The organism is Pseudarthrobacter sp. NPDC058119 (genome assembly GCF_042884655.1).
Taxonomy (GTDB): domain Bacteria; phylum Actinomycetota; class Actinomycetes; order Actinomycetales; family Micrococcaceae; genus Arthrobacter.
This window is the reverse complement of the sequence record NZ_JBHVTN010000001.1, coordinates 262,703-378,045: the sequence shown is the minus strand read 5'-3', so window position 1 is coordinate 378,045 and position 115,343 is coordinate 262,703. Positions and strand designations below refer to the sequence as shown.

The following is a 115,343-nucleotide window of genomic DNA, read 5'->3' as shown; positions in this document are numbered from 1 at the left end:
CTGTTATCAGCCAATGCGGCCACCGAGCTTTCTTATCGGGGCTTCGCCATCATGGGCGCGCCAGTCGTCCGGCAACAAGTGATCCAATACGTCATCAACAGTCACCGCCCCCACAAGCCGGCCGGCGTCATTGACCACCGGGAGGGAGTTCAGGTTATAGGTAGCCAGGGTCCGTGCCACTTCGCTGATGTGGGCTTGGTCGGACAGTGGCTCAAGGTTTTTGTCCACCAGGTTTCCCAGTGCCTCGAACGGCGGGAAGCGCAGCAGCTGCTGGATGTGGACCACGCCCAGGAAGCGGCCCGTGGGCGTTTCCAGCGGCGGCCGGGCGATGAAGATCGACGACGCCAGTGCGGGGGAGAGTTCTTCCCGCCGGACGTGGGCCAGGGCTTCGGCCACCGTTGCCTCCGGTGGAAGGATCACCGGCACGGGGGTCATCAGGCCGCCGGCGGTGTCCTCGTCGTATTCCAGCAGGCGGCGCACGTCCTCGGCCCCTTCGGGCTCCATGAGCTGGAGGAGTTCTTCCGCCTGGGCTGACGGGAGTTCACCCAGGAGGTCGGCGGCGTCGTCAGGGTCCATCTCCTCCAGGACATCGGCGGCGCGCTGGAGGTCCAGTGCGGAAAGGATCTCCACCTGGTCGTCCTCGGGCAGCTCCTGGAGGACGTCGGCGAGCCGTTCGTCCTGCAGTTCGCTGGCCACTTCGAAGCGGCGCTTGTCGCTCATCTCCTGCAGTGCTTCGGCGAAGTCGGCCGGTTTGAGGTCCTCGTGGTTGGCAACGAACTGCGTGGCCGCCTGCGGTTCGGTGCGCGGGCCCTGCTGGGCGTCCGCCCAGTCGATGATCAGGGTCTCGTTGCGGCGCAACCGGCTCAAGGGGGAGAGGGAGTGCCCGCGGCGGACGAAGAGCTTGCTGACGAACCAGTCGCGGGACCTGTGCTGGTCCATGGCGATGTCCTCGATGGTGGCGTCGCCGCTGCCGTCACGGAGGGTGACGCGGCGGTCGAACATCTCGGCCACCACCAGCGTTTCCGCCCCGCGCTGTTCAAACCGGCGCAGGTTGACCAGGCCGGTGCAGATGACCTGCGTCTGGTCGATCGAGGTGATGCGGGTCATGGGTACGAACACGCGCTTCTTGCCGGGAACTTCGACGACGATGCCCACCACGTGCGGGGCTCCCTGGGTTCCCCGGGACAGCACAACAACATCGCGCAACCGGCCCAGCCGGTCGCCCAGCGGGTCGAAGACGTCGAGGCCCAGGAGGCGTGCCACGAAGACGCGGGTAGGTGTTGTGCTCACCACTACAGGCTACCGAGTCTGCTCTCTTTTAGCTGAATTTACAGGCGGCACCCACCTTCATGGGCAAGAATGGGTTTATGTCGAACATTTTTGGTGGTCCCAAGCCCGGCGCCGCGAACGGACCGGATGATGCCCGGGCTGTTCCCACCGGCGACACCGTTGGCTCCTACACTTCCTACCTCGACGCCCAGAAAGCGGTCGACTACCTTGCGGACCAGCAGTTCCCGGTCCAGATGGTGTCCATCGTGGGCAACGAGCTGAAGATGGTGGAGCGCGTCACGGGGCGCCTGAGCTACCCGCGCGTGGCGCTCTCCGGTGCCCTGAGCGGCATGTGGTTCGGCCTGTTCGTGGGCGTCATGCTCTCCTTCTTCGCCCCGTCGCCCGGATACTTCTCCATCATGACCTCGGTGCTGATGGGTGCGGCGTTCTTCATGCTCTTCGGCATCGTCACCTACGCCATGCAGCGCGGCAAGCGGGACTTCACGTCCACCAGCCAGGTGGTGGCCACCAACTATGACGTGATCGTGGCCCCCGAGGCAGCCCACGAGGCCCGCCGCCTCCTGCAGCAGCTGCCCATGTCCCGTTCGGATGCGGCGTCGGGCCACGGACCGTACACCCAGCACGACTACTACAACCAGCAGCAGCACCAGCAGCCCGGGCAGCAGCAGGGACAGGGCCCGGCCCGCCCCGCCGGCTGGAACGATCCCTACGGCCAGAGGTCGGCCGGCCAGGGTGGACCAACGCAGGGAGGCCACGGGTACCCGGAGGACGGCAGCCAGCAGCACAGCGGCCAGCAGCCGGCGCAGCACTACGACGGCGGCCAGCAGCACGCCGACCAGCAGCCGGTCCGGTCCGCAATTCGCTACCCGGACCTGCCCGACGGCCGCCCGCAGTATGGCGTCCGCGTACCGCAGGGTCCGGCCGCGGGACAACCGGGGATGGGCGACACTGCGGGAGGCCCTGCTGAACACCGGGCAGGCGACCACGCGCAGGACGGCACCGACCATCCGGCTGATACCGCTTATGGTGCGGAGGGCGGGCAGCACCGGGGCGAGCACCGCCAGTAACCGCACCGGTGCTTCCGGGACCACGGGTCCAGGCGCATCACGGGGAACTGGTACCGACACAACAGAGCGGGGCCGCTGGAATGCATCCGGCGGTCCCGCTCTTTGTTGCCTGGGCGCTTCCTAGGCCTCTTCGGTACGGTAGATCCCGGCCATCCAGTCCTCCACGTCCTCCGCATTGCGCGGCAGGGCGGCACTGAGGTTGACGGGGCCGTCGGCGGTCATGAGGATGTCGTCCTCGATCCTGACGCCGATGCCCCGGTATTCCGCGGGGATGGCGAGGTCTTCCTTCTTGAAGTACAGGCCGGGTTCGATGGTGAACACCATGCCCTCGGTCAGGACGCCGTCGAGGTAGAGTTCCCGCTTGGCCTGGGCACAGTCATGGACATCCAGGCCCAGGTGGTGGCTGGTGCCGTGCGGCATCCAGCGGCGGTGCTGCTGGCCTTCCGGGCTGATGGCTTCCTCCACGCTGACGGGCAGGATTCCCCAGTCGGCCAGGCGCTCGGCCAGGACCGTGGTGGCTGCGGTATGGATGTCGCGGAACTTCGTCCCGGGCTGCGCGGCGGCGAATCCGGCATCGGCGGCGTCGAGTACCGCCTGGTAGACCTTGCGCTGGATGTCGCTGAAGGTGCCGCTGGCGGGAAGGGTCCGGGTGATGTCCGCCGTGTAGAGCGAGTCGGCCTCGACGCCGGCGTCCAGGAGCAGGAGTTCGCCGGCGTGGATCCGGCCCGTGTTGCGGGTCCAGTGCAGCACGGTGGCGTTGTTGCCGGACGCTGCGATCGTGTCATAGCCCAGTTCGTTGCCCACTTCGCGGGCGCGGGCGAAGAAGGCACCCTCCACCACGCGTTCGCCGCGGGCATGCGTGAGGGCCCGGGGCAGGGCCTTGACCACCTCTTCGAATCCTTCGACCGTGGCGGACACCGCAATCTTCATCTGCTCGATTTCCCATTCATCCTTGAGCAGGCGCAATTCGGACAGGGCTTCGCTGAGCTTCTCGTCCAGGGCGTCGAGCACTTCAAGGTCCAGGTTCTCGGGGTCCTTGGCCGTGTTGTACCGGGCCGTGTCCACCAGTGCGTCGATGTTCTCGTCAACCTTGCGGACAAGGCGGATGGAGATCCCGCCGATCTCCGGGGCGCCCACATCCTTCGTGATGGCCGTTTCCAGCTGGTCGATGTGCGCGGTGGCCAGTCGCAGCCGGGCCTCGAACTCTTCGAGGGTGGGGCGGGCCCCAATCCAGAACTCGCCGGAGCGGGAGTCCGCATAGAACTGTTCCGTATCCCGGCCGGCCAGCGGCCGGAAGTAGAGGGTGGCAGTGTGGTTCGCGCCGTCGTCGCCCCTTCCCTCTTCCACCGGTTCCAGGATCAGGACCGCGTCCGGCTCGTGGTCCAGGCCGAGGCCTGCCAGGTGCGCGAAGCCCGAGTGCGGGCGGAAGCGGTAGTCGCAGTCGTTGGAACGGACCTTGAGCGGCCCCGCGGGGATGACCAGGCGTTCGCCCTTGAACTGGGCCGAGATGGCCTTGCGCCGGGTTGCGGCGTAAGCGGCGACGGCGTCGCGCTGGGGAAGCTCCTGGGTGGAGGGCGCCCAGTTGCTGGCCATGAAGGCCTTGAAGGCGTTGGAACTGGGCCGCTGGGAGCGGTTGTTGACGCGGTCCTCCAGCGGCTGGGAAGCAGAGTTTTGGGTGTTTTCGGCATCGTTCACGGCACCATCGTCTCACCAGCGTCCCGGCTAAGCGAACAGGCCTCCCCGGTCTCCCGCCGCCGGTCCACTACGCTGGATAAGTGAGGATTGACCTGCATGCCCACTCCAACGTCTCCGACGGCACCGAGACCCCGGCCGATGTCATGGCCTCGGCTGTCCGCGCGGGACTGGACGTGGTGGCGCTGACGGACCATGATTCAACGGCAGGCTGGGCGGAAGCCACCGCGGCCGCAGCCACGTACGGGGTGGCCCTGGTACCGGGCATGGAAGTCTCCTGCCGGACGGAGGAAGGCATCAGCGTCCACCTCCTGAGCTACCTGCACGACCCCACCCATCCCGGGCTCCTCGAGGAGATCACCAAGGCGAAGGACTCGCGCCTGACGCGCGCCGAACGCATGGTCACCATCCTCGCCGAGGACTACCCGCTCACCTGGGACGACGTCATCCACCATGTCGCGCCGGGAGCCACCCTCGGCCGGCCGCACATCGCCGACGCCCTCGTCGCCGCGGGGGTAGTTGAGGACCGTTCCGAGGCGTTCGCGTCCATTCTCACCTCCCGGTCCCGCTACTTCATCCCGCACTACGCCCCGGACCCGGCCACCGCCGTCGAGCTTGTCCGTGCCGCCGGCGGCGTGCCGGTGTTTGCCCACCCCGTAGCCTCCGCCCGGGGACGGATCGTGGGGGAGCGGACCTACCGGGAAATGATCGACGCCGGCCTGGCCGGCCTGGAGATCGACCACCGGGACAATCCGGAAGAGGGACGGGACTTCCTGCGCAGGCTCGCTGCCCGGCATGGCCTGCTGATCACGGGATCCTCCGACTACCACGGCACCGGTAAGCCCAACCTGCTAGGCGAAAATCTCACGGCACCGGACATGCTGGCGCGGATCGAGGAACAGGGCACGGGAGCAGCCGTCGTCCGGCCCTAGGCTGCAGGAGGGCTAACCGGCCGGCAGGAATGAGGTCAGCGTGGCATGCGCACCCAGCCGCTTGGCCATGATGTCGATGGCCGGCTGGTTCTGGTCCACGCACACGAACTTCCGGCCGAGCTTGGCGGCAACTGCCCCCAAGGTGCCCGAGCCGGCGAAAAAGTCCAGGCACCAGTCACCGGGACGCGACGAAGCTGCGACGACGCGGCGGACCAGGCCCTCCGGTTTCTGGGTGGGGTAGCCGGTCTTTTCCTTGCCGGTGGGCGAGACGATGGTGTGCCACCAGACGTCCGTGGGCAGCTTGCCCAGTTCCCGCTTGGCAGGGGTCACCAGGCCCGGCGCCATGTACGGTTCACGGTCCACCTCGGCGTTGTCGAAGTGGTACTTCGCCGGGTTCTTCACGTAGACCAGGATGTTGTCGTGCTTGGTGGGCCACCGGTTCTTCGCCCGGGCACCGTAGTCATATGCCCAGATGATCTCGTTCAGGAAGCATTCCCGGCCGAAGATGGCATCCAGCATGACCTTGGCATAGTGCACCTCGCGGTAGTCCAGATGCAGGTACAGGCTGCCGTCATCGGCCAGCAGGCGCCACGCTTCCACCAGCCGGGGCTCCAGGAAGGACCAGTAATCGCTGAACGCATCATCGTAGCGGTGCAGGGCGCCCTTGATGGTGTCGTAGGAGCGGCCCTTGAACCCCACCCGGTCCCCGCTGCCTTCGGCGTTGACCACCATTTTGGTTTCCCGGCGCGTCTGTGGCCGGCCCGTGTTGAAGGGCGGGTCCACGTAAATCAGTGTGAAGGCGCCGTCCGGCAGCGTGGGGAGGTACGCCGCGTTGTCCGCGTGCACCACCAGGCTGCCGCCGTCCGGCGCCCAAACAGTGTCAGTCATCGGGGCAGTTAGCCCTCGGAGTTGCCAGGCTGCGTGCCCTTGTCGGCACCGGCCACCACTTCGCCGTTCCGGCGGCGGGTGCGGGTGCGGGTGCGGCGGGCGCGGTTCGGTTTTTCGCCGTCGGTTGCGGCGGCCTCGCCGGCGGGCGCGGTCTCCGGGGTCGATGTACGACGACGGCGCTCGCCCTGGCGGCCGGCCGAGTCGCTGCTGCGGCCACCTTCGCGGCTGCCGCCCTTGCCGGCGTCGGCCTTTCCGCGGCCGCGTCCGTCCCGGTCGCGGGTCCGGCCCGCGTCACGGCCGCCGCGGCTGTTCTTCTTCCCGGTCTCGCCGAGGTCCTCGAGGACTTCGGCGTCGACGCCGGCCAGGGTCCGCTTGTCCCGGGGAAGGCGGCCCTTGGTGCCTTCGGGAATGTCAAGATCGGTGAACAGGTGCGGCGAGGACGAGTAGGTTTCCACGGGCTCGGGCACATTCAGGCCAAGGGCCTTGTTGATCAGGGCCCAGCGGGGAACATCGTCCCAGTCGACGAACGTGACGGCCGTGCCCTTGTTGCCGGCGCGGCCGGTGCGGCCCACCCGGTGCAGGTAGATCTTCTCGTCCTCCACGCACTGGTAGTTGATGACGTGGGTGACGTCCTCGACGTCGATGCCACGGGCGGCGACGTCGGTGGCCACCAGGACATCGACCTTGTTGTTCCGGAAGGCGCGCAGCGCCTGCTCGCGGGCTCCCTGGCCCAGGTCGCCGTGGATGGCGGCGGCGGCGAACCCGCGGTCCACCAGTTCCTCGGCCACCTTGGCGGCGGTGCGCTTGGTCTTGGTGAAGATGATGGTCCGCCCGCGGCCTCGGGCCTGCAGGATGCGCGCCACCACTTCGGTCTTGTCCATGCTGTGGGCACGGTAGATCAGCTGGCGGATGTCGCGTTTGGTCAGGCCCTCGTCCTCCGGATCCGCGGCGCGGATGTGCGTGGGCTGGGTCATGTACCGGCGCGCCATGGCGATGACGGGGCCGGGCATCGTGGCGGAGAAAAGGAGGGTCTGGCGGACGGCGGGCGTGGCCGCGATCAGCGTCTCCACATCCGGCAGGAAGCCCAGGTCCAGCATTTCATCGGCTTCGTCCAGCACCACGATCTTGACGTTCTTGAGGCTCAGGTGCTTCTGCTTGTAGAGGTCGATCAACCGGCCGGGGGTACCAACCACCACCTCGACGCCCTGCTTCAATGCCTCCACCTGGGGCTCGTAGGCGCGGCCGCCGTAGATGGTGGTGATCCTGGCGTTCCGCTTCCGCGCAGCCGTCTGGAGATCGTTCGCAACCTGGACGGCCAGCTCACGGGTGGGCACAATGACCAATGCCTGCGGCGCCCCCGGAACGGCCAGCTTGGCGTAGCCGGGGTCGTCCTGGCCGATCACGCGCTGCAGCGCCGGAATGCCGAAGCCCAGGGTCTTGCCGGTGCCGGTTTTGGCCTGGCCGATGATGTCGTGGCCGCCCAGGGCCACCGGCAGGGTCATCGCCTGGATGGGGAAGGGGTGGGTGATGCCGGCGTCGGCCAGGGATTCGACGATGTCCGGGCGGACGTTGTAGTCGGCGAAGGACTTCTCCGCGATTTCGTGCGGCTTTTCGTCCGAGATGATGGTTTCTTCCGGCTCGATGGTTTCCGTGCCGGACACATCGCTCAGGAGCTGGTGGGTATGCAATTCACTCACAGGGGAGTTTCCTTATTCATTTGGGCAATGGCGCTGCCTGCTCAACGGGCCGGCCAAAGCTGGCCGCTCCGGAGCACGCTCAGGCGCGCAAGCGATTCCAGTGGAAGCCGATCGCGGGCTATCTAATGCTGGCACTGGTGACCAACGGGTACTTCTCAAGATCGCGTAGGGGCGGGCTTGTTGGTTTCAAATCAAGGAAATCAACGACCGGGCATCCAGTTCTACCCTCCCAGTCTAGCCGTAAGGGCACAAAAACACGGTTTCGGCCCTCCCTGGGAGCCGCCTGCCGCTCAGGAAACGAGCTCGAAGTGGATCTGCCGGGTGGTGATATCGGAGGAAACGAGCCGCACCCGGACCTTGGTGCCGGACTCCAGTTCGCCGGCGCACCGTGCGGTCACCGCCGGTTCGGCAATCTGGATAATCCCGGAACTGCCGCCATTGCCGTTCTTTCCATTCCCGTTGCCGTTCTGCGGCTTGGATCCGGAAATGACGATCGCATCGAACTCCTGCCCGATGTGGTTGAGCAGCAGCGCCGCCTCCACGGTATCCAGGGCCAGGCGCTCCATTCGTGACGCCAGCTGGTCCGAGCCGGCCATGATGCCCGGAAGCAGGGGCAGGGCTTCGCGCGCCCAGCCGGGAACTTCGCCGCCGTTGCTCAGGGCCTCGCAGATGACCAGCACGAACCGGTCCACCAGGCGGCGCAGCGGCGCCGTGGTGTGGGCGTAGGCGGCGCCGATGGCGGACTGGATGCCGTCTTCGGGGACGGTTCCGTCGAAGGCGGTGTAGGAGGCGCCGCGGAACAGCATGCCGGCCGAATGCATGATGGCCAGCTGGCGGGGGTCTGTGGGATCGAGCGACCGCAGGTATTCGCCGTAGCTGACGTGCCCGTCCCAGGGCTTGCCCAGCACCTCGGTCTGCAGCCGGAAGTGCCGCAGCGACCGCTCGTCAGGGGCAGGCATGGTCCGCAGGATGCCCACTTTGCCCTCCAGCATGAGCTGCGCGGCGGCCATTCCGGTCATCAACGAGATCTGCGCGTTCCAGTCCTCGACGGGAAGCTGCGGAACGGCGTCAATCCGGTAGCCGCCGTCCGGCAGCTGGACGATTTCCTGCTCGGGCATGTTCAGGCTGGCGCCCTCGCGCGCCCGTTCCAGTGCTACCCGCTTCAGGCCCACCTCGCGGAGCAGCCGCAGGACGGGAGGCGCGGTCCCGGCGTCGAGGTCTGCCTGGGCGCCCTTGTAGCTGAGCTTGTCGCGGCTGCGGACCCGTGCCCGCCGGACGCCCACGGTCAGTACCGACGCGTCGCCGTCGAGCGTGAAGTCCCAGACGAAAGCCGAACACTCCTGGCCGGGCAGCAGGCTGCCGGCCCCCTCGCTGATCACCTCCGGATGCAGCGGGATCCGACCGTCCGGAGCGTAGAACGTCTGCCCGCGGCGCCGGGTTTCGGCATCCAGCGGACCGCCAGGCGCAACGAAGGCGGGGACGTCGGCGATGGCGTACATGACCCGGTAGCCGTCCCCGTCCAGTTCGATAAACACGGCCTGGTCCAGGTCGGTGGAGGACGCCGGATCGATGGTGACGAATTCGACGGTGGTCAGGTCGTAGGACGGCAGCGTCAACGCCGCGACGGCGGCCCGGGCGTCTTCCACGGCGTCGGCCGGGTACGGGCCCGGCAGCTCAAGTTCGGTCCGCAGCAGGCCCAACGCCTCTTCCAAGGCGTTCCTGTGGTCATGGACGTTGGGGGCCAACCGATGATGTGACACAAAATTCAGCCTAGCCCCAAGTTCCGGGATTAAGCAGGCTCAGCCGTCCAGCGCGCCAAGGAGCGAGGCAGCAGCCGCCGCGGGGTCGGGGGCCTCGGTGATGGCGCGCACCACGACGATCCGGCGTGCACTGGCCTCCACCACCTCGCGGACGTTTCCGAGGTCGATGCCGCCGATGGCGAACCACGGCACGGGATCCCCGGCCTGCGCCGAGGCGCCGGCGGCGTACTTGACCAATTCGGGCCCGACGGCGGCCCTGCCGGGTTTGGTGGGGGTGGCCCACACGGGCCCCACGCAGAAGTAGTCCAGCCCGGACGGGCCGCCGGTTGCCTCGAGGGCCGCGTCGACCTGGCCGGTGGTGTGGCTGGAGAGGCCGATGGCGGCGTTGCCGTTGACCAGGGTCCGCGCCGCGGCCAGCGGAAGGTCCTTTTGGCCGATGTGGAACACCGGTGCCCCGGACAGGACGGCGATGTCGGCGCGGTCATTGACGGCCCAGAGTTTCCCGTGCCGCACCGCGGTCTCCTTCAATGCCGCCAGAAGGTCCAGTTCCTCGGCGGCCTCGATGGTCTTGTCGCGCAGCTGGATGATGTCCACGCCGCCGGCAAACGCGGCGTCCACGAACTCCGCGAAGTCGCCCCGGGCGGTCCGTGCATCGGTGCACAGGTACAGGCGGGCCGCCTTGAGGGCGTCGTTGTGGCCGGCGTTGGCGACTTCGGCATGGGGCACGTCAGCAGCCGGGGCGTGGGAACCTGCCGGGAAGGAGGGGGTGGTCGCATTCATGCCTGCAAGCCTAGTTCCTCTAAACTGGGCACGTACTGCGGGAGCCCGCGGCAGCTGTCACAAAGCGCCGGGCTGAGAGGGCGTCAGAGCCGACCGCTTGACCTGATCCGGTTAATGCCGGCGTAGGGAAGGAACCACATGAGCACTCCTGTTGACCATCGTGCCGGGCCGTCCGGCGCCCCCGGTTCCATGGTCCGCGCGGACGTCGCCGTCATCGGCGGCGGAGTGGTGGGCCATGGCATCGCCTGGGAGGCGCAGCGCTCCGGCCGTTCCGTTGCCCTGATCGATGACGCGCCCGGAAGCGGTGCCAGCTGGGCCGCCGCAGGAATGCTGGCCCCCGTCAGCGAACTGCACTACCAGGAGGAGGACCTCCTGGAACTGATGCTTGACGCTTCCTCCCGCTGGCCCGGTTTCGCCGCAGGCATCGCCGAAGCCACCGGTGCGGATTCCGGATACCTCACGACGTCGACACTCGCCGTGGGTGCCGACGCCGCGGACCGCCGCGCACTGATGGACCTCCGCGGGGTACAGCAGGCCAACGGACTGTCCGTGGAACCCCTGACCGTACGGGAAGCCCGCAAACGCGAGCCGCTCCTCAGCCCCGCGATAGCCTGCGCCCTGGACACGCCCGCTGACCACCAGGTTGATCCCCGCCGCCTGGTGGCTGCCCTGCGGCAGGCCCTCGCCGGCGCCGTCCGCGGGATGCCCGGCCTGGCGGCGGCAGGGGCGGGGGACGGGTATGCCGTGCCGGACCGGGCAGCCGGCCTGCTCTGGGAGGGTGGAACCGTCGTCGGCGCCAGCCTCGCCGGCGGCGGCACCGTCCTGGCAACGGAAACTATCGTGGCCAACGGGCTGCAGGCAGGGGACCTTGGCGGCCTGCCCGACGGGCTGGAGTTGCCCCTGCGCCCTGTGCACGGCGACATCCTGCGGCTCGCCGTTCCCCGCCACCTCCAGCCCCTGGTGACGTCCACCGTGCGCGGGCTGGTTCACGGCGTCCCCGTCTACATCGTTCCCCGGCAGGACGGGACCGTGGTCATCGGCGCCACCCAGCGCGAGGACGCCCTGTCCGATGCCGTCAGCGCCGGAGGCGTCTACCAGCTGTTGCGCGATGCCCAGGCGCTGGTGCCCGCCGTTGCCGAACTGGAGCTGCTGGAGTGCACCGCCAGGGCCCGGCCCGGAACCCCCGACAACGCGCCGCTGCTGGGCCGTGTGCCTGCGCCCCCCGGATCCGCGGGAACCAAGGCCGGTGACGTCCCGGGACTCATCATCGCCACCGGGTTCTTCCGGCACGGGGTGCTGCTCACCCCCGCGGCCGCAGCCATCTGCGCCGGCTTGCTGGACGGGCGTGCCGATCCGCGCTGGGCGCCTTTCAGCCCGGAGCGGTTCTCGCGTCCGGCCGCTGCCCGCACAAACCACCACACCAAGGAGACAGCGTGAACATCACCCTGAACGGAAACACCCACACGGTGGCGGACGGCGCCTCCATCACCACCCTCGTCAGCCAGGTCACCGGACGCCCGCTGGCGCCTAACGGCCAGGCGACGGACGGCGGGAAGCTGGGGGTCGCCGTCGCCCATAATGCGCAGGTGGTGCCGCGCAGCCAATGGTTCGCCACGGCGCTCGCCGAGGGCGACGACATCGAACTTGTCACGGCAGTACAGGGAGGCTGACACCATGACCGAAACCAGCACCATCAACCCGGCCGGGAATCCCGGCGCCGCTGACGCCCTGGTGATTGACGGCGTCGCCCTTGGATCCCGCCTGATCATGGGTACCGGCGGGGCACCGAGCCTGGACGGACTGGGCGCTGCGCTCCTGGCCTCCGGCACCGCCTTGACCACCGTGGCCATGCGCCGCTACTCGACGGCGGAAACCGGCTCGCTGTTCCAGCTGCTGGTGGACCACGGGATCCGCGTGCTGCCCAACACCGCAGGCTGCTTCACGGCCAGGGACGCCGTCCTCACGGCGGAGCTTGCCCGGGAGGCATTGGAGACCGACTGGGTGAAGCTGGAAGTCATTGCCGACGAGCAGACACTGCTGCCCGATGCCGTGGAATTGGTGGAGGCCACGGAACAGCTGGTCAACCGGGGGTTCAAGGTCTTCGCCTACACCAACGACGACCCCGTGCTGGCGCTGCGGCTGGAGAACCTTGGCGCCACCGCGGTCATGCCGCTCGGCGCCCCGATCGGGACGGGCCTGGGAATCCTGAACCCGCACAACATCGAGCTCATCGTGTCCCGCGCCTCGGTGCCGGTGGTGCTGGACGCCGGCATTGGCACGGCCTCGGACGCGGCGCTGGCCATGGAGCTGGGCTGCGACGCCGTCCTGCTGGCCACGGCCGTGACGCGGGCGCAGAACCCCGCACTCATGGGCGAGGCGTTCAAGCACGCAGTTCTCGCCGGCAGGATGGCCCGGGCAGCCGGGCGCATCCCGCGCCGGGAACACGCCCTCGCCTCGTCCGCGATGGAGGGCCGGGCGGAGTTCCTCTGACACCGTACATACGCGTGTGGCCACCACCCGGCAGGGTGGTGGCCACACGCGTATGTACTAACCTGCAGGCGGTCAGCGCCGCAGGATGGCGGTCAGGCGTTCCGTATCGCGGCGGGCACGGGAGCGGCCCAGGAAAACGACGACGGCGATCGCCGCGGCGACGCCCAGGACCATCGGCAGGACCCAGGGAAGCCAGGTGGTTCCCGGCAGGTAGCCCAAGCCTGCGGTCATCAGGATGATCCACGCCAATGCCGCAACACCCGCGGCCACACCGGCCGGCAAGGCCGCGCCGTACTTGGAGTGCCGCTTGTCATTGGCCCAGACAACGAAGCCTGCAGCGACGGTTGCCAGCACCACGATGGTCAGCGAAAGCATGGATCTCCTTGAAAAACGGCGGGCCTGCAGCAGGCCAGGACTAGAACTGGCCGAAACCTACGCGCCGGACCTCTTCGGCCCCGATTTCCACGTAGGCAAGCGCGTTGCCCGGAACAATGATCAGGCGTCCCTTGTCATCCTTCAGGCGCAGTTCGCTGCCCTCGTTAATGGCTTCGCCAACAACCTTGGCCACGGTCTCCGCATCCTGGGTCGATTCCAGCACGATTTCGCGGCCAACGTTCTGAACGCCGATCTTAATCTCCAAGGGGGCCTCCCAGCCTGTGAAAGTACTCGTGTTTCTCTACGAGGTGTTGTCTTATTTGTAGTCTAGGACTCTTTGGGGAAGCGAGAGATTCCGCGCCAAGCTAAACGGTAGATGAGGTCACTGGCCACATCGAGGTCCAGGTTCCCATCCGTTTCCAGCCAGTACCGGGCGCTGACCTGCGCCATCCCGGCCAGCCCGCGGCCCAGCAGTTCGGCTTCCAGGTGGGGGAGCTTGGTGTCCTCGGCAATCACCCGGGCGATGGCGTCGGCGAAGGTCCGGTTAAAGGTTTCCAGCCTCGAGCTGACGTCGGGATCGTTGATCAGGTCGGATTCGAACACCAGGCGGTGGGCCTGGTCGTCATTGGCGATGAAATGGAAGTAGGCGCGCATGACGGCCTGGACGCGTTCATCGTTGTCCGTGGTGGAGTTCAGGGCGCCCAGCATTAATTCAGTGAGCGACGCCAGGTGGCTTTCCAGCAGCGCGAGGTAGAGGTCGCGCTTGGACGGGAAGTGCTGGTACAGCACCGGTTTGCTCACGTGCGCGGTCTCTGCGATCTCGTCCATCGCAGCGCCGTGGTAGCCGTTGGCTACGAACACCTCCTGGGCCGCGGCAAGGAGTTGTGCGCGGCGCTCATCCCGGGGCAGCCGGGCGGACCGCTGGCCTGCGGGGCGGGAGGGAGCTTGCGGTTCGGCGGCGGTCGGGCGGTCGGCCCGTGCTTCAGGGACCACAGTTGTCCTTCTTTCCATTGCAGTTACCCTTCACTTTACTGCGGGGTAATATGACCCGGCGGTATCCCGGGGCATACATTGAAGTATGGCTTCGTCTTTCACCGCAAATGTTGCGTCACCCTCCCTGGATCCGCTGGTGGAACCGGCCGCCGACCTTACTGCCGCCGAGGTCGAAAGATACTCCCGGCACCTGATCATTCCCGAGATCGGCGCCCTCGGGCAGCGGCGGCTCAAGAACGCCAGGGTGCTGGTAATCGGCGCCGGCGGACTGGGAGCACCCGCGCTGCTCTACCTCGCCGCGGCCGGGGTGGGAACCATCGGCATCATCGACGACGACGTCGTGGACCTGAGCAACCTGCAGCGCCAGGTGATCCACGGTGTCAGCGATGTGGGCCGGCCCAAGATCGAATCGGCGCGCGACGCGATCGCCGAACTGAACCCGCTGGTGGACGTCCGGCTGCACAACGTGCGCCTGGACGCATCCAACGCCCTGGATCTGTTCAGCGGCTATGACCTCATCCTCGACGGTGCCGACAACTTCGCCACCCGCTATCTGGTCAACGACGCCGCCGCCATCCTCGGCAAACCGTACGTGTGGGGCTCCATCTTCCGCTTTGACGGCCAGGTCAGCGTCTTCTGGGAGAGGCATGGACCCACCTACCGGGACCTGTACCCCGAGGCCCCGCCCGCCGGTTCCGTTCCGTCCTGTGGCGAGGGCGGGGTCTTTGGCATGTTGTGCGCCGCCGTGGGATCGCTCATGGTGACCGAAGCGGTGAAGCTGATCACCGGCGTCGGGCGCTCTTTGCTGGGCCGCGTGGCCCTCTTCGACGCGCTGGGCGGCAGTTGGCGCGAGATCCGGGTAGCGAAGGATCCGGCTGCCGAACCCATCACCGAACTCACCGACTATGAGGCGTTCTGCGGCATCGCCCCGGCGGCCGCGTCGGACGCCGGGCACACGGTCACCGCCACCCAGCTCGCCACCATGCTGGCCTCGCGCGAAGCCGGGCTGAAGGACTTTGAACTGGTGGACGTCAGGGAATCGGGGGAGTACGACATCGTCCGGATCGACGGGGCAAAACTGATCCCGCAGGGACGGATCCTGGCCGGCGAGGCCTGGGACGAACTTCCGCAGGACCGGGACATCGTGTTCCACTGCAAGGCCGGTACGCGGTCCGCGAATGTGCTGGCGGCCGCCCGGGAAGCCGGCTACCAGCGGGTCAGCCACCTCGACGGCGGGATCCTGGCCTGGGTGCGCGACGTGGAACCCCAGAAGCCGGTCTACTGACCGGGATGCCCCATCACCTTTAGCGGTTTTTTGAGAAACGCCGCATCACTTCCCTGAAGAAAGTGATGGGGCGTTTCCGATTTAGGGGCAAATGGTGATGGGGCGTCGGGGAAAGGACTCAGGCGGTTTCGCGGCCTTTGTGGTCCACCGGGCATTCGGCCTCGGTCACGGCGGGGGAGTTGGTTGCCGCCGCGGGCTGCTCGACGGTGATGCCGTACAGGGCCTCCAGCGCCGCCACGTAGTCGTCCTGTTGGCCGTTGGCCGCGAGTTCGCGGGCGCGGACCGTGGGGACGTGCAGCAACTGCTTGACCATGCGGCGCAGCGCGAACTCGACTTCTTCAGCGGCAGCGGTGCAACCGTGGCGGGCGCGCACCTTTTCCATCTCCGCGTCCAGCACGCTCATGGTGTGGCGCCGCAGGGCAACGATGGCGGAGTCCACGGAGCGGGCTTCGCGCTCCTGCTCGAAGGCCTTCGCGGCACCCTTGACGATGCCGCTGGCCTGGGTGAGGGATTCCGCCTGCTCCTGCGGGGCGGCCAGGCGCACCGATTCCAGGGTCAGCAGTTCAACGCCGTCCAGTTCGCCGACGGCGGGATCGAAATCGTGGGTGAGGGCCAGGTCGATGGCGATCAGGGGCTGCGGCGACTCCGCGCGGACCTGGGCCAGTTCATCGGCCTCGACCCGGGTGTCCGAGCCGCTGCAGCCGATCATGACGTCGGCAGCAGCCACCGCCGGGCGCAGGGACTCCGCGTCCAGGGCAGCGCCGCCGCGGGACGCCACGAACCCTTCGGCCCGGCCGGAAGAGGAGAAAACGGAGATGTCGGTGCAGCCGCGCTCACGCAGCAGGGCCATGGTGGCGCCGGCGTAGGCGCCGGTGCCGAACAGGACAACCTTCTTCGTTGACCAGTCCGGGTTCTCGGAAAGATCAGTGGCGAGGTCCAGCGCCACCGAAACGATGGACAGGCCCCGTGAACCGAGGGCAGTCTGTGCGCCCACGTCCTTGGCGGTTTTGGATGCCGCCTGGAAGAGCCGGACCAGTCCGGCGCTGGCAGTGCCGTCGTGCTGTGCGGTGATGAGGGCGCGGCGCACCTGACCGGCGATCTCGCGCTCACCGACGACGGCGGAGTCCAGCCCCGCGCTGACGGCAAACAAGTGCTGGGTCACCTCGGGCCCGGTGCGGGTGCTGAAGGAGCGGGACACGAGGGGTTCTGCCAGGCCGCTGGCCTCGCTGATCCGCGAGACGAGGGCCGCCCGGGCCGCTTCGACGTCGTTCGGATTCGCGGCCTCGCCGTAAATCTCGTAACGGTTGCAGGTGGCCAGGACCACTGCGCCGGCGACGGCTGGTGATTCGGTGAGCGCGGAAGCGGCAATCCCGGAGGAACCGTTGCTCAACTGAGCAACGGTTTCAAGATCGATGTCGGCGTGTGTAGCCACCAATGAAAAAAGAACCACAGCAGACCAATCATAGCTTTTTCGTCGCCCGGTAGAACAACCGCCGGAAAGGATAGTCGCCACAGTGGGGCGTGATCCCTGCCACCTCCGGGATTCACGGGGCTCCAGCGACAGGCTGCCGTTATCTTTTGCGGTTCTTTTTGGGCACAATCAAAGGCATGACTCCTAGCCCTGCCGTCTCCGCTGCCGGCGCCCTCGCCGCAGACCATCCACTGATGGACGGCCGCACAGCAGACTCCCCGCTGATCACGGCCTACCGCGGCGGCAAGCCATCCCGCCGTCCCGTCTGGTTCATGCGGCAGGCCGGCCGCTCGCTGCCGGAGTACCTGAAGGTACGCGAGGGAATTGCCATGCTGGACTCCTGCCTTCGGCCGGAACTGGCCTCCGAGATCACGCTCCAGCCCGTCCGCCGGCATGACGTGGACGCCGGGATCTTCTTTTCGGACATTGTCATCCCCTTGAAGCTTGCCGGCGTGGGCGTGGACATTGTGCCCGGGGTGGGGCCGGTCCTCGATAAGCCCGTGCGCACCGCCGCCGACGTCGCGGCCCTCCCGCAGCTGACGTGGGAGGCCCTGGAACCCATCAGGGAAGCCGTACGCCTCACGGTGGCCGAACTGGGCAGGACGCCTCTGATCGGTTTCGCCGGGGCACCGTTCACCCTGGCCGCCTACATGGTGGAAGGGAAGCCGTCCCGCGACCACCTGGGCCCGCGGACCATGATGCACGCCGACCCGGAGACGTGGAGCGCGCTGGCCAACTGGGCCGCCGACGCCTCAGGCATGTTCCTCCAGGCGCAGCTGGAGGCGGGCGCCTCCGCCGCCCAGCTCTTCGACTCCTGGGCGGGCTCGCTGGGGCTGGCCGATTACACCAAATACGTTGCCCCGGCGTCGGCCCGTGCCCTGGACCATGTCCGCCACCTTGGGGCACCGCTGATCCATTTCGGCACCGGCACCTCCGAACTCCTCGTTGCAATGCGGGACGTGGGGGTGGACGTAGTGGGCGTCGACTACCGGCTGCCGCTGGATGAAGCAAACCGCCGCCTCGGCGGGACGGTGCCGCTGCAGGGAAACATCGACCCCGCGTTGCTGTCAGCACCCTGGAACATCCTGGAAGCGCACGTCCGCGAGGTCATCGCTGCAGGCTCCGACGCACCCGGCCACGTCCTGAACCTGGGGCACGGCGTACCGCCCGAGACGGACCCCGACGTCCTCACCCGGGTTGTGGAGCTCATCCACTCCATCTCGCCGGCTTAACCCGTGGGCAGCTCCCCGGCAACACCCGGCAAGGCGCTGGTGGTGGGCGGCGGGATCTCCGGGCTGCTCTCCGCCCGGGAACTCGCAGCGGCCGGCCATGAGGTGACCGTCCTGGAGGCCGGGACGGCGTGGGGCGGCTGCGTGGGCAGCCACGTGGTGGCCGGCCTCACCCTGGACAGCGGTGCCGAGTCCTTCGCCACCAGGTCCGACGCCGTCGCCCGGCTCTGCACGGAACTGGGCCTTGGCGGGAAGATCGTTCCCCCGCGCCCCGGTGGCGCATGGGTACAGCTTCCGGACGGGCCACGCGAGCTGCCACGGACCGGCGTCCTGGGCATTCCCGCCAATCCCTGGGACCCTGAGGTCCGGCGCACCCTGGGCATCCTCGGCTCGCTGCGCGCCTCCGTGGACCGCCTCCTGCCCGCCTCCGTCGGTGCCGGGGCGGGCGTCACCAGCGTCGCCGCGCTGGTCCGGGCCAGGATGGGGCCGCGGGTACTGGAACGGCTGGTTTCCCCGGTGGTGGGCGGCGTCCACTCCGCCGATCCCGGACTGCTCGACGTCGACATGGTGGCTCCGGGCCTCCGTGCCGGACTGCGCCAGCACGGTTCCCTCGCTGCCGCGGTCTCGGCGCAGCGGCGCCGTGCGGGGGGCCCCGGGCAGCCGCAGCAGCCTGGCCAGCCTGCTAAAGCCGGATCCGCCGTCGCCGGACTCGAAGGCGGCATGCACATCCTGGTGGATGCCTTGGTGGCGGATCTCCAACGCCGGGGTGTGGTCCTTGTGCCGGGCACTGCCGCGACGGCGGTCTCCCGCACCCCTGGCGGCTGGCGCGTCGACGCCGGCGGGGCGTCCTTCAGCGCCGCACTCCTGGTCATGGCCGTGGAGGGACCGGCCGCCGTCGAACTCCTGGAACATGCCGTCCCTGCAATCTCCGGCAGGAAGCCCGCGTCCGGGCCGGACGTCAAGCTGGTCACACTGGTCCTGGACAAACCGGACCTGGACGGGCGGCCGCGTGGAACCGGGATCCTGGTGGCCCCGCAAACGCCAGGGATCGAAGCGAAGGCGCTCACGCACGCCACGGGAAAATGGGATTGGCTGGCTGCTGCCGCCGGGCCGGGACGCCACGTGGTGCGCCTTTCCTACGGCCGTGTCGATGGAGCCTCGGCGCAGCCCTCCGGACCGCAAACGGATGATGAGCTGTTCGCCGCGGCCCTGCGCGACGCCTCCGCCCTGTTGAACGTCCCCCTCACGGAGGAGGACGTCCGGGGCTGGGACGTCGTGCGGTGGCGCGGAGCGCTGCCCTTTGCCGCCGTGGGACACCGTGCCCGGGCCGCCGGGATCCGGGACGCCTGCAGCGCTGCCGGCGGGCTGGCCGTCGTGGGCGGATGGGTGGCCGGGAACGGCCTGGCAGCTGTGGTGGCCGACACACGGGCGCAAATCGCCCAACTCACCGCCGCCTGAGCATTCCTGCTGGTCAGGGCGCCGAACCCGGGCCTGCTGCACCCGCGCAGCGCCCGGGACGGCGTCCTGTCCAGTTTCCAATCGGCCAAGCCTTCTGGTTAGGGTCGATGACTATGGTTCAACACAGGTCCGAGCTTTCAATGTCCCGGACCGGTATCCATGGGGGAATCCGGCGCGGCACCGCAGCAGCGGCCGTCGGAGCGGTACTGGTTCTTTCCACCGGCGTCCAGGCGTCCTTGGCTGACGACGCGGTCCCGCCTCCGCAGGACCCGGCAGCACAAGCCCCCGCCTGGCATGGAGGCCAGGCCACCGGCGAATCGACGGCCACGGCCACCCCGGCACCCCGGACATCTTCGACGCTGCTCCCGTTGCCCGGCTCGCTGCTTCCCACGATTTCCGCTTCCCTGTCCGCTGGCTCGACCTCCACTCCGTCGCCGGCTCCTACCACCTCCGGGACGCCCCTGGCGCCCGGACCACAAACCTCAGCCGCAGCCACGCCGACGGCGTCCGCGGCTCCTCGCGGGTCCGGGTCCGCCACGGCTGCCGCCCCTGGAACCGGTACTTCGACAGCGGCGGGCGGCCCTGCTCCGGCGGCCGCTGCCCCGTCCGCTGGAACCGCGCCGGAAGCAGCCGGGGGAGGTCCCGCCCCGCTGTCCGGGACGCAGGCCACCATGCCGGGGTTCGGTGAAGCATCAGCAGGCGCTGCCGCGGCCTCCGACGCCACCGGGACCGGCGGGACTGCCGCGGGGGACAACGCACCGGCTGCGGGCCCGGTGTCCACGCCGGCCTCCGCCCTGCCAACGTCGTTGTCCATCAACGCGCGCCAGTCGCAGCCCACCCGCGCGCCGCAAGCCGCCGCCGCACCGGAAGGGCCGGGGCAGGCAGTTTCCTCCACCGGCCCACTGCCCGGCGTACCCGATGCCATGGTGTGGCTGGGCGCCGGACTGGTGGGCGTAGGTGCCGCTGCCGGGCTGGTATTCCTGCGCATGCGCCGCCCCTGAGGGCGCCATGCCGGGCGGCCTGCTGCACTCGGGAAGGTGACTTTGGTCACTTCTACGAGCTGTAGAACTCTTCGGTTTCGTCTTGGGGGCAGGGAAGGGGCAAACTTGTAACCATGAGCCACACTTCTGCCGAATCTGTCACTAAAACCGAAGAATCAGCCGAGCAGTTCTTTACCCTCTGGACGGTATTCAAGCGGTCGGAGTCAGTGGTCCGCAGCGCGGATGCCGCCGCCGACTTCGAAGCGCTGCTCGAGCGTCTCGCCGCCGCCGGTGTCACGCACCGGGGCAGCTACGACGTCTCGGCCATGCGCGCCGACGCCGACGTCATGGTGTGGCTCCACGGACCCAAGCCGGAGGCGCTGCAGCAGGCCATCCGCGACATCCGCCGCAGCACCCTCTTTGCCGGCACTGAGATCGTCTGGTCCGCCATGGGCGTCCACCGCGAAGCGGAGTTCGCCAAGAACCACACGCCCGCCTACTCCCGCGGCGTCGCGCCGGCCGAGTGGCTCTGCGTCTACCCGTTCGTCCGCTCCTACGAGTGGTACATCCTCCCTGAGGCCGAACGCGGCAAGATGCTCCGCGACCACGGCCTGCTGGGACGCGACTTCCCGCAGGTCATCTCCAACACCGTTTCCTCCTTCGCCCTGGGCGACTGGGAGTGGATCCTGGGCCTGGAAGCGCCGGAGCTCGTGGACCTGGTGGACCTGATGCGCCACCTGCGGGCCACGGAGGCGCGCAACCACGTGCGCGAGGAGATTCCCTTCTACACGGGACGCCGTATCTCTGCCGACGAGGTTGCCGAGGTGCTGGCATGAGCCCCGAACAGCAGGTAACCGCCGCCGTCAACCCGGTCACCGAAGCAGGACGCATGGCGCCCAAGAATTACGACGCCGTCCTGCTCGCCTCCTTCGGCGGCCCGGAAGGCCAGGAGGACGTCATTCCGTTCCTCCGCAACGTCACCCGGGGCCGCGGCATCCCCGATGAGCGGCTTGAGGAAGTCTCCCACCACTACCGCGCCAACGGCGGCGTCAGCCCCATCAACCAGCAGAACCGCGAGCTGAAGGCCGCCCTGGAGGCCGAACTGGCTGCCCGCGGCATCGAGTTGCCTGTGCTGTGGGGCAACCGCAACTGGGCCCCCTACATCCCGGAGACGCTGCAGGAAGCGTACGACGCCGGCCACCGCCGGGTGCTGATGCTCACCACCAGTGCCTACTCCTGCTACTCCAGCTGCCGCCAGTACCGCGAAGACATCGGCATGGCCCTGACGGAGACCGGCCTGGACGGCAAGCTCGAGGTGGACAAGGTCCGCCAGTACTTCGACCACCCCGGGTTCGTGGAGCCCTTTGTGGAAGGCACCGCTGCAGGCCTTGCGGAGGTCCGCGCCACGCTGGCCGAAGCCGGAACGCCCGACGCCCCCGTGCACATCCTGTTCGCCACCCACTCCATCCCCACCCGCGACGCCGAAGCGGCGGGCCGGTCCGAGGGTGAGCCGCGGGAGTTCGAGGAAGGGTCCGCCTATGTGGCCCAGCACCTCGCCAATGCCGCTGCCGTCATGGAGCGCGTCCAGGGCGAATCCGGGCTGACCGCACCCTGGTCCCTGGTGTACCAGTCCCGTTCGGGCGCCCCGCACGTGCCGTGGCTCGAACCGGACATCAATGACGCCATCGAGGAACTGGCCGGTCAGGGCGCCAAGGGCATCGTGATCGTTCCCCTCGGCTTCGTCAGTGACCACATGGAAGTTGTCTGGGACCTGGACACCGAGGCAATGGAAACCTGCGCCAACCTGGGCCTGGCCGCTACCCGTGTCCCCACCCCCGGGACACACCGGAAGTTCGTCGACGGCCTGGTGGACCTCATCTGCGAACGGACGGTGGCCAACAACATCAGCGATCGCCCGGCCCTGACGGATCTTGGTCCCTGGTACGACGTCTGCCGTCCCGGATGCTGCGCAAACTTCCGCGGCGAAAAGCCCACCATCGCAGGGGCTGACACCACCGTGGGTACGGGCCATGACCCGTACCCGTCCGGCGCCGCCGGGGAAACGGCCCAGCCGTGACGGTCCGGATTGGAACACGCGCCAGCAAGCTGGCGCTGACCCAGACCCAGCAGACCGCCGACCAGCTGTCCGCCGTCGGAGGTTTTCCGGTGGAACTGGTGCACGTGCGCACCGACGGCGACGTCCTGACGGGGTCGCTGTCCCAAATGGGCGGCACAGGCGTCTTTGTCGCCGCCCTGCGCGACGCCCTGCTGCGCGATGAGTGCGATGTTGCCGTGCACTCGCTCAAGGACCTGCCGACCGGCGCCGCAGTGGGGCTCAGCCTTGCCGCCACCCCGCGCCGCGTGGACGTCCGCGACGTCCTGTGCGCCCGCGACGGCCTCAAGCTGGCAGACCTTCCGGCAGGGGCCCGCGTCGGCACCGGGTCGCCCCGGCGCGCAGCCCAGTTGCGGGCCGCCCGCGCCGACCTGGACATTGTGGACATCCGCGGCAACGTGGACACCCGCCTGGGCCGAGTTCCCGGATTGCCCGGCAATTCCACGGACCAGGTAGTGCCCGGCAAGTCCTGCGACCTGGATGCTGTGGTCCTCGCCGCGGCAGGCCTGGAGCGGATCGGCCGGCTGGACGTGGTTTCGGAGTACCTCGAAACCGATGTCATGCTGCCCGCGGCCGGCCAGGGCTCCCTGGCCATTGAGTGCCGCACGGCCGATGCTCCGCCGAAGCCGGGATCACGCGAAGGCTCCCAGGCGGTCCTGGCCCAGGCCCTTGCCGCGCTCGATGATCCCGACACCCGCCTGGCGGTCACCGCCGAACGTGCCCTGCTGGCCCGGCTCGAGGCGGGCTGCGCAGCGCCCGTTGGGGCCTATGCCTACCGCAAGGGCAGCATGCTGCACCTTGAAGCCGTGGTGTGCGCCGTGGACGGCACCGCCACCGTGCGGGACAAGCGGGCCACCGACGGGCTGACGGAAGTGGGAGCAACCCTGCTGGGCATCGAACTCGCTGAGCTGCTCCTTGCCGCGGGCGCCGCCGACATCGCCGACCTGCAGGCGTCCTGACCTCCCAATGACGCAGCCTTCCAGCGGCACCGCGCCCCGGACTCCGCTTGGCGGCGTCCGGGTGCTGGTGACGCGCAGCCCCGAACGTTCAGCTACCCTGGTGGTGGCGCTGGCAGGAGCCGGCGCGGAACCTGTGCTGCTGCCGCTCATCGACTTCGAACGGGCGCCTGACCAGCACGCGCTGGACGTCGCCTGTGACGCCCTCGCAGCTGCCGCCTTTGACTGGCTGGTGGTCAGCAGCGCCACCACCGTCCACGTCCTGATGGAAAAAGCGGCTGAACGTGGCCTGCCCCTGGACCGGCTGGTTCCGCCAGGGACGCAGATCGCTGCCGTCGGTCCAGCAACGCGGCGGCTCCTCGAAGCCGGCGGCCTCACAGTGGCCCTGACCCCGCCCGGGGAACAGTCGGCCGCCGGGCTGCTCGCCGTCTGGCCGGGAGGGGGCAGGATCCTGCTGCCCCAGGCGGACATCGCCGCCGGCACCCTGTCGGAGGGCCTGGCAGCGGCAGGCAGCACTGTTACCGCCGTGACTGCCTACCGCACCGTCGACTATCCGGCGGTAGCGGAACGGCGCCTTGCCATGCATGCGGAGGACGCCGACGCCGGCCCCCAGCCGTCGTCGTACTCCCTCCTGACGCCGGAAACCGCCGCGGCTGACATCGCCGGCGGACGGATCGCCGCCGTGATTGCAGCTTCCCCAAGCGCCGTCCGCCGGATCGCCGCGCTGGGTCCGCTGGGCGGCTGCCGCCTCGTGGCCATAGGACGTTCGACGGCGGACCGGGCCTCCGCCCTGGGCCTGGACGTTGCGGCGGTGGCGGCTGAGCCGACGCCGGACGGCCTGGTCGCAGCCGTGGCGCAGGCACTCAGTCCGCCCTGACGATGACAGGCGCGCTTCCCCCCCCAGCTTCACAACCAATGCGAAGGACAGGACCCATGACTTTCCCCACCCAACGCCCCCGCCGCCTGCGCACCACCCCCGCCATGCGCCGGATGACCGCCGAAACACGCCTTTCACCGGCCGAACTCATCCTTCCGGCCTTCATCAGGGAAGGACTCACCGAGCCCAACCCCATCACGTCCATGCCGGGGGTAGTCCAGCACACCACCGACACGCTGAAGCGGGCCGCCGCCGAGGCCGTTGACCTTGGACTGGGCGGAATCATGCTCTTCGGCATCCCCGAAACACGCGATCCCGAAGGCTCGGCCGGGCTTGACCCGGACGGCGTGCTGAACAAGGCCATCCGCGACGTGCGCGCGGAAGTCGGCGACGACCTGGTGATCATGAGCGATGTCTGCCTGGACGAATTCACCGATCACGGCCACTGCGGGGTGCTCGACGCCGACGGGTACGTGGACAACGACCGCACCGTGGAGATCTACGCCAGGATGGCCGTGGCGCAGGCAGAAGCCGGCGCCCACATGCTGGGCCCCTCCGGGATGATGGACGGCCAGATCGCCGCCATCCGCGCAGCACTGGACGAGGCCGGCCACGTCAACACCTCCGTCATCGCCTACGCCGCGAAGTACGCCTCCGCGTTCTACGGCCCGTTCCGCGAAGCGGTGGACTCCCAGCTCAAGGGCGACCGGCGCACCTACCAGATGGACGCCGGGAACCGCACCGAAGCGCTGCGCGAGGTGGAACTGGACCTTGACGAAGGTGCCGACATCATCATGGTCAAGCCGGCCATGAGCTACCTCGACATCGTGGCCGACGTTGCCGCCATGAGCCCGGTGCCCGTGTCCGCTTACCAGATCTCCGGCGAATACGCCATGATCGAAGCCGCCGCAGCCAACGGCTGGATCGACCGCCGTGCCGCCATCACCGAATCCGTGTTGGGCATCCGGCGTGCGGGTGCCCACACGGTGCTCACCTACTGGGCCACCGAACTGGCCGGCTGGCTGAAGGAAACCCGGTGACCGACCCGTCCGCCTCTCCCACCGCACCCGTGGGGGAGGACCGCATCCTCCTCGGCCTGAACACCTTCGGCGACGTTGGTGCAGACCCGGCCGGCAACCCGCAGCCGCATGCCCAGGTCCTGCGCCAGTTGCTGGAGCAGGCCGAACTGGCAGACGCCGTCGGACTCCATGCCTTCGGCGTGGGGGAGCACCACCGCAAGGACTACGCCGTATCCGCACCGGAGGTCTTCCTGGCCGCCGCCGCGGCCCGCACGTCCCGCATCCGCCTGGGCTCCGCGGTGACGGTCCTCAGCTCGGACGATCCCATCAGGGTGTTCCAGCGCTTTGCCACGGTGGACGCAATCTCCAACGGCCGGGCCGAAGTAATGCTGGGCCGTGGATCATTCATCGAGTCCTTCCCGCTGTTCGGGCTGGACCTGGCGGACTACGAAGTCCTGTTCGAGGAGAAACTCGAGCTGTTCGACAAGGTCCGGGCACAAAAGCCCGTGCACTGGGAGGGCCGCACGCGTCCCGCCCTGCATGGACTGAGCGCCTACCCGCCCCTGGAGCACCACCTGCTGCCCACCTGGATCGGCGTGGGCGGCACCCCCGAATCCGTCCTCCGGTGTGCCCAATACGGGTATCCGATCATCTTTGCGATCATCGGCGGCCAGCCCCGGGGCTTCCGGCCCCTGGCCGACCTCTACCGGGAAGCGATGGGCAAGTACGGTCATCCCATGCAGCAGATTGCCACCCACTCGCCCGGCCATGTTGCCGACACGGACGAACAGGCCCGGGAAGAGCTCTACCCCCACTGGCTGGCACTGCGGAACAGGCTCGGAGCCGAGCGTGGCTGGGGTCCGGCCGGCCGGGGCGAGTTCGATGCGCTCTGTTCCACAGAAGGCGCCCTCTACGTCGGATCACCGGAAACGGTGGCCCAAAAAATTGTCCGGCTGAAGCGGAACCTGGGGGTTGACCGCTTCGACCTCAAATACAGCAACGGCCCGCTGCCGCACGCAGCCATGATGCGTTCGATCGAACTGATGGGCACGGCGGTGGCGCCCCGGGTGGCAGAGCTGCTCGCCGGCTGACCCCGCCAACAGGGCCCCCGCGGCCAACTTGAGCTTTCCGGCTTACTGAGAGAATAGGAACCATGACTTCCAGCAATCCTCGCAACGAGGCACTCTTCGACCGCGCCCGCCAGCTGATGCCGGGCGGCGTCAACTCGCCGGTGCGTGCTTTTGGCTCCGTGGGCGGGACCCCCCGCTTCATGGTCTCCGCCAAGGGACCGTACCTGACGGATGCCGACGGCAAGGAATACGTGGACCTGGTCTGCTCCTGGGGGCCCGCCCTGCTCGGACACGCCCACCCGGCCGTCCTGGACGCCGTGCATGCGGCCGTGGACAGGGGACTCTCCTTTGGCGCGTCCACCCCGGACGAGGCAAACCTCGCGGAGATCGTGAAGGAGCGCGTCCCCGCCGTCGAACGCCTCCGCATGGTGTCCACCGGCACCGAAGCCACCATGACCGCTGTCCGGCTGGCCCGCGGGTTCACCGGCCGCAACCTCATCATCAAGTTCGCCGGCTGCTACCACGGCCACCTCGATGGACTCCTGGCCGCCGCGGGTTCCGGTCTGGCAACCCTCGCCCTGCCCGGCTCCGCAGGCGTCACGGAAGCAACCGCGGCGGAGACGCTGGTGCTGCCCTACAACGACCTCGCCGCCGTCAAGGAAGCCTTTGCCGTCCACGGTCCCAACATTGCCGCCGTCATTACTGAGGCGGCGCCGGCGAACATGGGCGTCGTCACCCCCGGCGAGGGATTCAACCAAGGGCTTTCGCAGATCACGCGCGAGCACGGCGCGCTCCTCATCGTCGATGAGGTCCTGACCGGGTTCCGCACCGGATACTCCGGCTACTGGGGCCTTACCGGCGGTGCACCGGATGCCGAGGAACCATGGACCCCTGACCTGCTCACCTTTGGCAAGGTCATTGGCGGCGGAATGCCGACGGCGGCCCTCGGCGGACGTGCCGACGTCATGGACTACCTCGCGCCCACCGGCCCCGTGTACCAGGCCGGTACGCTGTCCGGGAACCCGGTGGCCATGGCTGCGGGCGTGGCAACCCTGACGCACGCGACCCGCGACGTCTACTCCTTCATTGACGTCCGCTCCCTGGAACTGTCCTCTGCCCTCTCCAACGCGCTGGACGCCGCCGGGGTGGACCACTCCATCCAGTTTGCCGGGAACCTCTTCTCGGTGGCTTTCGGAACCTCGGCCAACGGCGTCCACAACTACGCGGACGCACAGGCGCAGGAAGCCTTCCGTTATGCGCCGTTCTTCCACTCGATGCTGGAGTCCGGTGTGTACCTGCCGCCGTCGGTCTTCGAGGCGTGGTTCCTGTCGGCCGCGCACGACGACGCCGCCATGAACCGGATCTACGACGCCCTGCCTGCCGCGGCCCAGGCGGCCGCAGCCGCCCATGGCTAGCGCCGTCGTCGTCCCTTAACAAAGAAATCCCCGGCTGCAGGCTGCAGCCGGGGATTTCTTTATGCCGTAGGCGTTACAGGACGTCCGAGAGGAAACCCTTGAGCCGGTCGGTCTTTGGTTCCGAGAAGAGCTGCTCGGGTGGCCCTGACTCCACCACCACGCCGCCGTCCATGAAGGTTACGGCGTCGGAGACATTGCGGGAGAAACCCATTTCGTGGGTGACCACCACCATGGTCATGCCGCCCTTGGCGAGGTCCGTCATCAAGGCCAGGACACCCTTAACCAGCTCGGGGTCGAGGGCAGAGGTAGCCTCGTCGAAGAACATCACCTCGGGCTTCATGGCCAGCGCACGGGCGATTGCCACGCGCTGCTGCTGGCCGCCGGAGAGGTTGGCCGGGCGGGACTCCGCCTTGTGCTTCAGGCCCACCAGGTCCAGCTGTTCCAGCGCCTCGCTGCGCGCCTCCTCCTTCGAAAGCTTGCGCAGTTTCCGCAGGGCGAGCGAGACATTGTCCACCACCGTTTTGTGGGGGAACAGGTTGAACTGCTGGAACACCATGCCGATCCTGCGGCGGAGCTCGTCGGGATTGTCCTTCAGCACCGAACGGCCGTCCAGCAGGATGTCCCCCTGGTCAGGTTCGATCAGCCGGTTCATGACCCGCAGCAGGGTGGACTTGCCCGACCCTGACGGGCCAATGACTGACGCAGTGGTGCCCTGCGGAACGTGCAGGTCGATGCCCCGCAGGACGTGGTTGCTGCCGAAGGAAAGGTGGATGTTCCTGGCGCTCAGTGTTCCTGATGCGAACTCGCTCATGCCTGGGCTCCCTTTCCAACGACGGCTGCGGCCTCGTCCGGTTCTTTCTTTTCGGGCTGGCCGGTGCGGAGCCGACGGTCGATCCAGTTCACGAAGTGCGTCAGCGGAACGGTCAAGGCCAGGTAGAACACCGCTGCGGCGACGTAGGGCGACAAGTTGCCGCTGGTGGACGCCGCATCCTTGCCGATCTGGAAGATCTCGCGTTCACTGGCCAGCAGCCCGAGCATGAAGACCAGGGAGGATTCCTTGATCAGGGCGATGAACTGGTTGACCAGGGCCGGAAGTACCCGCCGGACACCCTGGGGCACCACGACCAGGCGCATGGCCGGGCCGTAGCCGAACCCCAGGGCACGGGTGGCCTCCAACTGGCCCTTGTCCACGCTCTGGATGCCGGAGCGGAAGATCTCGCCGATGTAAGCGGCAGACATCAGGGACAGCGCGGCAATCGCCATCGGGTAGGGGCTGGTGGATCCGGTCCACTGCCGGACGATCGGGCCAAACCCGAGGCCAATCACCAGGATGGTAAGGATGGGCGGCAGCCCGCGGAGCACGTCGGTGTAAATGCGAGCGACCCAGCGGGCCCCGGCGTTCCGGGAAATCCCCATCAGGGCAAGCAGCATGCCAAGTACTGTTCCGATGACGCCGGACGAAACAGCCAAAACGAGCGTATTCGGAAGCCCGACGGCGAACATTTTGGGCAGGACGGCGCCGATGGCCTTCCAATCAAGGAAGGTGTCGGAGAGCAGTTTGAGGATATCCATGGAACGTCCGGGTTACTTCGCGGGAACCTGGACGGCTTTGCTGCCCGGCTTCCAGCCCTGCGGGGTCTGCTCCTTGGCGGTGGGCCGGTCGGTGTACCACTGGGCGGTGAGCTTGGTCCAGGTACCGTCAGCAATAACGGCATCCAGGCCGGCGTTCAGCGCATCAATCAGTGGCTTGTTGTCCTTGTTTACTGCGTAGGCGGTGAAGTTCTGGGTGTTCACGACCTTTTCGGCGATCTTGGTGTTGTCGCCGTCCTTGACCTGGCCGGTGGCCTGCTGGGACGGGGCCACCCAGGCGTCGACCTGGCCGGACTTCACGTTGGCGTAGACAGTGTTGTAGTCCGGGAAGCGGACCGGCTCGAGGCCGAGGGTGTTGGTGACGTAGTCGTCCTGCACGGTGCCCTGGACCACGCCGATACGGACCCCGTCCTTGAGGTCGGCGAAGCCGGTGACCTTGGAATCAGTCTTGGTGACGACGGCCATGTAGCCGAAGTCGTAGCCGTTCGTGAAGCCCACCGTCTCACGGCGCTTGTCCGTGGTGGAGATAGAGGAGGATCCGACGTCGAACTGCTTGTTGGCCACCTGGGAGAGCAGGGCGGAGAAGTCGGTGGAGGCGAACTCAACCTTGAGGCCCAGCTTGTCGCCGATGGCGCGCAGCAGTTCGTTGTCGTAGCCGGTGAACTTGCCGGAGGGGTCGATGAAGATGTTGGGCGGTGCATCCGAAAGGGTGCCGACGCGCAGGGTGCCCTCGGTGATGAGGCCGAGCTTGGTCTTGTCGATCTTGTCGATCGGCGTCACGTCAGCCGTGGTGTACTTGTCCAGCGTCTGCTGGTCGCTGCCCTTCAGGGCGTCGGTGGGGGTGCCGCTGGGCTGGGAAGATCCGCCACCGCAGGCTGCGAGGGAAACCGCGAGGGCCAGTGCAACGGGAGCGGTAGTGAGCCACTTCATCGCTTTGATTTTCATCAGGTTGTCACTTTCATATGAGGCATACGTCGACCGGGCCGCAAGGCAGCGCTGTGGCGCCTGGCACCTGCCCGGTGCTGGTCCAACAGTCCGGGGCAGGGGGGACCGCAAAACTTTATTGTCTCACCTGGGTGTAGACCGGAAGTTGGATGAAGAATTGCGAGATCATGCACGGTTTCACCGTGGATAATTCTGCTTCAGGGCTTCAGTGGCAGGCAGCTGGAGGGTAGTTCGGTCCCACGGGCGAAGGATGCCCGCTGCAACGACCCGACGTTTGTTAACCGCGGTGACTGTGACTTGCCTCCCAAAAGGAATGCCAGTTGGCAGCCTAGAAGCCACCCGTGGTGGCGTCCTGCGGAGGCAGTACAGGCCAGTCTCCCTCAATGACGGCGGCCGGTTTGGTCTTGCGGAGGTACTCCTGGAAGTCGGATGCCTGGCTCACCGCCCAGTCCACCTGCAGCTGGTGCAGCTGGCTGGCGGGCATCATCAGCTTGGGGAACTTGCCCGCCATCGCGTCCAGCACCCTGAGGGTAGCCAGGGCATCGGCCGCGGAGGTGTGTGCATTGTCCAGGACCACACCGTACTCCTCGCACAATGCAGTCAGTGTCCGCTTGCCTTTCCGGTAGCGGTCAACCTGCTTGTTCATGATGTACGGATCCAGGACCGGGAAGCGGGACAGCTGCGGAATCCCGTACCGTGCGGATTCGGCAGCAAGGACCGTGAAGTCGTAGCTGGCGTTGAAAGCGATGACCGGAGTCCCGGAATCGAACAGGTCCTGCAGCACTGCAGCCACCTCCCGGGTGACCTCGTGGGCGGGGCGCCCATCACGCCGGGCCTGTTCGGTGGTGATCCCGTGGACATCACTTGCCTCTGCCGGAATTTCCACGCCCGGATCAGCCAGCCACTCATGCTCCTTGATGACCTCGCCCTGGTGGTCCACCACGGTGATTGATGCCGTAACGATTCTCGCTGCGCGGGAATTACGGCCCGTGGTTTCAAGATCGAAGGCAGCGCGGGGGAGGTTGTTCCAGGAACTCATGCTTCAACGCTAAGGGGACCCACCGACAATTCCGTGGAGCGCCACTGCGGCTAGATTGGATCAATGCGGAATGAGTACGTCCAAGCTGTCCTGGCCGTCGTGGGGCTGGTGCCGGCAGGGACGGCCGTGTCCTACGGTGACGTGGCAGAGCTCCTGGGCTCGGGCGGCCCGCGCCAGGTCGGGTCCGTGATGAGCCACCACGGCGGCGGGGCCCCGTGGTGGCGGGTGCTGAAGGCCAGCGGCCATGCGCCCCCGGGGCACGAGGCCGAGGCCTTGGTCCTCTACCTCGAGGAAGGCACTCCACTGGTGGGCGATTACGATTCGTTCCTCCGTACCGGCGAGGGCCGGTGGCGGGTGGACCTGGCCGCCGCCCGCTGGGCACCGACCGACAGTGATTTTGACAATATCGATGCAGTTGCGGAGGACCTGGAGCGTCGGCTCCACAGGTTGTCGGTACCTGATGATGGAATGGTTTTGTGACCGTAACAATCCCTTTGACCGGACCCTGGGACCCGCACCGGCAGGAGCCGGAGGCAGGCCGGGAACCTGGGTTCGCCTCTCCTGGAAGCACTGACGGCGGCGCCCTGCCGGCTCCTCCCGCGCTTCGGCTCCTGCCGCCACGGCGGATGCACGCGGGGTCTGTTCGGCTTACACCGGACCAGCAGGCCGCGGTCGACGTTACCCAAGGGTCCGGGCCGGTCCTGGTCCCGGGTGCGCCGGGCACGGGAAAGACCACTGTGCTCGTTGAAGCCGCTGTCCAGCGGGTCTTCCGCGACGGCGTCGACCCTGAACGCATGCTGATCCTTGCGCCCACCCGCCTTGCTGCCGATTTCCTGCGGGACCGTTTCACTGCCCGGCTGGACCGGAGCCTGAGCACCACACCGGCCAGGACCTGGGCTTCCTACGCCTTCGACCTGATCCGCCGTGCCAAGGCTGAAGGCGTCATCCCCCTGTCCAGGCCGCCCCGCTTGCTGTCAGGTCCGGAGCAGGACCTCATCATCAAGGAACTCCTCGAGGGCCACAGGCTGCCGGGCCTGGAGCTGCCGTGGCCCAGCGATCTTGACGGCGCCCTCGAAACCCGGGGCTTCCGCCAGGAGGTGCGGCAACTCTTTGACCGCATTATCGAGTCGGGCCGTACGGCCGAAGACCTCGCCCAGTTGGCGGATGCCTGCGGCCGGCCGGACTGGAAAGCCGCGGCAGCGCTCTACGCCGAATACCGGGACGTTCTTGACCTGCGGATGCCGGAGGCCTTCGACCCCGCCGGAATCATTACAGCGGCCCGGCAGATCTTCCAGGACGCGCCGGAATTCCTCGCTGCCGAACGTGCCAGGCTGCAGGTGGTCCTGGTGGACGATATCCAGGAAGCAAACCCCGCCATCTTCGAGCTGCTCGCCGATATCACGGCAGGCAAGGACTGCTACGTGACGGCTTCGCCGGACACGGTGGTCCAGGGATTCAGGGGAGCGCGGCCCGATCTTGTCGCTGAACTGCCGCGGCTGCTGGCCACGCAGGACACCATCCTTGAGCGTCCGCTGTGGCATGCCCACGGCCTGGCGCCTGCAGTGGCAGAGGCCTGGCGCAGCGTCGCTGGCCGCATCTCCCAGCGGGCCGGGGGCCAGCTGGCGCGCCGGCTCATCCAGCCCGCGCCGGCCGGGCACACCGGCGGCGTGGAGGCCCACCTGGTTCCTACACCGGTGCACGAGCTGCGGTATGTTGCCCAGCGGATCCTGGACCAGCACATAAACCACAACCGTGACCTGGCAGACATGGCTGTCATCGTCCGCAATGGCGGCCAGGTCAGCGAACTGCAGCGCTACCTGTCCGGGCAGGGCATACCCGTCCGGGTGCCCGTGGCGGAATCTGCGGTCCGCGACGAAGTAGCCGTTCGCCCGCTCCTGGACGCCTTCGCAATAGCCCTGGACCCGGAGCTCCTAACGCCCGAAACGGCAGTATCCCTTCTTACCTCACGGATCGGAGGCGCAACCTCCATTGAACTGCGCAGGCTCCGGCAATCACTGCGGCGCGAGGAACTGCTGGGCGGCGGGGGCCGCGCCAGTGATGCGCTGCTGGTCCAGGCCCTGCTGGAGCCGGGCGCGCTGGGCGCGTTGGGGATCGAAGGGCGCGCCGCACGGCGCACTGCGCGGATGATCCACGCAGGGCGGCGGGCGGCCGGGCTGCCGGGTGCCAACGCCGAATCGGTACTGTGGGCGCTCTGGGACTCGACGGGGCTTTCGGCGGCCTGGACACAGACAGCGTTGTCGGGCGGCCCGCACGGGGCACGGGCTGACCGCGACCTTGACGCCATGATGGCGCTGTTCCATACGGCCGAACGCTACGTGGACCAGATGCCCGGCGCCGGCCCCGAACAGTTCCTTGAGTACCTCCTGAACCAGGAGCTTCCCATGGATACCCTCGCCGCCCGGGCCCAACTTGAGGACGCTGTCGAGCTGATGACGCCGGCCAGTGCGGCGGGCCGGGAATGGCCCGTGGTGATCATTGCGGGCCTGCAGGAAGGGGTGTGGCCCAACACGAGGCTCCGTGGTGAGCTGCTCGGCAGCACCCTGTATGCGGACGCTGTGGAGCACGGCCCGGAGTATGCCCTCCAGCGCGACCCCCTCAGCCGGTTGCGGGATATCCGCTATGACGAGCTGCGCAGTTTTTCCACGGCCGTGTCCAAGGCACGCGAACTGCTGGTCTGCTCCGCGGTTTCGTCGGAGGACCACCAGCCGTCGTCATTCCTGGATTTTGTTGCACCGCTGGGACCGGACGAAAGCGGCCGGGCTTTCACCCACGTGGAGCGGCCCATGACGCTGCGGGCCCTGGTTGCCGAGCTCCGCCAGCATGCCCAGCTCGACGGCGGGACGCCGCAGTCCGCGGAAGCAGCCAGGGTCCTGGCCCACCTCGCCGCGGCTGAACCAGCCGTGGCCGGAGCGCACCCCGACAGCTGGTGGGGGCTGGCCCCGCTGACCTCCGCCGACCCGGTGGTCCCGCCCGGGGGAACGATTTCCGTTTCCCCGTCAAAGGTCGAGACCGTGCAGAAGTCGCCGCTGGACTGGTTCGTCCAGGCAGCCGGAGGGGAGCCTGCCACCGACTTCGCCCGGAGCCTGGGGACCCTGGTGCACGGAATCGCCCAGGACATGCCGGACGCGACCGGATCGGAATACGTCGCGGAACTGGTGCGGCGCTGGCCGGCACTCGGCATGAAGGACAACTGGGAGGGGCGCCTGGACTTCCAGCGCGCCGAAGCCATGGTGCGGAAATTGGCGCAGTATGTGCTTTCCATGAGGGGCGAGGGCCGCAGCCTGCTGGGCGTCGAACAGGACTTTGAAGTGGCCCTGGGCGCCGTGGCGGTGGACGACGCCGCTCCGCGGGAGGCGGTACTCCGCGGCCAGGTGGACCGGTTGGAAATCGATGGCGAAGGCCGGCTGGTGGTGGTTGACCTCAAAACCGGAAAAAGGCAGCCCGGCAAGGACGAACTGTCCCGCCACCCGCAGCTGGGCGCCTACCAGGCAGCGGTCCTCGCCGGCGGGTTCGAGGCCGCCTCCGCGGGCGGGCAGGGACCGCCCGGCGGCGCCGTGCTGGCGCAGCTTGGGACCGGGGCGAAGAGCCCCGCCATCCAGCAGCAGGAACCACTTGACCCTGAGGAGAACTGGGCAATGGACATGGTCAAGGAGGCCGCGGCCGTCATGGGCGGCAGCGAATTCATCGCGCGCCACGACCCCGCCAAAGGTAGTCACGGCGGCCACGGCTGCCGGCTACCCGAGGTGTGCCCGCTGTGCGTGCGGGGACGGCAGGTGACCGAATGAGCGGGGGCCCGGCTGCCCCGGCCGCCGCTCCGGCCGTGCGCTTCAGCCCCGGGGAACTCTCCACGCTGCTTGGCGAGAAGAACACCCCCACGCCTGAGCAATCCGCCATTATTTCGTCCCCCCTGGCGCCGCGCCTGGTCATTGCGGGCGCCGGCTCGGGAAAGACCGCCACCATGGCGGACCGGGTGGTATGGCTCGTGGCCAACGGCTGGGTTACCCCCGAGGAAGTCCTGGGCGTGACTTTTACGCGCAAGGCGGCCGGCGAACTCGCCAGCCGGATCCGGTCGAAGCTTCTTGCGCTGCAACGGATTGCTGCCAGGGACACAGCGCATGAGGTCTTTCCGGAAGGCCTGCTCGGCAGCGAAGCCCTGGAGCCCAAGGTGTCCACCTACCACTCCTTTGCCAGTGGCATCGTGTCCGACTACGGGCTGCGGCTTGGCGTGGAGCGGGACGTTGTTCTGCTCGGCGGTGCGCAGGCCTGGCAGCTGGCCAGCGAAGTGGTTGAAGCGTACGACGGCGAATACCAGCACTTCCGGGCCGCCAAATCCACCTTGGTGAAGGCGGTGATCCAGCTGGCCGGGGAATGCGCGGAGCACCTGCAGGAACCCGAAGACGTGGAGGCGTGGCTGATGGCACGCCTCTCCGAGTTCGAATCCCTGCCCTACCTGGCCGACAAGAAGAAGAACACCCCCAAGGCAGCACTGGACCTTGGCGGAATGCTGCGGACCAGGGCAAGCGTCGCCGACATGGTGGGCCGCTACGCCGCGGCCAAACGGGCCCGCGGGGCACTCGATTTCGGCGACCTGGTGGCCCTTGCCGCCAAGGTGGCGCAGGACGTTCCGCTGGCGGCCCAGATGGAGCGGCAACGGTACAAGGTGGTTCTCCTCGACGAGTTCCAGGACACCTCGTATGCCCAGCTGGTGCTCTTTTCCCGGTTGTTCGGCGGCGGCCACGCGGTGACAGCTGTCGGGGACCCCAATCAGTCCATTTACGGGTTTCGTGGTGCTTCGGCAGGGCAGTTGTTCCACTTCGTCCGTGAGTTCCCGGTGCGCACCGCGGCCGCCGGGGAAGAAGGCGGCTGGGCGCCCGCCCCAACCTCCTACCTGACCACGGCCTGGCGCAATGGCCGGTCAATCCTTGCAGCAGCAAACGTCATGTCGCAGTCCCTGGGCCGGGCGGCGGCCGCCAACGGACCAGCCGGGGGCCGGACTCCCGCTGCCGACGTGCCTCCCCTGCGGCCCAGTCCCCATGCAGTGGACGGAACAGTGGTGCTGGGGCGTTTCGCCAGCGATGTTGAGGAAGCTGCCGCGCTGGCTGACGACGTCCTGAGGTACCGGCTGACTGACTTCGAGCTGAATCCCGATGGCACAACCGAACCCCCGGCGATTGCCGTGCTGTGCCGCAGGCGCGCCCAGATGGAGCCGGTCCGGCGGCAGTTCGAAGCCCGGGGAATTCCCTACGAAATCGTGGGCCTCGGGGGTCTCCTGGACACCCCGGAGATCGTGGACCTGGTAGCCACCCTCCGCGTCCTTGCCGATCCCGGCCGCTCCGATGCCCTTATGCGGCTGATCGCAGGTGCCCGTTGGCGCATCGGCCCCGCCGACCTCATGGCCCTGCGCGACTGGTCGAGCCAGCTCGCACGGAGCAGGGGAAGGGGCCCGCAGGGGGTCGAGGCCGATGCCCCGGACGCCGGCGCCGAGGACGCAGATGCCCCTGTGCTCGAAGGGGACCTGACCGATGCCGCCAGCCTGGTGGAGGCACTTGATTTCCTGCCACGGGAAGGGTGGACTTCATCGAATGGCCGCTCCCTCAGCACGGGGGCGCGCAGCAGGCTGTCGAAATTGTCGCTCGAGTTGAGGCAGCTGCGCGGCTACCTTGGGGACGACCTCACAACGCTTCTGGGGGAGGTGGAACGGGCCATGCTGCTGGATATCGAAGTGGCGGCCCGGCCTGGCATCAGCATCCATCAGGCGCGCCGCAACCTCGATGCTTTCCAGGATGCGGCGGTCGGGTTCCTCCGCACCTCCCAGCGGGTGGACATCCTTGCCTTCCTGTCCTGGCTCGAGGCGGCGTCGGCGGAAGAAAATGGGTTGGAGGCACCCGCCAGCGACGTAAACCGCGAGGCCGTCCAGTTGCTGACGGTGCACGCTTCCAAAGGCCTCGAGTGGGACGTTGTGTTTGTCCCGGGCATGAATGCGGGGGCGTTTCCCAGCGACCGGGACTCGCGCTGGAGCAGCGGCTCTGCGGCGCTGCCGTGGCCCCTCCGCGGCGACCGGGCAGACCTGCCGCAGTGGGACCTCGACCAGCCGGACCAGAAGGGCTGGCTGGATGCCGAGAAGGAGTACAAGTCCGGTGTCCAGGCGCACGGGGAATCGGAGGAACGCCGGCTGGCCTACGTTGCCTACACCCGGGCCAAGCATGTCCTGTGGGTGTCCAGCGCCGCGTGGGTGGGGTCGCGGGCCGGACGCGCGGACATGTCTCCGTTCCTCGCGGAGCTGGAAGCCCTGGTGCAACCGGCTGAGGGCAGCCCAGCCGGCGCGGTGGTCCACAAGCTGTCGCTCGACGAGGCCGCCTTGCCGCTCCAGAGCCCGCTGACGCTGGAAACGGAAGAAGCCCGCTGGCCCTACGATCCCCTGGAAGGACCAATGGACCCACGGACCGGTGAGCGCCTGCGGTTGGCCGGCGGGCGCCGGACAGCCATGGAGGCGGCGGCCCAGCGGGTGCTCGGAATACTGGGCACCGGTGATGCCACGGCGGTTCGGAGCGTGGCCGCAACGGAGGGAAACAGTCCAGCGACGATTAGCAGTTCACTGCCTGGACTGACGGGGGCAGCGGCTGGCTGGGCCCGTGAAGCTGCGCTGCTGCTGGAGCGCAGGGCAAGGAGGTCAAGTGGCCAGGACGTGCACCTGCCCACCCACATTTCAGCTTCCACACTGGTTGACCTCGGAGACGACCCCCAGGCGGTCCTGGGCAGGCTGCGCCGTCCCGTACCGCGTGAACCCGGCATGTCGGCCCGGAAGGGGACGGCCTTCCACGCCTGGGTAGAGGAATATTTCGGCCGCGCCGGGATGCTGGACCTCGGCGAAGCGCCTGGCTCGGACGACCACATCGACGCCGCCTACGACCTCGACCAGATGGTGGCGACCTTCAAGGCTTCCCCCTGGGCTGACCGGTCACCGGCCTTCGTGGAGGTCCCCGTGGAAACCCGGGTGGGGGAAGTGGTGGTGCGCGGCCGAGTGGACGCTGTGTTCCAGGACGCCGACGGGTGCTGGGACCTGGTGGACTGGAAGACCGGACGGCGGCCGTCCGCCGCACAGCTGAAGGTCCGGTCGGTGCAGTTGGCGGTTTACCGGCTTGCGTGGGCACGCCTCAAGGATGTCCCGCTGGAAGAAGTGCGGGCCGCATTCTTCTACGTTGCCGACAACGCCGTGGTGCGGCCGCACGACCTTGGGACGGCAGCCGAGCTCGAAGGAATCGTCGCCGCGGCGCTTGCCAAGCCATGAGGCCGGCCCTGCGTGAGGGCACCACTGATGGTGCCCCGCTGGGCAGGGCGGTCAGCCCCGGTTCGCGTTGATGACCGAGATGGCGGCGGTGGAAGTGTCGTCCGGCCCCTTGGCTTCCTCTGGCCGGAATTGCCCGCCGGCAACCGCCGCCGGGGCCGGATCCACAGGGATGGGGGTCACGTGCACGGCAGGCTGTGCCGCCAAGGCAGGCGGCGTCTGTGAACCGGGCTTGTCCTCTGCTGCAGGTTTGGCGGGTACCGGGATGACGGTCACCGCGGGGCCGGCAGCAGAACTGCCGCCGGAGGATGCGGTGGCGGTTGCCCCGGCGCCGGGCTGCACCGGTGCGGGCACCGCGGTCCCGGCGGGGGTGTCCTTGGCCGGGAGCGGTTCGACGCTGATCGGCTGGCCCCCGAATTCAGCGATGTCGCCGGCAAGGCTCTCCAGCATGTCTTCGGCCTCGCGGGCCATGTCCTGGTCCCCGGCCGCCAGGCCCTTGACCAGGTACTGTGCCAAGGCAAACTCGGCAGACAGTGCCGCCCGGCGCAGCAAGTGCTGGTCCGGGACGTCGCGGCGGCTGGACGTGTAGGACTTCAGGACAGCGTCAATGAAGTCCTGTTCGTTGGAGGCCACCAGCCAGGCGAAGTCGTCTGCCGGGTCGCCGATGCGAAGGTCGGTCCAGCCGGTAACTGCGGTCACCCGTCCCGATTCGACCAGCAGGTTGTCTTCGTGCAGGTCGCCGTGGACCACGCACGGGTTGAACCGCCACAGGGAAACGTCCTCCATGGCATGTTCCCAGCGCCGCAGCAGTGCGGCTGGAATCTTGCCGGTGGTTGCGGCCTGGTCCAGTTCGTTCAGCCTCCGTTGGCGGAACTCGTTGGGGGTGTAGCTGGGCAAATCGGCATTGCTGACCAAGGACCGTGGGAGGTCGTGGACCGCGGCCAGTGCGGAACCGATCTCGCGGGCGAGGCCGGCCGGTCCGGACGTCAGCTCCTCGACGCTGCGAGTGCTTCCGGAAAGGTGTGAGTACACGAAGGTGGTAAGGCTGCCAAGCCGGACGCTGCCGGCGACTGTGGGCATCAGGAAGGGCAGTTCCGCCCGGACGGCCGGGGCGAAGGCGCGGAGCACCAGGAACTCCGTTTCCAGCCGCGCGCTGGCCTCGGCATGCCGCGGTGACCGGACCCGCCAGCGCTTGCCTTCTGAATCAAGGAGCAGGGCCGACTCGAAGTCCGCGGGGTCATCCGGCGCGGAGCTAACAGCTGTCGGGGTCAGTCCGGGGACTGCCGCGGTTGCAATAGCCGCCAGTTCAATCGGTTTTCTTCTCACCGTTCCACGGTAGATTGCGCGCCGTCCCAGACGGCGGTCCGGCCGCGGCGAGTCTCCAGATAGCTGGAATTAGGGGGTACCCGCAGAGCGAAGGTGCCCGGCCCTGAATGTGAAATGTCGGGGGCAGTCAGTACGGTGGAAGCATGAGCCACACGGAGTCCGCCCTACCCGTCCACCAGGCTGTGCCGGCACCGCTGCCGGCGAACCACCTCGTGGACACCCTGCTCCCGGTGAGGCCGGCACTGGTGGACCGCGGGTCTGCCGCGCGCATCAGGCCCGGGATGATCGATGACCTGCTGGCCGGGACGGACGCGGTGGCAGCAGTACTTTCAGGCCGGCAGGGCCTGGTGCGTGGCAGCAACCTGGTCCTGGTCGGGGCCGGGGAACTCCTTGCCCGGCTGCGGGAGGCAGGTACAGCGCCGGAACTGGTGGTGTACCTGGGATCCGCCCTGCCTGCCGCGGACATCCCGGCCGGGACCGAACTGCTGCTGTTCGTCCTGCCCGCACCTCCGGAGCCCGGCACCGCCGGCATTCCCGCGGACGCTTCCTGGGCAGGTTTCAGGGAAGTCGCGGGGGGCCTGACCCCCACCTCCACAGCCTTGTTCGTCGAGGCCAGCGCCATTGCCAACTGGCACGCAGCGCACACGCATTGTCCCCGCTGCGGCACGCCCACCGACGTTGAAGCCGGCGGCTGGGTGCGCCGGTGCCCGGCGGACAATTCTGAACACTATCCCCGGACTGATCCCGCCATCATTGTCACGGTTGTCGGCCCCGACGGCCGGCTGCTCCTTGGCGGCGGCGGGCCCGTGGATGCCCGGAACTACTCCACGCTGGCCGGGTTCGTGGAGCCGGGGGAATCCCTGGAGGAAGCCGTGGTCCGTGAGATCCAGGAAGAGGTTGGCGTCCGGGTCACGGGCTGCCAGTATCTTGGCTCCCAGTCGTGGCCGTTCCCGGCCTCCCTTATGCTTGGATTTACCGCCGTCACCGAGGACACCCAGGCAACGCCTGATGGCGTGGAGGTCACCAGGGCCCGCTGGTTCAGCCGCGAGGAGCTCCAGGAAGCGGTGCTCAGTGGCGAGATCACGATTTCCAGCAGGCTCTCCATTGCCCGCTCCCTCATTGAGCACTGGTACGGCGGCCGGATCCAGGACCTGGCCGGCGCCTAAGTTATTCCATCCACCAGACTCCAGCACGCGGTAGTCGAGAAATAAAGCAGCAGAAGTGACTACAGAACATTTTGACGGGGCAGCTTCCCTTGAGGACCGGATCCTTGGCGGGCTTGATGCGGAACAGCGTGAGGTGGCCAGTACGCTGAGCGGCCCGTTGTGCGTGCTTGCCGGTGCGGGGACCGGCAAGACCCGTGCAATCACCCACCGCATTGCCTATGGCGTGCACTCCGGGGTGTACAGCCCGCAGCGCCTGCTCGCGGTGACGTTCACCGCCCGGGCGGCGGCGGAGATGCGCAGCCGCCTGCGCGACCTCGGTGCAGGAAACGTGCAGGCCCGCACTTTCCACGCCGCGGCCCTGCGGCAGCTGCAGTTCTTCTGGCCCCAGGCAGTCGGCGGTACCCTGCCGAATTTGCTGGATCACAAAGCCCAGCTGCTTGCCGAGGCAGCCCGCCGCCTGCGGCTCACCACGGACCGGGCGTCAATCCGGGACCTTGCCTCCGAGATTGAATGGGCCAAAGTCTCCATGTTGACCCCGGCCAATTACCTCGAGAATGCCCAGGGGAGGGGCGCGCCCGGCGGGTTCGACCTTACTGCGGTGGCCCGCGTTTTCCAGTCGTATGAGGACGTCAAGACGGACCGCAACGTGATCGACTTCGAGGACGTCCTGCTAATCACGGTAGGGATCCTGCAGGAGGACGAGAAGGTCGCTGCCACGGTCCGGGAACAGTACCGCCACTTCGTGGTGGACGAGTACCAGGACGTTTCCCCGCTCCAGCAGCGGCTCCTCGAGCTCTGGCTGGGCGGGCGTGACGAATTGTGCGTGGTGGGTGATGCCAGCCAGACCATCTACTCCTTCACCGGCGCCTCGCCCAGGCACCTGTTGGACTTCAAGGCCCGTTATCCGCAGGCCAACGTGGTCAAGCTCGTCCGGGACTACCGTTCCACCCCGCAAGTGGTGAGACTGGCCAATGACCTGCTGGCGGGACGGCGCAGTGGCGGGCCCGCCGCCGACGCCGCCTGGGCCGCTCCGCTTCAACTTGTTGCCCAGCGCCCGGCAGGCCCGGTGCCCCAGTTCACCGAATGCACGGACGACGAGGCAGAGGCCGCCACGGTGGCCCAGAAGATCAAGGCATTGCTCGACGCCGGGACCCCGGCGAGCGAGGTAGCGGTCCTTTTCCGCACGAACGGCCAGTCCGAAGCCTACGAACAGGCGCTGGCGGCGGCAGGAATCGGCTACCAGCTCCGGGGCGGCGAACGCTTTTTCGCCCGCAAGGAGGTCCGGGACGCCATCCTCCAGCTCCGCGCAGCCACCCGGGCTGTTTCTGAAACCGACGCGCCGGAACCCCTGGGCCAGCTGGTCCGGGACATCGTCTCCTCCCTGGGGTACACGGATTCCGCTCCGCACAGCGGCGGGGCCCTGCGCGAGCGGTGGGAATCCCTCGCAGCGTTGGTGGCGCTCGCCGACGAACTCGTCCAAAACCGCGGGCTCCAGTTCGGCTTGGCGGATTTCGTCAATGAACTCCAGGAACGCTCCCTGGCCCAGCACGCGCCGACAGTCCAGGGCGTTACCCTGGCTTCCCTCCACGCAGCCAAGGGCCTGGAATGGGACGCGGTCTTCCTGGTGGGGCTCAGCGAAGGCCTGATGCCCATCTCCTTTGCGGATTCACCCGAATCCGTGGATGAGGAACGGCGGCTGCTGTATGTCGGCATCACCCGCGCCCGGGAACACCTCTACCTCTCCTGGAGCACGGCACGGACTCCCGGCGGCCGCGCCAACCGGAAGCCCTCCCGGTTCCTCGACGGACTGCGGCCTGACTCGGTGGCAGGTTCAAGTGTCCGCGGGAAAGGCGTCCCGCCCCGCCGGAAGGCTGCCGCGCCCGCTGTGTGCCGGGTATGCGGCACCATGCTCGCCACGGGAGCCGAGCGCAAGGTGGGCCGCTGCAACGCGTGTCCGCCCAGCTACGAGGAACAGACCTTCGACGCCCTGCGGAACTGGCGTCGCGACGTCGCCCAGTCCGCAGACGTCCCCGCGTTCGTCGTGTTCACCGACGCCACCCTCACGGCGATTGCCGAGGCCCGGCCGGCATCGCTGGAGGAACTGGCCGGCCTCGCCGGCGTCGGCCCCTCCAAACTGGAAAAGTACGGCGAGGACGTCCTGCGGGTCCTGGCCGAAAGCTCCGTCCTGTGAGGCGGGGTACCCCGGCCGGCAACAGCACGCAGCAACCAGCACCACAGGTCACACCCGACGGCGCCCCCGTGGAGGTGCGGCGTTCTGCCCGGCGGACGCGGACGGTGGCCGCATTCTGGGAGGACGGAACGGCTGTGGTCGCCATTCCGGCCCGTTTCACTGCTGCACAGGAACGGGAGTGGGTGCAGCGCATGCTGGCGAAGCTGCACAAGCAGGGGGAGCAGCGGGCTGCAGCCGGCCGGCGCCGCCCCGCCACTGATGATGCCCTTGCCGCCCACGCCGCACGGCTGTCGACACAGTATCTCGGCGGCCGGCCGGTTCCCACATCCGTGCGCTGGGTCAGTAACCAGAACTCCCGGTGGGGCTCCGCCACGCCGGCTGACGGAACAATCCGGCTCTCGGACAAACTGCGGCCCATGCCGCAGTGGGTCATCGACTACGTGCTGCTGCACGAACTGGCCCACCTCCTGGTGGCCTCCCACAATGCCGCATTCTGGCAGCTGCTGGACGCTTACCCGGAGACCCAGCGGGCCAAAGCCTTCCTTGAGGGTATTTCATTCGCCACCGCCCGGGGCCTGGGCAAGGACGGCACGGCAGGGAGCGGCGACGCAGACTAGCGCTGCCCGGACCGATGACCGGACTTAAACGACCCGGCGGGCCAGGAAGTCCTGGCCCGCCGGGGCGTTCATGGGCTGTTAAGTATCAGCTTTTGGGGTGGCCGGTGTCGCCGTCGTCGTCCTTCCCGCCGGCACCGCCAGTGTCCGGGGCGCCGCCCTCTTCTGATGAGGTGTCGTCAAACCCGCCGCTGAGCAGTTTCTGCAGTGCGTCGTCGACTTCGCTGTCGCTGGCCTCGGCGAGCTTGCGGCGTGAGCTGAAGCCCTTGGGATCATCCAGGTCCTCGGCGGTGGGCAGCAGGTCGGGGTGGTGCCAAATGGCGTCCCGGCCCTCGATGCCGCGTTCGTCCTTCAGCGTGGCCCAGAGGGTTGCGGCATCGCGAAGCCTGCGCGGGCGCAGCTCCAGCCCCACCAGGGAGGCGAAGGCGTGCTCCGCGGGGCCACCGGTTGCCCGGCGGCGCCGAACGGTTTCGCGCAGCGCCCCGGCCGAGGGCAGAACCTTCTCGGTGGCCGCCGCGGTCAGTTCGTCCACCCAGCCCTCCACCAGGGCCAGTGCCGTCTCGAGCTTCTCCAGGGCCTGTTCTTGGGCGGGGGTCCGCTGCGGCATGAAGACACCTTGGGACAGGGCTTCCTGGATGCCCTCGGGGTTGCTTGGATCAAGGTCGCGGGCCAGTTCCTCGATGCGTGAGGTGTCGATGTGGATGCCGCGGGCGTAGGCCTCAATGGCGCCCAGGAGGTGTCCGCGCAGCCAGGGAACCTGCACGAAGAGCCGGGCGTGCGCTGCTTCCCGGACAGCCAGGAAGAGGCGGATGTCGTTCTCCGGCAGGGACAGGCCCTCGCCGAAGGCCGCAACGTTTGCAGGCAGCAGCGCCATTTCCAGGTCGGCCAGCGGGACACCAATATCGGTGGAGCTGACCACGTCCTTGGACAGGGCGCCGATGGCCTGGCCCAGCTGCATGCCGAAGATCGCGCCGCCCATGTTCTGCAGCATGGAGGAGGCGCCGCCCATCATGGACTTCATCTCCTCCGGCATCTGCTCCGTCATGGCGGAGGAGAGGGCGTTGGCGATGCTGTTGGCCACCGGTTCGGTCAGCCGCTTCCAGGTGCCCAGGGTGGCCTCCACCCATTCGGCCCGTGACCAGGCTTTGCCGATCAGGCCGGTGGCGGGCAGGTCGGTGACCGGGTCCAGCCACAGTTCCGCAAGGCGGAGGGCCTCGTCCACATCCCGGGACTGCTGCGCCGAGACCGACGGGTCGGAGCTTCCGGCAGCCACGCGCCGGGCGTTGTCGTGGGCCAGCGTCCAGTTCACGGGGCCCTCCGACGGGGCGCTCATCATGGCCTGCACCTGGGAGAACATCTGGGCCAGCAGGTTGGGGTCGTCCGGCAGGCCGGCAGCCTTGGCCAGCTCGGACGGGTCGAAGTTTTCCATCCCCTTGCCGCCCATCAGGTTCTGCAGCATTTCGGTCAACGGATCCTTGGGGGTGTCGTCGCCGTTGGACGGATTGAGTGGGTTGGAGGTCATGGTCCCGCCGATCGATGGTGTGACTGTTGATCAACCTTCACGGTACCCCGGTGGGGGTCGGCTGTCTGCCGCCCGCCGCCGTCGTTCGCTCTAGGCAAAGCACCCCGGTGCGCCTTCACCGCGTACTGTTGGTGCGTGACTACAACCCGTGGCGGCCACCCCTCCGAGGACCACGTTCCAGGCCTTTCCCCGTTCTCCAGCGCCGGCACAGCAGGTGCAGGCAGCAGCCCCGGGGAGGACGACGGCGGGCGCCCCCGCAGGCGGCTGTCCACCATGATGGTTGCCGGGCTGGCGGCGTTGGGGCTGGGAATAGCGGTGGGCACGCTTCCGGTGCCGTACGTCATCGAATCGCCCGGGCCCACCTACAACACGCTGGGGCAAAGCCAGGGGCATCCCGTGATCAACGTCAGCGGCCATGAAACGTATCCCGCTGCCGGGAACCTGGACCTGACAACGGTGTATGTCGATGGTGGCCCCACTGGATCCGTCAGCATCCTCAACGCCTTCTCCGCATGGCTGGACAGCTCAAAGGCCGTCTACCCCGTGGAACTGATCTATCCCACGGGAACCACCAAGGAGGAGGCCCAGGAGCAGAGCGCCGTGGCCATGGCCACGTCCCAGGAAAACGCCGTGGCCTCCGCCCTGAACGAACTCAAGATTCCGTTTGGCCAGCAGTTGCAGGCCGCGGGGCTGTCCAAGGACTCCGCATCAGCGGGAAAGATCCAGCAGGGGGACATCCTCAAGTCCATCAACGGCAAGGACATCACCTCGCTCGCGGTCATCCAGGATGAACTGGCTGCGGGCAAGGGGGCTCCGGCGACTGTGACGGTCGAACGCGCCGGCCAGCCTGTCGCCCTCGAGGTGACGCCCAAGGACAACGGCCAGGGCCGCTTTATTCTCGGGGTCATGCTGAAGTACTTGTTCAGCTTCCCGTTCCAGGTTCAGATCTCCCTGGACAAGGTGGGTGGCCCCAGCGCCGGCCTGATGTTTTCACTGGGGATCATCGACACGGTGACGCCGGGCGACCTCACCGGCGGCAAGCACATTGCCGGCACCGGCACCATTTCGCCGGACGGGACGGTGGGCCCCATTGGCGGCATCGGGCAGAAGATGCGGGGTGCGCGGTCCTCCGGCGCCACCCTCTTCCTTGCGCCGGCCGGCAACTGCGACGAGGTGGCCGGCCACGTCCCGGCCGGCCTCCAGGTGGTGCGCGTGGAGAACCTCGCGGAGGCCCGGCACGCCGTGGAACTGGCCGGGAGCGGGCAGGACACATCCGCCCTCCCGGCGTGCACGGGCAAATAGGCCGCCTGGGCCATGCATAGACTGGGCCCAACAGTTTCGACAGGAACTAAGCTTTACCGCCACTCGTGGCACTGATGACGGACGACACCAGCCGTTTGACCGGTACCGTACGTCGCTCGCACGCTTCGAATGTCTCGACGACCAGCTATGAGGTACCCAGTTTGTCCCGTCCCGCCAGCACCACGTCCACAGGAAGGCCCCCATCGCGACGGGGAGCCCTGACGCCCACCCTCATCGTCGTTGCCCTGGTGGTAGTGGGCTTCATTTTCTTCGCCAACGTCTGGACCGACGTCCTCTGGTACCGGCAACTGGGCTTCATCCAGGTTTTCATCACCGAAAACCTCGCCAAGATCGCCACCTTCGTGGCCGGCTTCGCCATCATGTTCGCGGCGGTGTTCTTTTCCATCCGCATCGCCTACAACGCCCGGCCCGTCTACGCTCCGGATTCTGAGGTCCGGGACAACCTGAACCGGTACCAGGCCCAGCTGGAGCCGGTCCGCAGGATCGTGATGGTGGGCCTGCCGGTCCTCTTCGGACTCTTTGCGGGCAGCGCCGCAGCCAGCCAGTGGCAAAAAGTCCTGCTCTTCTTCAACCAGGTCGGCTTCGGCCAGGCGGATCCGCAGTTCAATATGGACATCAGCTTCTACCTGATGACCCTGCCCTTCCTCGGGTTCGTCACCGGGTTCCTGATCAGCGTGGTGGTGATCGCAGGCATCGCCGGCATCCTCACCCACTACCTCTACGGCAGCATCCGGCTGATGGAGCGCGGCGTGTTCACCAGCCGCGCGGCCCAGATCCACATCGCTGTTACCGGTGCCGCGTTCCTGGTGCTCCTCGGTGTCAACTTCTGGCTGGACCGTTATTCTTCCGTGCAGAGCAACGGCGGACGCTGGGCCGGCGCCCTCTACACTGACGTCAACGCCGTCATTCCCACCAAGGCCATCCTCGCCGTCGCGGCCGCCCTGGTGGCCATCCTCTTCATCGTTGCCGCCGTTATCGGCCGCTGGCGCCTGCCGGTGATCGGTACCGCGATGCTGATCATCACCTCCATCCTGGCCGGCGGTGTCTACCCGTGGGTGATCCAGCAGTTCCAGGTCCGGCCTTCGGAGCAGACGCTGGAAAGCCAGTACATCCAGCGCAACATCGACAACACCCGCAAGGCCTACGGCCTGGACAGCATCCAGGAAACCCGGTACGACGCCACTAATACCGCCAACACCGGGGCCCTCGCGCCTGACGCGCAGACCACGGCCAACATCCGGCTCCTGGACCCGAACCTGATTTCCGACGCGTTCGCGCAGCTGGAACAGTACCGCCCGTACTACCAGTTCCCCAAGGCCCTGAACGTGGACCGCTACGAAGTGGACGGCAAGATCCAGGACACCGTGATCGCGGTGCGCGAACTCAACCCCACGAACGTGGCCACCAACCAGCAGGGCTGGCTGAACCAGCACGTGGTTTACACCCACGGGTACGGGGTGGTGGCGGCCAAGGGCAACAAGTTCACCGTTGACGGCAAGCCGGAATTCCTCCAGTCCGGCATTCCCTCCACCGGGGTGCTGGGCAACGACACCACCTATGAGCCGCGGATCTACTTCGGTGAGTCGTCTCCCGAGTATTCGATCGTGGGCGCGCCGGACGGTGCCACGCCGCGCGAGCAGGACCGCCCGTCCGGCAAGGAAGGGGAGGGCGAAACCCAGTACACGTTCAAGGGCAACGGCGGCCCGAACGTTGGTTCCTTCTTCAACAAGATCCTCTACGCCATCAAGTTCCAGTCTTCGGACCTGCTGCTCTCCGATGGCGTGAACGCAGAGTCGCAGATCCTCTACGACCGCAACCCGCGGGAGCGGGTCCAGAAGGTGGCCCCGTACCTGACGGTTGACGGCGGCGCCTACCCGGCGCTGGTGGACGGCCGCGTGAAGTGGATCGTGGATGGCTACACCACCAGCCAGTACTTCCCCTACTCGCAGCAGAAGCAGTTGTCGGATGCCACGGCCGATTCGCAGACCAGCTCCGGCCGCGCCGTGGCCCTGCCCAACAGCACGGTCAACTACATCCGCAACTCGGTCAAGGCCACCGTGGACGCCTACGACGGCTCAGTCACCCTTTACGCCTGGGATGACACGGACCCGGTCCTCAAGGCGTGGCAGAAGGTGTTCCCCTCATCGCTGAAGCCGTACTCGGAGATGTCCGGCGCACTGATGAGCCACGTCCGGTACCCGGAGGACCTGTTCAAGGTCCAGCGGGAGCTGCTGGGGCAGTACCACGTCACGGATCCCACCAGCTTCTACAAGAACAACGACGTCTGGAGCACGCCGGCCGATCCGACCGTGTCGACGGACGTCAAGCAGCCGCCGTTCTACATGTCGCTGCAGATGCCGGACCAGCAAAAGCCGGCGTTCCAGCTGACGTCGTCCTTCATCCCGCAGATCGTGAACGGTAACGCCCGCAACGTCCTGTACGGGTTCCTGGCCGCGGATTCGGATGCCGGCAACCAGGCCGGCGTGAAGGCTGACGGCTATGGCAAGCTGCGGCTGCTCCAGATCCCGCCGGAAACCCAGGTGCCCGGTCCGGGACAGGCGCAAAACAAGTTCAACTCGGACCCCACCGTTTCCCAGGCCCTCAACCTGCTGCGGCAGGGTGCCTCCGACGTGCTGAACGGCAACCTGCTCACCCTGCCGGTGGGCGGCGGCATCCTCTACGTCCAGCCGGTCTACCTCAAGTCGACCGGTGAGACCTCATACCCCACGCTGCAGCGCGTGCTGGTGGCGTTCGGTGACAAGGTGGGCTTCGCGCCAACCCTCGACGCCGCCCTCAAGCAGCTCTTCGGCGGTGATTCGGGAGCAGCCGCCGGAGACTCCGCCAACAACGGGCAAACCCCGGCCGGCCCGTCGGCGCCGGCGACACCTGCGGAGGCGGATGCCAAGGCCCAGCTGAAGGCGGCGCTGGACGAGGCAAACTCCGCCATCCAGGCTGGCCAGACGGCGTTGGCCGCGGGTGACTTCGCCGCTTACGGCGACGCGCAGAAGAAGGTTTCGGCGGCCCTGAAGAAGGCGTTGGATGCCGAGGCCAAGATCCCGGCCACAGCTCCGGAGGCCAGCCCGGCTCCTTCCGGGTCGCCTTCCGCCTCGCCGTCACCGTCGGCTGGGCAGTAGGGACAGGGCAGCAGTACGACGACGGCCCACGGCACCCGGCCCGGCAGGACCGGGTGCCGTGGCGGCGTGTTGGACGTCACGCCGCCACGATTTGGCCTGCGGTTCACCTCCCGGTAAAGTAGATTCTGCGACGCGGGGTGGAGCAGTTCGGTAGCTCGCTGGGCTCATAACCCAGAGGTCACAGGTTCAAATCCTGTCCCCGCAACTGGGGAAAGGCCCGGACATTGGAAACAATGTCCGGGCCTTTCGCTTTAACGCCGCAGTGGTGTTTGCCTGACCGGGGTTTGCGGGACGGTGGTCAGGGCTGCCGCCAAAGTAGGGTAGGGTTGATCAAGCGACGCGGGGTGGAGCAGTTCGGTAGCTCGCTGGGCTCATAACCCAGAGGTCACAGGTTCAAATCCTGTCCCCGCAACTTATGAAGGCCCCAGCCGGCAGTTACGCCGGCCGGGGCCTTTCCATTTCCTTGGAAACGGCCACTTCCTAGTATTCTCTTTCGAAGGGTCCCGCGATCTGCGGGCAGCCCCCAGTCATTCCTGAGAGGTATGTTGTTCGATGGCCACACCCACGAAGAAGCCCAGCTCCGCGACGGGTAAGCGGTCCCGGCTTTACTGGATGGTTCCCGCCGTCCTCGTGGCACTGGTCCTGGTGGTCCTGGCCGCCAGGCTGATCGTGGGGCTGCCGGCCGTGGCATCCTTCCTCGCCGACTATCCGGGCCAGTCCCGGCTGCCGGACAACGCACCCGTGGGCTTCCCGGCCTGGCTGGCGTGGCAGCACTTCCTCAACGCCTTCTTCCTGCTCCTGATCATCCGTACCGGCTGGCAGGTGCGGACCACCACGCGCCCCAGCGGTCACTGGACCCGGAACAACAAAGGCCTGATCCGCACCAGGAACGCTCCCACCAAGATCACCCTGGAGCTGTGGTTCCACTTGACCCTGGATGCGCTCTGGATCCTTAACGGTCTCGTGTTCGCCGTCCTGCTGTTCGCCAGCGGCCAGTGGATGCGCATCGTCCCCACCAGCTGGGACATCATCCCCAATGCCGCGTCGGCCGCGCTGCAGTACGCATCGCTGGACTGGCCCACCGAGGATGGGTGGATCAACTACAACGCGCTGCAGCTGCTCACCTACTTCGCCACCGTCTTCATCGCCGCGCCACTGGCGTTCATCACCGGGCTGCGGATGTCGTCGGCGTGGCCCAAAAAGGCGCCGGCACTGAACAAGGCCTACCCGATCGAGTGGGCCCGCGCCGTCCACTTCCCGGTGATGATCTACTTTGTGGCGTTCATCGTGGTCCACGTCTTCCTGGTGCTGACCACCGGTGCGCTGCGGAACCTGAACCACATGTACGGAGGGAGCGACGACGACGGCTGGTTCGGTTTTTGGGTCTTCGCTGCCTCCGTAGCGGTCATGGTGGCGGCCTGGTTCCTGGCCCGGCCAATCTTCCTGCGGCCCATCGCTTCCCTGATGGGCAAAGTCAGCCGCTGACGCGGATCCGCGCGGTCAGGCGTTCTTGATCTTCTGGTAGGCGTCCAGTGCCCGTTCCCGGGACTCCGGCAGGTCCACGAGCGGCTGCGGGTAGCCGTCGGTGTCCGCTGCCCACGGTTCGTGGATTTCCTTACCATTGAGGTCCCTCAGTTCGGGAATGAATGCCCGCAGGTAGCGGCCGTCGGCGTCGAACTTCTTGCTTTGGGTCACCGGGTTGAAGATCCGGTAGTACGGCGAGGCGTCCGCGCCCGAGCCCGCCACCCACTGCCAGTTGGCGGGGTTGTTCGCGGCGTCGGCGTCCACCAGGGTGTCCCAGAACCATTCCTCCCCGACCCTCCAGTCGGTCAGGAGGTTCTTGACCAGGAAGGACGCGGCGGCCATCCTCACCCGGTTGTGCATCCAGCCTGTCTGCCACAGTTGCCGCATGCCGGCGTCCACCAGCGGGTAGCCGGTGTTTCCCTGCTGCCAGGCGGCGAGCTCCTGCCGGCTGGGGGAGGCCCACTGGAAGTTGTCGAAGGCGGGACGGAAGTTCCGGGTGGCCAGGTCGGGGTTGTGGTACAGCAGGTGCCAGTTGAATTCCCGCCAGCCCAGTTCGGCCCGGTAGGTTCCGACGTCGGAGGGGACCTTGCGTGGATGTCGGCGGTGGATTTCCCGCCACACTCGGAACGGGCTCACCTCGCCAAAGCGCAGATGCGGTGACAAACGGCTGGTGCCCTCGGTTCCGGGCAGGTTCCGGCCTGTGCCGTATTCCTCGATGGGACCGTCCAGGAAGTCCTCAAGCCGCTCCCGGGCTCCCTTTTCGCCGGGTACCCACGTGGCGGCCAGTCCGGCGCTCCAATCCGGTTTGGAGGGCAGGAGCTGCCAGCTGCTGAGCGTGTCACTGCCCGGCAGGCCCCTCCCGGCAGGCGCGGGACCGGGCAAGCCGTCCGGGGCCTCGTGGGGGTCACGGATGTCCTGGGATGCCAGGCACGCCCGCCAGAAGGGCGAATAGACCTTGTAGGGCCCACCCGCCCCTGTCTTCACTGTCCAGGGTTCGAAGAGGAGGTTCGCCTGGTAGCTGTCGGCCTCGATCCCGTTCCCGGCCGCCCACTCCTTGAGTCCGGCGTCGATAGTCCGTTCCGGTTGCCCGTAACGGCGGTTCCAGAAGAGGTGGCTTGCCTTCGTCCGGACGGCGAGGTCCTTGACGACGTCTGCGGCCGGACCGCGCTGGAGGACCAGCCGGGATCCCTTGCTTTCAAGGTCAGCGGCAAGTGCGGCCAGGGAGTGGTGCAGCCACCAACGTGCAGCCCCGCCAAGGGGCCGCACGCCGTCGGATTCCTCGTCCAGGATGTAGGCCACCGTCAGTGGCGCACCCCGGCGGGCGGCCGCTGCCAGGGCCGGGTTGTCATCCAGCCGCAGGTCGTCACGCAGCCAGACCAGGGATGTGCCATCGGGAGAAGTCATGGCACCACGCTACACACAGCGGACGCGGCAATGGCCGGGACCACGGTCCCGGCCATTGCCGTCATTCAGCTGGAGCCCTGCTCCGAACCTCAGAGCTTGTCGAAGTCGGCTTCGTCAACAGTGGATCCGGACGACGCCGGGCTCCCGGCGCCAAGTGCCCCCTTGGAGTTTCCGGCCTTGAGGGCCGCCAGCCGGGCTTCGATTTCCGTCTGCTCGCCCAGGTCCTCAAGCTGGTTGAACTGGGCGTCCAGGCTGGAGGCTGCAAGCTCCTGCTGCCCGCGGACCTTGGCTTCTTCGCGGCGGATCTTTTCTTCGAAGCGGCCAACCTCGCTGGTGGGATCCATGATGTCGATGCTCTTGATGGCGTCGTGGACCTGGGACTGCGCCGCTGCAGTCTTGGACCTGGCAACGAGCTCGTTCCGCTTGCTGGTCAGCTGGTTGAGCTTGTTCTTCATCTGCTCAAGCCCGGTCTTCAGCTTGTCCACCACCTCCCGCTGGGAGGCGATGCTGGGTTCGGCGCCCTTGGCTTCGCTTTCTGCCGCCATCTGGCGCTGCAGGGCAACCTTGGCCAGGTTGTCGAACTTCTCGGCGTCGGCAACGTCGCCGGCGGCACGGAATTCATCTGCCTTGCGTGATGCGGCAAGCGCCTTGTTTCCCCAGTCGTGGGCGTTCTTGACGTCCTCGTTGTAGTCGTCTTCCAGCATGCGGAGGTTGCCGATGGTCTGCGCCACGGCCGACTCGGCTTCCGCGATGTTGTTGGTGTAGTCGCGGACCATCTGGTCCAGCATCTTCTGCGGATCTTCGGCGTTGTCCAGCAAGGAGTTGATGTTCGCCTTTGCCAGCTGCGCGATCCGGCCGAAAATGGACTGCTTAACCATGGTGTTTGCCTTTCGTCCTGCTCTGTGTTGACCACTGGAACCGGTGCACAGTGGTGTCCTGCGTCTTTCCGCCCGCCGGGATCTTCCGGCGTGTCCGGCGGAAGTCTCTAGAAACTGCCGGAGTCTCCGCCGCCGAAGTCGCCGCCGCCGAATCCACCGGAGTCTCCGCCCCAGCCGCCTCCGCCGCCGCCGTCACCCCAGCCGCCGCCTCCGCCGCCGCCCCAGCCTCCGTGGCCTCCGTTGAGGATGGAGTTGATCAGGATGCCGCCCAGGATGGCGCCGCCCAGTCCGCCGCCGCCTCCGCCGCCGAACATGCCGCCGCGGCCGAAGCCCTGGTTGGCGTATTCGTCGAAGTGGTCCACATCGGCCTGCGCCAGTTGCGCGGCCTGCGCTGCCAGGGCATGTGCCTGCTGTGCGTAGGTGAGGGCGGTCACCGGATCGGTGCGGGAGATGGACAGCGCGTAGTCGAGGTTCCGCTGGGACTCGGCCAGCCGGGTGCGCGCCTCAGTGCCTACGCCGCCGCGCCTGGCGGTGATGTAGTCGGAGGTAGCACTGATCTGGGCCTGTGCCGACATGATGGTCTGCTGCAGGGATGCCTGCGCACGCCGTGCCTGTTCCTGCTGGTCCCGGATTCCGGTCAGGGCCTGGTCCAGGGATTGGTGGGCGGTTTCGACCCGCTGCAGGGTGGCGATGGGGTCGATGCGTCCGCCCTGGATTTCGGTCTTTACCTGGGCCAGTGCGGCCTCCACCGCGGCTACCGGGCCGGCCAACTCCGAATGGGCGCCGGACTGGATGATTGCCTTTGCCTGGGCCAGGTCCTGTGACGTGTCCACGACGGCCGCTTCGATGCCGTTCCGTGCTTCATCAAGGTTGGCGGCCACTTTGGAGATCGCCTCCACCAGGACGTTGGTTTGGTGCAGGCTTTCCTCGGCCGCGCGGACGGCCACGGCGGCCAGGCTTCCCTCACCTTCACCGAGCTTCTGCTGGGCGGTTTCGGAAGCGTTCTGCACGAAGGCCAGCCGTTCCTTGGCCTGCACGATGTTGTCCGAGACCTGCGCCAGCGCGCTGTCCGCATACTTGGCACGCATGTCCTGCAGGGACTTTTCGGCGTCGGCGATCCTGCCGTCGGCCTCGCGGGCCCCGGCGTTGACGGCTGCAAGGGCCTGGGGAGCGTTCTTCTCCAGCTCGCGCAGGGAGTCGAAGTCGGCTTTCTGCTCCTGGAGGGATTCGAGGGCGGCCTCGGAGCGGCGGATGATCTCGCCCAGCCAGGTCCGTTGCTGTTCCTCTGTATCGGGAATGTGGTCATCGAGCTGCTGCTGCAGCTTGAAGGACTCCGTCATGTGGGCTTTCGCCTCGTCCAGGGCCTTGGTGAAGTTTCCGACGGCGGAATCCCCGTACTGCGCCTGGGCAAAGCCGAGTTCCTGCTCGCTGGATTTGATGGCGTCGTCCGCCTCGATCAACAGGGAACCGCTCTTACGGCGCAGTTCCTCGACGCTGAGCGAAGCCAGCGGGTCCAGTTCGGCGCCCTGCGGGCCGTAGCTTCCGCTGGACGCACCTTGGCCGAGGGCCTTCTTCCGGCGGTTCCGGTAGTACAGGTAGGCGCCGCCTCCGGCGACCACCACGCCTGCACCCACGAGGATGCCGGCGCCGGCACCGCTGCCCGAGGAGACGCTGCCGCTGCCCCCGCCGGCGGCGTCGCCAACAGCTGCAGCAGTGTCAATGGCAGCCTGGGCGAAGTCCTTCTTGCCGCCGGCGAGGTTGGCCACCACCGCATTCTGGGTGATGTTGCTGCGCTTGGAGTAGATGGCGCTGGCGGAGTTGGGGGAGAAGTAGTACTTGCCCTGGTCGGTGGCGATGGCGAGGATGACGTCCGCCTTGCCCATGCCCTTGGTGGTGGCCACGGCCTGGCTCCAGGCCGTGGGATCCGAAGGGTTCTCGAACGACTTCACGGTAACCACGTACAGGTTGTACTTGTGGTCCTTCAGCAGCTTCTGGATGGCATCCTGGACCTCACCCTTCCGGCTGCCCAGCACATTGGCATTGTCAACGATGTTGGTTCCGGAGGGAATGGTTACCGGGTCTTCGGCCCAGGCAGCACCGGCGGGGACCGCCAGCAGCCCGGCAAGGCCGATCACGGCGAGGATACGTTTGAACTTTGACCGCATGTGCAACCCTTCAGCACGCCTGACACCGATTCGGGACGAATCAGTCGTCGAATCCAGCAGCGCCCCCACGCTTGGTGTGAAGCCGCAGGTCGCTGTGGCAATTCATCTTGATTCTATGGTGCACCCCACAGCCCGTCCATGCGGCCAAATATGCCGCCAGCGAAACGGTCCGCGGGTCCGCCCGGCGTTCAGGAAGCTTTCAGCAAACATCCGAGCTTGTTCCAGCGGGACGGGTCATAGTTAATGGCAGACGAGGATGAAAGGAAGTCCCATGACTGAGAATCAAACCCCAGGGCCGGTCCCGGAGGACAACCAGGGGAGCAGCCGGAGCCCGTGGCAGCAGCAGGTCCCGCAGCAGCCTGGAAACCGCCCTGCCAACACTCAGTATGGGAGCAACGGCCCTTCCGGCGACGGACAGGACCGCGGATACGGCGCTGGCGACCAGCGATACGGCCAGGCGGGAGGGCCCAACAGCGCCGCACCCCAGGACAGCGCCCAGCCGCAGAACAACACGGAACGGCTGGACCGGCCGGAAGGTGCTGGCAGCCATACCCAGGAGTTGCCCGGCGCCCCACGGCCCGTCTACCCGCAGCGGCAGCCTTTCTACGGCCAGTCTGCACAGTACGGCCAGCAGCAGCACCAGGACGGCCAGCCCATGCACGGTGCCGGCCATGGCGCGCCCAACGGCGGCGTGGGCCTGGCTCACAACCCCCAGGATGCGCCGCGCCGGAAGGCCAGCTTTGGCGTAGGCACCCTCGTGGCAAGCATCCTCGCAGCAGGCCTCGTGGGTGGCGGCGTGGCAACAGTGGGCTCCGGTGAACTGTTTGGGCACACCGGCTCCAGCGCCTCAACCGTGGGCAGCAGCAACCAGCCCGGCACGGTCATCGTCAACAACAAGGACGACGTGAACGCCATTACGGCAGCTGCCGTGAAGGCCTCACCCAGCGTCGTCACTATCAGCGCCACGAGCGGCAGCTCAGGCGGCACCGGTTCGGGCATCGTCCTGGACGACCAGGGCCACATCCTGACCAACACGCACGTGGTGACCCTCGACGGCCAGACCGCGAACGCCACCCTGGAAATCCGTACCAGCGATGGGAAGGTCCTGCCCGCGAAGCTGGTGGGCACCGATCCGCTGTCCGACCTCGCCGTGATCAAGGTGGACGACACCTCAGGCCTAACCCCTGCTACCCTGGGTGACTCTTCCAAGCTCAACGTGGGTGATACGGCCATTGCCATCGGTTCCCCGCTGGGCCTGACGGGTACGGTCACCGACGGCATCGTCTCCACCCTGAACCGCACCATCAGCGTGGCTTCCTCCGCTGCCCCGCAGGGCGGTGACAACAGCCAGGGCGGTGACCAGGGCTTCCAGTTCGCCCCTCCGGGTGGCGGCCAGAGCCAGCAAAGCTCAGGCCAGGGATCCATCGCCATCAACGTGATCCAGACGGATGCGGCCATCAACCCCGGTAACTCCGGCGGCGCCCTGGTCAACAGCAAGGGCGAGATCATCGGCGTGAACGTGGCCATCGCCTCCGCAGGGTCCGGCACGTCAACGTCCCAAAGCGGCAATATCGGCGTCGGGTTCAGCATCCCCATCAATAACGCCAAGCGGGTGGCCCAGGAGATCATCGACACAGGCAAGGCTTCGCACGGCCAGCTGGGCGTCAGCGTCAAGGCCAAGACGTCCTCCGGCGCAAACTCCGAATTCTCGGTGGGGGCCGACGTCGCCACCGTTGATGCCAACTCACCGGCGGGCAAGGCCGGCATCAAGGCCGGTGACGTGATCACCAAGTTCAACGACCTCACCATCGGCGAACCCAACCAGCTGACCGCGGCCGTCCGCGAGCAGCCGGCAGGATCCAAGGTGAAGATCACCGTGCAGCGCGGCGGAAGCGAGCAGACTTTCGATGTCACGCTGGGTGCGGCCGCCAGCTAAGGCAGGGCAACACCAACGCACGCCATGACGACGGCGGCGTCCCCACCAAAGGGGGCGCCGCCGTCGTTCTGCTGCCCCGGCAAGACGCCTGACACAGGCGTTAACGGAAGGGGGCGCGGGAAGCCGCCGATATGGTTAGCTAGGGTTTACCCGCCTGCCGGGCATACCGCGGCCATGTCCCACCCGGCTGGCTGTCCACAAGCATGGAAGGCTGCTGCAGAAACAGTGGAAGAGACATTGAAGATCGTAGTCCTGGTCAAACATGTACCGGACGCCCAGTTCGACCGCCACCTCAACGGGGAGGGGAACACCGCGGACCGCGACGAAAGCATCCTTTCCGAGCTCGACGAATACGCGCTTGAGGCCGCACTCCAGCTCACCGAAGCACGGGGTGGAAGCAAGGCGGGCAACCAGGTCATCGCCCTCAGCATGGGTCCTGCCGGAGCTGTCAACGCGGTCAAGAAGTCCCTGCAGATGGGCGCCACCGAGGGCGTGCACCTTACGGACGACGCCCTGGCCGGCTCGGATGCCGCAGCCACCTCGCTTGCGCTCGCCGCCGCCATCCGCCACCTGGGCGGAGTGGACCTGGTCCTGACCGGCATGGCCTCCACGGACGGGGAGACCTCGCTGGTGCCGGCACAGCTGGCCGAGCGGCTGGAGCTTCCGCAGGTGACCTTCGCTTCCACGCTGGAGGTCGACGGCGGCCGGCTGGTTGCCCGCCGCGATGCCGACACCACGTCGGAGACGGTGGAGGCGCCGCTGCCCGCCGTCGTATCCGTGACGGACCAGATCAACGAACCCCGGTACCCCAACTTCAAGGGCATCATCGCCGCCAAGCGCAAGAGCATCAGCACGCTGTCCCTGGCCGACATCGGCGTGGACCCCGCCCAGGTGGGCTTCGCCGGTTCGTGGACCACCGTGGCCAGCGCGGAACAGCGGCCGCCCAGGACTGCAGGCACCATCATCACCGACGAAGGCGACGCCGGCATCAAGCTGGTTGACTTCCTGGCCGCCCAGAAGCTGCTCTAAGAGGGACACCGACATGGCAAATGTACTTGTATTCATCGACAACCCCGGCGCCTCGCTCAAGAAGAGCAGCCTCGAACTGCTGACCCTGGCCCGTTCCCTGGGCGACAGCAACGTCGCGCTCAACGGAGACCTGTCCGACGGCACCGCCGCCACCTTCGCCGAGTACGGCGTGGGGGCCATCCTGCGCCCTGCAACGGACACCCTGGATGACTTCCTGGTAGCGCCGAAAGCCGCCTACCTGGCCGCTGCGGCCGAAAGCACCGGCGCCGGCATCGTGCTCCTGGACAATTCGCCGGAAGGCAAGGAAATCGCGGCACGGCTGGGCATCCGCCTGAACGCCGGCGTCATCACCGACGTCGTCGCCGTGGACCCGGACGGCACCGCCCACAAGTCGGTCCTGGCCGGCTCCTACACCACCGCCTGCCGGGCCACGACTCCCGTGTCCGTGCTGACCCTCAAAGCCAACAACGTCACCCCGGAACCGGCACCCGCGGCCACCAGCCCGGAAACCGCAACCGTCGAGGTACCGGCAGTAGCCGCTGCCGCGCGCATCACCGCCCGCGAGCGGAAGGTGGCCAGCGGCCGTCCCGACCTCACCGATGCCCGCATCGTGGTGGCCGGCGGACGCGGCATGGACGGCGACTTCGGTCCCGTCGAGGAACTGGCTGATGCCCTGGGAGCTGCGGTGGGTGCATCGCGTGCAGCCACGGACGCCGGCTGGATCAGCCACGACGCCCAGGTGGGTCAGACGGGCAAGACGGTCTCCCCGCAGCTGTACATCTCGGCAGGCATCTCCGGCGCCATCCAGCAGAAGGCCGGCATGCAGACCTCCAAGGTCATTGTTGCGATCAACAAGGATGCCGAGTCCCCGGTCTTCGAGATCGCCGATTTCGGGATCATCGGCGACGTGTTCGATGTCCTCCCGCAGGCCACCGCCGAGATCAAGAAGCGAAAAGGCTGAATCGTTGACTGCCTCCTCCGGGCAGGCACAGAGCCCGTTCAACCCGGACATCCACCGGGTTGGGCGGGTGCTCTGTTTTGCGGCCCACCCTGACGACATCGACTTCGGCGCTGCGGGTACCGTCGCCGCGTGGACGGCGGCCGGCGTGCAGGTGAGTTACTGCATCATGACCGACGGCGACGCCGGCGGCTTCGATCCGGCCCACCGCGCGGACATCATCGCCATGCGCGACGCCGAGCAGCGTCGGGCCGCGGAACTGGTGGGCGTCACCGACATCCACTACCTCCACCAGCGCGACGGGTACCTCGAACCGTCGCACGAGGTGATGAAAGGGGTGGTGCGGCTGATCCGCGAAATCCGTCCCGACGTCGTCCTTGCCATGCACCCGGAACGGAACTGGGAGCGCATCCAAAAAAGCCATCCCGACCACCTGGCCGTGGGGGAGGCGGTGACCCGCGCGGTCTACCCGGCCCTCGAAAACCCCTTCGCCTACCCTGAACTGGCCGAAGCAGGCCTGGAAGCGTACAAACTGCCCTGGCTGTGGCTCTACGCCGGCCCGGGGGAACGGGAGAACCACTTCGTCGACATCACCGGCCAAGTGGACGCGAAGCTGGCGGCAATCCACGTCCATGTCAGCCAGCACCCGGACGTGGAGGCTATGGAGGCCACCGTCCGCCGGGGCATGCACCTGAACGCCGCGCGGGCCGGCTTCCCCGAGGGGCGCAGCGCGGAGGCGTTCCATGTGGTGGCCATCAACGGGCCCGGCACCATCGCGGGATTCTGAACCACGCAAAGTGCCCCGCTCCCTTACTGGCAAGGAGCGGGGCACTTTTCTGTTGAGTAACTGGCTACGCGCCCAGCGGAGCCGCCGCCACCGTCGGCAGGGTGGGGGCCTTGGAGCCGCCCGCGGGTTCGACGGTGATGCCCAGCGATGCCGCGGAGTGGATGCCCTGGACCACGGCAGGCTTGGAGAGTGCCTGCTCATCCATCAACCCCTGCGAAACCGGCGCGGAACCGTCCTTGGGGATCAGCCACATCTGGTAGACCTTGCCGGCCGGGGGAGCGGGCACACCGCTCATCTTGACCACCGCTGCGTCTTCGGACGCCGAGATCAGCAGGGTGGCCTTGCCCCCGCCCGCCACGTTCACGGATGCTTCGCGGAGGTCGGTGGCCCTTGCCACCTGGTTGACGGGATCATTCTGGTCAGCCACGTAGGCGCCCACGCCCACACCGCCCAGGGCGATCGCTGCCGCCGCTGCAACACCGATCAGCCAACGCCGCGTACCGGACGGGCCCCGCCGTTCCTCACGGCGCTTGCGCGCCTGCGCCAGCTCGTCGAGGGGCCGCTCCTGCGGAGCCGGGGCCTCGCCTCCGGCCGTCGGCTGCGCCTCTTCACCGGAGAATGCGTCCTGGCCCGGCGATTGGGCCGGAAGCTGGGCGATGATCCGCTGGAAGAGGTCCGACGGCGGTTCCTCCTCCGCACGGAAAGTGCGGACCAGCGCCTCCCGGGAGTGCCGGACGCGCTCAAGGAAGGCCAGGCGTTCGGTCTCCGGGGCGGTGGCGATGTAGCTGTCAATGGCTTCGCGTTCCTGCTCCGTCACCGCATCGAGGGCGTAGAGCTCAGCGAGGTCCATTGCACGCCCGGACGCGAGGTCCATCGCCACGGTGTCCCCGAAGGCACGCGAACGGCCATCACGGCTTTCATCCATTCCACTCAACTCAACTCACCCCCAGACAGGTTTTCAAACGGATCAGTCCATCGCGGATGCGGGACTTGATGGTGGGAACCGCGGCATTCAGGCGTTCGGCGACTTCCCGGTAGGTGAGGCCGCCGTAGTACGCCAGGCGCACGGATTCCTGCTGTGTTTCGGTCAACGTTCCCAGGCAGCGGACCACGGCCTCGGCCTCCAGCCGGCTGCCCACTTCGTCGGACACGGTGTCGTGGTCGATCTCCTGCGTGCTGGCACCGTACCTGGCTTCCCTGTCCGTGGCGGACTGCGACGATCTGACCTTGTCCACGGCCCGGCGGTGGGAGATGGTCATCAGCCAGGACAGGGGACTTCCCGCCTGCGGATCGAACTTGGCTGCGTTCTGCCAGACCTGCAGGAAGACTTCCTGCGTGGTGTCTTCACTCAGCTCGGGATCGATCAGGACGCGGCGGGCCATGCCGAAAACCCTGCGGGACGTGAGTTGGTAGAACTCGGCGAACGCCGCCTGGTCTCCGCGGGCAATGCCTGCCAGCAGGGCCGAGAGGCGTTGGCTGAGGTCTGCAGGTGGGTCAGTCACCGCGGCGGAGCCTTCGGAGTTCGGCGCGTTGGGAGTTTCCATTACGTCCAAGCATAAGTCCCGGGGCGGCGGATCCTCAGCAGTGCCGTGCCGGATGCGGTTGTCCGGCCTGGAAGCTGCCTTCAGTAGAGTCACCTGCCGCTCCTTGGTCCGCTCGAATGTCTTCAAGAGTCATTCGGCGCCAAGGGCAGGCCGGATGGGCAGGCCGGAAAGTTTTTCATTCCAGCCCGGCGGGGGACTCCGGCCCCAAACGGAGTCCTAGATTTTGGCTCCGGCGAAGCCCTGCTGGCGCCAGGCCTCGTAGACCGCAACCGAGGCGGCATTGGCAAGGTTCAGGGAACGGAGGGCCGGCAGCATGGGCAGGCGCACCGTGGCGGATACGTGCGGGTCCGTCTTCAGCTCCGCCGGCAGGCCCACCGATTCGCGGCCGAACATCAGGACATCTCCCGGACGGTAGGCGATCTCCGTGTAGCTGGTGCTGCCGTCCGACGTGAACGCATAGACGCGTTCGGGCTGCAGATGCTGCCAGGCGTCCTCGATGGTCTGGTGGACGGTGACGACGGCGAGGTCATGGTAGTCAAGGCCTGCCCGGCGCAGCTTGGCGTCGGAGAAGTCGAAGCCCAAGGGTTCCACCAGGTGCAGTTCGGCGCCGGTAATGGCGGCAAGACGGATGGCGTTGCCGGTATTGCCGGGGATCTCTGGTTCGTGGAAAAGGATGCGGAACACCGTCCTATCCTAGCCACCCGGCCTCAGTGCATGCCGCGCAGCAGCCTGGCCAGGACCGGGATGTTCACCGTGTTGGGGGCCGGCCCGGACGAGAGGAATTCCTTCATGCCCCGAACCATGCCCGCCGCATTGACGATCTGGACGGTCTCCAGCGCGCCGGCGGGGCGGCGGTGGTGATCGATCACCGGTTCGTGGAGGTTGCCGTCAGGGCTGTGCACCACCGTCCAGCCAGTGACGTTAAGCTCGGGAAAGATGTCCTGCATGGCCCAAACCACCCGGGCAAGCTGCGGGGGTGCCACCGCGCGGCCACCGTGGTTAAGGGTCCGGCCGTCCCAGGCATAGGCGCCCTTGGGCAGGAGCATCGAGTTGACCAGGGCCAGCCGGTAGCCGGACAGGATGGCATGGTCGATATGGCTGTTGTCCGCCGGTGACTGCAGCCCGTTGATCAGCCGTGCCGCAGGGATGGCCGGAAGCACTTGCCTGGTCAGCAGTTGCACGGTGCGCATCTCGCGCTGTATGCGGGCCTCCGCGCCGAAGATACCCCGCTTCCGCGGCATCCCATGTACTTGGTGCCGGGCCTGGGCCAAAGGAATGAGTGGAACGTCGGTTCCTTCGTAGGGCGGAACGTAGACAGGCGGGTCGCCGGCGGTGTTCCTGCCATTGCCGGGCTTCCGGACCGTCGCGGATGCCCGGCTTCCCGCGGCCGGAGCGTCAAAGTGGGCGCCGTCGTCGGACGCGGCGTTCCCGACGGTACCCCCGCCGTAGGAGCGGTCGTAGGCCTTGCGCCGCTGCGGGTCGATCAGGGTCTCATAGGCAGCTGTGACGCGGCGGAAGGTTGCGGCGTCACCCCCGTGGTCCGGGTGCGCCGTCCTGGCCGCGCGCCGGTAGGCCACCTTGATTTCTTTCTCGGTGGCCGTGACGGCCACCCGAAGGACCTGGTAAGGGGAGCTGCTGCTCTCGGTCAAGCAATCTTCCTTCTCTTGGTGCCCGGCTTTCCGATTCCGGGCCGGAAGGGCAGTGCCCGCCCAGTCTAGCCAGCGTGGACGGTGCGCCTGCGGTGACAACGAACAGGCCGGGCGTGCGGGTTCCCGGGAGGCCGGAGTCTAGACTCGTGCCTGCGCGGTGCGAACAACGGGCCGGAGGGGAAGCAACGGAGTGGAGATGGACATGCCGACGACGGCGGAGCGGCCCGGCAGGGAACGGGGCGCGGGAGTGCCAATCGCCCTTGGCTGCGTGGGAGCCCTGCTTCTGAGCGGGTGCAGCGTGGACGTCCGGGATCCCTCTGCCACGCCGGCTCCGGCAAGCACCCCGGTCCTGGCCACTCCAACCATCACTCCGGGCCATGATGCCGCTGCGGTGGCAGCGCGTGACATGCCGTTCGCTGCCGGCGGCGACCTGGCTCCCGGGACGGCCGTGGGGATTTCCGATGACCTCAAAGCCGCGCCCGGATGGAGGATGGTGAAGGACAATGTGGCCGGCGGCAGTCAATACGCCAAGGCCGATGGCTGCGTGGTTGCAGCCCGGACGAGCATCGGCCAGGCCGCGCTGGTCCGTGGAGATGACAGGGAGTCCACCGTTGCCTTGTTCCAGTACCTGGACGCGGGCATCCAGCCTTCGTACCTCAAGACATCAACCTTGAAGTGGGGCGGTACGCCGGAGGCTCCCGGCCGGAACGTGGAAGTGCTGGCGCTGGAGCAGGCCGTTCCCGGCGGACGCTCCACGGAGGTGCTGGCACGGCTTTTTGGTACCGCCGGTTCATCGGCCTACGTGTCCGTGTCCTGTCCGGACGCGGCAACGCTCGATGCGGCCCGCCGGGACGTTGTCCGCTACCTCCCGTTGGTGCCTCCGGCCGCGTGACTCCCGCCAGGTCCCGGAACCGAAGACCGCCGGCGGCTGGAGGGCTCAGCTGCCGGCGGATCCATGGGGCTGCGGTGTCCGCACGCCTGGCAATGCTGCCGGAATCACTCGACGGTCCGGGCCGCCCCCACTGACAGCCGGTTCAGGGCCAGGGCCCCCACCAGCAAGCCGAAATCACGCAGGGCAACGTCGTAGAAACTTCCCAGCAGGACCAGGTTGACGATGATCCCCGCCAGCCACGCGGCCACGATCAACGAGCCGTACTTGGGACGCACCGCCACTGCTAAACCAGCGATGACTTCCACCACTCCCACGATGTACATGAAGGCTTGCGGCTGCAGCGGAACGATGGCCGTGGCCTGGGGCGCCAGGTACATGGTCCAGTGCGTGAGGATGTTGGTGAATTTGTCCAGGCCGAAGATTATCGGCGCGACGGTAAACACGGTTCGCAGCAGCAGGAATGCCTGCCGTGCCGGCGGCATGGTGGCCGGCGCATGCTGGGTCCGCATTGCGGATACTGCTTTCATGGCACTCTCCTTCTAAAAGTAGGTATGCCAATTTTAGAAATTTCCGGGTCTATAATCAAGAGATCTTGACTTTGGAAATGGAGGTGCCCATGTACCGGCTTCCCTGGGCGGACAGGATTGCGGCCGTTGCGTCGCTGACGGACGCGAAGAGGCTGCAGCTTTTCGAGCTGGTCGCCGCCTCGCCGCGTCCGGTGGGGCGCGACGACGTGGCTGAAGCTGCAGGCATGGCACGCAGCACCGTCTCCTTCCATCTGGACAGGCTGGTCCAGGACGGCCTGCTGGCCGTGGAGTTCCACAAGCCTGCGGGCAGGACAGGACCGGGGTCGGGGCGTCCCAGCAAGATGTACCGGCCGGTTGGAAGTGAAGTGGGAGCCTCTGTGCCAGACCGGAACTACGACCTTGCCGGGGAGCTGATGGCTGAGGCCATCGAAGGCAGCCAGGCGCAGGGCGTGTCGGTGGGGGAGTCGCTGCGCGCCGTCGCATTCCGGAAAGGCCGGGAACTTGCGGGAGGTTCCGCAGGCCTGGCGGAGTTCCTGGCAGATGCGGGCTACCAGCCTGAGCCGGACGGGGACGGAGGGTACGTGCTGCCGAACTGCCCCTTCCACCGGCTGTCACAGGCCCATGCGGCAGTGGTGTGCGACATGAACGGCGCCTTCCTGCGTGGCGCGGCGGTGGGCTGCGGCAGTGCCGAAGAGCGTGTTGTCCCCGTGGCAGGGCACTGCTGCGCGCGGATTACCGGCGGGAGCTGACCGCTCCACGCCGGGGGAGCCGCGGGCGGCCGCGATAGAATTGGAGGATGCCCGCCTACCTCGACCATGCCGCCACCACGCCCCTCTCGGGGCCCGCGCTCGCCGCCTTGACGCGTGAACTGTCGCGGACCGGCAACCCTTCGTCGCTGCACGGATCCGGACGCCGGGCGCGCCGCGCCGTCGAGGACGCGCGGGAAGCCATCGCCGCAGCGGCAGGCGCCCATCCCTCGGAGGTCATCTTCACCTCCGGAGGAACCGAAGCGGACAACCTCGCCGTGAAAGGCATGTACTGGTCCCGGGTGGCAGAAGACCCGGCCCGACGGCGCATCCTCTGCTCCGCCGTCGAACACCATGCGGTCCTGGACGCCGTGGAGTGGCTCGAACGGCACGAAGGCGCCGATGTGGCATGGCTGCCGGTGGACGGCGAGGGCGTTGTGGACCTCGAGGTCCTCGAAGCCGAGCTGTCCCGCGATCCCGGCACCGTGGCGCTGGTTACCGTCATGTGGGCCAACAATGAGGTGGGCACCATCCAGCCGATCGGGCGCATCGTGGAACTGGCGCACGCCGCCGGCGTGCCGGTGCACTCCGATGCGGTGCAGGCGTTTGGCTCGGTGCCGCTGCACTTCAGGGATTCGGGCCTGGACGCCATGTCCATTTCCGGACACAAGATCGGCGGTCCGGTGGGGGTCGGTGCGCTCCTGCTGGGGCGGGCCGTCAAACTGACACCGGTGCAGCACGGCGGCGGCCAGGAGCGCGACGTCCGCTCCGGCACGCTCGACACCGCTTCCATCGCCGGGTTCGCTGCCGCTGCGGAGGCCGTTGCAGCTGCGCTGCCCGCTGAAGCGGCGCGGATCGCTGCGCTGCGTGACCGGCTGATCGACGGTGTCCGGGAACGCGTCCCGGAGGCGGTTCTTCGCGGAGCCACCGGGGACCACAGGCTTCCGGGCAATGCGCACTTCACCTTTCCAGGCTGCGAAGGGGACTCGCTGCTGTTCCTCCTCGACCTGGCCGGTATCGAATCGTCCACGGGTTCGGCCTGCACGGCCGGGGTGCCCCGACCCTCGCATGTGCTGCTGGCCATGGGCCTGGACGAAGAGAGGGCCCGCGGTGCCCAGCGGTTCAGCCTCGGGCACGCCTCCACAGACGCCGACGTCGACGCCCTCCTTGCAGCCCTCCCGGAAGCATACGCACGGGCCCGCCAGGCCGGCATGGCCGGGCACGAATCCTCGATCCAGACCGCGGGAACCCAGGCGCGGCAGGCCCCCCGCGGCGCCTGAAAGCCCGGGGTGCGCGCACCCTGCCGCCAGCTGATTTGCCTGCCGCCGTAGAATGGACAGGCGAAGATCGTTTCCGCCGCCGATGCCTCCGGCACGGCCCCGGACAGCAAGCATCCCCCAACAGAAAGCCAGCATGCGAGTACTAGCAGCCATGAGTGGCGGAGTGGACTCCGCTGTTGCCGCCGCCCGCGCGGTGGAGGCCGGGCACGACGTCGTCGGCGTCCACCTCGCCCTTTCGCGGATGCCGGGCACCTTGCGCACGGGCAGCCGCGGCTGCTGCACCATCGAGGACTCCAGGGATGCCTGGCGGGCCTGCGACGTGCTGGGCATCCCTTACTACGTGTGGGACTTCTCCGAGCGCTTCAAGGAAGACGTCGTCCAGGACTTCATTGACGAATATGCTGCCGGCCGGACCCCCAACCCCTGCATGCGCTGCAACGAACGCATTAAGTTCGCCGCCCTGCTGGAGAAGGCCATCGCCCTCGGTTTCGACGCCGTCTGCACCGGCCACTACGCCAAGGTCATCGAGGACGCCCAGGGCAACCGCGAACTGCACCGCGCGGCCGACTGGGCCAAGGACCAGAGCTACGTCCTTGGGGTGCTGACGCATGAACAGCTCAAGCACTCCATGTTCCCGCTGGCAGACACCCCGTCCAAGGCCGAGGTGAGGGCTGAGGCGGAGCGGCGGGGCCTCTCCGTTGCCAACAAGCCCGACAGCCACGACATCTGCTTCATTCCCGACGGCGACACCGCCGGCTGGCTTGCCGAGAAGATCGAGATGACCACCGGCGACATCGTGGATGAGACCGGCACCAAGGTGGGGGAGCATCCCGGAGCCAACGCCTTCACCGTCGGCCAGCGGCGCGGCCTCAAGCTCGGAACCCCCGCCGCCGACGGCAAGCCCCGCTTCGTGCTGGAAATCCGGCCCAAGGAAAACAAGGTGGTGGTGGGTCCGGAGGCGTTGCTGGCCATCGACGAGATCCGCGGCATCAAGGTTTCTTGGGCCGGTCTTCCCATCGCCGAGGTGGAGACCGGAGCCGAATTCGACTGCTACGCACAGGTGCGGGCACACGGGGATCCGGTCCCGGCCACCGCCCGGATGGAAGCCTCTGCGGCCGGCGGGGGCGGCACCCAGCTGGTGGTCCGTTTGGTAACCCCGCTGCGCGGCGTGGCGCCGGGCCAGACAGTGGTGCTGTACCAGGGCAGCCGGGTGCTGGGCCAGGCCACCATCGACGCTGCCCGCTCGCTCCAGCGCGCCGCGCTGTAACCAGTCGCCCTTCAGCACCGCCCCGGCCCGGCGCCGGGGTGGCGCTTTGTTATGCCTGGGTTTACCCCCTCGCCAGGGCTGCCGGACCCTGCCGGGTAACTTTTAAGAAAATTTTGTGTTGGAACTCACAGAAACGGCAGTCCCGAGGGCTGACTCTCTGATTCAATCTAGGAATCAGCACTGCACGCCGGCGTCTGGGCCTATCAACCTGTGACCGCGGCGTGCGCGTACTCATCGGAAAGAAGTTCACAGATGATCAAGAGCACAACGGCCCTGCACCGCGCCATCGCGCTGGCAGGCATCTCCGCCCTGGCCCTGACAGCCTGCACCGGGCCATCGGGCGGCGGCGGCGGGGGGACGGCCAGCGGCGGCAGCGGCGGCGGTGCCATCACCTTCGGAACGACGGACAAGGTCGTCACCCTCGACCCCGCCGGTTCCTACGACGCAGGCTCCTTCCTGGTCATGAACCAGGTCTACCCGTTCCTGATGAACTCCAAGCCCGGGTCTGCCGAAGTCAGCCCGGACATCGCGGAGTCGGCGTCCTTCACGGCGCCCACCGAATTCACGGTGAAGCTCAAGCCCAACCTGAAGTTTGCCAACGGCCACGCGCTGACCGCATCGGACGTGAAGTTCTCCTACGACCGGGTACTCAAGATCAACGACCCCAACGGGCCCGCGTCACTGCTCTCCAACCTCAAGTCCGTTGACGCCAAGGATGACACCACCGTGGTCTTCAACCTCAAGGCGGGCAACGACCAGGTGTTCCCGAGCGTCCTGGGCACCAACACCGGTCCCATCATCGACGAGGAAGTCTTCCCGGCCGACAAGGTGATGAGCGACGAGGACATCGTTGCTGCCAAGCCCTTCGCAGGCCCCTACACCATTGATTCGTACAAGAAGAACGAACTTGTCAGCCTCAAGGCGAACGCGGATTACAGCGGGTTGCTGGGCAAGCCGGCCAATGACAGTGCCGTCATCAAGTACTACGCCGACTCCAACAACCTCAAACTGGATGTCCAGGGCGGCAACATCGACGTCGCCGGCCGCAGCCTGACAGCAACGGACGCGGCAGACCTGGACAAGGATTCCAAGGTCAAGGTCTACAAAGGCCCGGGCGGCGAATTGCGCTACATCGTCTTCAACTTCGACACCATGCCCTTCGGAGCCAAGACTCCCGAAGCCAACCCGGCCAAGGCCCTCGCCGTCCGCCAGGCCATGGCTGACATCGTGGACCGCCAGGCCATCTCCGACCAGGTCTACAAGGGCACCTATGTCCCGGCGTACTCCGTCGTCCCCGATGGCCTGCCTGGTGCAACCCAGCCGATGAAGGACCTGTACGGCGACGGCAGCGGCAAGCCCAGCCTGGACAAGGCCAAGAAAACCCTGTCCGACGCCGGCGTCACCGGCCCGGTCAACATCAAGCTGCAGTACAACCCGGACCACTACGGCAAGTCTTCCGGTGACGAGTACGCCATGGTCAAGGAACAGCTGGAGAAATCGGGCCTGTTCACCGTTGACCTGCAGTCCACCGAATGGGTGACCTACTCCAAGGCCCGGACCGCTGACGCCTACCCCGTGTACCAGCTGGGCTGGTTCCCGGACTACTCGGATGCGGACAACTACCTCACGCCGTTCTTCATCCCGGGCAACTTCCTGAAGAACCACTACGAGAACCCCACTGTTACGGACCTCGTTCAGAAGCAGCTCACCACCCCGGACAAGACTGAACGGCAGAAGCTGATCGGTGATGTCCAGACGGCTGTTGCCAAGGACCTCTCGACGTTGCCGCTGCTCCAGGGCTCGCAGCTGCTGGTGGCAGGGAAGGACGTCAAGGGTGTCGAGAAGACCCTTGATCCGTCCTTCAAGACCCGCCTTGGCGTCCTGTCCAAGTAAGCCCCCAACCCCATCGGGCTCTGACGGCCCAGAGGCGGGACGCCGCAACGGCGTCCCGCCTTTCGCCCGTCACCAGCCAGCACCGAGGGGAATGCTGGCTCCCGGTCACCACGAATCCAGGTACCGATGACAACTTTGATTGACGCGCCACCCAGTGACGCCGACGCACTCCTTTCATCCAAGAAAAAGCAGTCAGGCGGTGGGCTGGGCCAGTACATCCTGGTCCGCTTCCTGCTGATAGTCCCCACTATCCTCATCCTCGTCACCATGGTGTTCTTCCTCATGCGGATCACCGGCGACCCCATTACCGCCGCCATGGGCGGCAGGCTCCCCCCGGAGCAACTGCAGGAACGCATCCATGCCGCGGGCTACGACCGGCCCCTGCTGGTGCAGTACTTTGAGTACCTGGGCCAACTGGTCACCGGGAACTTCGGCACCACCCTCTCGGACAACCGCAAAGTCACCGAGATGCTGACCACCTACGGCTCAGCAACACTCGAGCTGGCAATCAACTCCCTCATCGTCGCGCTGCTGGTCGGCATCCCGCTGGGTATGGTCGCGGCCCACCGCCGTGACCACCTGCCGGACGCGGTGCTCCGAGTCCTGGCCATCCTGTTCTACGCCACCCCGGTCTTCTTCGCGGGCATGCTGCTGAAGCTCGTCTTTTCCGTGTGGCTGGGCTGGCTTCCGGTCGCCGGGCGCGCCGGCACGCGGACGGAGCTGTCCCTCACAGCGCTGGAGGCCCCCACCGGGATCTACTGGCTGGACGCCCTGCGCAGCGGCAACATGGCAGCCTTCAGCGACGTCATGTCCCATGCGGTCCTGCCGGCCATAGCGCTGGGATTCCTGACCGCCGGCGTCTTCCTGCGCCTGGTCCGGACCAACGTCATCGGCACGCTCGGAAAGGACTACGTGGAAGCCGGCCGCTCACGCGGCGTCAGCGAGTTCCGGCTTGTCACCAAGCACGCCTACAAGCCCGCCCTGATTCCCATCATCACGGTCATGGGCCTGCAGATTGCCGTCCTCCTGGGCGGAGCGGTGCTGACTGAGAAGACCTTCGAATGGAAAGGCCTTGGATTCCAGCTGGCCAACTACCTTACGGCGCGTGACTTTGTCGCCGTCCAGGGCATTGTGGTGCTGCTGGCCGTCATCGTTGCCGTCACCAACTTCATCGTGGACATCATCGCCGCGCTGATCGACCCCCGCGTGAGGTACTAGGAATGTCCGCCAACACAACTCTCGAACCCGCCACCAACCCGCGGGCTTCCCTGTTCCGGCGGCTGCCGGTCGTTTCGCACTTCAATAAGAGCGTCGGCCTGCAACGCTTCATGCTGGTGGTCGGCCTGGTCCTTACAGGCATCTTCCTGCTTACCGCGCTGGCCGCGCCCCTGCTGGCGCCCTACGGTTTCGCGCAGCTGTCGGATTCCGACGGCAGCTTCCCCACCCAACAGGCTCCCGGAGGCAAGCACCTGCTGGGCACCACCGTGGGCGGTTACGACGTCCTGTCCCGGGTCATCTGGGGAACCCAAACGGCTCTCCTGGTCATCATCGTGGCCGTTGTGCTCTCCATTTTTGCCGGTGTCATCCTCGGCCTGGTGAGCGGTTACATCGGGGGATGGCTTGACCGCGTCCTGGTGGTCGTGGCGGACGCCATCTATGCCTTCCCGTCACTGCTGGTTGCCATCGTCATGGCCATCGTGATCAGCGGCGGGCAGTCCAGCCTGTTCGGCGGCATCATGGCCGCGGCTATCTCCATCACCGTGGTGTTCATCCCCCAGTACTTCAGGGTGATCCGCGCCGAGACCATCCGGCTCAAGGCCGAACCCTTCGTTGAATCGGCCAAGGTGGTGGGCGCATCGAACTTCCGCATCATGACCCGCCACATCTACCGCAACGCCACCCGTACGCTGCCGCTGATCTTCACCCTCAACGCCTCGGAAGCCATCCTGACCCTGGCCGCGCTGGGCTTCCTGGGCTTCGGCATCGAACCCAGTTCGGCAGCGGAATGGGGGTTCGACCTGAACAAGGCGCTCGCCGACACCACGTCCGGCATCTGGTGGACAGGGCTGTTCCCAGGCCTGGCCATCGTCTGGACAGTCCTCGGGCTGACGCTGGTGGGCGAAAGCATCAACGACCTCAACGATCCGCGGCTCCGCGGCCGCAAGCGGTCAGGCCGCAAGGATGACGGTGGTCCCTCCGCTGCGCAGGCGGCAATTGAACTGGAAGTGAGAGCACAATGACCGTCAACAGTGATCCCTTGCCGGGCCGGCAGGACCCGGAACGGAAGACAGTCCTCGATATCGATCACCTGAAGGTCACGTTCGCTACCGACGGCGGCGATGTATACGCCGTCAAGGATGTCAGCCTCGACGTCAAAGCGGGCGAGGTCGTTGCCATCGTGGGGGAGTCCGGTTCCGGAAAGACGGTCACCGCCAAGACCATCCTGGGCCTGCTTCCGGAAACGGCGGTGAGCTCCGGTGCGGTGCTGATCAACGGCGCCAACGTCATCAGCCTCAGCCCCGGCCGGCTGCGCCAGATCCGCGGCCGGGACGTGGCCATGGTGTTCCAGGAACCATCCACCGCCCTGAATCCCGTCTTCACCGTGGGATGGCAGATTGCCGAGGGGATCCGCGCCCACGCCAATGCCGACGGCGGGGGGCGGGTATCGGCGAAGGAAGCCAAGGCCCGTGCCATCGAGGCGTTGGGCAAAGTAGGCATCCCGGACCCCGGGCACCGCGTCAACTACTACCCGCACCAGTTCTCCGGCGGCCAAAAGCAGCGCGTGGTGATCGCCGCCGCCCTGGCCTTGAACCCCGGGCTCATCGTGGCGGATGAACCCACCACCGCCCTGGATGTCACCGTGCAGGCGGAAATCCTGGAACTCCTCCGGGACCTGCGGGACAAGTACGGCACATCCATCGTGCTGATCACGCACAACATGGGCGTGGTGGCGGACCTCGCGGACCGCGTGGTGGTGATGTACCAGGGCGACATCGTGGAGGAAGCCCCGGCGAAGACGCTGTTCGCTGAACCAAAGCAGGAGTACACCCGGAACCTCCTTGCCGCGGTGCCGCACCTTGGCCGGGATTCGGCGTCGGAAGGCCTCACTGAACGGCGCCACCAGGATGAGGAAGTGCTGGTTGCTGCCGACAATCTGGTGATCGAGTACCCGGGGCGGCTGGGGACGCCTGCCTTCAAAGCCGTTGACGGGGTCAGCTTCACCCTGTCCAGGGGCGAGGTCTTTGGCCTGGTCGGGGAGTCGGGATCCGGGAAGACCACGATCGGCCGTGCCATCGCGGGGCTCAACCGGACCACCGGCGGAAGCCTCAAGGTGCTCGGCTACGAGATGCTGAACCTCCGGGAGCGCACCTTCAAGCCGCTGCGCAAGGACATCGGGTTCGTATTCCAGGACCCGGCAGCGTCCTTCAATCCGCAACTGACCATCGGTGAGTGCATCGCTGAGCCGATGCTCATCCACACCAGGCCCAGCGAAAGCCAGGCGCGCAAGCGCGTCGGTGAGCTGCTGGAATCCGTCCAGTTGCCGGCGTCGTACGCGGGACGCTACCCGCACGAACTCTCCGGCGGCCAGCGGCAGCGGGCATCGCTGGCGCGTGCCCTGAGCCTGAACCCGCGCCTGCTGATCGCTGACGAGCCGACGTCGGCCCTGGATGTATCTGTCCAGGCGAAGGTCCTGGAGCTGTTCCGGGACATCCAGGAGGAGTTCGGCTTTGGCTGCCTGTTCATCAGCCATGACCTGGCAGTGGTGGACATCCTGTCTTCCTGGGTGGGCGTCCTGTACAAGGGCAAGCTGGTGGAACAAGGGATTGGCAGCCAGGTCATGGGCAACCCGCAGCATGACTACACGCGGCGGCTGATCGCCTCCCTGCCCGTGCCGGACCCGGCCGAACAGGCCAAACGGCGCGAGGAGCACCGGGCACTCCTGGGCATCTGACCCCTGGATCGCCACAACATGAAGCGCCGGTGCCGGCAGGCGGCCGGCACCGGCGCTTCACACCCGCGGTGGCTCCGTCCGCTCCCATAGACTGGAGCCATGACGCAGAACACCCCCAGCTCTCCTGGCGCCGACGACTTTGATCCCTCCGCCAGCTCGCTAGCAGGCCACGTGGATGAATCGGTGATGGCTGAACTGCTGTCCATCCGCTCCAGCATTGACAACATTGATGCCACCTTGGTCTACCTCCTCGCCGAGCGCTTCAAGGCCACGCAAAAGGTGGGCTTCCTGAAAGCGACCCACCGCCTGCCTGCCGGTGACCCCGGACGCGAAGCCGCCCAGATCGCCCGGTTGCGCCGGCTGGCCGAGGACGCCCACCTTGACCCGGCGTTCGCGGAAAAGTTCCTCAACTTCATCATCGGTGAGGTGATCCGCCACCACGAGGCGATCGCAGAGGACCACCAGGCCTCATCCGGCCAGCGGCCGCAAACCTCTGCGCTGGCGTGAGCCCGGAACAGCACGAACCCGGGGACAGCCGGCTTCGGCCCGCGCCCCGTCACGAGGAAGCCAGGGAAGTCACGGCAACCGGACTGGGCCCGATGCCGGGTGACGACCCGCTTGAAGCCACCCGGATCATCCGCGGCGAGCTTGGCAGCCCGCACCTTCCCTTCCTGGCTGAACTGCCGGACCGTGGAGTCGGTTCAGACGCCCTGGGCCGCACGGCCTCCCTACTGGAAGAACTCGCGGTGGATGTCCAGCCGCACGGCTGGCGGCTCGTGGACCGCCCGGGCAAGGACATGCGCCGGGCAGCATCGGCGTTGTCCACCGACCTGAATGTCCTGGCCGACGTCGCAGGCGCCGAAGACGTGTCGCCGGATGAACTGAAGGTTCAGTTGGTGGGACCCCTGAGCCTTGCCGCCGGCCTGTACCTGCACAACGGTGAACGCGCACTGTTGGATCACGGCGCCCGGCGGGACCTGGCAGAGTCGCTGGCAGCCGGAGTGGGCGGTTACCTCACACGTGTGGCAGCGGCCGTTCCCGGCGCCCGGCTGGTGGTCCAAATGGACGAACCTGCCATTGCCCCGGTGCTGGCCGGCACAATCCCCACAGCCAGCGGTTACCGTACCCTCCGTGCAGTTGGAGCAACGGAAGTACGTGATTCGTGGCGCCTGGTCCTGGACGCGCTGCGGGTGGCAGGCGCTGCCGGGGTTGTGGTGTCGTTCCCTGAAATCGAAGCCCCGATCGAGCTGGCGCTCACGTCCGGGGCCGACGGCGTCGCCTTGCCACTGAAGGCCCTGACCAACCGCCAGTGGGAACAGGTGGCCGGAGCGGTGGAGGCTGGAAAACAGTTCTGGGCCGGTGCCCTGGACGTGGCCGCCCTCGGGCCGCTGCCCAAGGTTGCCGATTGCGTGGACTCTGTTTGGCGGCCGTGGCGGCAGCTGGGACTGCCGCCCTCACTGCTGGCCGCAGTCCGGGTGACGCCTTCGGCAGGGCTGGCCGCAAAGACACCCGCACAAGCCGCCGCCGTCCTGGGCAGGCTCACCCAGGTGGCGGACGGCCTGAATCAGCAGGCGCTGGGGTAGCTAGGTCCTGTTCTCCCAGCGGTCCGGCTGGGCGTAGCGGGGCAGGAAGCTTTGGGCGGAGCTGCCGCCGGCATAGGGACGCAGGCGGTAGTCGAAGGCACCGGCGTACACCAGGACCAGGCCGATCTGCGGCTGGATGACCTTTACCTGGATGCGGTGCCGGCCGTTGCTGCCCTCGGCCGGATCCCACCATTGTTCGGCGTAGGCCTTGGCGTCCAGCGCAGCCGGCAGGGGGACCCGGAGCGGGCCTGCGAACAGCCTCGAGGCCTCGGAGACGCCACGCAGCCTGCCTTCGGCCGTGACGCCCAGGTTCAGGTCCGTAACCAGGCGCCGGTAGCGTCCCACGTAGTCCACCAGTTGGGTGCTGCCTTCCCGGGTGGTGGCGCTGGTCGTGTCCTGGAAAAGCCGGGTGCGGCCCGGGAACCGGATTTCGCGGCGCGCTGTGAGGCTGGACCGCCCGAGCGGATCCTGGTGGGCGTGGTTTTCGATACGGAACGGGATGTTCTCACCATATTCGGGAAAAAAGGCTTCTTCGCCCCCAGCCAGCCGAAGCAAAGGGCGCAGCCACCGCTGGCGGCACCCCACGACGTCGAACGTTCCTTCCCCTACCCCGTACTGTCCGGAACCCGGCGCCAGCGAGAAGTACTCCTGCAGCTCGGGCTGCAGACGGGAAAACTCTGTGCCCAGGGCCTGCCGGTAAATGGGGACGCTCATGACGTGGACCTCCTGTTGCCTGCGGCGGCGCTGTTTGCCTCCGGTTTCACAATCTACCGGCAGCCTTGAGCCGGATGTACATGTCCGCAAGCCGGGACGGCAGCTCATGGGGCTCTGCGTCCACCACCTCGGCGCCGTAGCGGCGCAGTTCCGCGGTAACTGCCGCGCGTTGCAGGAGTGCCCGCTCGGCGGCGGCGGCCCGGAACACGCCTGTGGCGTCGCTACGTTCCCGCAGCATGGTGCCCAGTGCGGGGTCGCGGACGGCAGCTACCACCACTGTGTGCTGGCCGGCCAGCCGCTCCGCCACAGGCAGGAGCCCTTCCTCGGGCGCTCCGCTGTCCAGTGGGGTCAGCAGCACCACGAGGGACCGGTGCGCGGAGACGGCGCGGACCTGTGCCGGCACCGCCGGCCAGTCCATCTCGATCAGCTCGGCTTCAAGGGGCGCCATGGCCTGTACCAGCCGACCCAGGATGTTGCCCTGGCCTGCAGAACCGGCGCGCGCCCGGGTCCTGCGGTCAAAGGCCAGGAAGTCCACCCGGTCACCGCCCCGTTCCGCCAGGACGCCCAGGAGGAGCGCCGCCTCGATCCCGGTGTCCAGCCGCGTTTCGTCGGCGATCCTCGCCGCGGACGTGCGGGAGGTATCCAGGACCATGACCACCCGCCGGTCCCGTTCCGGACGCCACGTGCGGACTACCACGGAGGAACGCCGTGCCGTGGCGCGCCAGTCGATGGACCGCACGTCATCGCCGCGGACGTAGTCCCGCAGGGAGTCGAACTCGGTGCCGGCTCCGCGGATCTGGACGGCGGCTTTTCCATCGAGTTCGCGCAGCTTCCGCAGCTTGGAGGGCAGGTGCCGGCGCGAATGGAAGGGTGGCAGTACCCGTACCGAGCCGGGGCAGTCGATGGTCCGCTGCCGGGCTGCCAGGCCGAGCGGACCATACGACCGTATGGTCACGTGGGGTGCCTTGAGGTCCCCGCGCCGGGCCGGCCGGAGCCTGACAGCGAACCGCCTGCTTTCGCCGGCCGGGACATCGATGTCCTGGACCGGGTCCTGCGCCCCGGCGGAAGGCTGCCATCCGTCCCTGAACGAGCCCCGGAGCCGGCGGGAACCTCCGTTGTGGAGTGTCAGGGCTGCCTCCGCCGCGTTGTCGAGGGTGACGTTCTGCGGCTCCGCGCGTACCGCACCCACCCGCCGGGGGGATCCGGCCAACAGCAGGTCGGTACCCAGCATGGCAACGAGCACGGCGCTCGTGATGAGAACGGTCGGCCAGCCCGGGAACAGCAGCACCGGCACCAGGCCCAGCAGCACCACCGCCACAAAGCGCCCCGAGATGGCCATCAGCGGGGAACGGGGACTGAGGCCAGGATGCTGCCCAGGACGTCGTCCACCCGGACCCCGTCCATCTGCGCTTCGGGCTGTAAGGCCACACGGTGCCGCAGGCACGGCAGGGCCAGCGCCTTGACGTCGTCCGGTGTGACGAACGGACGGCCGGAGAGCCAGGCCCAGGACCTGGAGGTATTGAGCAGGGCCGTGGCGCCGCGTGGCGAGACGCCAAGCTGGAAGGAGGGGGCGGCCCTGGTGGCGCGGACCAGGTCCACGATGTAGCCGATGATTTCCGGCTCGACGGCTACCCGGGCCACTGCTTCCCGTGCCCGGTCCAGGTCTTCCACGCCAGCCACCGCCCGGACGCCGGCTGCTGCCAGGTCCCGGGGATCGAAACCGGCAGCGTGCCGCCGGATCACCTCGATTTCCTCGCCGCGCCCGGGCAGGGGCATGGTGAGCTTTAGCAGGAACCGGTCCAGCTGTGCTTCGGGGAGGGGATAGGTGCCCTCGTATTCCACCGGGTTCTGGGTGGCTGCCACCAGGAATGGCGCCGGCAGCCGCCTGGACAGCCCGTCCACGGAGACTTGCCGCTCTTCCATGGCTTCCAGGAGCGAAGCCTGGGTCTTTGGCGGTGTCCTGTTAATCTCATCTGCCAGCAGGAGGTTGGTGAAGACCGGTCCCTCCCTGAAGCTGAAGTCGGACGTGTGGGAGTCGTAAACCAGGGAGCCGGTGACGTCTCCCGGCATGAGGTCGGGAGTGAACTGCACGCGCTTGGTGTCCAGGCTCAAGGCTGAGGAAAGGGCCCGGACCAGCAGGGTCTTGGCAACACCCGGCACTCCCTCCAGCAGCACGTGGCCCTGCGAAAGCAGGGCTATCAGCAGGCCAGTGACGGTGGCATCCTGTCCCACCACTGCCTTGGCCACCTCGCGCCGGACAGCAAGCAGCGCCTGCCGGGCGCCGTCGTCGTCCGCTGGGCTGTGGGGGTCCACGGGGTTGAGGATTCCCGGGCCACTGCTCTGTTCACTCATCGGGTCATGACCTCTTTCTCCAGTTTGTCCAGGGCCTGGGACCAGGCCACCAGCCGGGCTTCTGTTGTGGGGTGTTCGTTGATCAACGTGCGGACACCGGCGGCATCCCTGCCAAGCAGCCGGGCCGCCGCCGCGATCGTTTCCTCGGCAGTCGCGCCCGGGCCAAGGCGCAGTTTTGCGGCGAGCCGCACCAGCAGTCCGGCCCGCAGGTTGTTCCGGGCCTGCTCGACGGCACGCGAGTCCTGGTAGAGCCGTGCCCGTCCCTCGGCAGTCTCAACAGCTTTGACCACCACCGGCAGCGGCTCGAACACCAGCGGACCATGCCGGCGGCCCCGCCACATGATGGCGGCGAGCGCCACCACCAGCAGCCAGGGGCCCAGGAAACGGGCCCATGCCGGCGCGAGGTCGTCGAGGGTTTTCCCGGATCCGTCCGCCGTTGCGTCTTCGAACGAAGGCAGGTACCAGACGAGGTCGGGCGATGCGCCGAGCGTCCGGACAGCCAGCGCTGCGTTCCCCAGCTCGTCCAGTTTGTCGTTTCCCAGGACAGCGGTGCTGCCCAGGACGGCCAGCCGTCCATCATCGCTGACCGCAAGCATCCCGGCGGTTCCTGCCGCGCGGTAACAGGTAGTGCCGCCGTCGTAAACAAATCCTCCTTGGCCGGTCACCTGTCCCGCTGCTTCGGCGTCCGGGAGGGCGCAGCCGGGGTTGAGGACAGGAGAGGCGTCGGGGACGACGCCGGCCTGGTGGATGCCGCCGTCAAGGGCGGCAAGGGTTTCCAGCCTGGGGGCCACTACCACCACTCGGCCGGCAGCCGCCGCCAGGCCGGCCAGCTGCTGTGCGTCCAGGACGCCGTACCTGTCGTAAAGGAGGAGGGTGGCGGAGGAGCTGGAGCGCAGGTCATCCAGCGCGGCGTCGAACCGGGCGGGGGCATGGACGGACACTCCGTGCCGTCCGAGGATTTCGCCCAGCGCCCTGGCTCCCTCCGGCCCCGCGTTGTGGACGGAGAGGCGGAGGTTATCACCCTTGGGGGCGAGCTGCGTGCCGATGACCAGGGCGAGCGCAACCGCCACGACGGCCGCGGCTGCGGCGATGCCACGGTGCTGCCGCAGCCAGGCCGGGAACCGTCCGGCGCGGAGGCTTCCGCCGGGTGGGGAGGCGCCGGGGGACCGCTGTGTTTCCTGTGCCGGCCCGGCACCGGTGGTCGTTGGCCCGCTCACTGCGTCGGCACCATGCCCGCGATGGGTTTCGCGGCGTCCAGTGCGGCATCGAGGGCCACCATGTCCTGGTAGTCGGAGCTGCCCGCCGCCCGGCTCCCGTAACGGATGCCGTCAAAAGTTGCCGCCGCCCGGGCCAGGCGCCCGGCTTCACCGGCGAACGGCACGGACAATGCGTTCGCGGCCTCATCGGCGGTCCTGCCAGGCTGCGGATCAAGAATGGTCCGGTTCTCGGCGCTGCGGACCAGCGCCCGGAAACGGTCGACGACGGCGTCCCCCCACCGTCCGGCTGCGGCTGCGGTTTCAGCGCGGTTCCGGTAGTCCACGGCGGTCAGGACGGTTTCCGATTCGAAGACATCCTTGGCCTGCCGGACCCGGGCATTCAGCCGGGGACGGGCCAGGATGACCGCGGCCGCAATAATCGCGGCAACGACGAGGGCAATGACCGGGCTGGGCACCGGAGCCGCATCGCCGGGGGAGCCGTCCAGGGACTGCAGCCAGTCCAGGAAGTTCCGCCACAGGCTGTCCAGCCAGGACGGGGCAGCGTCACGGTATTCAGCTTTGGTCAATTCGTCTGCCGCCCACCGCCGTGCCTCGTCGGCACCGGGCAGCACCGGCGGTTCAACGGCCATACGGCCATGCCCCAGGCGACGTTCCGTATCCGGGATAGGGGTTCCCGGCGACGGCCTTCCGGCCCGGAATGCCGTCAGGATCGGCGCCGGTCTCCATTTCGCGCAGCAGCACGATGTCCAACCCGTCCTTGCGCATGCGCAGGTCCAAGTAGAGCAATGCCATAACGGATGTCTGGAACGCGTAGCCCACCGCCCCCACCAACGCACCGACCACCGCGGTGATGATGCCAACGGCCACACGCAGCGTTGCGTCCTGCCCGCTGCCGCCATGGGGCGAGACTACGCCGGACAGCACCGTGGGCAGCATGCTGGCCGGGATCAGCACCACCTGGGTGATGACGGCGACCAGGATGCCCACCACGAGGGTGATGCCCAGGATGCGCCACCAGTTCGCCCGGGTGAGGGCCCACGAGCGGCGAAGTCCGGCAATGGCCCCGGTTTCTTCGATGACGACGGCGGCAGGGGCCACCATGAGCTTGATCGCCACCCAGACGAACACCGCCACGAACCCGAACATCAGCGGGATGGCCAGCAGGGCCGCCGCGCCCCGGACGTTCGAGAACAGGAGAACGACGAGGACGAAGAACAGCGCGATGGCGGCCACTGCCGCCGCCACCAGCACCGCCGCGAGCCCGGCCAGCGCTCCAATGCGGGGACGCACCAGCGACAGCATGCGCCGGAAGCCGGTGGGACGGTTCAGGACGGACCTGGCCACAGGGATCACCATGGCGCCCTGGAGGATAACGGACATGAACACGGAGAGGATGGACAGCACGGCGAAGGTCACCATCAGCCCAATACCCAACGACGCGACGTCGGCGGTGCTGGCCGTCTCCGCCCAGGCCTCAATGGACCCGGACGACGTTGCCAGCACTCCTGTGAGCACCGCGGCGAGGATGGCTGACAGGGACTGTGCCAGGAGGCCCGCGCCGAGCATCGCCTTGGCGTTGCGCCGGAGGGACTGGAACGAGCCGTCCAGGATTTCTCCGAACATCAGCGGACGCAAGGGAATGATGCCCGGTTTTGGCGGGGCCGCGTACCGCGGTTGCCCGTAAGGCCCAGCTCCAAAAGGGACGGGGTGGGGAGGCGGGTTATACGGGGAACCCGGGTAGGCCTGCCCGCCGTAGGGGGCTCCGTTGTAAGGCTGGGCGCCATAGGAGCTTCCGGGATAGGTTCCCCCGGGGCGGGACGTGCTCCCGCTCGGGTACTGTCCGCCCTGCGGCCACTGCTGCGGCTGTTGCTGCCACGTTCCCTGCCCGTCCCGGCCTGCCGGCAGGCCTGGCTGCCGCGGATGGCCCGGCTGGCCCCCCGGAGGCGCCCACGGCTGTTCCCACTCGGTCCGCCCAGGACCGCCGGCGCCTGCACCGGAGGGGCCGCCGTCGCCGTGGTCCTTGCCCGGTTCTTCCGGCACTGGGTTCCCGTGACCCGGCTCGTGTGGTGACACTGATTTCCTCCCCCATATCAGTCCGCCTGCCCCACGGGCCTCGCACCGGAAAGGCGCGCACCGGCCGTGCAGGGCATGACCCCAAGACTATAGTTCCGGCGTCGGCCGGCCTAGTGTCCCGCCATGCCCGGAGTGCCCTCAACACGACAAACCCATCCCGATAAGGGAATATATAGCTATGAAGGCACGCATTCTGGTGGTAGATGATGACGAAGCGCTGGCCGAGATGATTGGAATTGTCCTCCGTAATGACGGCTTCGAGCCGGTCTTTTGCGCTGACGGCGCCCAGGCTCTCGATGTTTTCCGCTCATCACGGCCCGACCTTGTCCTGCTCGACCTCATGCTTCCCGGCATGGACGGCATTGAGGTCTGCCGGCAGGTCCGGGGCGAATCCGATGTCCCGATTGTCATGCTGACCGCCAAGTCCGATACCTCCGACGTCGTTCGCGGACTGGAATCCGGGGCCGATGACTACGTGCCGAAGCCGTTCAAGCCCGCCGAACTGGTGGCCCGCGTGCGCGCCCGTCTCCGCCCCGGCGACCAGAAGGCCCCCGAAACGCTGAAGATCGCGGACATCACCATCGACGTCGCCGGCCATACCGTCAGCAGGGGCAGCGAGCGCATTTCCCTGACCCCGCTGGAGTTTGACCTCCTGGTGGCGCTCGCCCGCAAGCCGTGGCAGGTGTTCACCCGGGAGCTGCTGCTGGAGCAGGTCTGGGGCTACCGCCACGCCGCCGATACCCGCCTGGTCAACGTCCATGTCCAGCGCCTGCGGTCCAAGATCGAACAGGACCCGGAAGCCCCGGAAGTTGTATTGACGGTGCGTGGTGTCGGCTACAAAGCAGGGGTCTGACCCCGCCGCCCAGGACGGGACTTCACCGGCCGGCGAACCGCATGACGCGCCTGGGCCCGGCAGCACCCCCGCTGCCGATCTCCGGCACGTCGCGTTCCGCGCCCGGATCTGGCAGCGCCGCGCCCTCATCGTCGCGCTCCGCGTGGCACGGCTGGTCGGCACCGGTGTCCGCCGGTTCCTTCCCGGACTGAGGTACCTCGGCCGGGCGCTGCAGCAGCGCTGGCGCCGGTCCCTGCAGTTCCGAACCGTCCTGACAACCCTGATGCTGGCCGTCACATCCTTCGCCGTCGTCGGGGCCTACCTGTCCAACCAGATCGCCAACAACCTCTTCCAGGAGCGGCTGACGCAAGCCGAATCGGAGACGCGCTACAACGTCAAGCAGGTGCAGGAAACGTTCGACGGCGCCCAGGTCACCGACCAGTCGAGCGTCATCACGCTGGTCTCCGACACCCTCAGCGCCGTGGAGGGCCGGGGTTCGGTCATCCAACGGCGCTACGTCTTTGAAGCGATGCCCAACCAGACAAAACCCCGCAACCGCTGGGTCGAGTCCCGCGCGTCCGATCAATTGACGGTCAGCGTCATTCCGCCGGAACTGCGCAAGGCAGTGCAGGATTCGGGCAAGGACCAGTACTGGGCTTCCACCGTCATCCCGGTGGGAACCGAGGACCGGCCGGGCATCGCCGTCGGAAACAAGGTCACCTTCAACGGCACCGTCTACGAGCTGTACCTCATCTACGACCTCAATACCGCGCAGCAAACACTGAATGAGATCCAAAGCGTCCTCTGGGCCGGCGGTGCGGTACTGGTCCTGCTGATCGGCGCCGTGGCCTGGTACGTCACGCGCAACGTGGTCAGTCCGGTAAGCCACGCCGCCATGGTTTCCGAAAAGCTCGCCGCCGGCCAACTGCAGGAGCGCATGGTGGTGAAGGGCGAGGACGAAGTGGCCCGCCTTGGGGCCTCCTTCAACCACATGGCGGCCAGCCTGCAGGAACAGATCACGCAACTTGCCACTCTGTCCCAGATGCAGCAGCGGTTTGTTTCGGACGTTTCGCACGAGCTGAGGACGCCACTGACCACGGTCCGGATGGCTGCGGAAGTGCTCTACGACGCCCGTGACGATTTCGATCCGATCAACAAACGGTCCGCCGAGCTGCTGTATAACCAGGTGGAGCGGTTCCAGTCGCTCCTTTCGGACCTGCTTGAAATCAGCCGGTTCGATGCAGGCGTTGCAGTCCTTGATGCCGAACCCGAGGACCTCCTCCAGGTCATCGCCCACGTCATCGAAGGCGCTGCTCCTGTGGCCGCGGAGTACGGCTCCGAAATCCTCTTCACGGCACCCAAGGACGCCGTCATCGTGGAAATGGATGCGCGGCGGATCGACCGCATCCTGCGCAACCTGATCCTGAACGCTGTGGAGCACGGTGAGGGCAAACCGGTGACTGTCACCGTTGCGGTGAATGACACCGCTGTAGGCGTTGCCGTCAGGGACCACGGCATCGGGATGGACCAGGCCCAGGCCGCAAGGGTTTTCGACAGGTTCTGGCGTGCCGATCCTGCCCGCGCCCGCACTACGGGTGGCAGCGGGCTGGGGCTGTCCATTGCCATGGAGGACACCAAGCTGCACCATGGCTGGCTGCAGGCGTGGGGACGGAAAGGTGACGGCGCGAACTTCCGGCTGACCCTGCCATTGCGCCAGGACGGTGAACTTAACGAGTCGCCCATCCAGCTGGAACCGAAGGACGCCACCATACCCGGAGCGCCGGGAACCATCCCTGCGGAACAGGACTACAAGAACATGCTGCTACTGCAGACACGTGCGGCCGCACCCGCTCCGGTCCAGTCTCCCGAGGAGACACCATGAGGTCCGGCATGCGCCACGCCAGGTACCCGGCAGCACTGCTCGCGCTTCTGATGGTCCTCCTTTCGGGTTGCGCTCGGATTCCCACTTCCGGGCCGGTGGGAAAGAGCAGCGAAAGCAGCGCCGGCAACGTCAGTGCCCCCGTCTTCCTGCCCGCAGCGCCCCAGCCCGGCGCATCACCTGAAACCATCATCGACTACTTCTACCGGGCCGGCAGCGGTTACGAGGACGACTACGCGGTTGCGCGCCAGTACCTGACACAGGCATCGGCCGTGTCCTGGAAACCGGACAAACGCGCACTCGTCTACCGCGCGGCCCGCGTTGTCCCCACGGATACCGAGAACGTCTTCAACTATGAGCTCGACGTCTCCTACACGGTGGATGCTGACGGCATCGCCACCCAATCGCCGCCGGGCACGGTGGAACGTATTCCCGTGACCGTGACCCAGGTGGACGGCGAGTGGCGTATCTCCGCAATTCCAGACGGGACCGCCATCGCCGAGGAAACGTTCAAAGTGATCTACGGCGCGTATCCCATCTACTTCTACGACCCCACCTTCACCTACGCCATCCCCGACGTCCGCTGGTTCCTGAAGAACAAGACCGTCAAAGCTATGACCAGCGCCCTGCTGTCCGGTCCGGCGCCGTACCTGCGCGGCGCCGTCGCCAGCGCGTTCCCCTCCGGCATCAAGCTGGCCCGTGAGTCCGTCCCGGTGGTCTCGGGTGCCGCGCAGGTGGACCTGACCGCCAAGGAGCTGACGGAGACCTCGGCGGAGGACAGGCTGCGCATGCAGATGCAGCTGACCTTGACCTTCCGCAGCCAACCGGATGTGGTCAATGTCGAACTGCGCGCCAACCAGGACCTGGTCCGGGTGGAGGACAACGGGTCCGTCCTTCCTCCGGTGCTGGACAGGACCGTGCCGTCGCGCCAGATCGCCATCAGTGGCAACGAGCTGGTGCGCTACGAAAACAACCGGGTTTCACCCTTGCCTGACATGCAGCCGGTCTCGGCCCTGAACCCGCGCTATCCGGCAGAATCTCCGGTGTCGCAGACGGCAGCCTTCCTCAACGACGGCCGCACCACCCTTTACAGCATCAGCCCTGGGCAACCCGCGCGTGCCCTTACCACCCGCACCACCCTCAGCAGGCCGTCCTTCAGCGTCAGCGACTGGGTCTGGACGGCCGGGCCAGGCGGCTCCGGCGCCACCGAAGTCGTGGCGTTCCACCCCACCGGCGTGGCCGAGGGGGCGCCCGTACCGTCGGTAACCCTGGCGCCGACGTGGCTTGCCGGCCGGACGGTGAAGGAATTCCGCATCTCGCGCGACGGCGTGCGCGCCCTGGTCATCTCCGAACAGAACGGGAAATCCAAAGTGCAGGTGACGGGCGTGATCCGCACGGCCGACGGCACGCCGCGCGAACTGACGGCCCCGATCGCCCTGGTCAGTGCCAGCGATCCGGACCAGGGAGTGTGGGTGAATGGCACCACTGTCGTCGTCATGAAGGAGGCAGCCGGGGCCAACGTCACGCCGGAACTTCTCTCGCTTACCTCGGGTCAGCCGCAGCAGCTGGCTCCCTGGCCCGGGCTGGTTGCCATCAGCGCCGGAAACGGTGCAGACGACATCTACGTCCAGTCCGGCGAGGGGATCTTCCAGCGGCTCGGCAACGGCTGGTCGCCACAAATCAAGGGCCCGATCGATCCTGCCTTCCCGGGCTGACACTGTTCGAAGCCACTGGTCTTTCGCGCCGGGCCCGGTCCGTCGCTGCCCGGCTTGTCCACATAGCTGCGCAGGGGTCCGGACTGCTGCGCGCGCCTGATGCATGGTGGAAGGGTGAACGGCAAATCGGGCGGAGGCGGCGCAATGGAGTCCGGACCCTGGCATCCGCGGACGACGGACCCGGACCTCCAGCCGCCACCGCCTTTCCCGGCCCTGCACAGGGCTGAGCACGCCTCCGTCCTCCTGCGGCTGGCGGACTGGCTGTCGGGGGCAGGGGAGGATCTCCTGGCCCTGGCGGTGCCCGTTGACTGCGTCTGCTGCGGTGCGGAGGACCGAACTCTCTGCGCGTCCTGCAGCAGCCGAATCCGCCGGCTGGCACGGACCCCCTTCCGGGCTGAAAGCGGTGCGCCCGCGTTGATGGATGTCGACGGGACCATCATGCTGCCGGTGGTTGCCGCGGGTGTGTACCGGGACGAACTGGCGCAGGGCCTGCTCTCGTTCAAGCGGCACGGCCAGCACCAGCTGCGCAGGAGCCTGGGCCGGGCACTTGCCGCGGCGGTGAGGGCTGCAGCGCGGGGCGGCAGCGGGGTCCTGCTGGTTCCGGTGCCCACCGGCACGGCCGCGTACGTCAGCCGGGGGTTCAGCCCGGTCCACCTGCTCGTGGAGGAGGCGGCACGGCAGTTGCCCGGGCTCGACGTCGCGGATGTCCTGGCCAAGAAGCCCGGACCCGGCGGCCAGTTCCCCGGCCGGATGGGCGGCCAGAAAGGGCTGGGCAGGGGAGCCCGCGCGCAGCGGGTCAGGGGTTCCATGCGGGTCCCTCCGGGAAACCGCCAAAAGGTCCTGGGGCGTCCCTGCATCATCATCGATGACGTGCTGACAACCGGCGCCACCATTGGCGAAGCAGCCCGTGCCCTGCATGCCGCCGGCGCCCAGGTGAGGGGCGCCGTCGTGCTTGCGGCGACACGCCCGCCCGACGCCGCCGGCCCCGCCGCTCCGGCCCCCATCCCGCACGGGAGTAGCCATGACTTAGAAAAAAATAAACCGGGAAAGGATGAATAACAGGTGGCTATGAACTAACGTCGGTGGTGGGTACCAAGAACAGAATGTACCTTTCGATGGCGGCTCGGAGAGGGGCTCGACTGTCAGACAGCCCGGCCCAAGGAAGTGCCGCCGTCGTGTCACCGAAGTCATTTGGAGGGCACCATGGAGTTTATGATCAGCGGACGAAATCTGACCGTTTCAGACCGGTTCCGCGAGTACGCCGGGGAAAAGATCGCGAAGATCGAATCGCTTGGCGACAAGATCCAGCGGGTCGATACGAAAGTCTCCAAGGAGACCAATGCCCGGCAGACCGGCGACCAGTTGACCGTCGAGGTGACAGTCCTGGGCCGGGGCCCTGTAATCCGCGCCGAAGCGAGCGCCGCAGACAAATTCGCCGCCTTTGACCTCGCCTACAACAAGTTGCTTGAGCGGCTCCGGCGCGCAAAGGACCGCAAGAAGGTCCACCATGGCCGCCACACCCCCAAGGCTGTCCGTGAAGCCACTGCTTCCCTCGAACCCGCCAGCGCACATGAGCCGCTGTACCTGGAAGCCAACCGCTGGAGCGAATCCGCGCAGGCAGCCGAGGAAAAGTCCCCCTACGATGTCGAGAACGACATCCCGGCCGGGAATTCCCCGGTGCTGATCCGGCGCAAGGTCTTTCCTGCCGCATCCATGACGCTTGACGACGCCGTGGACAACATGGAGCTTGTGGGCCACGACTTCTATCTCTTCGTCGACAAAGCCACCAACACGCCGTCGGTCGTGTACCGCCGCCGCGGGTGGACCTACGGCGTCATCACCCTGGACCACGAATGCGAACCAGGGGATACCGTCGTTGAGGAAAAGGTCCTTGCCTACCGTTCGGACGACGCCCCCGCCAACGCTTAAGGTGGCATCAACCACCGGAGAGGACTGACTTGCCGGCATCGCTGAGCCTGGACCAGGCACGGCGGATCGCACTGGCAGCGCAGGGACTCCACAGAGGACGGCCCACCGGCCCCGTGACAGCACGGACGGTGGGCCGCACCTTTGCGCGTCTCCAGCTCGTCCAGATCGACTCCGTCAATGTCCTGGTCCGGAGCCACTTCCTGCCCTTCTATTCCCGCCTTGGGAACTACGACCGGGACATCCTGCAACGCATGTCCGGAAGCCATCCCCGGCGGATGCTTGAGTATTGGGCCCACGAAGCTAGCTTCATCCGGCCGGAACATTACGGCGACCTCCTGCTATGGCAGAAACGGGCCTGGGTGGGCGCCTCCCGCATGGAGCCGGCGCTCCGGAACGATGTGGCGGCCAGGATCATGGCGGTTCTCGCGCGGTCCCGGCCCATGACGGCGTCTGAACTGACGGCACGGATCGGTCACGTCGAAGAGAAACAAGCAGGGAACTGGGGGTGGAACTGGAACGCTGTGAAGCGCGTCCTGGAGCACCTCTTCGAGGAAGGACTGGTGTCGGCCGCGTCCAGGACCGCCCAGTTCGAACGCCGGTACACGCTGACCTCCAAGGTGCTCCCGCGGCAGGCCGCGGCGGCACCGGAGGGGGATTCGGTGGCTGCCCTCCGCCGCCTGACCGATGCAGCCGCCCAGGCCCACGGGATCGGCAGCGTCCGCTGCTTCGCCGACTACTTCCGGACTCCGGTCAAGGCAACAGCGCTGGCCGTCGAGCAGTTGGTGGAACAGGGCAGGTTGGTGCCGGTCACGGTGGCCGGCTGGGGACGGCAGGTGTTCCGGCACGTCGATTCCCTGCTGCCCCGGGAAGCCAGCGGGCGTGCATTGCTGAGCCCGTTCGATTCCCTGGTCTTTGAGCGGCGGCGCCTGTTCGAGCTTTTTGGGTTCCACTACCGGATCGAAATCTATACCCCGGAGCCTAGGCGGCGCTTCGGGTACTACGTGCTCCCTTTCCTGCTGCGAGACAGGATGGTGGCACGCGTTGATCTCAAAGCTGACCGGGCAACAGGGCGGCTTCTGGTGAGGTCCGCCTTCGCCGAGCCGGACGCACCCCAGGACACCGCCGCCGAACTCGCCGCCGAGCTGGCCCTTATGGCCGAATGGCTTGGCCTGCCCCACGTGGAAGTGGAGCCGGCAGGCGACCTTGCCGCCGCCCTGGCCCACGAGCTGGCGCGGCTGTAGGGAGTATCCGCTCTCAGGGAAAAGGGGCACCGGCCGCGTGTCTCTCCCGTAGACTGAACACGCCAGAATTCGGCGGCATCAGACTGGGAGCATCTTCACGTGGCATCACTTATTGAAAAAATTCTCCGCACGGGTGACAAGAAAACACTCCGGCAGCTGCGGAACTATGCCGATTCCATTAACGCCCTCGAAGACTCATTCAAGACATTTACCGACGCGGAACTGCGGGAGGAAACGGACCGCCTCCGTGCACGCCACCAGGATGGCGAAAAGCTCGATGACCTGCTTCCGGAAGCTTTCGCCGCAGTCCGTGAAGCGTCATCCCGGACCCTGGGCATGCGCCACTTCGACGTCCAGCTGATGGGTGGCGCCGCCCTGCACCTTGGCAACATTGCCGAAATGAAGACCGGTGAAGGCAAGACCCTGGTGGCGACCGCTCCCGCCTACCTGAATGCCCTCGCCGGCAAGGGCGTCCACGTGGTCACGGTCAACGACTACCTCGCGGAATACCAGTCCGAGCTCATGGGCCGCGTCTACCGCTTCCTTGGCCTGACCAGCGGCGTCATCCTCGCCAACCAGGACCCGGCTGTCCGCCGCCAGCAGTATGCAGCCGATATCACCTACGGGACCAACAACGAGTTCGGGTTCGACTATTTGCGCGACAACATGGCGTGGGACCGGACCGAGCTGGTCCAGCGGGGCCACAACTTTGCCATCGTGGATGAAGTCGACTCCATCCTCATCGACGAGGCACGCACGCCGTTGATCATCTCCGGTCCGGCGCAGGGGGACACCAACCGTTGGTACAGCGAATTCGCCAAGGTCGTGCTCCGGCTGCAGGCGGACAAGGACTACGAGGTCGACGAAAAGAAGCGCACGGTGGGCGTGCTGGAGACCGGCATCGAGAAGGTCGAAGACTACCTGGGCATCTCCAACCTGTACGAGTCGGCAAACACGCCCCTGATTGGGTTCCTCAACAACGCCATTAAGGCCAAGGAGCTGTTCAAGCGCGACAAGGACTACGTCATCCTGGACGGTGAAGTGTTGATCGTTGACGAGCACACTGGCCGCATCCTGGCGGGCCGGCGCTACAACGAGGGCATGCACCAGGCGATCGAGGCCAAGGAAGGCGTCGAGATCAAGGCGGAGAACCAGACCCTCGCCACCGTGACGCTGCAGAACTACTTCCGCATGTACAGCAAGCTTTCCGGCATGACCGGTACCGCCGAGACTGAGGCGGCCGAGTTCATGAGCACCTATAAGCTCGGCGTCGTTGCCATTCCCACCAACCGGGACATGCAGCGGATCGACCAGCCGGACCTCGTCTTCAAGAACGAGGTTGTAAAGTTCGACGCCGTGGTGCGCGATATCGCCGAACGCCACGAAAATGGCCAGCCCGTCCTCGTTGGCACCACCAGCGTGGAGAAGAGCGAGTACCTGTCCAAGCTGCTCGCCAAGGAAGGCATCCGCCACGAGGTCCTGAACGCCAAGAACCACGCCCGTGAGGCTGCCATCGTCGCCCAGGCGGGACGCAAGGGCGCTGTCACCGTGGCCACCAACATGGCGGGCCGCGGTACGGACATCATGCTGGGCGGCAACGCCGAATTCACAGCCGTCGCCGAACTTGCCAAGCGCGGTCTTGATCCGGAGGAGAACTCCGAAGAGTACGAGGCCGCGTGGCCCGCAGCGCTCGAAGCAGCCAAGCAGTCCGTCAAGGACGAACACGAGGAAGTCCTGGACCTTGGGGGCCTGTACGTCCTGGGCACCGAGCGCCACGAATCACGCCGCATCGACAACCAGCTCCGCGGCCGCTCCGGCCGCCAGGGCGACCCCGGCGAGTCCCGCTTCTACCTGTCGCTGACCGATGACCTCATGCGGCTCTTCAACTCCGGCGCCGCGGAACGGCTGATGAACAGCTCCGTTCCGGACGACGTCGCGCTGGAATCGAAGCTCGTATCGCGGGCCATCGCTTCCGCCCAGGGGCAGGTGGAGGGCCGGAACGCCGAGCAGCGCAAGAATGTCCTGAAATACGACGACGTCCTCAACCGCCAGCGCGAAGCCATCTACAGCGACCGCCGCCGCATCCTTGAGGGCGATGACCTGCACGAAAAGGTGCAGTTCTTTATCGAGGACACCATCACAGCCCTGATCGATGCCGCCACGGCAGAGGGGAACGGTGACGACTGGGACTTCCACCAGCTGTGGACGAACCTCAAAACGCTTTACCCTGTCAGCGTTACCGCTGAAGACATCATCGAAGAAGCCGGCGGCAAGTCCAGGGTCACGGTGGAACTGTTGAAGGAGGAGATCCTCTCCGACGCCCGGCTGGTCTACCAGTCCCGCGAGGAGGTCATCGGCTCCGAAAGCATGCGAGAGCTCGAGCGCCGTGTGGTCCTGTCCGTCATTGGCCGCAAGTGGCAGGAACACCTCTACGAGATGGATTACCTCAAGGAGGGCATCGGCCTGCGCGCCATGGCACAGCGTGATCCGCTGGTGGAGTACCAGCGCGAAGGTTTTGCCATGTTCCAGAGCATGATGGAAGCCATCCGGGAGGAAAGTGTCGGCTTCCTGTACAACCTCGAGGTGGAGGTGACGCCGGCACAGGATGTTGTGGTTCCGGACGCCGCCGGCGGTCATACCGAGCACGTGGACCCGCAGGTTCACGCGGCCGGCCTCGAGGCCCCCGAAAAGCCGGCGCAGCTTCAGTACACGGCTCCCAGCGAGAGCGGCGGCACGCAGACCCGGGTGGAAACCCGTGCAGGAAGCGGGCGCTCCGGCAACCCTGCCAAGGCAGCTGCCCAGGACGCTGCCAAGCGCCCGGCGAAGAAAAAGAAGCGGTAACGGCACTGTCGCAATCCGCCGACGGTGTTGGTAAACAGGGCAGGGGCCTCGCGGCCCCTGCCCTGTTTGCTTGTCGGATAGTACTTCCGTCCCCTGCGGACTTTCCGATGAGTCACCCGATAATGAGCTCAACGATCCGCCAGACCTGCTTGCTGCGCTCCAGCCGAACCGCAACGGCACGCGCACGAACGTCATCTACCACTACGGCACTTGCCTCGTAGATCCCCTCGGCCACCTCGCATACCCGAACTGAACGGACAGTGGAATTCCGGTGGAGCCGGGCGAGTGCGGGATTCCCCGTCCGTGTATGTTCCCTCCTGATCAGTGCGGCCCGGTGCTGCAGCGACGCGAGGCACCGCGGGTCGAGGCGCCGTGCCAGCTGGTGAATGGGACGGACCCCGGCGAGGACTTCCATGGAGGCCTGTACCGTCCCCCTGGTGATGGCCGTGACTTCAGCCGCCTCGCTGATCGGCCGCAGTGATGGCGGGTTCGTACCGCGGGGCGGGCCTGCCAGCGCCGTCGCGCCCGACCCTGACGCGGGGTTAATCACGGCCGTTCCGCCATTGACGCTGTTGGCGGACGTCTTCCGGACGGCCCGTACCGATGTCACTGCAGTCATTGTTATCCCCTTGCTTCAATAGCTGATGGTTTGAGTAGCTGTCTTGAGGTTGAGTGGCTCCGCCGGCCAATCAGGTACGGCGTGGGGCGCATTGATCGGACGCCCCGGTCCTGCCCGGCAGGGGGGCCGCGAACGGGGGAGCTGGAGGGCGGAAAGCGGAGGCTAGGGTCCTGCGGGCGCCCGAAGGATCTGGCCCGGAAGCAGCAGATCAGGACTGTCACCAATCAAGGCCCGGTTGGCTGCATACCACCGCGGCCATTCGAGGGCTATGTCCACATCCGATGCTCTTGGTCCCAACCGGGCAGCCACGATGGACCACAGCGTATCCCCGGCGAGTACGACTACTCCGTCCGGCTGGGTTTCCGTTCCAGGACCCCCCGGCGCCGCAGTGGTCCTGTTTTGGGGTGCGGCGATCAGGCCAGGTTCAACGACAGGGGCGGCAGGCTGCCACCCTGGGTCAGGTGCCGTGGTGGGTGTTCCGGCCGTTGGCTGCCATTGGGGCGACGCCTCTTCCATAGCGCTCCGTTGGCTTTCCGCGGTGAGGTGTGGGGACGGGGAAGGTGTCCCGGGCCGGCCGTTCCGGTCAGGGGCCGGAAGGCCATTGGCAGGGGCAAGGGTGGAGGCGGCCGCGGAGGATTGCCCGGACGTTGGTGTCCACTCCGGCCCCGGCGGTGTGGTGGCCGCCTGTGCGGCGGCGCCTGCCATCAGCTGTATCGAAAGGGCGGCGACCAGTGCCCTCCGCATGAAGGCGGGAGAGAGCTTCCGGGCCGCGGCCGCCGCCCTCTGCCGTCCCAACCGCTCCAGCAGGAGGGAGGTTCCGGCACATGCCATCGAAAATGCCCACCACAGCAGTAACCCGGTGCCGGCAGCTGCCGCGGCCGACGCCAGGAGGAACTCAACGGACGACTCCTGCGCGCTGGCTGTCGAAACCCGCCATTGTGCCAGCAGCCCTGCCCCCAGGACGCTGAGCAGGAAGCCGAGCACCAGCAGGGCCACCACCATGGCGGCGTCCTGCCACTCCCTCGAGCTGGATCGACCCATATCTCCACCCTTGTCATCATTTGATGCAATTTGATGTTGCTTGAATCAGTTTGAACCGCTTGAATTGGGTTTGTCCAGACGTTGGAATGAAAAAGATGCGCGTTGACTGGCGACGCAGCGCACCCTACGCTGGCGGGATGCGCTGGGATGCCCTCTTCAATGACCTGGAAAGCCAGCTGGCGGAGGCCGACCGGCTGGCCCTCGACGGAGAGGTCAGCGAGCGGACACGGGCCGAGATGGTTGGCCTGCGGCTCGAAGACAGGCTGCGCGCGGTTCTTGGCTGCAGGATCGGGGTCCACCTGGCGTGCGGCGAGTCCGCGGTGGGCGAATTGACCCACGTCGGGGCAGATGCCCTGGTCCTGGATGAAGACCGGCATCAGGTACTGGTTCCCTACGCGGCGGCAGTGCGGTACGTGGGTCTCGGCAGGCATGTCCGCCAGGAGAACTCAGCAGTCCGTCGCGCGATAGGACTGGCGCATTCCCTGCGGGCGCTGGCGCGCGACCGGGCGGAGGTAACTGTGACGCTTGACCGTGGGACTGGACGGCTGACGGGAGTTATCGACCGGGTTGGCGGGGACTACATCGACTTGGCCATGGTCAGCCCGGGGGAGGCCCGGAGGAACCACAGCGTGGGCCAGGTGTCAGCCATACCTTTCATTTCCCTGGCGATGATCAGGTCACCTAAGGCCGGTTCCGTGTAGCGGAGTCACACCGACTTGGAGCGTGACTCCTGGATCATACGGCTGGCCTCGGCATAGCGTTCCTCGATGTACTGCTCCAGCATCTTCTCTTCCACGCGCCACTGCCCGCGGCCGCCCACCTGGATGGCCTTCAACTCGCCGCTGCGGACCAAGGCGTAAGCGGCGGGGGAGTTGATCTGGAGCTGCTCAGCGACGTCCGCGAGCGTGAGGAACCGTGGCATGGATCCATTTTGCCATCATCTGGCGTCATTTGTGCCTGTTTTCCACAGATGGTCACTATTTAAGTAAATGACTTTTGTTCGCCGGGCCTTGCGGTAACAATGAGGAGTCCGGCCACAACGGGCAGGTCCGCATACGTAGGGGGAGAGCGGTATGGTTCCAGATTCAAGCGCCACTGCACCACGGTTGAAGCGCCCATCCTGGAAGGACCCCCGGCTGCTGGTGGGCGTTCTCCTGGTCCTGGTGTCCGTCGCGGGCGTTACCTTCCTGGTGGGGAGTGCCGACCGCACCACGGAGGTCTTCGCCGCGAAGGACGGCATTGCTGTGGGGGAGCGATTGACGCCGGAGAACGTGATCCGCGCCAAGGTGCGCCTGGGTGATACCGAACAGCACTACATCACCGTCGCTGACGGCCTGCCACAGGATGTTGTCGCCGTCCAGCGGATTGGCAAGGACCAATTGGTTCCCAGGGCAAGCGTAGGGAGTGCGGACCGGCTGGACCGAAAGCCCGTTGCCCTCAACATCGCGCAGACATTGCCGTCGCAGGCAACTGCAGGTGCCAGGGTTGACGTGTGGGTGGCGCAACCTGATGCCAAGAACGGATTCAGCGAGCCAAAGCTGATTCTTCCCGGTGCCGAAATTGCTGAGGTCACCACTGGCTCAACTGCCCTTGGCTCGTCCAAGATAACGGTGCTGATGGTGCTGGTGGAGGATAAGCAATTGCCGGCGCTGCTGGGTGCCCAGGCCAATGACGCCAAGATATCCGTTGTGTGGAATCCGGGCGGCGTCCGATGAGTATCCCGGTGGTCACCGTTGGCCAACGCCAGGAAGATTTGGTGGGCGGCCTCGAAAGGCTTCACGGTCCCGTTACGGTGGTTCGGAGGTGTACGGAACTTCCCGAGCTTCTTGCGGCCTGCCAAAGCGGACTTGCACGGGCTGCCGTGGTCTCCGAGGGGTCCGAGGGCCTGACAGCTTCCCTCGTCGACCGCCTCGGTGCTGTTGGGGTGGCGGTCATTGCACTGACGGACGACTCCGATGAGGCAGCCCGGCTCCGGAAGATTGGGGTGGCCTCGACGCTGACAGGCGTGGAGGCCACGGAGCTTTCGGACCGGATCGCCGACGCCGTCGCCCAACTGACAGGTATGGTCCGGCCCGCCAACGTGAGTGCGGCCGCTGACACGGGGGCCGCCCTGGCCGCAGAGCCCGTGCAGCCTGACGCCGACGCGGAGGCCCGCTTCTCCGGCGAACTGATCGTTGTTTGGGGTCCTGCCGGGTCACCCGGCCGGACGACGGTCGCCGTGAACATCGCCGGGGAGATGGCCGCCGAAGGCCGGGATGTCCTGCTGGTCGACGCCGATACCTACGGGGCCAGCATCGCCGCGGTGCTTGGGCTTCTGGATGAGTCAGCCGGACTTGCCCAGGCGTGCCGGCTTGCAGACCAAGGCCTGCTGGACTTAGACGCACTCCGGAATGTGGCCGCCACGGTGGCCACGGCGTCCGGGACGTTCCGGGTGCTGACGGGCATAACCCGGGCCGATCGATGGACCGAACTGCGGACCACTGCGCTGGCGCTCGTCCTTGAAAGGGCCCGGCAGATTGCCGAGGTTGTGGTGGTCGACACCGGTTTTTGCCTCGAGGCGGATGAAGAACTGAGCTTCGACACCATGGCGCCCCGGCGGAATGCGGCCACCCTGCGACCGCTGGAACTGGCCGACTCAGTGTACGCCATCGGCGCGGCCGATCCCGTCGGGGTACCACGGATGGTGCGTGCCCTCTCTGAACTCGAGGGCGCCGTGCCCCAGGCGTCGCCGATTGTAGTGATGAACAAGGTGCGGTCCTCATCCGTAGGGAGGGCACCGGAACGCCAGTTACGGGATGCCTGGGAACGCTATGGCCCGGCCTCGGAACTTAGGACCTTCCTGCCCTACGATCCCGAAGCCGCCGACGCTGCGCTTTTGGCGGGGTCCCTGCTTCTTGAAGTTTCTCCGGACTCGGCGCTGCGGCGTGCAATCCGCCAACTTGTTTGTGCACCCGACCAGCGAAAAACGAAATCCTCTGTATTTTCTTCCACACCACGGCGGAGGGCAAAGGACTAGGCTCGCCATAAGAGCTGCAAGGGTGCAGCGAATATCTCTAATGGAGGCGTTTGTCGATGTCGTCTGGATCCAGTGTGGAGGACCAGCCCCTGTCCATTGAAGGCCTTGAAGGCTTTATGGGGGACTACTACCAGCACCTGGCTGAGGAAGATGCCCGAAGCTACCCCCAGAATGTCCTGGAGGCGCGCGCCGCCGAGCACCGCCGGGCGGCGTTCGTCCGGCAGCCCGGACAGGCAAATGTATCGATCATCGACGAAGAAGACAGCAGCGTTATCTTTGTCGTCACCGATGACATGCCGTTCCTTGTCGACTCCGTCAATGCCGAGCTCGTCCGCCAGCATGCCGCCATCAGGCTGGTAGTCCACCCGCTCTTTGTGGCCACCAGGAACCGGGAAAGCGGCGAATTGGTCAAGGTCAACAGGGTTCCCGCCCACCTGGGCATTTCAAGTGGCGACACAGCGGCCATGCCGAATCTCTCCCATCTCATCGCGCAGGGCGAAAATGCCTCGCACATGGAGTCCTGGATCGCCGTCGAAATCCACCGCGTCTCCGACGAAGCCAAGGCCGCACTGCTCGCGGGCCTGACCCGCGTCCTGAACGACGTCAGGGCGGCCGTCGAGGACTGGCCCAGGATGCGCCAAAAAGCGCTGGAGATCGCCGAGAGCCTGGACCGGGTGGCCAACTCCGCCCAGATCGCTGAACTGCGGCAGGCCAAGGACCTGCTCCGGTGGCTCGACGACGGGAACTTCACGTTCCTTGGCTACCGCGAATACGACCTGCTCAACGTTGATGGCGAAGACGTCCTCGAACTGCGCGAGGACAGCGGCCTCGGCCTGCTCCGGGCCTCCGCGGATTCGCCCCACATCCAGCACCTCACCGACACGGGCCGCAAAAAGGCCCGCGAGAAGCGCGCCCTTGTCATCACCAAGGCCAACTCGCGGTCCACGGTTCACCGCTCCGCTTACCTTGACTACATCGGCGTCAAGAGCTTTGACGCCGCGGGCAACGTCAACGGTGAACGCCGCTTCATCGGGCTCTTCGCCACGAGCGCCTACGCGGGTTCCGTCCGCGATATTCCCATCGTCAGGGAAAAGGTGGACGCGGTGCTGCAGAACGCAGGTTTCCCGCCGGACTCGCATTCCGGCAAGGACCTCCTGGGAATCATGGAAACGTACCCGCGCGACGAACTCTTCCAGATCGAAGTCCCCGATCTCGCTGCGACCGCCTTCGGAATCCAGAAACTGCAGGAACGCCGGCGCACCCGGCTGTTCCTGAGGCCCGATATCTACGGCCGTTTCATGTCTGCCGTGGTGTACCTCCCCCGGGACAGGTACACCACCAACGTCAGGCTCCGCATCGAACAGGAACTGCGGGAAACCTTCCAGGCAGTCTCTATCGACTATGAAGCCCGCATGACTGAATCGGCACTCGCCCGGCTGTTCTTCCGGATCCGGCTGCCCAAGGATGCCGATGTGAGCCACGTCAACAGCGACGAGCTGGAGACGCGGCTGGTCCGGGCAGCAAGGTCGTGGAGTGAAGGCATCGCCGAGGTCCTGCGCGAGGGCCGGGACACCGCCGAGGCCAAAGAACTCGCGGCGACCTGGGCCGAAGCGTTCCCTGCAAGCTACCGGGTGGACTATGAAGTAGAGGATGCCCTCGAAGACATTGCGCGGTTCGAAAAGTACGGGGCCGCCGCAGAGCGGAATGCCGGCGCCCGGCAGGACCGCCCCGGTGTGCACGTATACCTTCCTGAAGGGGCCGGGGCGACTCTTGAGGAGGACGCCCGGGTCAAGCTCTACATGCTGGAACCCAAGAGCCTGAGCCAGATTCTGCCGTTCTTCCACAACCTTGGCCTCGAGGTCCTGGACGAGCGCCCCTTTGAAATCGAAACAGCAGACCACCGGGACTTCTTCCTCTACGACCTGGGTCTGAAGTACCCGGCGGGAGTCGATCCGCTGACTACGGGCGGCCTCCTTGCCGACTCCTTCGGCGCGGCTGTCACCGGTGCCTCGGAATCGGATAACTTCGACCGCCTGGTGCTGCGGGAAGGGCTGCACTGGCGGCAGATCACGGTCCTGCGGGCCTACGCGCGCTACATGCGCCAAATGGGCAACAGCAGCTCCTTCGGCTTCATGGCAGATACACTCCTTGCCAATCCCGATGTCACCGAGGGCCTGACCGCACTCTTCGCAGCCCGCTTCGATCCCTCCATCGGTGACAGCGAACGCGCTCAGGCGCAGGCGTCCGTGCGGCAGGAGCTGGCGGCGTCCATCGAAAAGGTCGCCACCCTTGATGCCGACCGCGTGCTGCGCACCTTTGTGAACCTCATCGAGGCAACCCTGAGGACCAATTTCTACCAGGACAAGCCGCACCTGAGCTTCAAGCTGGATCCTGCCCGGATCGAAGGCCTGCCGTTTCCCCGGCCCATGTTCGAAATCTGGGTCTACGCACCCCGGGTCGAGGGTGTCCACCTTCGGTTTGGCAAGGTGGCCCGCGGCGGGCTCCGCTGGTCTGACCGGCGGGAGGACTTCCGCACGGAGGTCCTGGGCCTGGTAAAGGCCCAGACTGTCAAGAATGCCGTCATCGTGCCCACGGGGGCGAAGGGTGGTTTCTTCGCCAAGCAGCTTCCGGATCCCTCCACGGACCGGGCGGCGTGGATGGCGGAAGGCGTTGAAAGTTACAAGACATTCATCCGCGGGTTGCTCGACCTCACCGACAACCTCCTCACTGAAGGCGACGGCGAGCGGCTTGTGCCGCCGTCGAACGTTGTCCGGCATGACGACGACGACTCCTACCTGGTGGTCGCGGCAGACAAGGGAACGGCTACTTTCTCTGACATAGCCAACGGGCTGTCCGCTGAGTACGGCTTCTGGCTGGGCGATGCTTTTGCTTCCGGAGGTTCGGTTGGGTACGACCACAAGGCCATGGGCATCACCGCCCGCGGTGCCTGGGAATCTGTGAAGCGCCATTTCAGCGAGCTGGACCTGGACACCCAGACCGAACCCTTCACCGTGGTTGGCGTGGGGGACATGTCCGGTGACGTGTTCGGCAACGGGATGCTGCTGTCCCGGCACATCCGCCTGCTGGCGGCATTTGACCACCGGCACATCTTCCTGGACCCCAACCCCGATGAGGCAGCCTCGTTCGCGGAGCGCCAAAGGCTGTTCGACCTGCCCAGGTCTTCCTGGGACGACTACGACAAGTCGCTGATCAGTGAAGGCGGCGGTGTCTTCGCCCGCCAGGCCAAGTCCATCCCCGTGTCGCCGCAGGTCCGGGCCGTGCTGGGGCTTCCGGCGGAAACCGCTGAGCTCAGCCCGCCAGAGCTCCTGCGTGCCATCCTGCTGGCGCCGGCCGACCTGCTCTACAACGGCGGAATCGGGACCTACGTTAAGGCGTCTTCCGAGTCCAACGCCTCCGTGGGCGACAAAGCCAACGACGCCATCCGGGTCAACGGCCGCGACCTGCGGGTCAAGGTGGTGGGCGAAGGCGGGAACCTGGGAATGACCCAGCGCGGCCGGATTGAGGCAGCCCTCCAGGGGGTCATCCTCAATACCGACGCCATCGACAACTCCGCCGGCGTGGACTGCTCCGACCACGAAGTCAACATCAAGATCTTCGTTGACCGAATGGTCGCGGCCGGCAAGCTGCCGGCCGGGGAACGCGCAGACTTCCTTGCCGCCATGACCGATGAAGTGGGCCGCCTGGTCCTCGAAGACAACATCGACCAGAACATCCTGCTCCTGAACGACCGGACCCGCGTGGCGGAATGGAGCCCGAGCTACGAGCGGCTCATGGACTGGCTGGAGAAAACCGCCGACCTGAAGCGCGACCTTGAAGCGCTGCCCACTACGGACACGCTGCGGGAACGGCTGCAGCAGGGCCAGGGACTGACGTCTCCGGAACTGTCCGTGCTGGCCGCCTACGCGAAGATCGAGCTGGCGTCGGCCCTGCGGGACAGCGACCTTGCCGATGACCCCTGGTTCCGGGACACCCTGCGTTCCTACTTCCCCCACCAGCTCCGTGAGCGTTTCGACGCCGACCTGGACACCCATCCGCTGCGGCGCGAAATCATCGCCACGGTGGTGGCCAACGACATGATCAACCTCGGCGGCATCACCTTCGCGTTCCGGGTCATGGAGGAAACGTCCGCCAGCGAAGTAGCCGTTGCCAAGGCCTTCGTGGCGCTCCGCGAGGTGTACGAGCTCGATGCGATGGTGGCGGAGCTCAACAGCCTGCCGGCATCCTTCCCCACGGAGCACTGGAGCACTGTCCACCTCGACATCCGCCGGCTCCTCGACCGGGCAGTCCGCTGGCTCCTCAGCCAGGAAAGTGTCTCGCGCCCCATCGCCGAGGTTGTGGCAGAGTTCAAGCCGCTGATGGATCCTATGCGCGCCCGGCTCCTGGACTACCTCCGCGGGGACGACCGCGAGCGGGTGGCGGCATGGCTGGCCAAGGGCCGGGAGTGGGAACTCCCCGAAGGCCTTGCCCTGCGCTGGGCCGAGCTGTTCGAGAGCTTTGTGCTGTTGGACATCGCCAAGATCGCCCGCTCCCGGAAAGACCGGGTGGAGGACATTGCGGCGGTCTACTACACCGTATTCAACCGGTTCCACGCGGACTCACTCCTTGAACGGATCAGCAGCCTCCCCCGGCAGGACCGGTGGCAGGCGCTGGCCCGGGCAGCCTTGCGCGATGACCTGTACTCCACGGTGTCGGATATGACGACGGCGGTGCTGGACGCCACGTTTACGGCCGAGTCGCCGGACGCACGGCTCAAGGATTGGGAGGCGCAAAACGCCGAGCAGTTGGGCCGGGCAAAGAGCATGTTCGACGAGGTGAACGCGCTCGAGGCCGACGATATGGCCTCGCTGTCGGTAGCATTGAGGCTCTTGAGGTCAATCGTCCGGCGCTAGGCATTTGGCGCCGTAAATGGAGGTGCAGTGGCAATCTTTACGGACCCCATCAGGGAACACGCTGATTTCGGGCCTGGCGATGCCGAGTGGCTGCACCTCCTGGTGGGGGACTGGCAGATGGTCGCGGACCTTGCGTTCGCCGACCTGGCGCTTTGGTTCCCCCACCCGGAGCTTGGCTATATTGCCCTGGCCCATGTGCGTCCTTCCACCACGCACACGGCGTTCCACAGCGACTTCGTCGGTGAGGGCATCCGTTCCGACCTGCAGCCGCTCGTGGATAAGGCTTGGAACAGCAGGTCCATCGAGCGTTCCAGCGAGACAAACTGGAACAGCGAGATGGCCCTGCGGGTCGAGGCGGTCCCGATGGTGCGCAACGGGCGGACACTCGCCGTGGTGACCACCCACATGGACCTCTCCAGTTCACGGATGCCGTCACGGCTGGAATTGACCTACCGGCAGTGCGCCTACGATCTCCTGCGGATGGGCACGCTGGGTCTTTGGCCTGATTTTGCCTCGCCCACGGGATCCCGCCGCGGCGCCCCGCGTGTGGGGGACGGGCTGATCAGGCTGGATGCCGACGGCGTGGTGCAGTACGCGAGCCCGAACGGTGTCTCAGCCTTCCGGCGGTTGGGTGACGGGGAGTCCCTGGAAGGTCGTTCGCTGGCTGAAGTCACCGCTGGCCTGCTCAAGGACCGCCGGCTGGTCGATGAGACCCTGCCGCTTGTCGTTACCGGCCGCATGCCCTGGCGCAGTGAGATTGAGTCAAGGGGAGTAAGCCTGTCCCTGCGGGCCATTCCGCTCCGCGATGAGCAGCAGCGGTTCGGCGCGCTGGTCCTCTGCCGCGATGTCTCAGAGCTGCGCCGCCGGGAAATGGAGCTGGTGACCAAGGACGCCACCATCCGCGAAATCCACCACCGCGTCAAGAACAATTTGCAGACCGTTGCCGCACTGCTGCGGATGCAGTCCCGGCGTATGGTGAGCGACGAAGCGAAGCAAGGCCTGGAGCAGGCGATGCGGCGGGTGGCCACCATTGCGTTGGTCCATGAGACCCTGTCCCAGGGGCTGACGCAAAGTGTCGATTTCGACGAACTGATCGGGCGCCAGTTCCGGCTGTCCGCTGAAGTGGCTTCCCCCTCGCAGCAGGTCAGGACCGAACGCTCCGGCAGCTTCGGGGAACTCCCCAGCGATCTTGCTACTCCGCTTGCACTGGTCATCAACGAACTGGTTACCAATGCTGTGGAGCACGGCCTGGAAGGGAGGGCCGGCACAGTGTGGCTCGTAGCCGACCGATCCGAAGGTGAAGACGGTGAGGAGCTGACGGTGACCATTGCCGACGACGGCGTGGGACTTCCTCAGACACCGCACGTGGAGGGCCTCGGCCTGCAGATCGTCCGGACCCTCGTCACCAGTGAGCTGGGCGGCACGATTACGTGGGAGCGCCGTGAGGGCGGTGGCACCGAGGTCAAGATCCGGCTGAGCCTGGCCGGCAAGTAGGAGCCCAAGGTCCGGCCAGCGCCGCCCTGGCCACAGCCGGGGAGTGAAATTGACAGAGGCCCCGGGACTATTCATCTCTGGATAGTCCCGGGGCCTCTGTGCGTCTAAACGGTGTCCCGCCGGACGACCTTTATGCCGGTGTTAAGGCTTTAGGAGGCGCGGCGTGCGCGGGCAGCGCGGCGCTTGAGGGCACGGCGCTCATCTTCGCTCATGCCGCCCCAGACGCCGGCGTCCTGGCCGGATTCGAGGGCCCACTGCAGGCAGGTGTCGACAACGGGGCACCGGCGGCAGACGCTTTTGGCTTCCTCGATCTGCAGCAGGGCCGGTCCTGTGTTCCCTACGGGAAAGAACAGTTCCGGGTCCTTGTCGAGGCACGCTGCGCGGTTACGCCAATCCATGCTGATCAGTAGCTCCATTTCTGGGAAGTGCCTTTGTGAAATTATTCACTAGTGGCTACAAAGGAAAAGGGCCCTCTGGGCCCCCTTGGTCATCTGCATCAAGCCTGTCATGTTAACGCTGTGTAAACAAGGGGTAATAACACCTGATATCCCCTGAAACCTGAGCGATGCATCACAGTGGCGGCTCCGGCCCTCACCAGTGTCCGACTATGTCCGGTAGGGTGCCAGTGTGTCAAGACCCCCGGCAAACCCAGCAGGTACTCCGTCCTCCTCCAGCGATCCCGGCAGCCCCGGCGGCGGCGCTGGTTCGCGGAGCGGCCCCGTACCGGGCGCCGCGACAGCGGTGGCAGTCATTGCTGGTGCCGAGGCAACGGCCCTCCTTGCGGCGGCCGGCTGGTATGCCTACGAACTCTTCAGCGGCAGCCCGGTGCTGTCCTTTTGGGGAGCGGTCTTCACCCTCGGCCTCCTGCTCGCTTTCTCCGCCTGGCTTTACGCGGTCGCGGTGTTCCTCTACCGCGGATACCGCTGGACCAGGGCGGCAGCGCTGGTGGCCCAGTTGTTCGTCCTCACCATTGGCGTGCCCACCTTAACCAGCGGACTGGTCCTGGCAGGGTTGGCGATGCTGGTTCCTGCCGTCATTGCCATCATCTTCCTGTTCACCAACAAGGTTGTCAGCCACGCCTCCCGCACAGGCAGCGCGCCCCCAACACTCTGATCCACGGCACGCTTTCGTCGCTGCAACAACCGGCCCCGGCGGGGCCAAGGAACGCCATCACCCGTCCGTCCCGGCCCAAGCCACCTGGATCGGGACGGCGCGGCCGCCGGAGATCAGGACAGCCCGTCCCGGCAGGGCATTGGCTTCAACCTCGAACCGGACGCCAAAGAGGTCGCCGTCGGCCATGGAACGCGGGCCCAGCAATAGGCCGATTCCGGCAGCCCGGGCGGTCATCATCAGGGGGACGCGCTGAAAGAGCATGGGACTATAGGCAGCAGACATCACCAGGGAATAGCCCAAGGAATGCAGTTGACCCAGATCCTTTAGCGCCGACGGTGCAATTTGGTCGGCATCGTCAACGAGCAGTGTTGTTTCCTTCGGCAAGGACCTGTCTTCGGCCTGCCGGAGGATCCCGGCCCAAAATTCGTTCGTGGCGTGCGGCGGCCCTTGATGTGCACACCACAATTCGGATGGATTGAGCGCCTGCATAGCGCGCAGAGTGTTGCTCCTACCGCTTCCCGGGCTGCCAAGGACTGCCACTACCGCGTTGCCCGGGACTCGGAGGAACGCCGGGGCGACGTCGTCGCCGGACACCCCCAGCAACCTGTCGCGCTGCACGGCACGGACCTGAGTGTTAGCTGTCCCGCTGTCGCTGGCGGAGGGGCCTTGACCTGCGGGGATCGGAACTGATGGCGGCTGTGCCACCGCCGGCAGTGCCATCGCTTCGACTTCCCGGACCGTGACCAGCGCAGGAAGAGGCTCAACGCGGATGGGTGGTACCAGGGCAACGGGATACTCCGGGGCACCTTCGACCCGCCACTCCGGGGCACGACTCCGATAAAACTGGCAGGTTGCCGGGCCGCCGCCTGGGACCGGCCCGAAGGCCACAGCCCGTCCCTCGGCGGAGGGCACCGAGGGCATGCGGGGCCACATGGCGCGGCCCTCCTCGGTGGAACCGGCTGGAAAGTAGAAACGGTTTGGTACGGCACCGAAGAATCTGGCCGTGACAAGTTCCCGTTCCCCGGAGAGCAGGACCGTGAGTCCTGCGTTGGCACCGTCCCGGACAAGGTCGTGCGCCAGGTCTTCAGCCCAGGCCAGCGGCCCCGAACGGAAAGCCGACACCCAGGATCCCCAGCCTGAAACGACCAGGACAATACGCACCTGCCCGTGAGCTGCATGGCTCCGCCGCCGGCCCAGTTCCCCGGCCAACCGCTCAAGAATGCGCGCACCTCGCCGCAGGTCATCCAGTCCGGCCCGGGCGCCCAACCGGCCCGCGACTGCCAGTTCGAAGAAACTTCCCCCAGCGTCCAGGACGTAGAAGTGGGCTTCCTCGGGCCTGGTGATCAGCTTACGGACGGCGAGTTCCAAGGCAGCCTGGGAGCCCGACGCGGGGCTGCCGATAAACGCCGCGTGGCCGTGGTGGGCGGGATCCCACACCAGGGCTTCTACCCGCTGCTCCTCCGGCCTGTCCATTAGGCCAAGGCAGACCCCGGGGGCCAGGTCCGTGGGTTCCGGGGCCCGAGGGCCGTGGACACCGGAGCCTGGCGACGAGCCGGGAGCAGGTTCTTCCAGATCCTCCGGCAGGGCAGGGGCAACAGGCCTCCTCGGAGCGTCCTTGCCCTCGTTGGTGAAGAGGTTCCGCACCATTGCCACCAGGGGTTCCACTGCCTGCGCGGGAGTTGGCACAGGAGCCGGTGCGTTGGCCGGCCCGGACACTTGGCAGGCCAGGAAGTCCATGGTCGTGCGGACGGACACGAAACCCGGTCCCTGGCCCGCTCCCGCCGCGACCAGGGACGCCCCCTGAAACTCCTCGGCGGCCTCCATTCCACGGACAAGGAAAGCCCGGCCGGGGGCGTCAACGCTGATCCCGGCCGCACTTGTGCAATTAACGATATCCACCGACTCCATGTCGGATTGCACGCGAAGGGCGATGCTTGTGGTCACATTCGCGCGAATATCCGCGGTCAGTGCTCCCTGCGGCCGCTGGGTTGCCATGATCAAATGGATGCCTAGGGAGCGTCCGATGGACGCTATTCTCAGTAATTCACGGAGTACCTCCGGCAGATCATCGACCAGCATCCTGAACTCGTCGATGACAATGACCAAGTGCGGGAGGGCTAAATCCTTCGCCGCGCTGGTAGTACGGTACGCGGCAATGTCCGGAACGTTGGCGTCGGCAAGGCACTTCTCCCGGAGGCGCAGCTCGGCGCGCAACGAGATCAGCGTTCGTTCCATATCGGAACCGGCCAGGTCGGTCTGGAGTCCCACGCAGTGGACGAGGCCACTGAGCGGGCTGAGTCCTGAACCGCCCTTGAAATCGATGAAGAAGAAATTGATCCGCTCGGGCGGATAGCTCAGGGCGAGTGCCAGGGTGAGGCTCCGGAGCAGCTCCGACTTCCCGGAGCCAGTGGTGCCTGCCACCAATAAGTGGGGCCCGTCGTACTGCAGGTCAATGGTCTTGGTTCCTGATGCGCAGATGCCCAGCGGTATTGCCAATCCATCCCTGTACAGGCTTGACTTCCAGCGGTCTGCAGTGGCCGCGGGCGTTAATGGCAGGATTTCGCCAAGGCCGCAGGCAGCGGGGATGGAGCCCGGCCGGTGGTTGTCCTGCGCCCCGGTGCCCGCCATGTGCCGGCAAAAATCAGTGAATACAGCCTCCGGAACCAGATCTGGAATGAAGGTGGTCTCGCGGAGATCTTGGACCAGGACAGAGTTGCGTTCAGAGAGGACGACGTTGGAAGGTGACGATGCCCCGTCCCGGGGCTGGAACTCCAGCACTTGCCATCCCCGCTGGATAGCCGCATCCCGTATTGACAAGTCAACGGCTCCGGCCCGACTTTCCCCCTGGATCAGCAGGACACCGCGCCCGCAACCGTGGGGACGCCCTTTGTTCAGAACACCGAGGGCCGCGTTTGCCGTTGCGGCCAGGGCTACCCGGGGCAGGTACCGGGCGGCGAGGGGAACGCTTTCCGGCTTCCCGTGGATGAGAACATGCGTCCCCGCTGCACGCGGATACCCCGCCAGTTGCATCAGGACGGACCGCATTGCGCCGTCGGTGGCGGACCGCGGACCGCTCACGGCAGTGAACTGGCAGTCCGGATCGAGGACGACCGGAACCATGCCCGCATGCGGTACCACACGACCAGAGCCTTGCCCTTCAACCCTGACATTGGCTGCCTGTTCTGCCTGACCCAGCCGCAACCACACGCCGCCGGCGCCCGGACCGGACGTCCCATCTGCCGGCTGTGCGGCCAATGCGACGAGGGACAGGGGAGGGGCGCTCCGTCGTCGGCGTTCCCGGTCTTCCGCAACGGCCGCATTCGTGGCCGTGGTCAACTCCCTTTTCTCCCGCCTGCCAGTGACCGCAGGCACCAGGACAGACACTACGGACGCCCCGGAAAAGGCGAGAAACATCCACATTCCAGTCAATATGGCCAGCAGCACTCCGATTGCCAGCGGGAGGACCGCAGCCAGAACCAGGGCCGTCCGATTGCCGGCGTTTGCGCGGCCATGTACCACGATGGGCTCTGTCACCGAGGATCCGGCGTCAGCCAGAGCCCGTATATGCGGTTCTGCAAAGACCAGCGACAGGGTTGACTGCCCGCACCTGACGCTCGACTCCGTGGAAATAACTTTGGTCTGGATCCTTTCACCATCGACAAAGGTGCCGTTGGCACTGTCCAGGTCCATCACAAGGATTTCGGTGTCTCTGACCACGATCCGTGCGTGCTCTCGCGACAGTTCAGGGTCCGGGATGGCTATCCGCGTTCCGCTCCTGCCGATGCTGTAACTGCCCCGCCGTAAGGGAACGACCGTGCCCGCTGCTGGTCCGCTGTTGACGGCAAGCACCAGGGAAGGCGCCGTCCCGTGATCCGGACAGCGGCGAGTCCGTTCGCCTGGAAGGAGCGCGCCGCCATCGACAAGGACCGCCGCCTCGATAAAGGGTGCCACGCCGAGGACCAGGGAACGCAGGTCCTCTCCGTTCACGGTGACGATGCCGCAACGGAATTTCCGGACCAACTGTTCGTGAATGACTGACCCTGCCGTGCCGGCCGGGGCGCTGATGGACAGTTCCACGGGTGCCTGGCCCCGCGATGATCCGGGGCCGTCCACCAGTGTGCAGTTAAGCATCATGGGTTGGGATCCTTCGTGCATGTACCCACACGCTAGCCACCGGCCGCAGCAGCCGTCAGGAGCCTGGCTGCCTATGTGGATAAACATGCGGTTTCAGTGGTCCGCTGGCAGTGACAGGCCGGTTAGGATCACTACACGCCGGACCTTGCCCGCGCTCCGGCAGCAGCGAAGGAGTCCTGTGAACACGATTGCTGACAGCGCTGACATCGATGACGGGGCGTACATAGGCCGCGGCAGCAAGGTATGGCATCTTGCCCAAATCAGGGAAGCGGCGCGGCTGGGGGACAACTGCGTTATAGGCCGCGGTGCCTATATTGGGCCGGGAGTGATCCTGGGGGAGAACTGCAAAGTACAAAACTACGCACTGGTGTACGAGCCTGCAGTCTTGGAGGCCGGGGTTTTCATTGGGCCGGCAGTAGTGCTGACCAATGATGTCTTTCCCCGTGCGGTGACCCCGGAAGGGGCCTTGAAGACGGAGGATGACTGGGACAAAGTAGGTGTGACCATCAGGCGGGGAGCCGCCATCGGCGCCCGGGCCGTCTGTGTAGCACCCCTGACCATTGGCGCGTGGGCGATGGTGGCGGCAGGCGCCGTCGTCACCAAGGACGTCCCGGACTTTGCCCTCGTCGCGGGTGTTCCTGCACGCCGGATCGGATGGGTGGGTAAGGCCGGCCGACCGCTCCAACGGGAGGATGACCGGTGGATTTGCCCGGCAACTGGGGACGCATACTTCGAGAGTGGAGGGGTGTTGCGCCCCACCTGATGGGGCTTGTGTGCCGGGTCACAGCGGGCGCACTGATTCGACGGGCCCGGCAGTCCCTCAGGTAGGCTGGATCAGCAGACAATGCGCACTCTTGCGCGGCCCGCATTCGAACCAGGAGATTTTGTGACCGCTGACCTCGTCATCGTAGGGTCCGGCTTTTTTGGCCTGACAATCGCAGAACAGGCCGCCACTGAGCTTGGCCTGAAGGTCGTCGTCATCGACCGCCGCCACCACATCGGCGGCAATGCGTACAGCGAAAAGGAAGAGCAGACCGGGATTGAGATCCACCGGTACGGCGCCCACCTGTTCCACACCTCCAACGAACGTGTGTGGGAGTACGTCAACAGGTTTACTACCTTCACTGACTACGTCCACAAGGTCTATGGCGTCCACAAGGGCGAGGTCTATTCCCTGCCCATCAACCTCGCCACCATCAACCAGTTCTTCCGGGCCAACCTCACACCGGGCCAGGCCAGGGAGCTCATCCAGGAGCAGGCCGGCGAGCTGGCGGGAACCGACCCCCAGAACCTGAACGACAAGGGCATCCAGTTGATTGGCCGCCCGCTGTACGAGGCCTTCATCAAGCACTACACCGGCAAGCAGTGGCAGACGGATCCCAAGGACCTGCCGGCAGGCATCATCTCCCGGCTTCCCGTGCGGTACAACTACGACAACCGCTATTTCAATGACAAGTACGAGGGCCTGCCCACCAACGGCTACACCGCCTGGATAGAAAAGATGGCGGAGCATCCCAACATCGAGGTGCGGCTCAATACCGACTTCTTCGATGAGTCGCACGAATTCAGCAAGAACAAGGTCGTCGGCAACATTCCCGTTGTCTACACGGGCCCGGTTGACCGGTACTTCGACTACGCCGAGGGAGACTTGTCGTGGCGAACCATCGATTTCGAGGAAGAAGTCCTTGAGGTGGGTGACTTCCAGGGCACCTCAGTGGTCAACTACAACGACGACGACGTCTCCTACACGCGCATTATCGAACCCCGCCATTTCCACCCCGAGCGCGATTACCAGACCGAAAAGACGGTCATCATGCGTGAGTTCTCGCGGTTCGCGGAAAAGGGTGACGAGCCCTACTACCCTGTCAACACATCGGCTGACAGGGAGCGCCTGCTCAAGTACCGCGACCTCGCAGCAGCCGAGAAGGACGTCCTCTTCGGCGGCCGGCTGGGCACCTACAAGTACCTGGACATGCACATGGCCATCGGAGCCGCGCTGAGCATGTTTGACAACAAGATCCGGCCGCACTTCGAAAGCGGCGTTCAGCTTGAAAGCGGGGGAGTGGACGCATGAGCGGTTCGCCGGGCTGGGCGACGCTCCAGCGGGTGATTTTCCCGCCGGAGTCCGGAGTCGACACGATGTCGCTCTATGCTGACCCCGGCCCGGCAACAGGGGTACGATTCCGGGAAAGCGACGAGTCGGCGCGGAATCCCAAACGTGCAGAGGACAAGCTGCAGCTGGTTGGCGCCAGCCAGCGGGAAATCCACTTCGATGACCTGTTGTCTCGGTTCTCCATCCGCGTGCGCTCAGGCGAGCAAATTTCGCTGGGTACGTATTTCAACGCATTTCCCGCCAGCTACTGGCGCCGGTGGACGCACCTGCGCGAGGTACGCCTCGTGGTCGAGACGTCCGGCCATGGAACCATCACTGTATACAAATCCAACGCGCGCGGCTCCGTTCAACGCGTGGATGGTACGCGGGTCGACGGCGACTCCCGGACTGAATTTATTCTTTCCATTAAACCCTTTGGTGACGGTGGGTGGTACTGGTTTGACCTGGCCTCCAGCAAGGGTGACCTTGTGCTGAATGAGGCCCGCTGGGAGGGGGTGTCCGCAGACCGCCCGCTCGAAACCGCGACCATTCAGATCACCACGATGAACAAGCCGGACTTCTGCCTTTCAAACGTCCGTGCCCTGGCAGAACACCCGGAAGCGCTTGAGGTGGCCCGGGAAGTACTGATTGTCGATCAGGGCACCGTCAAGGTGGCTGATCACCCCGGCTTCGCCGAAGTTGCAGCCAGCATCGGCCCGAAGCTTCGGGTGATTGACCAGGCGAACCTGGGTGGTTCCGGAGGGTTCGCACGCGGAATGTATGAGGCCGTGGAAAACGGCAGCGATTACGTTCTGCTCCTTGATGACGACGTCGTGATGGAGCCCGAAAGCGTCCTGCGCATGATGGCGTTTTCCGGCCGGTGCCGTAAGCCCATGATCGTGGGCGGCCACATGTTCGATCTATACAGCCGCAGCACCCTGTATTCGATGGGCGAGACGATTGATTCCCGGCGGTTTTCGCCCAGCCAGCCGCACCAGGACATGCAGATGCGGCACGACTTCAGTGTGTCGAACCTCCGGCAGACGCCTTGGCTGCACAGGCGCGTCGACGTCGACTACAACGGCTGGTGGATGTGCCTCATACCCACTTCCGTCATCCAGGACATCGGCCTTCCGCTGCCGTTGTTCATTAAATGGGACGACTCGGAATATGGGCTGCGCGCCCGGGCCGCCGGCTACCGGACCGTATCGTTGCCCGGCGCGGCGCTCTGGCACATCTCGTGGATTGATAAAGACGACCTGGTTGGGTGGCAGGCGTATTATCACAACCGCAACCGCCTGATAACTGCCCTGCTTCACAGCCCCGAGTCGAAGGGCGGCTCCGTCCTGCGGGAATCCTTCCAGGAAGACGTGAAACACCTCGTTTCGCTTCAGTACTTCACCGTGCAGAACCGGCTGACGGGGCGGTCGGACCTGCTGACCGGCCCCTCCCACCTGCATCCGTCCCTCGCCACCAAGCTGGCCAGCATCAACAAACTGCGGGACTCCTTCCCCGATGCGCAGCTCCGTGAAGACGTAGACGATTTCCCTGCACCTTCCCTTGGTGCAGGACTTTCGGGGCAGTCCGACAGCCAGATGCCCGCAAAGAAGGACATGGTCAAGTGGGGCCTGACGACAGTGGCCCGGCAGCTGCTCAAGCAACCCTCAGCGGACTCGCTGGAACGCCCGCAGGGTTACCTGGCCCACGTGGACAACAGGTGGTTCCGGACGGCGCAATTCGATTCCGTCGTAGTTTCCAATGCCGAGGGTACGGCGGCTTCATGGTACAAACGCGACCCAAAGAAGCTCAAGGCCATGCTTCGTCAGTCCGCCCTTCAGCATGCGGCGCTCTACAAGACCTGGGACGCGCTGGCGGCGGACTATCGCGCCGCGCTTCCGGAACTGGTATCGATGGAGGCGTGGCGGAAAACCTTCCACGGGAACGGGTAGCTGCACTCAAACAACGAAACGGCTGCCGGACGCATCCGGCAGCCGTTTTGCGTTCTAGATGTGGCTCAGGCCCGGTCCACAGCGGATACTGCATATGCACGCGCCGGGCTGGGTTCTGCGCGTTTCGCCGTGAGCAGGCGGTACAGGCACACCGCACCGATTGCCAGGAGTGCGAGGTAGATGACGGCGAGGCCCTGCCAGGTCAGGGGCGGCTGCCAACGGGGGTCAAACATTTCAGTCCAGTTGACGTGGTCCTGAATGCCGATGGTGTAGCGCCGCAGACCTTCCAGGAAGATGTATGTGTGGGCCAGGACACCCAAAACCAGGCCCCAGCGAATCATGGACCTGGACCACGGGGTGATCCGGAACTGGCGGAACCGGGTGGTCACCCCGGCTGCCAGAATCAAGGTCACCACCATGGCGAGTGCGTAGCGGCCCTGCCAGATCCACCCAAGCTTTTCACTCGAACTTGCTTGGAGCGCGGTGGGCACCGCGATTACGGTGACCGTGAGCAGGGCCATGACCCAGCGGCCGCGCACAGGGCGTGCCGTGTAGGCGAGAAACAGCAGGGCACCGAATCCGAGTACCCAGGCGTAGAGTGTGCCCGGCGGCGGCATGGTGTCGATCCAGCCGAGGACACCGACGTACTCGACCATGAAGAACACTGTCTTATCCAGCATGGCTACGGCCGCATCCTCTGCCTGCATGGGCGCGCCCGCAAGAAGGCTGTCAAAGCTCCTGGCGGAGAAAACCCACCAAAGAGCGAACGCGCACGACAACGCAACGATGCCCGCGGCTATTTGGAAGCTCCGCTGGGCGAGGGTCTTCATAAGAGTCCCCAGGCCGTAGCAAAGCACGGCGGCAACCGCGGCAAGCGCCAGCCACAGCAGTGAAAGCGGTCGTGTGTGGGCAAGGAGCGATGCTGACAGGGTCAGGAGAGCCAGCGGGAGCCGTTGCGGCGACGTCCTGCCGGCGACCTGTTCAAAGACGGCGCACAGGCTGAGGAAGACGGCACCGGTGGTTGCTATCTCAAGGGCATTGGGATTGATGGATCCGGAAAGGAAGAACACTGCCGGCGTCAGGGCAACAGCAGCGGCTATGACAGGCCGCCTGAAGTGGCGAAGCGAGAAAGCAGCCGCGAATATTGCTGCCAGGAAAAATCCGACGAGCCAGCTGCTAATGATTCTCATCGCGTAGATTGCCGGCTCGCCACTGAGGCCACGACTTCCCATGCCGACGATCGCGTAATAAACGGGGTTATAGTTTCCGGCAGACGTTTTTCCTGCCGTCCAACCGCGGTCGGTTGCGTCAACCGGCGGCGCGCAGTCCGCCGTGATGTTCGAATGCTGGGCAAAGCAACTGCGGACATTTAGATTGGCAATGTATCCCGGAACTTGGACAACCAACGGATCGCCCTGCACTCCGGACCCGGTACCCATAAGTTGCCCCCGGGCTACGGCAGCGGCCTTAATGGCGTGCGCGGGTTCGTCAGGGACTGACATCAGAGGCGACGCGAAACTCCAGACGCTGCCGATGGAGCCGAAGATCAGCCAAGCAACGATGAGGACCCGGAGTGGCGACGGCGGGAGGCCCCGGGAAGCGGAGGGCCTGATTTTGGGCATGGGCAAGGAGCGAGCGGAATTCGGCATGATAGTTTTAAGGATACTTGGAGGCGGGCTGTGCAGAGGCTGAACACTCCGCAACGCTGAGAGGATCACCCACCGATGCCAACACCGCCGTCAGGCACGTCTTCATCACCGGAAACCCCCGTCGAGGCTGCTCCAGCTGTTCCGGGCATGGTCATGGGGCTCTACCGGCACCCGGTGGTCAGGTTCCTCCTTGTGGGGGGCGTCTCCTTTGCCTTGGATCTCGGGCTGCTGGCCGTCCTGCACGAGATTTTCGACGTCCCGCTATGGCTGGCGACGCCCATAGCGTTTATTGTGAGCCTGGTCTTCAACTTCCTCCTGCAGCGCTTGTTCACTTTCCGCGCCAACAACAGCGGCAGCATCAGCGCAATGAAGTACATCCTGCTGGTCATCTTCAACATCGTTGTCAGCGACCTCATCGTTACCGGGTTTGACGCGGTGGGATGGACCTACGTCATTGGCAAGACTGCCGCCACCATCCTTACCACGGCGTGGAATTACTTCCTGTACCGGCACTGGATCTTCAAGC

The 115,343-nt window shown here is 66.6% G+C and carries 93 protein-coding genes, 2 tRNA genes and 1 riboswitch (2 of these 96 running past the window's edge); of the genes, 58 read left to right on the top strand and 37 right to left on the bottom strand.

All coding sequences use genetic code 11. From position 1 onward, the window contains the following. Positions 1-23: the start of a DUF1003 domain-containing protein gene (locus ACFVTD_RS01690; RefSeq protein WP_387557165.1), read on the bottom strand. It extends 670 nt beyond the left edge of the window; only the first 23 of its 693 coding nucleotides appear in the window; its start codon is at positions 21-23; the stop codon falls past the left edge of the window. Further along, positions 7-1,290, bottom strand: coding sequence for a magnesium transporter MgtE N-terminal domain-containing protein (locus ACFVTD_RS01685; protein ID WP_387557162.1), 1,284 nt, complete (start codon positions 1,288-1,290; stop codon positions 7-9). Before ACFVTD_RS01685 ends, ACFVTD_RS01690 begins: the two co-directional genes overlap by 17 nt. Before the next feature lie 77 nt (positions 1,291-1,367). Between ACFVTD_RS01685 and ACFVTD_RS01680 the strand changes: the two genes are divergently transcribed. Beyond that, on the top strand, positions 1,368-2,357 hold the full coding sequence (locus ACFVTD_RS01680; RefSeq protein WP_387557159.1) for a general stress protein: 990 nt from the start codon (positions 1,368-1,370) through the stop codon (positions 2,355-2,357). A 120-nt stretch (positions 2,358-2,477) separates the two neighbouring features. On the opposite strand, the gene ACFVTD_RS01675 is transcribed toward ACFVTD_RS01680, so the two are convergent. Next, the gene (locus ACFVTD_RS01675) at positions 2,478-4,052 is read right to left on the bottom strand and encodes an aminopeptidase P family protein (RefSeq protein WP_387557156.1); all 1,575 of its coding nucleotides are present in this window, start codon (positions 4,050-4,052) and stop codon (positions 2,478-2,480) included. A gap of 80 nt (positions 4,053-4,132) precedes the next feature. On the opposite strand from ACFVTD_RS01675, the gene ACFVTD_RS01670 reads away from it, so the two are divergent. Continuing rightward, on the top strand, positions 4,133-4,981 hold the full coding sequence (locus ACFVTD_RS01670; RefSeq protein ID WP_387557153.1) for a PHP domain-containing protein: 849 nt from the start codon (positions 4,133-4,135) through the stop codon (positions 4,979-4,981). A gap of 12 nt (positions 4,982-4,993) precedes the next feature. Here ACFVTD_RS01670 and ACFVTD_RS01665 read toward each other — a convergent pair whose 3' ends face one another. The 4 genes from ACFVTD_RS01665 to thiE form a co-directional block, all read right to left on the bottom strand. After that, on the bottom strand, positions 4,994-5,869 hold the full coding sequence (locus tag ACFVTD_RS01665) for a DNA-methyltransferase (RefSeq protein ID WP_387557150.1): 876 nt from the start codon (positions 5,867-5,869) through the stop codon (positions 4,994-4,996). An 8-nt stretch (positions 5,870-5,877) separates the two neighbouring features. Beyond that, entirely contained in the window at positions 5,878-7,566 is a 1,689-nt protein-coding gene (locus tag ACFVTD_RS01660; protein ID WP_387557147.1) for a DEAD/DEAH box helicase, read from the bottom strand. A 290-nt stretch (positions 7,567-7,856) separates the two neighbouring features. Beyond that, positions 7,857-9,326 carry an RNB domain-containing ribonuclease gene (locus tag ACFVTD_RS01655; RefSeq protein ID WP_387557144.1) on the bottom strand — a complete coding sequence of 490 codons (1,470 nt, stop codon included), beginning with the start codon at positions 9,324-9,326 and terminating at the stop codon, positions 7,857-7,859. Positions 9,327-9,365: 39 nt separating this feature from the next. Further along, entirely contained in the window at positions 9,366-10,106 is a 741-nt protein-coding gene (gene thiE, locus ACFVTD_RS01650; protein ID WP_387557141.1) for a thiamine phosphate synthase, read from the bottom strand. A gap of 27 nt (positions 10,107-10,133) precedes the next feature. Then, positions 10,134-10,252: riboswitch (TPP riboswitch) on the top strand. Here thiE and ACFVTD_RS01645 point away from each other — a divergent pair. The 3 genes from ACFVTD_RS01645 (at position 10,245) to ACFVTD_RS01635 (ending at position 12,596) form a co-directional block, all read left to right on the top strand. Beyond that, a complete protein-coding gene (locus tag ACFVTD_RS01645; protein ID WP_387557138.1) occupies positions 10,245-11,543 on the top strand; it encodes an FAD-dependent oxidoreductase in 1,299 nt (432 codons plus the stop codon). (Overlaps the previous riboswitch by 8 nt.) Further along, entirely contained in the window at positions 11,540-11,776 is a 237-nt protein-coding gene (gene thiS, locus ACFVTD_RS01640; RefSeq protein WP_175316478.1) for a sulfur carrier protein ThiS, read from the top strand. The genes ACFVTD_RS01645 and thiS overlap by 4 nt, the downstream gene beginning before the upstream one ends. Positions 11,777-11,780: 4 nt before the next feature. Further along, positions 11,781-12,596: a thiazole synthase gene (locus tag ACFVTD_RS01635; RefSeq protein ID WP_387557135.1), complete on the top strand. Its 816-nt coding sequence runs from the start codon at positions 11,781-11,783 to the stop codon at positions 12,594-12,596. Positions 12,597-12,668: 72 nt separating this feature from the next. Here the strand turns inward: ACFVTD_RS01635 and ACFVTD_RS01630 are convergent, their stop codons facing one another. The 3 genes from ACFVTD_RS01630 to ACFVTD_RS01620 form a co-directional block, all read right to left on the bottom strand. Further along, entirely contained in the window at positions 12,669-12,971 is a 303-nt protein-coding gene (locus tag ACFVTD_RS01630; protein ID WP_387557132.1) for a hypothetical protein, read from the bottom strand. 40 nt (positions 12,972-13,011) lie between these two features. Beyond that, the gene (locus tag ACFVTD_RS01625; protein WP_159631504.1) at positions 13,012-13,236 is read right to left on the bottom strand and encodes a DUF3107 domain-containing protein; all 225 of its coding nucleotides are present in this window, start codon (positions 13,234-13,236) and stop codon (positions 13,012-13,014) included. Between the two features lie 62 nt (positions 13,237-13,298). Further along, the gene (locus ACFVTD_RS01620) at positions 13,299-13,964 is read right to left on the bottom strand and encodes a TetR/AcrR family transcriptional regulator (protein WP_387557128.1); all 666 of its coding nucleotides are present in this window, start codon (positions 13,962-13,964) and stop codon (positions 13,299-13,301) included. Between the two features lie 85 nt (positions 13,965-14,049). On the opposite strand from ACFVTD_RS01620, the gene moeB reads away from it, so the two are divergent. Next, positions 14,050-15,249 (top strand): molybdopterin-synthase adenylyltransferase MoeB, encoded by a 1,200-nt coding sequence (gene moeB, locus ACFVTD_RS01615; protein ID WP_387557125.1) that lies wholly within the window; start codon positions 14,050-14,052, stop codon positions 15,247-15,249. Between the two features lie 118 nt (positions 15,250-15,367). Here the strand turns inward: moeB and ACFVTD_RS01610 are convergent, their stop codons facing one another. Beyond that, entirely contained in the window at positions 15,368-16,699 is a 1,332-nt protein-coding gene (locus tag ACFVTD_RS01610; protein WP_387557122.1) for a glutamyl-tRNA reductase, read from the bottom strand. 158 nt (positions 16,700-16,857) lie between these two features. Here ACFVTD_RS01610 and hemE point away from each other — a divergent pair, with 158 nt between their 5' ends. The 10 genes from hemE to hemL all read left to right on the top strand — a co-directional run bounded on the left by hemE (position 16,858) and on the right by hemL (position 27,837). Then, entirely contained in the window at positions 16,858-17,952 is a 1,095-nt protein-coding gene (hemE, locus tag ACFVTD_RS01605) for a uroporphyrinogen decarboxylase (RefSeq protein WP_387557119.1), read from the top strand. A gap of 3 nt (positions 17,953-17,955) precedes the next feature. After that, on the top strand, positions 17,956-19,407 hold the full coding sequence (gene hemG, locus ACFVTD_RS01600) for a protoporphyrinogen oxidase (protein ID WP_387557117.1): 1,452 nt from the start codon (positions 17,956-17,958) through the stop codon (positions 19,405-19,407). A 140-nt stretch (positions 19,408-19,547) separates the two neighbouring features. Beyond that, entirely contained in the window at positions 19,548-20,408 is an 861-nt protein-coding gene (locus ACFVTD_RS01595) for a hypothetical protein (protein ID WP_387557114.1), read from the top strand. Positions 20,409-20,521: 113 nt separating this feature from the next. Then, positions 20,522-21,223 (top strand): hydrogen peroxide-dependent heme synthase, encoded by a 702-nt coding sequence (hemQ, locus tag ACFVTD_RS01590; protein WP_387557111.1) that lies wholly within the window; start codon positions 20,522-20,524, stop codon positions 21,221-21,223. Further along, complete coding sequence (locus ACFVTD_RS01585; RefSeq protein ID WP_387557108.1) at positions 21,220-22,464, top strand: ferrochelatase; 1,245 nt, start codon at positions 21,220-21,222, stop codon at positions 22,462-22,464. Before hemQ ends, ACFVTD_RS01585 begins: the two co-directional genes overlap by 4 nt. Beyond that, complete coding sequence (gene hemC, locus ACFVTD_RS01580; RefSeq protein ID WP_387557105.1) at positions 22,461-23,459, top strand: hydroxymethylbilane synthase; 999 nt, start codon at positions 22,461-22,463, stop codon at positions 23,457-23,459. Before ACFVTD_RS01585 ends, hemC begins: the two co-directional genes overlap by 4 nt. A gap of 7 nt (positions 23,460-23,466) precedes the next feature. Continuing rightward, positions 23,467-24,333, top strand: a complete 867-nt coding sequence (locus ACFVTD_RS01575) for a uroporphyrinogen-III synthase (protein ID WP_387557102.1) — start codon at positions 23,467-23,469, stop codon at positions 24,331-24,333. 56 nt (positions 24,334-24,389) lie between these two features. Then, positions 24,390-25,373 carry a porphobilinogen synthase gene (hemB, locus tag ACFVTD_RS01570; protein ID WP_387557099.1) on the top strand — a complete coding sequence of 328 codons (984 nt, stop codon included), beginning with the start codon at positions 24,390-24,392 and terminating at the stop codon, positions 25,371-25,373. Then, positions 25,370-26,443 (top strand): LLM class flavin-dependent oxidoreductase, encoded by a 1,074-nt coding sequence (locus ACFVTD_RS01565; RefSeq protein ID WP_387557096.1) that lies wholly within the window; start codon positions 25,370-25,372, stop codon positions 26,441-26,443. Before hemB ends, ACFVTD_RS01565 begins: the two co-directional genes overlap by 4 nt. A gap of 62 nt (positions 26,444-26,505) precedes the next feature. Continuing rightward, positions 26,506-27,837, top strand: a complete 1,332-nt coding sequence (gene hemL, locus ACFVTD_RS01560) for a glutamate-1-semialdehyde 2,1-aminomutase (protein WP_387557093.1) — start codon at positions 26,506-26,508, stop codon at positions 27,835-27,837. A gap of 73 nt (positions 27,838-27,910) precedes the next feature. Here the strand turns inward: hemL and ACFVTD_RS01555 are convergent, their stop codons facing one another. The 4 genes from ACFVTD_RS01555 to ACFVTD_RS01540 form a co-directional block, all read right to left on the bottom strand. Beyond that, positions 27,911-28,648 (bottom strand): amino acid ABC transporter ATP-binding protein, encoded by a 738-nt coding sequence (locus ACFVTD_RS01555; RefSeq protein ID WP_387557090.1) that lies wholly within the window; start codon positions 28,646-28,648, stop codon positions 27,911-27,913. Further along, positions 28,645-29,409, bottom strand: coding sequence for an amino acid ABC transporter permease (locus ACFVTD_RS01550; protein WP_387557087.1), 765 nt, complete (start codon positions 29,407-29,409; stop codon positions 28,645-28,647). Before ACFVTD_RS01550 ends, ACFVTD_RS01555 begins: the two co-directional genes overlap by 4 nt. Before the next feature lie 12 nt (positions 29,410-29,421). Beyond that, positions 29,422-30,372: an ABC transporter substrate-binding protein gene (locus ACFVTD_RS01545; RefSeq protein WP_387557084.1), complete on the bottom strand. Its 951-nt coding sequence runs from the start codon at positions 30,370-30,372 to the stop codon at positions 29,422-29,424. Between the two features lie 328 nt (positions 30,373-30,700). Beyond that, positions 30,701-31,411 carry a 3'-5' exonuclease gene (locus ACFVTD_RS01540; protein ID WP_387557081.1) on the bottom strand — a complete coding sequence of 237 codons (711 nt, stop codon included), beginning with the start codon at positions 31,409-31,411 and terminating at the stop codon, positions 30,701-30,703. 63 nt (positions 31,412-31,474) lie between these two features. Here ACFVTD_RS01540 and ACFVTD_RS01535 point away from each other — a divergent pair, with 63 nt between their 5' ends. Genes ACFVTD_RS01535 through ACFVTD_RS01525 form a run of 3 tightly spaced genes read left to right on the top strand, consistent with a single transcriptional unit; the run spans position 31,475 to position 38,720 of the window. Continuing rightward, positions 31,475-31,891 (top strand): MGMT family protein, encoded by a 417-nt coding sequence (locus ACFVTD_RS01535; protein WP_387557078.1) that lies wholly within the window; start codon positions 31,475-31,477, stop codon positions 31,889-31,891. Further along, positions 31,888-35,217, top strand: coding sequence for an ATP-dependent helicase (locus ACFVTD_RS01530; protein WP_387557075.1), 3,330 nt, complete (start codon positions 31,888-31,890; stop codon positions 35,215-35,217). Before ACFVTD_RS01535 ends, ACFVTD_RS01530 begins: the two co-directional genes overlap by 4 nt. Next, on the top strand, positions 35,214-38,720 hold the full coding sequence (locus ACFVTD_RS01525; protein WP_387557072.1) for a UvrD-helicase domain-containing protein: 3,507 nt from the start codon (positions 35,214-35,216) through the stop codon (positions 38,718-38,720). The genes ACFVTD_RS01530 and ACFVTD_RS01525 overlap by 4 nt, the downstream gene beginning before the upstream one ends. A 51-nt stretch (positions 38,721-38,771) precedes the next feature. Here ACFVTD_RS01525 and ACFVTD_RS01520 read toward each other — a convergent pair whose 3' ends face one another. After that, on the bottom strand, positions 38,772-40,043 hold the full coding sequence (locus tag ACFVTD_RS01520) for a phosphotransferase (protein ID WP_387557069.1): 1,272 nt from the start codon (positions 40,041-40,043) through the stop codon (positions 38,772-38,774). A gap of 143 nt (positions 40,044-40,186) precedes the next feature. Between ACFVTD_RS01520 and nudC the strand changes: the two genes are divergently transcribed. The 3 genes from nudC to ACFVTD_RS01505 are packed head-to-tail and all read left to right on the top strand — an operon-like array spanning position 40,187 to position 44,017. Beyond that, the gene (gene nudC, locus ACFVTD_RS01515) at positions 40,187-41,209 is read left to right on the top strand and encodes an NAD(+) diphosphatase (protein WP_387557066.1); all 1,023 of its coding nucleotides are present in this window, start codon (positions 40,187-40,189) and stop codon (positions 41,207-41,209) included. Positions 41,210-41,264: 55 nt separating this feature from the next. Continuing rightward, entirely contained in the window at positions 41,265-43,400 is a 2,136-nt protein-coding gene (locus ACFVTD_RS01510) for a UvrD-helicase domain-containing protein (protein ID WP_387557063.1), read from the top strand. Continuing rightward, positions 43,397-44,017, top strand: coding sequence for a YgjP-like metallopeptidase domain-containing protein (locus ACFVTD_RS01505; protein WP_387557060.1), 621 nt, complete (start codon positions 43,397-43,399; stop codon positions 44,015-44,017). Before ACFVTD_RS01510 ends, ACFVTD_RS01505 begins: the two co-directional genes overlap by 4 nt. Before the next feature lie 85 nt (positions 44,018-44,102). Here the strand turns inward: ACFVTD_RS01505 and ACFVTD_RS01500 are convergent, their stop codons facing one another. Continuing rightward, positions 44,103-45,536 carry a zinc-dependent metalloprotease gene (locus ACFVTD_RS01500; protein ID WP_387557058.1) on the bottom strand — a complete coding sequence of 478 codons (1,434 nt, stop codon included), beginning with the start codon at positions 45,534-45,536 and terminating at the stop codon, positions 44,103-44,105. A gap of 135 nt (positions 45,537-45,671) precedes the next feature. Here ACFVTD_RS01500 and ACFVTD_RS01495 point away from each other — a divergent pair, with 135 nt between their 5' ends. The 5 genes from ACFVTD_RS01495 (at position 45,672) to ACFVTD_RS01475 (ending at position 51,478) form a co-directional block, all read left to right on the top strand. Continuing rightward, positions 45,672-46,838, top strand: a complete 1,167-nt coding sequence (locus ACFVTD_RS01495) for a PDZ domain-containing protein (protein WP_387557055.1) — start codon at positions 45,672-45,674, stop codon at positions 46,836-46,838. A 161-nt stretch (positions 46,839-46,999) separates the two neighbouring features. Further along, entirely contained in the window at positions 47,000-49,993 is a 2,994-nt protein-coding gene (locus ACFVTD_RS01490) for a UPF0182 family protein (RefSeq protein WP_387558931.1), read from the top strand. A gap of 131 nt (positions 49,994-50,124) precedes the next feature. Next, positions 50,125-50,198: transfer RNA gene (locus ACFVTD_RS01485), tRNA-Met, on the top strand. A 133-nt stretch (positions 50,199-50,331) separates the two neighbouring features. Then, positions 50,332-50,405 (top strand) — tRNA-Met (locus ACFVTD_RS01480). 140 nt (positions 50,406-50,545) lie between these two features. Further along, positions 50,546-51,478 carry a cytochrome b/b6 domain-containing protein gene (locus tag ACFVTD_RS01475; RefSeq protein WP_387557052.1) on the top strand — a complete coding sequence of 311 codons (933 nt, stop codon included), beginning with the start codon at positions 50,546-50,548 and terminating at the stop codon, positions 51,476-51,478. Between the two features lie 15 nt (positions 51,479-51,493). Here ACFVTD_RS01475 and ACFVTD_RS01470 read toward each other — a convergent pair whose 3' ends face one another. The 3 genes from ACFVTD_RS01470 to ACFVTD_RS01460 form a co-directional block, all read right to left on the bottom strand. Next, positions 51,494-52,921 (bottom strand): cryptochrome/photolyase family protein, encoded by a 1,428-nt coding sequence (locus tag ACFVTD_RS01470; RefSeq protein WP_387557050.1) that lies wholly within the window; start codon positions 52,919-52,921, stop codon positions 51,494-51,496. Positions 52,922-53,010: 89 nt separating this feature from the next. Continuing rightward, a complete protein-coding gene (locus tag ACFVTD_RS01465) occupies positions 53,011-53,799 on the bottom strand; it encodes a PspA/IM30 family protein (RefSeq protein WP_387557047.1) in 789 nt (262 codons plus the stop codon). Positions 53,800-53,906: 107 nt separating this feature from the next. Continuing rightward, positions 53,907-55,964: a TPM domain-containing protein gene (locus ACFVTD_RS01460; protein WP_387557044.1), complete on the bottom strand. Its 2,058-nt coding sequence runs from the start codon at positions 55,962-55,964 to the stop codon at positions 53,907-53,909. A 271-nt stretch (positions 55,965-56,235) separates the two neighbouring features. Between ACFVTD_RS01460 and ACFVTD_RS01455 the strand changes: the two genes are divergently transcribed. From ACFVTD_RS01455 to ACFVTD_RS01440, 4 genes are all read left to right on the top strand, one after another. Then, on the top strand, positions 56,236-57,900 hold the full coding sequence (locus ACFVTD_RS01455; RefSeq protein WP_387557041.1) for a S1C family serine protease: 1,665 nt from the start codon (positions 56,236-56,238) through the stop codon (positions 57,898-57,900). A 237-nt stretch (positions 57,901-58,137) separates the two neighbouring features. Then, positions 58,138-58,929: an electron transfer flavoprotein subunit beta/FixA family protein gene (locus ACFVTD_RS01450; RefSeq protein WP_387558928.1), complete on the top strand. Its 792-nt coding sequence runs from the start codon at positions 58,138-58,140 to the stop codon at positions 58,927-58,929. A gap of 13 nt (positions 58,930-58,942) precedes the next feature. Next, a complete protein-coding gene (locus tag ACFVTD_RS01445; protein ID WP_387557039.1) occupies positions 58,943-59,890 on the top strand; it encodes an electron transfer flavoprotein subunit alpha/FixB family protein in 948 nt (315 codons plus the stop codon). A gap of 4 nt (positions 59,891-59,894) precedes the next feature. Next, positions 59,895-60,674, top strand: coding sequence for a PIG-L deacetylase family protein (locus ACFVTD_RS01440; protein ID WP_387557036.1), 780 nt, complete (start codon positions 59,895-59,897; stop codon positions 60,672-60,674). Positions 60,675-60,738: 64 nt separating this feature from the next. Here the strand turns inward: ACFVTD_RS01440 and ACFVTD_RS01435 are convergent, their stop codons facing one another. The 4 genes from ACFVTD_RS01435 to ACFVTD_RS01420 form a co-directional block, all read right to left on the bottom strand. Beyond that, positions 60,739-61,599 (bottom strand): anti-sigma factor domain-containing protein, encoded by an 861-nt coding sequence (locus ACFVTD_RS01435; RefSeq protein WP_387557033.1) that lies wholly within the window; start codon positions 61,597-61,599, stop codon positions 60,739-60,741. Positions 61,600-61,609: 10 nt separating this feature from the next. Beyond that, on the bottom strand, positions 61,610-62,218 hold the full coding sequence (locus tag ACFVTD_RS01430) for a sigma-70 family RNA polymerase sigma factor (protein WP_387557030.1): 609 nt from the start codon (positions 62,216-62,218) through the stop codon (positions 61,610-61,612). Between the two features lie 216 nt (positions 62,219-62,434). Beyond that, positions 62,435-62,902: a tRNA (cytidine(34)-2'-O)-methyltransferase gene (locus ACFVTD_RS01425; RefSeq protein WP_387557027.1), complete on the bottom strand. Its 468-nt coding sequence runs from the start codon at positions 62,900-62,902 to the stop codon at positions 62,435-62,437. Positions 62,903-62,925: 23 nt separating this feature from the next. Next, positions 62,926-63,867 (bottom strand): J domain-containing protein, encoded by a 942-nt coding sequence (locus ACFVTD_RS01420; protein ID WP_387557024.1) that lies wholly within the window; start codon positions 63,865-63,867, stop codon positions 62,926-62,928. A gap of 196 nt (positions 63,868-64,063) precedes the next feature. On the opposite strand from ACFVTD_RS01420, the gene ACFVTD_RS01415 reads away from it, so the two are divergent. After that, positions 64,064-64,759: a hypothetical protein gene (locus ACFVTD_RS01415; protein WP_387557021.1), complete on the top strand. Its 696-nt coding sequence runs from the start codon at positions 64,064-64,066 to the stop codon at positions 64,757-64,759. A 104-nt stretch (positions 64,760-64,863) separates the two neighbouring features. On the opposite strand, the gene ACFVTD_RS01410 is transcribed toward ACFVTD_RS01415, so the two are convergent. Beyond that, entirely contained in the window at positions 64,864-65,286 is a 423-nt protein-coding gene (locus ACFVTD_RS01410) for a hypothetical protein (protein ID WP_387557018.1), read from the bottom strand. 65 nt (positions 65,287-65,351) lie between these two features. On the opposite strand from ACFVTD_RS01410, the gene ACFVTD_RS01405 reads away from it, so the two are divergent. The 9 genes from ACFVTD_RS01405 (at position 65,352) to ACFVTD_RS01365 (ending at position 76,007) form a co-directional block, all read left to right on the top strand. Beyond that, positions 65,352-66,035, top strand: a complete 684-nt coding sequence (locus tag ACFVTD_RS01405) for a helix-turn-helix transcriptional regulator (protein WP_387557015.1) — start codon at positions 65,352-65,354, stop codon at positions 66,033-66,035. A gap of 47 nt (positions 66,036-66,082) precedes the next feature. Beyond that, entirely contained in the window at positions 66,083-67,312 is a 1,230-nt protein-coding gene (locus ACFVTD_RS01400; RefSeq protein WP_387557012.1) for a cysteine desulfurase family protein, read from the top strand. 133 nt (positions 67,313-67,445) lie between these two features. Further along, positions 67,446-68,579: a tRNA 2-thiouridine(34) synthase MnmA gene (mnmA, locus tag ACFVTD_RS01395; protein ID WP_387557009.1), complete on the top strand. Its 1,134-nt coding sequence runs from the start codon at positions 67,446-67,448 to the stop codon at positions 68,577-68,579. A 252-nt stretch (positions 68,580-68,831) separates the two neighbouring features. Next, positions 68,832-70,472 carry an ABC transporter substrate-binding protein gene (locus ACFVTD_RS01390; protein WP_387557006.1) on the top strand — a complete coding sequence of 547 codons (1,641 nt, stop codon included), beginning with the start codon at positions 68,832-68,834 and terminating at the stop codon, positions 70,470-70,472. Between the two features lie 126 nt (positions 70,473-70,598). Beyond that, positions 70,599-71,690, top strand: coding sequence for an ABC transporter permease (locus ACFVTD_RS01385; RefSeq protein WP_387557004.1), 1,092 nt, complete (start codon positions 70,599-70,601; stop codon positions 71,688-71,690). Positions 71,691-71,692: 2 nt separating this feature from the next. Beyond that, positions 71,693-72,712, top strand: coding sequence for an ABC transporter permease (locus ACFVTD_RS01380; RefSeq protein ID WP_387557001.1), 1,020 nt, complete (start codon positions 71,693-71,695; stop codon positions 72,710-72,712). Next, positions 72,709-74,424, top strand: a complete 1,716-nt coding sequence (locus ACFVTD_RS01375) for an ABC transporter ATP-binding protein (protein WP_387556999.1) — start codon at positions 72,709-72,711, stop codon at positions 74,422-74,424. The genes ACFVTD_RS01380 and ACFVTD_RS01375 overlap by 4 nt, the downstream gene beginning before the upstream one ends. A 99-nt stretch (positions 74,425-74,523) precedes the next feature. Further along, a complete protein-coding gene (locus ACFVTD_RS01370; protein WP_387556996.1) occupies positions 74,524-74,931 on the top strand; it encodes a chorismate mutase in 408 nt (135 codons plus the stop codon). Positions 74,932-75,023: 92 nt separating this feature from the next. After that, complete coding sequence (locus ACFVTD_RS01365) at positions 75,024-76,007, top strand: hypothetical protein (protein WP_387558926.1); 984 nt, start codon at positions 75,024-75,026, stop codon at positions 76,005-76,007. Here the strand turns inward: ACFVTD_RS01365 and ACFVTD_RS01360 are convergent, their stop codons facing one another. Genes ACFVTD_RS01360 through ACFVTD_RS01335 form a run of 6 tightly spaced genes read right to left on the bottom strand, consistent with a single transcriptional unit; the run spans position 76,008 to position 81,913 of the window. Further along, positions 76,008-76,721, bottom strand: a complete 714-nt coding sequence (locus tag ACFVTD_RS01360) for a DUF4166 domain-containing protein (protein WP_387556993.1) — start codon at positions 76,719-76,721, stop codon at positions 76,008-76,010. A gap of 46 nt (positions 76,722-76,767) precedes the next feature. Continuing rightward, positions 76,768-78,060 (bottom strand): DUF58 domain-containing protein, encoded by a 1,293-nt coding sequence (locus ACFVTD_RS01355; RefSeq protein WP_387556990.1) that lies wholly within the window; start codon positions 78,058-78,060, stop codon positions 76,768-76,770. Beyond that, positions 78,060-79,073 (bottom strand): AAA family ATPase, encoded by a 1,014-nt coding sequence (locus tag ACFVTD_RS01350; RefSeq protein WP_387556987.1) that lies wholly within the window; start codon positions 79,071-79,073, stop codon positions 78,060-78,062. The genes ACFVTD_RS01355 and ACFVTD_RS01350 overlap by 1 nt, the downstream gene beginning before the upstream one ends. Further along, the gene (locus ACFVTD_RS01345) at positions 79,070-80,290 is read right to left on the bottom strand and encodes a DUF4350 domain-containing protein (protein ID WP_387556984.1); all 1,221 of its coding nucleotides are present in this window, start codon (positions 80,288-80,290) and stop codon (positions 79,070-79,072) included. The genes ACFVTD_RS01350 and ACFVTD_RS01345 overlap by 4 nt, the downstream gene beginning before the upstream one ends. Then, entirely contained in the window at positions 80,287-80,919 is a 633-nt protein-coding gene (locus ACFVTD_RS01340; protein ID WP_387556981.1) for a DUF4129 domain-containing protein, read from the bottom strand. Before ACFVTD_RS01340 ends, ACFVTD_RS01345 begins: the two co-directional genes overlap by 4 nt. Then, the gene (locus ACFVTD_RS01335) at positions 80,909-81,913 is read right to left on the bottom strand and encodes a hypothetical protein (RefSeq protein WP_387556978.1); all 1,005 of its coding nucleotides are present in this window, start codon (positions 81,911-81,913) and stop codon (positions 80,909-80,911) included. Before ACFVTD_RS01335 ends, ACFVTD_RS01340 begins: the two co-directional genes overlap by 11 nt. A gap of 628 nt (positions 81,914-82,541) precedes the next feature. On the opposite strand from ACFVTD_RS01335, the gene mtrA reads away from it, so the two are divergent. The 7 genes from mtrA (at position 82,542) to secA (ending at position 92,800) form a co-directional block, all read left to right on the top strand. Next, positions 82,542-83,216, top strand: a complete 675-nt coding sequence (gene mtrA, locus ACFVTD_RS01330; RefSeq protein WP_159631554.1) for an MtrAB system response regulator MtrA — start codon at positions 82,542-82,544, stop codon at positions 83,214-83,216. Then, positions 83,191-85,077 carry an MtrAB system histidine kinase MtrB gene (gene mtrB / locus ACFVTD_RS01325; protein ID WP_387558923.1) on the top strand — a complete coding sequence of 629 codons (1,887 nt, stop codon included), beginning with the start codon at positions 83,191-83,193 and terminating at the stop codon, positions 85,075-85,077. The genes mtrA and mtrB overlap by 26 nt, the downstream gene beginning before the upstream one ends. Then, the gene (locus ACFVTD_RS01320) at positions 85,074-86,789 is read left to right on the top strand and encodes an LpqB family beta-propeller domain-containing protein (protein ID WP_387556973.1); all 1,716 of its coding nucleotides are present in this window, start codon (positions 85,074-85,076) and stop codon (positions 86,787-86,789) included. Before mtrB ends, ACFVTD_RS01320 begins: the two co-directional genes overlap by 4 nt. A gap of 144 nt (positions 86,790-86,933) precedes the next feature. Next, positions 86,934-87,848, top strand: a complete 915-nt coding sequence (locus ACFVTD_RS01315) for a ComF family protein (protein ID WP_387556970.1) — start codon at positions 86,934-86,936, stop codon at positions 87,846-87,848. A 144-nt stretch (positions 87,849-87,992) separates the two neighbouring features. Next, positions 87,993-88,718 (top strand): ribosome hibernation-promoting factor, HPF/YfiA family, encoded by a 726-nt coding sequence (gene hpf / locus ACFVTD_RS01310; RefSeq protein WP_387556967.1) that lies wholly within the window; start codon positions 87,993-87,995, stop codon positions 88,716-88,718. Positions 88,719-88,747: 29 nt separating this feature from the next. After that, positions 88,748-89,959, top strand: coding sequence for a winged helix-turn-helix domain-containing protein (locus ACFVTD_RS01305; RefSeq protein WP_387556964.1), 1,212 nt, complete (start codon positions 88,748-88,750; stop codon positions 89,957-89,959). 99 nt (positions 89,960-90,058) lie between these two features. Then, entirely contained in the window at positions 90,059-92,800 is a 2,742-nt protein-coding gene (secA, locus tag ACFVTD_RS01300; protein ID WP_387556961.1) for a preprotein translocase subunit SecA, read from the top strand. Positions 92,801-92,912: 112 nt separating this feature from the next. On the opposite strand, the gene ACFVTD_RS01295 is transcribed toward secA, so the two are convergent. Next, positions 92,913-93,419, bottom strand: coding sequence for an Rv3235 family protein (locus ACFVTD_RS01295; protein ID WP_387556958.1), 507 nt, complete (start codon positions 93,417-93,419; stop codon positions 92,913-92,915). A gap of 162 nt (positions 93,420-93,581) precedes the next feature. Then, complete coding sequence (locus tag ACFVTD_RS01290) at positions 93,582-94,460, bottom strand: LysM peptidoglycan-binding domain-containing protein (protein WP_387556956.1); 879 nt, start codon at positions 94,458-94,460, stop codon at positions 93,582-93,584. A 95-nt stretch (positions 94,461-94,555) separates the two neighbouring features. Here ACFVTD_RS01290 and ACFVTD_RS01285 point away from each other — a divergent pair, with 95 nt between their 5' ends. Then, positions 94,556-95,161 carry a hypothetical protein gene (locus ACFVTD_RS01285; RefSeq protein ID WP_387556953.1) on the top strand — a complete coding sequence of 202 codons (606 nt, stop codon included), beginning with the start codon at positions 94,556-94,558 and terminating at the stop codon, positions 95,159-95,161. Between the two features lie 5 nt (positions 95,162-95,166). On the opposite strand, the gene ACFVTD_RS01280 is transcribed toward ACFVTD_RS01285, so the two are convergent. After that, positions 95,167-95,382 (bottom strand): helix-turn-helix domain-containing protein, encoded by a 216-nt coding sequence (locus ACFVTD_RS01280; protein WP_018768505.1) that lies wholly within the window; start codon positions 95,380-95,382, stop codon positions 95,167-95,169. A gap of 151 nt (positions 95,383-95,533) precedes the next feature. Here ACFVTD_RS01280 and ACFVTD_RS01275 point away from each other — a divergent pair, with 151 nt between their 5' ends. Genes ACFVTD_RS01275 through ACFVTD_RS01260 form a run of 4 tightly spaced genes read left to right on the top strand, consistent with a single transcriptional unit; the run spans position 95,534 to position 103,880 of the window. Then, positions 95,534-96,175, top strand: coding sequence for a hypothetical protein (locus tag ACFVTD_RS01275; RefSeq protein ID WP_387556949.1), 642 nt, complete (start codon positions 95,534-95,536; stop codon positions 96,173-96,175). Next, entirely contained in the window at positions 96,172-97,476 is a 1,305-nt protein-coding gene (locus ACFVTD_RS01270) for a CpaE family protein (protein WP_387556946.1), read from the top strand. The genes ACFVTD_RS01275 and ACFVTD_RS01270 overlap by 4 nt, the downstream gene beginning before the upstream one ends. A 56-nt stretch (positions 97,477-97,532) precedes the next feature. Next, on the top strand, positions 97,533-102,386 hold the full coding sequence (locus ACFVTD_RS01265) for an NAD-glutamate dehydrogenase (RefSeq protein ID WP_387556943.1): 4,854 nt from the start codon (positions 97,533-97,535) through the stop codon (positions 102,384-102,386). Between the two features lie 27 nt (positions 102,387-102,413). Next, positions 102,414-103,880 carry a sensor histidine kinase gene (locus ACFVTD_RS01260; protein ID WP_387556940.1) on the top strand — a complete coding sequence of 489 codons (1,467 nt, stop codon included), beginning with the start codon at positions 102,414-102,416 and terminating at the stop codon, positions 103,878-103,880. Positions 103,881-104,029: 149 nt separating this feature from the next. On the opposite strand, the gene ACFVTD_RS01255 is transcribed toward ACFVTD_RS01260, so the two are convergent. Further along, positions 104,030-104,278, bottom strand: a complete 249-nt coding sequence (locus ACFVTD_RS01255) for a WhiB family transcriptional regulator (protein WP_003804966.1) — start codon at positions 104,276-104,278, stop codon at positions 104,030-104,032. A 343-nt stretch (positions 104,279-104,621) separates the two neighbouring features. On the opposite strand from ACFVTD_RS01255, the gene ACFVTD_RS01250 reads away from it, so the two are divergent. After that, positions 104,622-104,993, top strand: coding sequence for a hypothetical protein (locus ACFVTD_RS01250; protein WP_387558920.1), 372 nt, complete (start codon positions 104,622-104,624; stop codon positions 104,991-104,993). 57 nt (positions 104,994-105,050) lie between these two features. On the opposite strand, the gene ACFVTD_RS01245 is transcribed toward ACFVTD_RS01250, so the two are convergent. Next, complete coding sequence (locus tag ACFVTD_RS01245) at positions 105,051-109,127, bottom strand: FtsK/SpoIIIE domain-containing protein (RefSeq protein ID WP_387556938.1); 4,077 nt, start codon at positions 109,125-109,127, stop codon at positions 105,051-105,053. 178 nt (positions 109,128-109,305) lie between these two features. On the opposite strand from ACFVTD_RS01245, the gene ACFVTD_RS01240 reads away from it, so the two are divergent. The 3 genes from ACFVTD_RS01240 (at position 109,306) to ACFVTD_RS01230 (ending at position 113,168) form a co-directional block, all read left to right on the top strand. Beyond that, a complete protein-coding gene (locus ACFVTD_RS01240; protein ID WP_387556935.1) occupies positions 109,306-109,890 on the top strand; it encodes an acyltransferase in 585 nt (194 codons plus the stop codon). A 123-nt stretch (positions 109,891-110,013) separates the two neighbouring features. Next, positions 110,014-111,201: a UDP-galactopyranose mutase gene (gene glf / locus ACFVTD_RS01235; RefSeq protein ID WP_387556932.1), complete on the top strand. Its 1,188-nt coding sequence runs from the start codon at positions 110,014-110,016 to the stop codon at positions 111,199-111,201. After that, on the top strand, positions 111,198-113,168 hold the full coding sequence (locus tag ACFVTD_RS01230; RefSeq protein WP_387556929.1) for a glycosyltransferase: 1,971 nt from the start codon (positions 111,198-111,200) through the stop codon (positions 113,166-113,168). The genes glf and ACFVTD_RS01230 overlap by 4 nt, the downstream gene beginning before the upstream one ends. Before the next feature lie 65 nt (positions 113,169-113,233). On the opposite strand, the gene ACFVTD_RS01225 is transcribed toward ACFVTD_RS01230, so the two are convergent. Beyond that, positions 113,234-114,790 carry a DUF2142 domain-containing protein gene (locus tag ACFVTD_RS01225; protein ID WP_387558917.1) on the bottom strand — a complete coding sequence of 519 codons (1,557 nt, stop codon included), beginning with the start codon at positions 114,788-114,790 and terminating at the stop codon, positions 113,234-113,236. Positions 114,791-114,892: 102 nt separating this feature from the next. Between ACFVTD_RS01225 and ACFVTD_RS01220 the strand changes: the two genes are divergently transcribed. Beyond that, positions 114,893-115,343 carry the 5' portion of a GtrA family protein gene (locus ACFVTD_RS01220; protein ID WP_387556926.1) on the top strand. It continues 26 nt past the right edge of the window, so the window shows 451 of its 477 coding nt (coding positions 1-451); its start codon is at positions 114,893-114,895; the stop codon falls past the right edge of the window.

What these genes read in the sequence shown, in the direction of transcription:
- ACFVTD_RS01680 (WP_387557159.1), top strand. Translation starts at nt 1,368, where the DNA reads ATGTCGAACATTTTTGGTGGTCCCAAGCCCGGCGCCGCGAACGGACCG.
- ACFVTD_RS01665 (WP_387557150.1), bottom strand. Translation starts at nt 5,869, where the DNA reads ATGACTGACACTGTTTGGGCGCCGGACGGCGGCAGCCTGGTGGTGCAC.
- thiE (WP_387557141.1), bottom strand. Translation starts at nt 10,106, where the DNA reads ATGAATGCGACCACCCCCTCCTTCCCGGCAGGTTCCCACGCCCCGGCT.
- ACFVTD_RS01645 (WP_387557138.1), top strand. Translation starts at nt 10,245, where the DNA reads ATGAGCACTCCTGTTGACCATCGTGCCGGGCCGTCCGGCGCCCCCGGT.
- ACFVTD_RS01635 (WP_387557135.1), top strand. Translation starts at nt 11,781, where the DNA reads ATGACCGAAACCAGCACCATCAACCCGGCCGGGAATCCCGGCGCCGCT.
- ACFVTD_RS01630 (WP_387557132.1), bottom strand. Translation starts at nt 12,971, where the DNA reads ATGCTTTCGCTGACCATCGTGGTGCTGGCAACCGTCGCTGCAGGCTTC.
- moeB (WP_387557125.1), top strand. Translation starts at nt 14,050, where the DNA reads ATGGCTTCGTCTTTCACCGCAAATGTTGCGTCACCCTCCCTGGATCCG.
- hemE (WP_387557119.1), top strand. Translation starts at nt 16,858, where the DNA reads ATGACTCCTAGCCCTGCCGTCTCCGCTGCCGGCGCCCTCGCCGCAGAC.
- ACFVTD_RS01595 (WP_387557114.1), top strand. Translation starts at nt 19,548, where the DNA reads ATGTCCCGGACCGGTATCCATGGGGGAATCCGGCGCGGCACCGCAGCA.
- hemQ (WP_387557111.1), top strand. Translation starts at nt 20,522, where the DNA reads ATGAGCCACACTTCTGCCGAATCTGTCACTAAAACCGAAGAATCAGCC.
- ACFVTD_RS01585 (WP_387557108.1), top strand. Translation starts at nt 21,220, where the DNA reads ATGAGCCCCGAACAGCAGGTAACCGCCGCCGTCAACCCGGTCACCGAA.
- ACFVTD_RS01575 (WP_387557102.1), top strand. Translation starts at nt 23,467, where the DNA reads ATGACGCAGCCTTCCAGCGGCACCGCGCCCCGGACTCCGCTTGGCGGC.
- hemB (WP_387557099.1), top strand. Translation starts at nt 24,390, where the DNA reads ATGACTTTCCCCACCCAACGCCCCCGCCGCCTGCGCACCACCCCCGCC.
- hemL (WP_387557093.1), top strand. Translation starts at nt 26,506, where the DNA reads ATGACTTCCAGCAATCCTCGCAACGAGGCACTCTTCGACCGCGCCCGC.
- ACFVTD_RS01555 (WP_387557090.1), bottom strand. Translation starts at nt 28,648, where the DNA reads ATGAGCGAGTTCGCATCAGGAACACTGAGCGCCAGGAACATCCACCTT.
- ACFVTD_RS01550 (WP_387557087.1), bottom strand. Translation starts at nt 29,409, where the DNA reads ATGGATATCCTCAAACTGCTCTCCGACACCTTCCTTGATTGGAAGGCC.
- ACFVTD_RS01545 (WP_387557084.1), bottom strand. Translation starts at nt 30,372, where the DNA reads ATGAAAATCAAAGCGATGAAGTGGCTCACTACCGCTCCCGTTGCACTG.
- ACFVTD_RS01540 (WP_387557081.1), bottom strand. Translation starts at nt 31,411, where the DNA reads ATGAGTTCCTGGAACAACCTCCCCCGCGCTGCCTTCGATCTTGAAACC.
- ACFVTD_RS01535 (WP_387557078.1), top strand. Translation starts at nt 31,475, where the DNA reads ATGCGGAATGAGTACGTCCAAGCTGTCCTGGCCGTCGTGGGGCTGGTG.
- ACFVTD_RS01525 (WP_387557072.1), top strand. Translation starts at nt 35,214, where the DNA reads ATGAGCGGGGGCCCGGCTGCCCCGGCCGCCGCTCCGGCCGTGCGCTTC.
- nudC (WP_387557066.1), top strand. Translation starts at nt 40,187, where the DNA reads ATGAGCCACACGGAGTCCGCCCTACCCGTCCACCAGGCTGTGCCGGCA.
- ACFVTD_RS01500 (WP_387557058.1), bottom strand. Translation starts at nt 45,536, where the DNA reads ATGACCTCCAACCCACTCAATCCGTCCAACGGCGACGACACCCCCAAG.
- ACFVTD_RS01475 (WP_387557052.1), top strand. Translation starts at nt 50,546, where the DNA reads ATGGCCACACCCACGAAGAAGCCCAGCTCCGCGACGGGTAAGCGGTCC.
- ACFVTD_RS01470 (WP_387557050.1), bottom strand. Translation starts at nt 52,921, where the DNA reads ATGACTTCTCCCGATGGCACATCCCTGGTCTGGCTGCGTGACGACCTG.
- ACFVTD_RS01465 (WP_387557047.1), bottom strand. Translation starts at nt 53,799, where the DNA reads ATGGTTAAGCAGTCCATTTTCGGCCGGATCGCGCAGCTGGCAAAGGCG.
- ACFVTD_RS01460 (WP_387557044.1), bottom strand. Translation starts at nt 55,964, where the DNA reads ATGCGGTCAAAGTTCAAACGTATCCTCGCCGTGATCGGCCTTGCCGGG.
- ACFVTD_RS01455 (WP_387557041.1), top strand. Translation starts at nt 56,236, where the DNA reads ATGACTGAGAATCAAACCCCAGGGCCGGTCCCGGAGGACAACCAGGGG.
- ACFVTD_RS01445 (WP_387557039.1), top strand. Translation starts at nt 58,943, where the DNA reads ATGGCAAATGTACTTGTATTCATCGACAACCCCGGCGCCTCGCTCAAG.
- ACFVTD_RS01435 (WP_387557033.1), bottom strand. Translation starts at nt 61,599, where the DNA reads ATGGATGAAAGCCGTGATGGCCGTTCGCGTGCCTTCGGGGACACCGTG.
- ACFVTD_RS01430 (WP_387557030.1), bottom strand. Translation starts at nt 62,218, where the DNA reads ATGGAAACTCCCAACGCGCCGAACTCCGAAGGCTCCGCCGCGGTGACT.
- ACFVTD_RS01415 (WP_387557021.1), top strand. Translation starts at nt 64,064, where the DNA reads ATGGACATGCCGACGACGGCGGAGCGGCCCGGCAGGGAACGGGGCGCG.
- ACFVTD_RS01410 (WP_387557018.1), bottom strand. Translation starts at nt 65,286, where the DNA reads ATGAAAGCAGTATCCGCAATGCGGACCCAGCATGCGCCGGCCACCATG.
- ACFVTD_RS01400 (WP_387557012.1), top strand. Translation starts at nt 66,083, where the DNA reads ATGCCCGCCTACCTCGACCATGCCGCCACCACGCCCCTCTCGGGGCCC.
- mnmA (WP_387557009.1), top strand. Translation starts at nt 67,446, where the DNA reads ATGCGAGTACTAGCAGCCATGAGTGGCGGAGTGGACTCCGCTGTTGCC.
- ACFVTD_RS01390 (WP_387557006.1), top strand. Translation starts at nt 68,832, where the DNA reads ATGATCAAGAGCACAACGGCCCTGCACCGCGCCATCGCGCTGGCAGGC.
- ACFVTD_RS01385 (WP_387557004.1), top strand. Translation starts at nt 70,599, where the DNA reads ATGACAACTTTGATTGACGCGCCACCCAGTGACGCCGACGCACTCCTT.
- ACFVTD_RS01380 (WP_387557001.1), top strand. Translation starts at nt 71,693, where the DNA reads ATGTCCGCCAACACAACTCTCGAACCCGCCACCAACCCGCGGGCTTCC.
- ACFVTD_RS01375 (WP_387556999.1), top strand. Translation starts at nt 72,709, where the DNA reads ATGACCGTCAACAGTGATCCCTTGCCGGGCCGGCAGGACCCGGAACGG.
- ACFVTD_RS01370 (WP_387556996.1), top strand. Translation starts at nt 74,524, where the DNA reads ATGACGCAGAACACCCCCAGCTCTCCTGGCGCCGACGACTTTGATCCC.
- ACFVTD_RS01365 (WP_387558926.1), top strand. Translation starts at nt 75,024, where the DNA reads ATGCCGGGTGACGACCCGCTTGAAGCCACCCGGATCATCCGCGGCGAG.
- ACFVTD_RS01360 (WP_387556993.1), bottom strand. Translation starts at nt 76,721, where the DNA reads ATGAGCGTCCCCATTTACCGGCAGGCCCTGGGCACAGAGTTTTCCCGT.
- ACFVTD_RS01355 (WP_387556990.1), bottom strand. Translation starts at nt 78,060, where the DNA reads ATGGCCATCTCGGGGCGCTTTGTGGCGGTGGTGCTGCTGGGCCTGGTG.
- ACFVTD_RS01350 (WP_387556987.1), bottom strand. Translation starts at nt 79,073, where the DNA reads ATGAGTGAACAGAGCAGTGGCCCGGGAATCCTCAACCCCGTGGACCCC.
- ACFVTD_RS01340 (WP_387556981.1), bottom strand. Translation starts at nt 80,919, where the DNA reads ATGGCCGTTGAACCGCCGGTGCTGCCCGGTGCCGACGAGGCACGGCGG.
- ACFVTD_RS01335 (WP_387556978.1), bottom strand. Translation starts at nt 81,913, where the DNA reads ATGTTCGGAGAAATCCTGGACGGCTCGTTCCAGTCCCTCCGGCGCAAC.
- mtrA (WP_159631554.1), top strand. Translation starts at nt 82,542, where the DNA reads ATGAAGGCACGCATTCTGGTGGTAGATGATGACGAAGCGCTGGCCGAG.
- ACFVTD_RS01320 (WP_387556973.1), top strand. Translation starts at nt 85,074, where the DNA reads ATGAGGTCCGGCATGCGCCACGCCAGGTACCCGGCAGCACTGCTCGCG.
- ACFVTD_RS01315 (WP_387556970.1), top strand. Translation starts at nt 86,934, where the DNA reads ATGGAGTCCGGACCCTGGCATCCGCGGACGACGGACCCGGACCTCCAG.
- hpf (WP_387556967.1), top strand. Translation starts at nt 87,993, where the DNA reads ATGGAGTTTATGATCAGCGGACGAAATCTGACCGTTTCAGACCGGTTC.
- ACFVTD_RS01295 (WP_387556958.1), bottom strand. Translation starts at nt 93,419, where the DNA reads ATGACTGCAGTGACATCGGTACGGGCCGTCCGGAAGACGTCCGCCAAC.
- ACFVTD_RS01290 (WP_387556956.1), bottom strand. Translation starts at nt 94,460, where the DNA reads ATGGGTCGATCCAGCTCGAGGGAGTGGCAGGACGCCGCCATGGTGGTG.
- ACFVTD_RS01285 (WP_387556953.1), top strand. Translation starts at nt 94,556, where the DNA reads ATGCGCGTTGACTGGCGACGCAGCGCACCCTACGCTGGCGGGATGCGC.
- ACFVTD_RS01280 (WP_018768505.1), bottom strand. Translation starts at nt 95,382, where the DNA reads ATGCCACGGTTCCTCACGCTCGCGGACGTCGCTGAGCAGCTCCAGATC.
- ACFVTD_RS01275 (WP_387556949.1), top strand. Translation starts at nt 95,534, where the DNA reads ATGGTTCCAGATTCAAGCGCCACTGCACCACGGTTGAAGCGCCCATCC.
- ACFVTD_RS01270 (WP_387556946.1), top strand. Translation starts at nt 96,172, where the DNA reads ATGAGTATCCCGGTGGTCACCGTTGGCCAACGCCAGGAAGATTTGGTG.
- ACFVTD_RS01265 (WP_387556943.1), top strand. Translation starts at nt 97,533, where the DNA reads ATGTCGTCTGGATCCAGTGTGGAGGACCAGCCCCTGTCCATTGAAGGC.
- ACFVTD_RS01255 (WP_003804966.1), bottom strand. Translation starts at nt 104,278, where the DNA reads ATGGATTGGCGTAACCGCGCAGCGTGCCTCGACAAGGACCCGGAACTG.
- ACFVTD_RS01245 (WP_387556938.1), bottom strand. Translation starts at nt 109,127, where the DNA reads ATGATGCTTAACTGCACACTGGTGGACGGCCCCGGATCATCGCGGGGC.
- ACFVTD_RS01230 (WP_387556929.1), top strand. Translation starts at nt 111,198, where the DNA reads ATGAGCGGTTCGCCGGGCTGGGCGACGCTCCAGCGGGTGATTTTCCCG.
- ACFVTD_RS01225 (WP_387558917.1), bottom strand. Translation starts at nt 114,790, where the DNA reads ATGCCCAAAATCAGGCCCTCCGCTTCCCGGGGCCTCCCGCCGTCGCCA.